Annotated in this window: 106 protein-coding genes and 1 tRNA gene (2 of these 107 cut by a window edge); 51 read left to right on the top strand and 56 right to left on the bottom strand. The window is 39.8% G+C overall.

Features of this window, described 5'->3' with window-relative positions; all coding sequences use genetic code 11:
* The 6 genes from surA to J8L71_RS00770 form a co-directional block, all read left to right on the top strand.
* Positions 1-595: the final stretch of a peptidylprolyl isomerase SurA gene (gene surA / locus J8L71_RS00795; RefSeq protein ID WP_210998837.1), read on the top strand. 701 nt of this gene lie to the left of the window's left edge; the window shows 595 of its 1,296 coding nt (coding positions 702-1,296); its start codon lies beyond the left edge, outside the window; the stop codon is at positions 593-595.
* A gap of 2 nt (positions 596-597) precedes the next feature.
* Positions 598-1,590, top strand: coding sequence for a 4-hydroxythreonine-4-phosphate dehydrogenase PdxA (gene pdxA / locus J8L71_RS00790; protein WP_210998836.1), 993 nt, complete (start codon positions 598-600; stop codon positions 1,588-1,590).
* Complete coding sequence (rsmA, locus tag J8L71_RS00785) at positions 1,587-2,393, top strand: 16S rRNA (adenine(1518)-N(6)/adenine(1519)-N(6))-dimethyltransferase RsmA (protein ID WP_058549434.1); 807 nt, start codon at positions 1,587-1,589, stop codon at positions 2,391-2,393. The genes pdxA and rsmA overlap by 4 nt, the downstream gene beginning before the upstream one ends.
* Positions 2,377-2,766, top strand: a complete 390-nt coding sequence (apaG, locus tag J8L71_RS00780) for a Co2+/Mg2+ efflux protein ApaG (RefSeq protein ID WP_210998835.1) — start codon at positions 2,377-2,379, stop codon at positions 2,764-2,766. The genes rsmA and apaG overlap by 17 nt, the downstream gene beginning before the upstream one ends.
* Positions 2,767-2,774: 8 nt before the next feature.
* Positions 2,775-3,593 (top strand): symmetrical bis(5'-nucleosyl)-tetraphosphatase, encoded by an 819-nt coding sequence (locus tag J8L71_RS00775; protein WP_210998834.1) that lies wholly within the window; start codon positions 2,775-2,777, stop codon positions 3,591-3,593.
* A 136-nt stretch (positions 3,594-3,729) separates the two neighbouring features.
* Positions 3,730-5,745: a methyl-accepting chemotaxis protein gene (locus J8L71_RS00770; RefSeq protein ID WP_210998833.1), complete on the top strand. Its 2,016-nt coding sequence runs from the start codon at positions 3,730-3,732 to the stop codon at positions 5,743-5,745.
* A 292-nt stretch (positions 5,746-6,037) separates the two neighbouring features.
* Here J8L71_RS00770 and mutM read toward each other — a convergent pair whose 3' ends face one another.
* Complete coding sequence (gene mutM, locus J8L71_RS00765; RefSeq protein WP_210998832.1) at positions 6,038-6,847, bottom strand: bifunctional DNA-formamidopyrimidine glycosylase/DNA-(apurinic or apyrimidinic site) lyase; 810 nt, start codon at positions 6,845-6,847, stop codon at positions 6,038-6,040.
* A complete protein-coding gene (locus J8L71_RS00760; protein ID WP_210998831.1) occupies positions 6,847-7,362 on the bottom strand; it encodes a hypothetical protein in 516 nt (171 codons plus the stop codon). Before J8L71_RS00760 ends, mutM begins: the two co-directional genes overlap by 1 nt.
* A gap of 118 nt (positions 7,363-7,480) precedes the next feature.
* Between J8L71_RS00760 and J8L71_RS00755 the strand changes: the two genes are divergently transcribed.
* The gene (locus J8L71_RS00755; RefSeq protein ID WP_210998830.1) at positions 7,481-8,407 is read left to right on the top strand and encodes a manganese-dependent inorganic pyrophosphatase; all 927 of its coding nucleotides are present in this window, start codon (positions 7,481-7,483) and stop codon (positions 8,405-8,407) included.
* Positions 8,408-8,649: 242 nt separating this feature from the next.
* Positions 8,650-9,765 carry a GGDEF domain-containing protein gene (locus J8L71_RS00750; protein WP_210998829.1) on the top strand — a complete coding sequence of 372 codons (1,116 nt, stop codon included), beginning with the start codon at positions 8,650-8,652 and terminating at the stop codon, positions 9,763-9,765.
* On the opposite strand, the gene J8L71_RS00745 is transcribed toward J8L71_RS00750, so the two are convergent.
* Entirely contained in the window at positions 9,762-10,946 is a 1,185-nt protein-coding gene (locus J8L71_RS00745; protein ID WP_210998828.1) for an NAD(P)/FAD-dependent oxidoreductase, read from the bottom strand. The genes J8L71_RS00750 and J8L71_RS00745 overlap by 4 nt on opposite strands.
* A gap of 328 nt (positions 10,947-11,274) precedes the next feature.
* Between J8L71_RS00745 and J8L71_RS00740 the strand changes: the two genes are divergently transcribed.
* The gene (locus J8L71_RS00740) at positions 11,275-13,401 is read left to right on the top strand and encodes a S8 family peptidase (protein WP_210998827.1); all 2,127 of its coding nucleotides are present in this window, start codon (positions 11,275-11,277) and stop codon (positions 13,399-13,401) included.
* Positions 13,402-13,523: 122 nt separating this feature from the next.
* On the opposite strand, the gene rpmG is transcribed toward J8L71_RS00740, so the two are convergent.
* The 3 genes from rpmG to radC form a co-directional block, all read right to left on the bottom strand.
* On the bottom strand, positions 13,524-13,679 hold the full coding sequence (rpmG, locus tag J8L71_RS00735; RefSeq protein WP_004587947.1) for a 50S ribosomal protein L33: 156 nt from the start codon (positions 13,677-13,679) through the stop codon (positions 13,524-13,526).
* 11 nt (positions 13,680-13,690) lie between these two features.
* A complete protein-coding gene (gene rpmB, locus J8L71_RS00730) occupies positions 13,691-13,927 on the bottom strand; it encodes a 50S ribosomal protein L28 (protein WP_006793236.1) in 237 nt (78 codons plus the stop codon).
* 270 nt (positions 13,928-14,197) lie between these two features.
* On the bottom strand, positions 14,198-14,872 hold the full coding sequence (gene radC / locus J8L71_RS00725; protein WP_210998826.1) for a DNA repair protein RadC: 675 nt from the start codon (positions 14,870-14,872) through the stop codon (positions 14,198-14,200).
* A 143-nt stretch (positions 14,873-15,015) separates the two neighbouring features.
* On the opposite strand from radC, the gene coaBC reads away from it, so the two are divergent.
* From coaBC to J8L71_RS00710, 3 genes are all read left to right on the top strand, one after another.
* Positions 15,016-16,209, top strand: a complete 1,194-nt coding sequence (gene coaBC, locus J8L71_RS00720; RefSeq protein ID WP_210998825.1) for a bifunctional phosphopantothenoylcysteine decarboxylase/phosphopantothenate--cysteine ligase CoaBC — start codon at positions 15,016-15,018, stop codon at positions 16,207-16,209.
* Positions 16,210-16,310: 101 nt separating this feature from the next.
* A complete protein-coding gene (gene slmA, locus J8L71_RS00715) occupies positions 16,311-16,898 on the top strand; it encodes a nucleoid occlusion factor SlmA (protein WP_058549423.1) in 588 nt (195 codons plus the stop codon).
* Positions 16,899-17,029: 131 nt separating this feature from the next.
* Positions 17,030-19,792, top strand: coding sequence for a prolyl oligopeptidase family serine peptidase (locus tag J8L71_RS00710; RefSeq protein ID WP_210998824.1), 2,763 nt, complete (start codon positions 17,030-17,032; stop codon positions 19,790-19,792).
* A gap of 309 nt (positions 19,793-20,101) precedes the next feature.
* Here the strand turns inward: J8L71_RS00710 and J8L71_RS00705 are convergent, their stop codons facing one another.
* The 5 genes from J8L71_RS00705 to rplU all read right to left on the bottom strand — a co-directional run bounded on the left by J8L71_RS00705 (position 20,102) and on the right by rplU (position 23,006).
* Positions 20,102-20,479 carry a DUF3718 domain-containing protein gene (locus J8L71_RS00705; protein ID WP_210998823.1) on the bottom strand — a complete coding sequence of 126 codons (378 nt, stop codon included), beginning with the start codon at positions 20,477-20,479 and terminating at the stop codon, positions 20,102-20,104.
* Positions 20,480-20,557: 78 nt separating this feature from the next.
* On the bottom strand, positions 20,558-21,049 hold the full coding sequence (gene folA / locus J8L71_RS00700) for a type 3 dihydrofolate reductase (RefSeq protein WP_210998822.1): 492 nt from the start codon (positions 21,047-21,049) through the stop codon (positions 20,558-20,560).
* A 73-nt stretch (positions 21,050-21,122) separates the two neighbouring features.
* Positions 21,123-22,280 carry an Obg family GTPase CgtA gene (cgtA, locus tag J8L71_RS00695; RefSeq protein WP_210998821.1) on the bottom strand — a complete coding sequence of 386 codons (1,158 nt, stop codon included), beginning with the start codon at positions 22,278-22,280 and terminating at the stop codon, positions 21,123-21,125.
* A 140-nt stretch (positions 22,281-22,420) separates the two neighbouring features.
* Positions 22,421-22,678, bottom strand: a complete 258-nt coding sequence (gene rpmA / locus J8L71_RS00690) for a 50S ribosomal protein L27 (protein WP_008114963.1) — start codon at positions 22,676-22,678, stop codon at positions 22,421-22,423.
* A gap of 16 nt (positions 22,679-22,694) precedes the next feature.
* A complete protein-coding gene (rplU, locus tag J8L71_RS00685) occupies positions 22,695-23,006 on the bottom strand; it encodes a 50S ribosomal protein L21 (RefSeq protein ID WP_004587921.1) in 312 nt (103 codons plus the stop codon).
* A gap of 422 nt (positions 23,007-23,428) precedes the next feature.
* On the opposite strand from rplU, the gene ispB reads away from it, so the two are divergent.
* Entirely contained in the window at positions 23,429-24,400 is a 972-nt protein-coding gene (ispB, locus tag J8L71_RS00680; protein ID WP_210998820.1) for an octaprenyl diphosphate synthase, read from the top strand.
* A 94-nt stretch (positions 24,401-24,494) separates the two neighbouring features.
* On the opposite strand, the gene mdh is transcribed toward ispB, so the two are convergent.
* Entirely contained in the window at positions 24,495-25,427 is a 933-nt protein-coding gene (mdh, locus tag J8L71_RS00675; protein WP_210998819.1) for a malate dehydrogenase, read from the bottom strand.
* A 225-nt stretch (positions 25,428-25,652) separates the two neighbouring features.
* Between mdh and argR the strand changes: the two genes are divergently transcribed.
* A complete protein-coding gene (argR, locus tag J8L71_RS00670) occupies positions 25,653-26,120 on the top strand; it encodes a transcriptional regulator ArgR (RefSeq protein WP_058549416.1) in 468 nt (155 codons plus the stop codon).
* Here the strand turns inward: argR and J8L71_RS00665 are convergent.
* The 11 genes from J8L71_RS00665 to ampD form a co-directional block, all read right to left on the bottom strand.
* The gene (locus J8L71_RS00665) at positions 26,117-27,016 is read right to left on the bottom strand and encodes a Dyp-type peroxidase (RefSeq protein ID WP_210998818.1); all 900 of its coding nucleotides are present in this window, start codon (positions 27,014-27,016) and stop codon (positions 26,117-26,119) included. The genes argR and J8L71_RS00665 overlap by 4 nt on opposite strands.
* Before the next feature lie 45 nt (positions 27,017-27,061).
* Positions 27,062-28,108 (bottom strand): ABC transporter ATP-binding protein, encoded by a 1,047-nt coding sequence (locus J8L71_RS00660; protein ID WP_210998817.1) that lies wholly within the window; start codon positions 28,106-28,108, stop codon positions 27,062-27,064.
* Positions 28,109-29,740 carry an iron ABC transporter permease gene (locus J8L71_RS00655; RefSeq protein WP_210998816.1) on the bottom strand — a complete coding sequence of 544 codons (1,632 nt, stop codon included), beginning with the start codon at positions 29,738-29,740 and terminating at the stop codon, positions 28,109-28,111.
* Positions 29,740-30,744 carry an extracellular solute-binding protein gene (locus tag J8L71_RS00650; RefSeq protein WP_210998815.1) on the bottom strand — a complete coding sequence of 335 codons (1,005 nt, stop codon included), beginning with the start codon at positions 30,742-30,744 and terminating at the stop codon, positions 29,740-29,742. The genes J8L71_RS00655 and J8L71_RS00650 overlap by 1 nt, the downstream gene beginning before the upstream one ends.
* Before the next feature lie 986 nt (positions 30,745-31,730).
* Positions 31,731-32,420, bottom strand: coding sequence for a tRNA-uridine aminocarboxypropyltransferase (locus J8L71_RS00645; protein ID WP_210998814.1), 690 nt, complete (start codon positions 32,418-32,420; stop codon positions 31,731-31,733).
* 125 nt (positions 32,421-32,545) lie between these two features.
* Positions 32,546-33,973, bottom strand: coding sequence for a dihydrolipoyl dehydrogenase (lpdA, locus tag J8L71_RS00640; protein ID WP_058549410.1), 1,428 nt, complete (start codon positions 33,971-33,973; stop codon positions 32,546-32,548).
* A 175-nt stretch (positions 33,974-34,148) separates the two neighbouring features.
* Positions 34,149-36,053, bottom strand: a complete 1,905-nt coding sequence (aceF, locus tag J8L71_RS00635) for a pyruvate dehydrogenase complex dihydrolipoyllysine-residue acetyltransferase (RefSeq protein ID WP_210998813.1) — start codon at positions 36,051-36,053, stop codon at positions 34,149-34,151.
* Positions 36,054-36,063: 10 nt separating this feature from the next.
* Positions 36,064-38,730, bottom strand: coding sequence for a pyruvate dehydrogenase (acetyl-transferring), homodimeric type (gene aceE / locus J8L71_RS00630; RefSeq protein ID WP_210998812.1), 2,667 nt, complete (start codon positions 38,728-38,730; stop codon positions 36,064-36,066).
* A 90-nt stretch (positions 38,731-38,820) separates the two neighbouring features.
* The gene (gene pdhR / locus J8L71_RS00625; protein WP_089348719.1) at positions 38,821-39,570 is read right to left on the bottom strand and encodes a pyruvate dehydrogenase complex transcriptional repressor PdhR; all 750 of its coding nucleotides are present in this window, start codon (positions 39,568-39,570) and stop codon (positions 38,821-38,823) included.
* A gap of 375 nt (positions 39,571-39,945) precedes the next feature.
* Positions 39,946-40,797, bottom strand: coding sequence for a beta-lactamase regulator AmpE (gene ampE, locus J8L71_RS00620; protein WP_210998811.1), 852 nt, complete (start codon positions 40,795-40,797; stop codon positions 39,946-39,948).
* Positions 40,798-40,810: 13 nt separating this feature from the next.
* Positions 40,811-41,365 carry a 1,6-anhydro-N-acetylmuramyl-L-alanine amidase AmpD gene (ampD, locus tag J8L71_RS00615; RefSeq protein ID WP_210998810.1) on the bottom strand — a complete coding sequence of 185 codons (555 nt, stop codon included), beginning with the start codon at positions 41,363-41,365 and terminating at the stop codon, positions 40,811-40,813.
* A gap of 234 nt (positions 41,366-41,599) precedes the next feature.
* Between ampD and nadC the strand changes: the two genes are divergently transcribed.
* The 7 genes from nadC (at position 41,600) to yacG (ending at position 48,464) form a co-directional block, all read left to right on the top strand.
* The gene (nadC, locus tag J8L71_RS00610) at positions 41,600-42,445 is read left to right on the top strand and encodes a carboxylating nicotinate-nucleotide diphosphorylase (protein ID WP_210998809.1); all 846 of its coding nucleotides are present in this window, start codon (positions 41,600-41,602) and stop codon (positions 42,443-42,445) included.
* A 496-nt stretch (positions 42,446-42,941) separates the two neighbouring features.
* Positions 42,942-43,382, top strand: coding sequence for a pilin (locus J8L71_RS18590; RefSeq protein WP_210998808.1), 441 nt, complete (start codon positions 42,942-42,944; stop codon positions 43,380-43,382).
* A 74-nt stretch (positions 43,383-43,456) separates the two neighbouring features.
* Entirely contained in the window at positions 43,457-44,683 is a 1,227-nt protein-coding gene (locus tag J8L71_RS00600) for a type II secretion system F family protein (RefSeq protein ID WP_210998807.1), read from the top strand.
* 152 nt (positions 44,684-44,835) lie between these two features.
* Positions 44,836-45,729 carry an A24 family peptidase gene (locus tag J8L71_RS00595; RefSeq protein ID WP_210998806.1) on the top strand — a complete coding sequence of 298 codons (894 nt, stop codon included), beginning with the start codon at positions 44,836-44,838 and terminating at the stop codon, positions 45,727-45,729.
* Between the two features lies 1 nt (position 45,730).
* Positions 45,731-46,372 carry a dephospho-CoA kinase gene (gene coaE, locus J8L71_RS00590; RefSeq protein ID WP_210998805.1) on the top strand — a complete coding sequence of 214 codons (642 nt, stop codon included), beginning with the start codon at positions 45,731-45,733 and terminating at the stop codon, positions 46,370-46,372.
* A gap of 126 nt (positions 46,373-46,498) precedes the next feature.
* On the top strand, positions 46,499-48,175 hold the full coding sequence (pilB, locus tag J8L71_RS00585) for a type IV-A pilus assembly ATPase PilB (RefSeq protein WP_210998804.1): 1,677 nt from the start codon (positions 46,499-46,501) through the stop codon (positions 48,173-48,175).
* Positions 48,176-48,233: 58 nt separating this feature from the next.
* A complete protein-coding gene (gene yacG, locus J8L71_RS00580; protein WP_210998803.1) occupies positions 48,234-48,464 on the top strand; it encodes a DNA gyrase inhibitor YacG in 231 nt (76 codons plus the stop codon).
* 73 nt (positions 48,465-48,537) lie between these two features.
* Here yacG and J8L71_RS00575 read toward each other — a convergent pair whose 3' ends face one another.
* Positions 48,538-49,032, bottom strand: coding sequence for a Spy/CpxP family protein refolding chaperone (locus tag J8L71_RS00575; protein ID WP_210998802.1), 495 nt, complete (start codon positions 49,030-49,032; stop codon positions 48,538-48,540).
* A 176-nt stretch (positions 49,033-49,208) separates the two neighbouring features.
* Between J8L71_RS00575 and J8L71_RS00570 the strand changes: the two genes are divergently transcribed.
* Genes J8L71_RS00570 through J8L71_RS00560 form a run of 3 tightly spaced genes read left to right on the top strand, consistent with a single transcriptional unit; the run spans position 49,209 to position 52,245 of the window.
* A complete protein-coding gene (locus J8L71_RS00570) occupies positions 49,209-49,901 on the top strand; it encodes a response regulator transcription factor (RefSeq protein WP_210998801.1) in 693 nt (230 codons plus the stop codon).
* The gene (locus tag J8L71_RS00565; RefSeq protein ID WP_210998800.1) at positions 49,879-51,294 is read left to right on the top strand and encodes an ATP-binding protein; all 1,416 of its coding nucleotides are present in this window, start codon (positions 49,879-49,881) and stop codon (positions 51,292-51,294) included. Before J8L71_RS00570 ends, J8L71_RS00565 begins: the two co-directional genes overlap by 23 nt.
* Positions 51,295-51,297: 3 nt before the next feature.
* Positions 51,298-52,245: an alpha/beta fold hydrolase gene (locus J8L71_RS00560; RefSeq protein WP_210998799.1), complete on the top strand. Its 948-nt coding sequence runs from the start codon at positions 51,298-51,300 to the stop codon at positions 52,243-52,245.
* Here the strand turns inward: J8L71_RS00560 and J8L71_RS00555 are convergent.
* Positions 52,218-53,087: a cation diffusion facilitator family transporter gene (locus tag J8L71_RS00555; protein ID WP_210999335.1), complete on the bottom strand. Its 870-nt coding sequence runs from the start codon at positions 53,085-53,087 to the stop codon at positions 52,218-52,220. The two genes, J8L71_RS00560 and J8L71_RS00555, sit on opposite strands and share 28 nt — an antisense overlap.
* Before the next feature lie 154 nt (positions 53,088-53,241).
* On the opposite strand from J8L71_RS00555, the gene trmL reads away from it, so the two are divergent.
* Positions 53,242-53,706, top strand: coding sequence for a tRNA (uridine(34)/cytosine(34)/5-carboxymethylaminomethyluridine(34)-2'-O)-methyltransferase TrmL (gene trmL, locus J8L71_RS00550; RefSeq protein ID WP_104643371.1), 465 nt, complete (start codon positions 53,242-53,244; stop codon positions 53,704-53,706).
* Between the two features lie 68 nt (positions 53,707-53,774).
* Here trmL and gpsA read toward each other — a convergent pair whose 3' ends face one another.
* Genes gpsA through J8L71_RS00530 form a run of 4 tightly spaced genes read right to left on the bottom strand, consistent with a single transcriptional unit; the run spans position 53,775 to position 56,028 of the window.
* Entirely contained in the window at positions 53,775-54,782 is a 1,008-nt protein-coding gene (gene gpsA, locus J8L71_RS00545; protein ID WP_210998798.1) for an NAD(P)H-dependent glycerol-3-phosphate dehydrogenase, read from the bottom strand.
* A 3-nt stretch (positions 54,783-54,785) separates the two neighbouring features.
* Entirely contained in the window at positions 54,786-55,271 is a 486-nt protein-coding gene (secB, locus tag J8L71_RS00540; protein WP_210998797.1) for a protein-export chaperone SecB, read from the bottom strand.
* A 36-nt stretch (positions 55,272-55,307) separates the two neighbouring features.
* Positions 55,308-55,565, bottom strand: a complete 258-nt coding sequence (gene grxC / locus J8L71_RS00535; RefSeq protein ID WP_058549390.1) for a glutaredoxin 3 — start codon at positions 55,563-55,565, stop codon at positions 55,308-55,310.
* Between the two features lie 31 nt (positions 55,566-55,596).
* Positions 55,597-56,028, bottom strand: a complete 432-nt coding sequence (locus J8L71_RS00530) for a rhodanese-like domain-containing protein (protein WP_210998796.1) — start codon at positions 56,026-56,028, stop codon at positions 55,597-55,599.
* Positions 56,029-56,294: 266 nt separating this feature from the next.
* Here J8L71_RS00530 and gpmM point away from each other — a divergent pair, with 266 nt between their 5' ends.
* The 4 genes from gpmM to J8L71_RS00510 are packed head-to-tail and all read left to right on the top strand — an operon-like array spanning position 56,295 to position 61,102.
* Positions 56,295-57,839, top strand: coding sequence for a 2,3-bisphosphoglycerate-independent phosphoglycerate mutase (gene gpmM / locus J8L71_RS00525; RefSeq protein ID WP_210998795.1), 1,545 nt, complete (start codon positions 56,295-56,297; stop codon positions 57,837-57,839).
* Between the two features lie 3 nt (positions 57,840-57,842).
* Positions 57,843-58,982 (top strand): peptidoglycan DD-metalloendopeptidase family protein, encoded by a 1,140-nt coding sequence (locus J8L71_RS00520; RefSeq protein WP_210998794.1) that lies wholly within the window; start codon positions 57,843-57,845, stop codon positions 58,980-58,982.
* 35 nt (positions 58,983-59,017) lie between these two features.
* Positions 59,018-60,283: a S41 family peptidase gene (locus J8L71_RS00515; protein WP_210998793.1), complete on the top strand. Its 1,266-nt coding sequence runs from the start codon at positions 59,018-59,020 to the stop codon at positions 60,281-60,283.
* A 57-nt stretch (positions 60,284-60,340) separates the two neighbouring features.
* Positions 60,341-61,102, top strand: a complete 762-nt coding sequence (locus J8L71_RS00510; RefSeq protein WP_210998792.1) for a divergent polysaccharide deacetylase family protein — start codon at positions 60,341-60,343, stop codon at positions 61,100-61,102.
* Between the two features lie 230 nt (positions 61,103-61,332).
* On the opposite strand, the gene rpoH is transcribed toward J8L71_RS00510, so the two are convergent.
* From rpoH to ftsY, 4 genes are all read right to left on the bottom strand, one after another.
* Positions 61,333-62,196 (bottom strand): RNA polymerase sigma factor RpoH, encoded by an 864-nt coding sequence (gene rpoH / locus J8L71_RS00505; RefSeq protein ID WP_013465954.1) that lies wholly within the window; start codon positions 62,194-62,196, stop codon positions 61,333-61,335.
* 296 nt (positions 62,197-62,492) lie between these two features.
* Complete coding sequence (gene ftsX, locus J8L71_RS00500; RefSeq protein ID WP_210998791.1) at positions 62,493-63,479, bottom strand: permease-like cell division protein FtsX; 987 nt, start codon at positions 63,477-63,479, stop codon at positions 62,493-62,495.
* Positions 63,476-64,153, bottom strand: coding sequence for a cell division ATP-binding protein FtsE (gene ftsE / locus J8L71_RS00495; RefSeq protein ID WP_210998790.1), 678 nt, complete (start codon positions 64,151-64,153; stop codon positions 63,476-63,478). Before ftsE ends, ftsX begins: the two co-directional genes overlap by 4 nt.
* An 87-nt stretch (positions 64,154-64,240) precedes the next feature.
* On the bottom strand, positions 64,241-66,322 hold the full coding sequence (ftsY, locus tag J8L71_RS00490) for a signal recognition particle-docking protein FtsY (RefSeq protein WP_210999334.1): 2,082 nt from the start codon (positions 66,320-66,322) through the stop codon (positions 64,241-64,243).
* Between the two features lie 206 nt (positions 66,323-66,528).
* Between ftsY and rsmD the strand changes: the two genes are divergently transcribed.
* The 14 genes from rsmD to J8L71_RS00420 all read left to right on the top strand — a co-directional run bounded on the left by rsmD (position 66,529) and on the right by J8L71_RS00420 (position 82,634).
* Entirely contained in the window at positions 66,529-67,134 is a 606-nt protein-coding gene (rsmD, locus tag J8L71_RS00485; RefSeq protein ID WP_210998789.1) for a 16S rRNA (guanine(966)-N(2))-methyltransferase RsmD, read from the top strand.
* Positions 67,135-67,279: 145 nt separating this feature from the next.
* Positions 67,280-67,495 (top strand): 30S ribosomal protein S21, encoded by a 216-nt coding sequence (rpsU, locus tag J8L71_RS00480; protein WP_002957797.1) that lies wholly within the window; start codon positions 67,280-67,282, stop codon positions 67,493-67,495.
* Positions 67,496-67,514: 19 nt separating this feature from the next.
* Positions 67,515-67,961: a GatB/YqeY domain-containing protein gene (locus tag J8L71_RS00475; protein ID WP_007376027.1), complete on the top strand. Its 447-nt coding sequence runs from the start codon at positions 67,515-67,517 to the stop codon at positions 67,959-67,961.
* Between the two features lie 254 nt (positions 67,962-68,215).
* Positions 68,216-69,967: a DNA primase gene (gene dnaG, locus J8L71_RS00470; RefSeq protein ID WP_210998788.1), complete on the top strand. Its 1,752-nt coding sequence runs from the start codon at positions 68,216-68,218 to the stop codon at positions 69,965-69,967.
* Between the two features lie 124 nt (positions 69,968-70,091).
* Positions 70,092-71,939: an RNA polymerase sigma factor RpoD gene (gene rpoD, locus J8L71_RS00465; RefSeq protein ID WP_210998787.1), complete on the top strand. Its 1,848-nt coding sequence runs from the start codon at positions 70,092-70,094 to the stop codon at positions 71,937-71,939.
* A gap of 66 nt (positions 71,940-72,005) precedes the next feature.
* On the top strand, positions 72,006-72,887 hold the full coding sequence (prmA, locus tag J8L71_RS00460; RefSeq protein WP_210998786.1) for a 50S ribosomal protein L11 methyltransferase: 882 nt from the start codon (positions 72,006-72,008) through the stop codon (positions 72,885-72,887).
* Positions 72,888-73,168: 281 nt separating this feature from the next.
* A complete protein-coding gene (dusB, locus tag J8L71_RS00455) occupies positions 73,169-74,140 on the top strand; it encodes a tRNA dihydrouridine synthase DusB (RefSeq protein WP_171038382.1) in 972 nt (323 codons plus the stop codon).
* A gap of 19 nt (positions 74,141-74,159) precedes the next feature.
* Positions 74,160-74,450: a DNA-binding transcriptional regulator Fis gene (gene fis / locus J8L71_RS00450; protein WP_002957804.1), complete on the top strand. Its 291-nt coding sequence runs from the start codon at positions 74,160-74,162 to the stop codon at positions 74,448-74,450.
* A gap of 326 nt (positions 74,451-74,776) precedes the next feature.
* A complete protein-coding gene (gene purH, locus J8L71_RS00445; RefSeq protein ID WP_210998785.1) occupies positions 74,777-76,363 on the top strand; it encodes a bifunctional phosphoribosylaminoimidazolecarboxamide formyltransferase/IMP cyclohydrolase in 1,587 nt (528 codons plus the stop codon).
* Positions 76,364-76,465: 102 nt separating this feature from the next.
* The gene (locus tag J8L71_RS00440; protein ID WP_210998784.1) at positions 76,466-77,287 is read left to right on the top strand and encodes a class I SAM-dependent methyltransferase; all 822 of its coding nucleotides are present in this window, start codon (positions 76,466-76,468) and stop codon (positions 77,285-77,287) included.
* 16 nt (positions 77,288-77,303) lie between these two features.
* Positions 77,304-78,587: a phosphoribosylamine--glycine ligase gene (gene purD / locus J8L71_RS00435; RefSeq protein ID WP_210998783.1), complete on the top strand. Its 1,284-nt coding sequence runs from the start codon at positions 77,304-77,306 to the stop codon at positions 78,585-78,587.
* A gap of 374 nt (positions 78,588-78,961) precedes the next feature.
* The gene (locus J8L71_RS00430; protein WP_210998782.1) at positions 78,962-81,502 is read left to right on the top strand and encodes an EAL domain-containing protein; all 2,541 of its coding nucleotides are present in this window, start codon (positions 78,962-78,964) and stop codon (positions 81,500-81,502) included.
* Between the two features lie 22 nt (positions 81,503-81,524).
* The gene (locus tag J8L71_RS00425) at positions 81,525-82,334 is read left to right on the top strand and encodes a DUF2797 domain-containing protein (RefSeq protein WP_210998781.1); all 810 of its coding nucleotides are present in this window, start codon (positions 81,525-81,527) and stop codon (positions 82,332-82,334) included.
* Positions 82,335-82,340: 6 nt separating this feature from the next.
* Positions 82,341-82,634, top strand: coding sequence for a hypothetical protein (locus J8L71_RS00420; RefSeq protein ID WP_210998780.1), 294 nt, complete (start codon positions 82,341-82,343; stop codon positions 82,632-82,634).
* 13 nt (positions 82,635-82,647) lie between these two features.
* On the opposite strand, the gene J8L71_RS00415 is transcribed toward J8L71_RS00420, so the two are convergent.
* The 6 genes from J8L71_RS00415 to J8L71_RS00390 form a co-directional block, all read right to left on the bottom strand.
* Positions 82,648-83,565, bottom strand: coding sequence for a histone deacetylase family protein (locus tag J8L71_RS00415; protein WP_210998779.1), 918 nt, complete (start codon positions 83,563-83,565; stop codon positions 82,648-82,650).
* Between the two features lie 141 nt (positions 83,566-83,706).
* The gene (locus J8L71_RS00410) at positions 83,707-85,248 is read right to left on the bottom strand and encodes a serine hydrolase (RefSeq protein ID WP_210998778.1); all 1,542 of its coding nucleotides are present in this window, start codon (positions 85,246-85,248) and stop codon (positions 83,707-83,709) included.
* Between the two features lie 11 nt (positions 85,249-85,259).
* A complete protein-coding gene (locus J8L71_RS00405; RefSeq protein ID WP_210998777.1) occupies positions 85,260-85,754 on the bottom strand; it encodes a gamma-glutamylcyclotransferase family protein in 495 nt (164 codons plus the stop codon).
* Positions 85,755-85,776: 22 nt separating this feature from the next.
* Positions 85,777-86,403, bottom strand: coding sequence for a LysE family transporter (locus J8L71_RS00400; protein WP_210998776.1), 627 nt, complete (start codon positions 86,401-86,403; stop codon positions 85,777-85,779).
* An 11-nt stretch (positions 86,404-86,414) separates the two neighbouring features.
* Complete coding sequence (locus J8L71_RS00395) at positions 86,415-87,188, bottom strand: hypothetical protein (RefSeq protein WP_210998775.1); 774 nt, start codon at positions 87,186-87,188, stop codon at positions 86,415-86,417.
* Between the two features lie 9 nt (positions 87,189-87,197).
* Positions 87,198-87,680: a CreA family protein gene (locus J8L71_RS00390; protein WP_210998774.1), complete on the bottom strand. Its 483-nt coding sequence runs from the start codon at positions 87,678-87,680 to the stop codon at positions 87,198-87,200.
* A gap of 179 nt (positions 87,681-87,859) precedes the next feature.
* Between J8L71_RS00390 and J8L71_RS00385 the strand changes: the two genes are divergently transcribed.
* The gene (locus tag J8L71_RS00385; RefSeq protein ID WP_058549364.1) at positions 87,860-88,189 is read left to right on the top strand and encodes a 5-carboxymethyl-2-hydroxymuconate Delta-isomerase; all 330 of its coding nucleotides are present in this window, start codon (positions 87,860-87,862) and stop codon (positions 88,187-88,189) included.
* Between the two features lie 60 nt (positions 88,190-88,249).
* Here the strand turns inward: J8L71_RS00385 and J8L71_RS00380 are convergent, their stop codons facing one another.
* From J8L71_RS00380 to J8L71_RS00365, 4 genes are all read right to left on the bottom strand, one after another.
* Positions 88,250-90,130 (bottom strand): methyl-accepting chemotaxis protein, encoded by a 1,881-nt coding sequence (locus J8L71_RS00380; protein WP_210998773.1) that lies wholly within the window; start codon positions 90,128-90,130, stop codon positions 88,250-88,252.
* A 187-nt stretch (positions 90,131-90,317) separates the two neighbouring features.
* Positions 90,318-90,394, bottom strand: a tRNA-Ile gene (locus tag J8L71_RS00375).
* Between the two features lie 246 nt (positions 90,395-90,640).
* A complete protein-coding gene (locus J8L71_RS00370; protein WP_004587604.1) occupies positions 90,641-90,799 on the bottom strand; it encodes a YqaE/Pmp3 family membrane protein in 159 nt (52 codons plus the stop codon).
* Positions 90,800-90,863: 64 nt separating this feature from the next.
* Positions 90,864-91,427, bottom strand: a complete 564-nt coding sequence (locus J8L71_RS00365) for a BON domain-containing protein (protein ID WP_210998772.1) — start codon at positions 91,425-91,427, stop codon at positions 90,864-90,866.
* 317 nt (positions 91,428-91,744) lie between these two features.
* Here J8L71_RS00365 and J8L71_RS00360 point away from each other — a divergent pair, with 317 nt between their 5' ends.
* Positions 91,745-92,407, top strand: coding sequence for a LiaF domain-containing protein (locus J8L71_RS00360; RefSeq protein ID WP_210998771.1), 663 nt, complete (start codon positions 91,745-91,747; stop codon positions 92,405-92,407).
* Between the two features lie 40 nt (positions 92,408-92,447).
* Here the strand turns inward: J8L71_RS00360 and J8L71_RS00355 are convergent, their stop codons facing one another.
* Positions 92,448-92,864 (bottom strand): VOC family protein, encoded by a 417-nt coding sequence (locus J8L71_RS00355; protein ID WP_210998770.1) that lies wholly within the window; start codon positions 92,862-92,864, stop codon positions 92,448-92,450.
* A gap of 222 nt (positions 92,865-93,086) precedes the next feature.
* On the opposite strand from J8L71_RS00355, the gene suhB reads away from it, so the two are divergent.
* Positions 93,087-93,890 (top strand): inositol-1-monophosphatase, encoded by an 804-nt coding sequence (gene suhB, locus J8L71_RS00350; RefSeq protein ID WP_058549356.1) that lies wholly within the window; start codon positions 93,087-93,089, stop codon positions 93,888-93,890.
* A gap of 239 nt (positions 93,891-94,129) precedes the next feature.
* Here the strand turns inward: suhB and secF are convergent, their stop codons facing one another.
* The 5 genes from secF to queA all read right to left on the bottom strand — a co-directional run bounded on the left by secF (position 94,130) and on the right by queA (position 99,661).
* Positions 94,130-95,077: a protein translocase subunit SecF gene (gene secF, locus J8L71_RS00345; protein ID WP_210998769.1), complete on the bottom strand. Its 948-nt coding sequence runs from the start codon at positions 95,075-95,077 to the stop codon at positions 94,130-94,132.
* Positions 95,078-95,086: 9 nt separating this feature from the next.
* The gene (secD, locus tag J8L71_RS00340; RefSeq protein ID WP_210998768.1) at positions 95,087-96,946 is read right to left on the bottom strand and encodes a protein translocase subunit SecD; all 1,860 of its coding nucleotides are present in this window, start codon (positions 96,944-96,946) and stop codon (positions 95,087-95,089) included.
* Between the two features lie 19 nt (positions 96,947-96,965).
* Entirely contained in the window at positions 96,966-97,301 is a 336-nt protein-coding gene (gene yajC / locus J8L71_RS00335) for a preprotein translocase subunit YajC (protein WP_058549351.1), read from the bottom strand.
* A gap of 25 nt (positions 97,302-97,326) precedes the next feature.
* Positions 97,327-98,454 (bottom strand): tRNA guanosine(34) transglycosylase Tgt, encoded by a 1,128-nt coding sequence (tgt, locus tag J8L71_RS00330; protein ID WP_058549350.1) that lies wholly within the window; start codon positions 98,452-98,454, stop codon positions 97,327-97,329.
* 175 nt (positions 98,455-98,629) lie between these two features.
* On the bottom strand, positions 98,630-99,661 hold the full coding sequence (gene queA, locus J8L71_RS00325; RefSeq protein ID WP_210998767.1) for a tRNA preQ1(34) S-adenosylmethionine ribosyltransferase-isomerase QueA: 1,032 nt from the start codon (positions 99,659-99,661) through the stop codon (positions 98,630-98,632).
* A gap of 187 nt (positions 99,662-99,848) precedes the next feature.
* Between queA and J8L71_RS00320 the strand changes: the two genes are divergently transcribed.
* A complete protein-coding gene (locus J8L71_RS00320; protein ID WP_210998766.1) occupies positions 99,849-102,365 on the top strand; it encodes a GGDEF domain-containing protein in 2,517 nt (838 codons plus the stop codon).
* Between the two features lie 204 nt (positions 102,366-102,569).
* Entirely contained in the window at positions 102,570-102,782 is a 213-nt protein-coding gene (locus tag J8L71_RS00315; protein ID WP_210998765.1) for a hypothetical protein, read from the top strand.
* Between the two features lie 11 nt (positions 102,783-102,793).
* On the opposite strand, the gene J8L71_RS00310 is transcribed toward J8L71_RS00315, so the two are convergent.
* The 7 genes from J8L71_RS00310 to J8L71_RS00280 all read right to left on the bottom strand — a co-directional run bounded on the left by J8L71_RS00310 (position 102,794) and on the right by J8L71_RS00280 (position 111,437).
* Positions 102,794-103,720 (bottom strand): hydrogen peroxide-inducible genes activator, encoded by a 927-nt coding sequence (locus J8L71_RS00310; protein WP_210998764.1) that lies wholly within the window; start codon positions 103,718-103,720, stop codon positions 102,794-102,796.
* 82 nt (positions 103,721-103,802) lie between these two features.
* The gene (locus tag J8L71_RS00305; protein WP_138681177.1) at positions 103,803-105,071 is read right to left on the bottom strand and encodes an inorganic phosphate transporter; all 1,269 of its coding nucleotides are present in this window, start codon (positions 105,069-105,071) and stop codon (positions 103,803-103,805) included.
* 39 nt (positions 105,072-105,110) lie between these two features.
* On the bottom strand, positions 105,111-105,788 hold the full coding sequence (locus tag J8L71_RS00300; protein WP_210998763.1) for a TIGR00153 family protein: 678 nt from the start codon (positions 105,786-105,788) through the stop codon (positions 105,111-105,113).
* 150 nt (positions 105,789-105,938) lie between these two features.
* Complete coding sequence (gene phoU / locus J8L71_RS00295) at positions 105,939-106,640, bottom strand: phosphate signaling complex protein PhoU (protein WP_058549343.1); 702 nt, start codon at positions 106,638-106,640, stop codon at positions 105,939-105,941.
* Between the two features lie 42 nt (positions 106,641-106,682).
* Positions 106,683-107,510, bottom strand: a complete 828-nt coding sequence (gene pstB, locus J8L71_RS00290) for a phosphate ABC transporter ATP-binding protein PstB (protein ID WP_210998762.1) — start codon at positions 107,508-107,510, stop codon at positions 106,683-106,685.
* 27 nt (positions 107,511-107,537) lie between these two features.
* A complete protein-coding gene (gene pstA, locus J8L71_RS00285; protein ID WP_210998761.1) occupies positions 107,538-109,187 on the bottom strand; it encodes a phosphate ABC transporter permease PstA in 1,650 nt (549 codons plus the stop codon).
* Between the two features lie 15 nt (positions 109,188-109,202).
* Positions 109,203-111,437: an ABC transporter permease subunit gene (locus tag J8L71_RS00280; RefSeq protein WP_210998760.1), complete on the bottom strand. Its 2,235-nt coding sequence runs from the start codon at positions 111,435-111,437 to the stop codon at positions 109,203-109,205.
* A 388-nt stretch (positions 111,438-111,825) separates the two neighbouring features.
* Here J8L71_RS00280 and J8L71_RS00275 point away from each other — a divergent pair, with 388 nt between their 5' ends.
* The 3 genes from J8L71_RS00275 to ppx form a co-directional block, all read left to right on the top strand.
* On the top strand, positions 111,826-112,332 hold the full coding sequence (locus tag J8L71_RS00275) for an ACT domain-containing protein (protein WP_210998759.1): 507 nt from the start codon (positions 111,826-111,828) through the stop codon (positions 112,330-112,332).
* A 96-nt stretch (positions 112,333-112,428) separates the two neighbouring features.
* A complete protein-coding gene (gene ppk1, locus J8L71_RS00270) occupies positions 112,429-114,516 on the top strand; it encodes a polyphosphate kinase 1 (RefSeq protein WP_210998758.1) in 2,088 nt (695 codons plus the stop codon).
* A protein-coding gene (gene ppx, locus J8L71_RS00265) for an exopolyphosphatase (RefSeq protein WP_210998757.1) crosses the window boundary here: on the top strand, positions 114,509-115,343 show its 5' portion. The gene runs 653 nt beyond the window's last position; only the first 835 of its 1,488 coding nucleotides appear in the window; the start codon lies at positions 114,509-114,511; its stop codon lies off the right edge, out of view. Before ppk1 ends, ppx begins: the two co-directional genes overlap by 8 nt.

The following is a 115,343-nucleotide window of genomic DNA, read 5'->3' as shown; positions in this document are numbered from 1 at the left end:
TTATATGGGTATTAATGAAATGCCATCGCTTTTTGCTGAAGCAGTAAAGGGTAAGAAAAAAGGCGCTATCGTTGGTCCTCTTCGCTCAGGCGCTGGTTTTCATATAATCAAAGTACAAGACATACGTGGCCTGCAAGTAGTAGAAACTACAGAGGTTCGTTCTCGTCACATTCTTATTAAGCCATCTATTATTTTAAGCGAAGAAAAAGCACGCTCTATGCTTGCCGGTTTTGCAAAAGACTTACGAGCTGGTAAAGCTGATTTTGCTGAGCTTGCTAAAGAATATTCTGAAGATCCAGGCTCAGCACTTAAAGGTGGTGAATACGACTGGACTGATCCTACGACCTACGTACCCGCGTTTAAAGATACGTTACTTTCTCTTGAGCAAGATGAAATAAGCGAGCCGTTCAGAACGCAATTTGGTTGGCACATTGTTCAGCTACTAGGAAAACGCGTAGCTGATAAAACAGAACTTGCTAAACGTAACCGTGCTCACGGCATGTTATTTAACCGTAAATTTAAGGAAGAAAGTTTCAACTGGCAGCAAGAAATGCGCGAGCAAGCTCACGTTGAAATTTTCCCAACAGAACAATAAATATGACCTTACGAATTGCTATTACCCCGGGTGAACCTGCCGGTATTGGCCCAGATTTGCTACTCACGCTTGCTCAGCAAGCGTGGGACGCTCAACTAGTAGCTATTGCTGATGGCAAACTATTAAAAGAGCGTGCTGAGCATTTAGGCTTAACAATAAACTTAATTGAATTTGATGAAAACGCGCCAGCAATGGTCGCCCCTGCGGGCAGTTTATACATTCATCAAGTTGACTTAGGTGTGGATGTAGAGCTTGGTGTACTTGATGACGGTAACGGCCAATACGTACTAGATACCTTGCGCATAGCAAGCGAGAAAAACATGGACGGTAGCTTCGACGCTGTTGTTACAGGTCCTGTTCACAAAGGTATTATAAATAAAGCGGGTATTTCGTTCAGTGGCCACACTGAATATTTTGCACAGCAATCAAATACCGCCGATGTAGTAATGATGCTAGCAACTGAAGGCTTACGTGTTGCCCTTGTAACTACTCATATTCCACTTGCCTATGTATCTCGCGCTATTACACCAGAGCGTTTAACTAAAGTAGCGAGTATTTTAAATCACGACTTACAAACTAAGTTTGGTATAGAAAAACCACGTATTTTAGTGTGTGGTTTAAACCCACATGCAGGTGAAGATGGACATTTAGGTACTGAGGAAATAGAAACAATTTCCCCAACGCTTGAACTGCTTAATAGCCAAGGCATGAACTTAATTGGCCCACTGCCAGCTGACACCCTATTTCAAGATAAATACTTATCTGAAGCCGATGCTGTGCTTGCTATGTATCACGATCAGGGATTACCTGTGCTAAAATACAAGGGATTTGGTAAATCGGTAAATATTACCTTAGGCTTACCATTTATCCGCACCTCAGTTGACCACGGTACTGCGCTAGATTTAGCAGGCACTGGAACCGCTGACGTTGGCAGTTTTGAATTAGCGATCCGCGAAGCAATTAAGCTCGCCCAAGAAAAAGCACAGAATCAATGACCGATAAAGTACATTTAGGACACCGCGCCCGTAAACGTTTTGGACAAAACTTTTTATTTGATGAATCTATCATCGATAAAATAGTCACCGCAATAGATCCTAAACCAGAAGACAACTTAGTAGAAATAGGCCCAGGCCTTGGCGCTATTACTGAGCCTGTGGCTGATTTAAGCGGCCATTTAACGGTTGTTGAATTAGACAAAGATTTAGCACAACGTTTAATTGAGCACCCATTTTTAGGTCCTAAGTTGACGGTAAACCAAGGCGATGCAATGAAGTTTGACTTTGCAAGCTTGGTACGTGATGACAAAAAATTAAAAGTGTTTGGTAACTTACCTTACAATATTTCTACGCCTTTGCTATTTCATCTTTTTGAATTTGCTGATCATATTGAGCACATGCACTTTATGCTGCAAAAAGAAGTCGTTAAGCGCATGGTCGCAGGTCCTGGCAGTAAAACATTTGGCCGTTTAAGTGTTATGACCCAGTATTACTGTAATGCAATGCCTGTAGTAGAAGTGCCGCCAGAGTGCTTTAAACCTGCTCCAAAGGTTGATTCTGCAGTTATTCGCTTAATCCCTAAAAAGGCAGAGCAACGCACAGCTAAAAGCGTGAAAATTTTAAACACAGTATGTTTAGAAGCGTTTAACCAGCGCCGCAAAACATTACGAAATAGCTTAGGCAACTTATTAACAGCCGATGAGCTTACAAGCATTGGTATAGATATTACTCTTCGTGCTGAAAGCCTATCGTTACAACAATTTATTGATATAGCTAACTGGATTTATGACAACAAGCAGTAATATAGGATCGCCTGTAAAGGTATCTGTAGAAACATTTTACGTAGAAGGCCAATCTCAACCTGAGCTTGAAAAATATGTATTTGCTTACTCAGTAACAATTAAAAATCATAGTCTTTGTAGTGCTAAGCTACTAAGTCGTTATTGGTTAATCACTGATGCAAATGGCAAAGAAGTCGAAGTTGAAGGTGAAGGTGTTGTAGGCGAAATGCCAGATATTGCCCCTGGTGAAAGTTATAAATACACCAGTGGTGCTATTTTAGATACGCCAGTGGGTACAATGCAGGGTCATTACACACTACGTAACGAGTTTGGCTCTGAGTTTCAGGCACCTATCAATGTGTTTCGTTTGGCCTGCCCTAACATTTTACATTAAGTGTATCGATGGCCGATTACGCAATAGGTGATTTACAAGGGTGTTTTAGTGAATTTAACACCCTTTTACAACGCGTTAATTTTAACCCAAGTCGAGATCACTTATATTTAGTTGGCGATGTTGTAGCCAGAGGGCCTGACTCTCTTGCTTGCCTAGACTTCATTTATAAACACCAAGATAGTATGACCATCACTTTAGGTAATCACGACCTTCATATGGTTGCCTGCCACTACCTTAATAAACCAATTAACCCTAAAGACAAGTTAAGCCCGATATTTGAAAGCCCTTACCTTGGTCGCTACATTTCTTTTTTACAAACTCAGCCATTAGCAATAGCGCTAGAGCAACACGATTGTTTTATTTCTCATGCAGGATTAAACCCTGATTGGACAATAAATAACGCGTTAAAGTACGCCGAATTTGCAAAAACCTGTTATCAATCAAGTAATGCCAAACTATTTTTTGAGCGTATGTATCAGCCCCACCCGAGTAAACTTTTAAGCGAACTTGATGATTTTGAAAAGTTTAGATACATAGTTAATTACTTTACTCGTATGCGTTTTTTAACGGCTAATAATCAATTAGAGCTTAATGCAAAAGGCGCAATAACTGATAGCCGCGAACTGACCCCTTGGTTTAAACACCCAAATATAGTAAATACAAAGCACGATATTATTTTTGGCCATTGGGCTGCGCTTAAGGGTAAAACAGAAACCCCCTCTATTCATGCCTTAGATACTGGCTGTGTGTGGGGGGGAAGTATGACCCTAATGGAGTTAAGTAGTAAAAAGTTAATTGTAGAAAAATCCCACCTTTTGCCTAAATAAACTGAAATAAAATAATACATCTGTTAGATTTATAAATTGAAAGTTAAAATTAATTGAAGTAATTGATTTTAATTACTTAACTTATTGCTACAAACGCCGATAAGATTTAATTAAAGTATTTTTGAGTGGAAGACTTATGAACCTAACAGTAAGCCAACGTATTTGGGGTGGTTTTATATTTATTACCCTGTTATTACTAATAATTGGCGGTAACTCCTTAATAAAAATAGCAAACATCGATCGCTCTACTCAAAAAGTGAATCAACTATCACTTCCAGCATTAAATAAAAGCTCAGAGTTACAAGCTGAATTTATTTTAATGAGTAAAGCCGCTCAAGCTAGCTTTTACACTTCATCAGCTAAAGAATTAGAACCAATAAAAAGACAAGTTGATGAACAAAAACAGCTATTCAATACACTACATCGAGAACTGCAAGAAGTAGTTAAAAACGACACTACACTTAATCAAAGCAGCCAAAACGTAGAAAAAACTTACTTAAGCTTTTTAAGTACAGTAGAAAGCTTACTAACAGACAAAAGCAAACAGCTTGCACTTAATAAAGCTTTAATCGCGCAACTTGAGGATATTGAGTTAAGCGCTGAAGATGCTAACTCCGTCGTATTAGACATTATTGATATTGATGGGTTTGAGCAAAACAACCCCCGTGCTTATCAAGCTGCAAACAACCTAGAAAACAACTTTATGTCGGTCGTAAGTAACAGCACCGATATGCTAACTGTAAAAACACTCAGTACGCTCGATATTGTTAAAAATGAGCAAACTTATTACCTTGATGAAGTTACCCGCACACTTGCTCTTATTAAACCAGCAATAGAACAAACACATAGTGACTTGTACATAAGCCTTAAAGAGTATGTCGATACGTTAGAGAGCAACATAAAAGGTAACAACGGATTAGCCGCTAATAAAAAGCGCTTAATTGATGCGATTACACTGACAGAATCAGAGCTTGCTCAATCAGAACAAGCAACCCAAATGGCACTTAACCAAATTGATGAGTTAGTAAAACAAGCCAGTGACGTTGCATTTCAATTGCAGCAAGGCGTGCGCAGCGATGTAGACTCAGCTAATTTATGGACATGGGTAGGTATGATTATTGCCACTTTAATTGCCATTGCTATTGCTATTATTACAGTGAGTCGTATTACTAAACCACTCGCTGAAGTTAACCGTATTTTAGACATTGTAGCCAGCGGCGATATGACCCAGCGTTTAGACGACAGTGCTAAAGATGAGTTTGGCGAACTATCTAAAAGCTGTAATACCTTAATAGACAGCCTACGTAGCTTAATTAAAGGCATTATTTCTCGCTCTACCCAACTTGCTGCTGCATCAGAGCAAACTTCTGCAATTACTGCAGAATCAAGCCAAGCAATTCGTAACCAGCAGGCACAAGTTGAACAAGCAGCTACGGCAACAACTGAAATGAGCAGCACTTCACAAACGGTAAGTGGCAGTGCTCAACAAGCGTTAAGCGAAATTAAAAATGCCGATAAAGAGGCGGAACGCGTTAAAGGCATTTCAAATCAAAATAAAGCAACTATTGAGCAGTTAGCACGCGAAGTAGATGACGCGTCGCAAGTTATAAATAAACTACACCAAGATAGTGCATCAATTGGTAGTATTTTAGATGTTATACGCGGTATTGCTGAGCAAACTAACTTACTGGCCCTCAATGCCGCTATTGAAGCTGCACGTGCGGGTGAATATGGCCGAGGCTTCGCGGTTGTAGCAGACGAAGTGCGTTCTTTAGCGAGTAAAACACAAGAATCTACTCAAGAGATACAATCGATGATTGAATCTTTACAGACAGGGGCTGAAGCCGCTGTAACAGCAATGGGGAAAGGTAAGCAACGAGCAGTATCGTGTGTTGAACAAACAGACCTCGCTAGTAGTGCGCTTGACTCAATTACATTTGCGGTTTCACAAGCGCACGATGTAAGTGAAGAAATATCAACTGCGGCACTAGAGCAACAACAAGTAGCACAAGAGATCAGCGAACGTTTAGAGTCAATTGTAGCGATTGCAGAACAAACGGCTGAAGGCGCAAGCCAAACAAACATTTCAAGCTCTGAAGTTGCAAAACTTGCTGAAGAACTACGTTTATCAGTAGACGAATTCAAAGTTTAATATCAATTGACTTAATTAAATGATCTATTTTGAGGCTGGAAAAGCGTGTTGATAGCTTGGCAAAACATTTGCTATTTAGTTGTTCTCGGCAATTGCTCCTGCATTGCTATACCTTCTGCATCCCTGCAGCCGTAAATGAGAGTTTTTTAACGCAGGTAGCAGCACGTTTAGCCCCGCAAAATGATTAAGTATTATTGTGTATTGGTATAAAACGCTTTATACATAATAAAAACCCCGTTAGCACTATGTGCTAACGGGGTTTTTCTTTATAGCACTAAAAATGCAAAGATGATTACTCTTGGCAGTTTGAACAAAAAACGGTACTACGCTGCCCAAGCCTTATTTCTTCCAGCTCATTACCACATGTTAAACAGGGCTTTCCTTTTCGCCCATACACTAATAACTCTTGTGCAAAATAGCCTGGCTTACCATCACTTTGCGCAAAGTCTTTAAGGGTTGTGCCGCCTTGAGTTATGGCGGCAGCAAGCGTGTCTTTTATTATAGGGATAAGCGCTTGATAGCGTTTAAGGGAAACCTTCCCAGCTTCGCGCTTTGGATGTATCCCAGCTTTAAACAATGACTCGTTAGCGTAAATATTTCCTACTCCAACAACCACAGCGTTATCCATAATAAACTGCTTAACAGGTACTTTTTTATTGCGTGACTGCTCGTATACCCGCTTTGCAAAAAAATCATCAGTCAATGGCTCAGGGCCAAGCTTAGAGAGCAACTTATGTACTTCACCAGGCTCTTGCCATAAGCAGCAACCAAATCGGCGTGGATCGTTTAATCGCAGCGCCTTATTATTTCCAAACACAAATTCTACATGGTCGTGCTTTTTTAAAGGCTCGCTTTTATCTACAACCCGCAAATTACCCGACATACCTAAATGTAAAATAGTGCTCCCAAGCTCACAGTGCAGTAATAAATACTTTGCACGGCGCTCAATACTAGTAACAGTTAACCCTTCTAGCTGGTAAACATCATCAGGGACTGGCCAGCGCATACTGGCATTATAAATATTGACCTTAGTTACAACCTGGTTTTTTATATGGGGGGTGATCCCCATACGGCTCACTTCTACCTCTGGTAATTCAGGCATTAATTAGACTCACTTTGTGAAAAATCAAAACTTGGAAACAACTGCTGTGCAGTACTTAAATCAAGAGCGAGTATTCGCTGGCTATTTTTTTCTAGCAAATAATATTGCCCTGCTCCTTTATATAGCAAGTAAACCCAAGGAAGACTCTCTCCCGCAAGCTCAAAGGTGGCAACATATAAAGGTGAATTAGGATTAAAAACTACTGACTCATTAACACCCATCAACTGCGCATTTTGCCAATAGTTAACTAAATCTTTAAGTTGCTGCTCAGTTGCCAGCCAAATAAGCGGGGCATCTTTTTGTAGTGGTGTTGTACGCCAGCTAGTACCTATACGTTCAATCTTTTGATCAACAAACTTAAGTGTTAATACAAAACTTTGCTTAGGAAGCACTGCTTGTAATGCTGGTTTATCCTCCCCTCCCAAAAATTGCTTATGCCAGCCATTTAAAAAGAAGATCATAATCAACATTGAAAAAATTATAACGTTGTTCCACCCTTTACGGCCCAGTCGCATATTTGTACACTCAGTAAATTCAAGATTTTAAAGTGTAACTAAAACTTAATTGCACTGTCTATATGTTAAAGGCCGCAGACTTTGTTAGAATATCGGCAAATTTAAAGGAGTTCCGTCAATGTCTATGTATGTAGTGGGCCATAAAATCCCAGATTCAGATTCTATTTGTGGTGCAATTGCACTGGCTTATTTAAAAAACCAAATTGATGAGCCGGCAATACCAACTCGTCTTGGTGAAGTTTCACCAGAAACTCAATTTATCCTTGATAAATTTGGCTTCGAAGCACCTGAGCTTAAATTAAGCTACGCGGGCGAAGATGTGTATATTGTGGATCACACAGAAAAAACACAAGCACCTGATGATATCGACCAAGCCCGTGTTGTTGGCGTGGTAGATCACCATAAATTAGGTGATTTAACATCATCTACTCCGCTTGAATGTTGGATCCGTCCTGTGGGCTGTTCAAACACGATTATTAAAATGATGTACGATTTTTACAGCGTAGAAATCCCTAAGGACATCGCAGGTATTATGATGTGTGCAATTTTAAGCGACACCGTAATATTTAAATCGCCTACATGTACCACTGCCGATATTAAATGTGTTGAAGCACTTGCTGAAATTGCGGGTGTTGAAGACTTTAAAGAACTAGGCATGGATATGTTCCGCGTTAAGTCTGCAGTAGAAGATACACCTGCACGTGACTTAGTTATGCGTGACTTTAAAGATTTCAACATGAACGGTAACCTAGTAGGTATTGGCCAACTAGAAGTAATCGACCTTGCTGTGTTTGACGATATTAAAGCTGACCTTGAAGCTGATATTGCAAAACTTAAAACTGAAGGTAATCGTCACTCTGTATTTTTACTGCTTACCGATATCATGAAAGAAGGCTCACAAATGCTAATTGTCTCAGACGATGCAAACCTAGTTGAGCAGGCTTACGGCGTAAAACCAGAAAATGATAAAGTGTGGTTAGATGGTGTATTAAGCCGTAAAAAGCAAGTAGTACCACCACTACAAGATGCGTTTGCTAAAGCTTAATAGCTTAAATAAATAACGCTAAAAAGCCGATATTGCATATGCATTATCGGCTTCTTTGTTTTTAAAGCTGTGCAATCTAAGCGCCATGAGCAACTATTCTCTGTTAAATATAACTACAAATCCGCTGTACACATTGAGAAATATTACATGCCACCTACACAGCGCGACATTAAAACTATAATAATAATTGTATATCAGTAATAATCCCTATAATAATAGTATACAAATATGGGTCACTTGTTATGTTAAGCTTTTGGTACAAAAATATTCCACAGTACCCTAAAGATCACAAAAACTTTTGGTGCACTCGCTTAATTGCCCACTCTTTACTCATTACAACTAGCTATTTTTTAATATTAACTTTGCTTAATCTCTTTTATTTTGCAAGTTACGAACTCGCGCTTATTGATGCTTTTGGCCTATTTGTATCGCTGGGAATTTATATTTGGTTTAATAAAACTGCCAATGTAAATATAGCGGCTTGGGCAGTCACATTTATGGTTGTTAGCTTGATTTTAATGTTTGTGATTTCTGTTCGAGGCCATGCCTATTCTTTATTTTGGGCTACGCTTATTCCGCCATTCACATTCTTTTTAGTGGGCAGAAATTGGGGGAGTATATTTAGTGCAGTCGCTTTTGGTGTTTGTGTATACCTGGTTTACTTACAACAGCAGCAAACCATAACAATTGGCTTAGGCTCTTTATTTAACCTTATTGAAGTAAGCCTTGCACATATTTTAATTTTTAGGTTTTATGAAAAAACCCGCTTTTCAGCATACCAACATTTAGCAACGCGTAATATAGAAGTACAACACTTAGCTGAAACAGACAAATTAACAGGGCTGTATAATAGACAAAAATTTGATTCTGAATTATTGCGGTTAATTGCTAAAGATGAAGATGTACAAAGCACAAATTATCTACTGATATGCGATATAGATCACTTTAAAAAAGTTAATGACACATACGGACACCTAGTCGGTGATCGTGTACTTAGCGAGTTTGCTAATATACTAAAAGATAAGCTACCACCTAACACATTAATAGCTAGGTGGGGTGGTGAAGAGTTTACTGTTATTTTAACAGGCGAGTCACTTGCTGATGTAACAACACAGGCTAATCAATTAAAAAAGTATATTAAGGAAAACCCTGTAGCAAACATTCCAATAACAATTAGTATTGGCGTAACCCACATTAAGTTTGGCAGCACCGTACTTAGTACTTTAGAACAAGCCGATAAAGCACTTTACACGGCTAAAAAGAATGGCCGAAACTTAGTGTATATAAGCGATAATAATAAAATTAGCGCTTACCAAGACTCTATAAAACAGCCAAATAAAAGCAATGTTAATGCTTAAGCATATTGCCCTGCAGCAAATCCACAGCTCCACGCATATTGAAAGTTGTAGCCCCCAAGCCAGCCCGTAACATCGGTTACTTCACCTATAAAATATAAGCCTTTCGCTTTTTTAGCTTCAAAGGTTTTAGAGCTAAGCTCGTCGGTATCAACGCCGCCCAAAGTTACCTCAGCCGTACGATAACCCTCTGTGCCATTAGGTTTAATTTGCCATGCGTGAATATAATTTACCAGCTCATCTATTTGAGTATGGGTAAGCTGATTAATATTACAATCAGGAATGGCTTTGCTGTCGTGTAGTATTTCTATAAAGCGTTTGGGTAAAATAGTCGCCAAGCTATTTTTTAATGACTTTTGAGGTTGTGTTTCTCGCCAATCAGCCAGTTGCTGTTTTAAATCGAGCTCAGGAAGTAAGTTTATGGCTACTGCCTGCCCTGCTCGCCAAAATGAGCTTATTTGCAATATGGCAGGCCCCGACAAACCACGGTGAGTAAATAAGATATTTTCTTTAAATATAGTGCCATCTTCGCTGGAAACTTCACACGATATACTAATGCCTGATAGCCCTTCAAAGCGCTCTTTATCGTATTGATGCAAAGTAAATGGCACAAGCGCCGCCATGGTAGGTAGTACTTTTAGGCCAAACTGATCTGCAATTTTGTAGCCTATGGGTGAAGCGCCAAGCTTGGGCATTGTTAAACCGCCCGATGCAATAACTAACGACTCGCATGTTAAGGTTTCTTGCTCTGTGGTTACGCTATAGCCAGAGTCAGTTTTAGTAACACTTAACACTTCGCTACGTAATTTAATATTAACACCCGCCCACTCGCACTCGGTTAATAGTATATCGACAATATCCTGCGCGCTGTTATCGCAAAAAAGCTGGCCTAAGGTTTTGTGGTGATAAGCTAAGCCATGACGGTCCACCAGCTCAATAAAATCATGTTGTGTGTAGCGGCTTAAGCACGATTTAACAAAATGAGAATTGCCGCATAAGTAGTTCTCTGGGCTGGCATTTTCGTTAGTAAAATTACAACGCCCCCCACCACTTATTAAAATTTTACGACCTGGCTTTTTCCCCATATCAAGTACTGTAACGCTTCGGCCCCGGTAGCCTGCTTGCGCAGCACACATTAACCCTGCAGCCCCAGCGCCTATTACAATTACATCTACTTGATTCATTACTTTGCCCTGCTAAAAAATTTGTTCAATTATAGCAAAGTTTCGTTAAACACCTTGAATAGAATTTATTATTGGAAATATAGCAACAAATGTAATCATAGTTAATTATGCCTTTTCAATAAAACGGCTAAAAATCAATACTAAATGCGTATTTTGTTATTTAATCACAAATACTATCAGACGGAAAAAGCGCGAATAACCTAAGTTATAACCAAATGAAATAGGTACATAAGTAATTAGTATTTTAAATAGGTTAACAGATCATTTACCTTTGTTTCTGTTTCGCAATCATTGATTACGAATTTACTAATAACAACTAGGGATAATTATGACAACAAGTAATAACTTTAAAAAATGTGCTATTGCACTTACGGTAAGTACGCTGTTTGCTGCTACCTCAAGCATGGCTCAACCTGTCTCAACCTCAATGGCAGAAACATCAGCAAAACTACAGACCCAAGCTGGTCTTGAAACTCAGTTCATTATTAAATACAAAGACAATAATAACGAGATGGCGAGTATTTCTAGTGCAAATGCAAGCCCTTCTAATATGAAAAAACGTGCGCAAAGCTTTGTAAAAACTTTCGCATCTAAAAAAGGGAAAGTAAAAGCAAAGTATATTCGTGCTATGGCACTTAACAACCATCACGTTATGCGTGCAGATAAAAAACTAAGCGCTGAAGAAGCACAAGAGTTTATGCAAGAAATGGTGGCTTCTGGCAATGTTGAATACATTGAAGTAGATCAAATGTTAAAGCCGTTTGCAACTCCTAACGACCCTCGCTATGGCGACCAATGGCACTACTACGAGCAAGCAGGTGGTTTAAATTTACCGACGGCTTGGGATACAGCAACAGGAGCTGGCGTAGTAGTTGCAGTACTTGATACTGGCTACCGACCGCATGCAGACTTAAACGCTAACATTTTACCTGGTTACGATATGATCTCTAACCTGTCGGTAGCAAATGATGGCGGCGGTCGTGATAGTGATGCGCGCGATCCTGGTGATGCAGTTGCGGCAAACGAATGTGGCAATAACGCAGCGCAAGGCTCTAGCTGGCATGGAACTCACGTTGCAGGTACCGTTGCTGCTGTTACTAACAATGGCGAAGGTGTAGCCGGTGTTGCTTACGATGCCAAAGTAGTCCCGGTACGTGTGCTTGGTAAGTGTGGTGGTTTAACATCAGATATTGCTGATGGTATTATTTGGGCATCGGGTGGAAGTGTCTCTGGTGTTCCGGCAAACTCAAACCCAGCTGATGTAATCAACATGAGCTTAGGTGGTAGCGGCTCATGTAGTTCTACTACTCAAAATGCGATTAATACAGCACGTAGTAATGGTACTGTGGTCGTTATTGCTGCAGGTAATGATAACGATAATTCAGCAAACTACAATCCTGGCAACTGTAGCGGTGTAGTAAACGTGGCATCGGTTGGTCGTAACGGCGGACGTGCATACTACTCAAACTACGGTAGTAATATTGATGTTGCCGCACCAGGTGGCGCGCAAAACTTTGCAAACGACTCTGAAGGTGTTCTATCGACTTACAACTCAGGCTCTTCTACACCGTCAAGCGATAGCTATGCTTTCTCTCAGGGCACATCAATGGCAGCCCCTCATGTTGCCGGTGTAGCTGCACTCATAAAGCAGGCCAAGCCAAGTGCCACCCCTGATGAAATAGAAAATATTTTAAAATCAACTACTCGCTCATTCTCAGCAACATGTACTAGTTGTGGTACGGGCATTGTTGATGCAGCAGCAGCAGTTGCTGCAGCAAGTGGCGATACGACTCCTCCTACTGGCGGCGATAATGAACTTGTTAGCGGTGAGGCTAAGACAGGCTTGGGTGGCTCAGCAAGTTCAGAAACATTTTACACAATGACCGTTCCAAGTGGCGCGACTAACGTCACGTTCACTATGAATGGTGGCACAGGCGATGCTGATTTATATGTACGTGCTGGTAGTCAGCCAACCACTACTAGTTATGATTGTCGTCCATATGAAGGCGGTAATAGCGAAGAGTGTTCAATCGATAACCCTGCAGCAGGTACATACCATGTGATGCTTCGTGGCTACTCGGCATACTCAGGCGTAAGTTTAGTCGGTAATATTACGGGTGGTTCTACTGGTGGCGGTTCAAGCTCGCCTGAAGCTGGTGGCGGTACAATAAGCGACGTTAGTGCGACTGCTGGTAACTGGAAACATTACACGTTAGATGTACCAGCAGGTATGAGTACGTTTACTGTAACAACTTCTGGCGGAAGCGGTGATGCCGATTTATTTGTTAAATACGGCAGCCAGCCTACAGACTCTAGCTACGATTGCCGTCCGTATAAAAATGGAAATGCTGAAACATGTACGTTTAGCAATCCACAAGCGGGTACTTGGCATTTAAGTGTTAAAGCTTACAGCACCTTCTCTGGCTTGACGCTTAGCGGACAATATCAACCATAGTATTCCCTTTCCTTGGGAGAAAAGGCCGAGCTAACTAGCTCGGCCTTTTTGTTTGTGCTCAAATTATAAAAACAAAAAACCCAGCATAAGCTGGGTTTTTACATTCTGAAAGAAAACTAAAATTACTTAATTTTAGCTTCTTTGAAAATCACATGTTTACGAGCCTTAGGATCGAACTTTTTGATTTCCATTTTTTCAGGCATGTTACGCTTGTTTTTGTCGGTAGTGTAGAAGAAACCAGTACCAGCAGTTGAAACTAAACGGATTTTATCGCGCATAATTCAATACCTTAAACTTTTTCGCCGCGAGCACGGATTTCTGTAAGAACCGCGTCGATGCCTTTTTTATCGATAATACGCATACCTTTAGTAGTAGTGCGTAATGTTACAAAACGTTTTTCACTTTCAACCCAAAAACGGTGTGTTTGTAGGTTAGGTAGGAAACGACGTCTAGTCGCGTTTCTCGCGTGTGAACGGTGATTACCAACCGCTGGACGCTTACCTGTAACTTGACATACTTTAGACATGTCTATATATCTCCAATAACTTCGCTCGAGCTTAATTTAACCTAAGGCCATGTATTTGTGCCCTAGATAAATCGAAGGGCGCTCTTTATACAGCTTTTACAGGCAAAGATCAAATACTGATCTATCCAACCAGCTCATATGTAAATTTGATAGCGGCTAATTATAAAGATCGAATGCCCTTAGGGAAAGTAAAAACTGCATTTAAATTAAACTATTTTGCTAAAACACCCCAAACCGCTCATTTTTAACACACTTCTTCATCAAGCAACATTAAATAAGACCTCTTTGCGCAAACGAAACACAGGTTTCACCGCCAACAATGATGTGATCAAGCACACTTATGTCGACCAATTGCAGTGCTTGTTGCAATTTATTCGTAATAAGTTTGTCAGCTTGGCTTGGCTCTGCAATTCCACTTGGGTGATTATGGGCAAAAATAACTGCGGCTGCATTATTTTTAAGTGCTGCTTTAACGACTTCTCTTGGGTAAACACTGGCCGAATTAATTGTTCCATAAAAAAGCACCTCATCTTTGAGTAGCCTATTTTGACTATCGAGATATAGCACCATAAAAACTTCCTGCTGCAAACCGCGCATTTGAATTGTGAGGTAGTCGTATACTGAGTCTGGAGAATTAAATACAGCATCTCGCTGACAGCGCTCCTGCATATAACGTTGACTTAGTTCAAGCACCGCTTGTAATTGTACATATTTAGCAGTACCAAGACCTTTTTGAGCACAAAACTCCTCTTGGCTGGCATTAAATAAATTATGTAACGTCTGATTTTCATTAAGCAGGTGTTGAGCCAACTCAATTACATTCATTCCTGGTAACCCTGTGCGTAAAAAGATAGCCAGTAACTCGGCATCACTTAGCGCTTTAGCTCCTTTTGCAATAAGTTTTTCGCGTGGGCGCAGTGAATTTGGTAGCGATGTTAATTGCATTATTCATCCTTGAGGAGCCAAAGTGTCTTTTAACTGTAATGCAAATTTTAAAATTAGCTCGATTATTTCAAATTAAAAACTTAGCTGTACGGGTCAAGATTTGTTATTTTAGCCACAACATTAAATAAGACTGATGAACAACCATGATTAACTTAACAAACAAAAAAATTGTACTTGGCATTAGCGGTGGTATTGCAGCTTACAAATGTGCAGAGCTCGTTAGGCGCTTGAAGGACGCAGGTTGTGAAGTAAAAGTAGTCATGAGCGAATCAGCTAAACATTTTATAACGCCACTGACCATGCAAGCAGTAAGTGGCGAAATCGTGTCTGATTCATTACTTGACCCATCAGCAGAGGCTGCAATGGGGCATATTGAATTTGCAAAGTGGGCAGACCTTATTTTGGTCGCACCTGCGACAAGCAACATTATTGCTAAAATGGCGGCTGGTATTGCAGATGACTTACTCACCACACTACTACTTGCCACCCCTGCAAAAGTAGCCGTCGCACCTGCAATGAACCAACAAATGTACGCACACCCAGCTACACAAGCAAATTTAGCCACCTTAAAAGCCCGTAACGTGCTTATTTGGGGGCCAGGTAAAGGTGAACAAGCGTGTGGCGATGTAGGCGCAGGGCGCATGCTAGAGCCTCACGAATTAGTTGCACTTTGTACAGCTAAAGAACAGCCACAAATACTCGCAGGTAAAACAATAACAATTACTGCAGGCCCCACAAGAGAGCCTCTTGATCCAGTGCGTTTTATATCAAACCACAGTTCAGGAAAAATGGGCTACGCCCTTGCACAAGCCGCATTAGAGCTTGGTGCTAAGGTTAATTTAATTTCAGGCCCGGTAACTATTAAAGCCCCTACCGGCGCTAATTTAATAAACATAGAAAGTGCTGAGCAACTTTTAAATGAGTCATTAACCTGTGCCGTACATTCTGATGCTTTTATTGGCTGCGCTGCCGTAGCTGATTACAGAGCAGCGAATGTCGCTACTCAAAAAATGAAAAAACAGGGCGATGAGCTCACCCTTACCCTTGTTAAAAACCCCGATGTTATTGCTGCCGTTGCAAGCTTAGAGCAAGGCCGCCCTTATACAGTAGGCTTTGCAGCCGAAACACAAAATGTAGAGAGCTACGCAAAGGGTAAACTTAAAAACAAAAACTTAGATATGATTTGCGCGAATGACGTATCAAAAAGTGGCTTGGGATTTAACTCTGATCATAATGCTTTAACATTATACTGGCACAATGAAAGCGTAGAATTACCAGCAACGAGTAAAACGCAAATCGCACATCAAGTGATCGAACAGCTCGCTAAACATCTATAAAAATGCTGGAAACAAACTGAATAAAACATTAACATAAGCGACTCATTTGAACAAAAAATGACTGGCCCCAGCTAAGAATAACTAATAAAAAAGGAAGGTTCATGCCTGCGACAAAAAGAAGTAATCGCAAAGAGCAGATACTGCAAGCACTCGCACAAATGTTAGAAACCAGCCCAGGACAACGAATTACCACAGCAAAGCTCGCTGCTGAAGTAGGCGTTTCTGAAGCAGCGCTTTACCGTCACTTCCCTAGTAAAGCACGTATGTTTGAAGGCCTAATTGAGTTTATTGAAGACACACTTTTGTCGCGCATTAACCTTATTTTAGAAAACGAAAAAGAAAGCCAGACACGTATTTACAATATTTTACTATTACTCCTCACCTTTGCTGAAAAAAATCCGGGCATTACTCGCATATTAACCGGCGATGCATTACAAGGGGAACAAGAGCGCCTGCGTGAACGTGTACAAGGTTTGTTTGAAAAACTAGAAACTCAGTTTAAACAAGTACTACGCGAGCGAAAACTGCGCGAAGGCAAAACCTTTCAAAGCGATGAGCTAACACTTGCTAACTTTTTGCTTGCGTACGTTGAGGGCAAAATGAATCAATTTGTACGAAGCGACTTTAAAGCAAAGCCAAGTGTACAATTTGAAAAACAATGGCCCGAATTACAAAAAATCTGGCTTTAGTTTTACTAAATTAAACACAAAAAAACGACCTACGGGTCGTTTTGTCGTATGGAGCTGCCATTTATCTGATCCGCTCGAATTGTGAGCCAAACTCGTTACAATGAAATAATGTCACAATACGAGAACCTATAATGAAAAAAAAGCTCACTTTACTAAGTTCAGCACTTGTTGCTAGCTTAGCCAGCACTGGTATTTACGCAAAAGAGTCACTGCAATTTAAAGATGTATTTGATTTTAAATCGGCTAAAAACACGCAGCTATCTGACGATGGCCGTATACTTACTTTTAGTGCAACGCCATATAGAGGTAATGCTACCGGCGAAGTTTATTCACTTCAAAATAATAAACTTATTGCACAAATAGAACGCGGCACAAAGCCCTACATCAACAAGACCGCAAATTGGGTAGCCTTTACTCAAATACCTACACTCCTTGAAAAAGAAACCACAAAGAAAAAAGAAACGCTGAAAAATAACTTAATACTCGTTAATACTCAAACAGCTGAGCAGCAAAGTTTTAATGATGTAAAAGATTATAAATTATCTGATGACGGCACTTGGCTTGCCTATCGCTTAAATAAAAAAGACGATGAGCCAAAGGTAGAGCAAAGCGATAATGAAGATAAAGATAAAAGTGCTATAACGCCTGATAAAAAAGATAAGGCCTATCCGCTCGTTATTGTTAATTTGGCCGATAAACGCAGCCACACTATAGATAACGTATTTAGCTACGCCATTAACTCTATGGGTAATCAACTACTCGTTAGCCAAAGCTACAGCGACGGTAATGATAACCAAGTTGCACTTGTTGAGTTAAATAACTTTACTATTAGCACACTAATTGATGAGCCCGGTGTTATTGCTAATACCATAGCATGGCACCCTACAAAAAATATTGCTGCATTTACATTGGGCAATTATGTAAATGATGATACTCGCCGTCGAACTTATAGCTTGCAGCTATATAATAATGAGCAGCTATCAACAATAGGTTCACGAAATAAAGAGTGGGTTATTGGTAAAACGGCATCGCTAGTGTGGTCAGAAAGCGGCGAACGCTTATATTTTGAAAACCACCCTAAGCTTGCAGTTAAAGTAAAAGATAAAGAATACACAGATGAAGCCTCACTTTACGACTTTGACACGATTCGTGAGCATAAAGGGCTGAATATTTGGCATAACAACGATCCGCAAATAAAGCCACGCGAAGAGCAACAGTGGAATGCAGTTAATAAAAACCGCCATTACAGTGCGGTATATCATGTTAACTCGCAAAAAGTTGTGCAGCTTAGTAATGAAACAATGCCAGAGCTTGCACTTAATCCTGAGCGAAGTGAATCGCTACTGGGCTCATCTAATATTCCTTACTTAGAAAAAATAATGTACGGAGGCTTCTTTGCTGATTACTTTGCTGTAAATATAAGTACAGGTAAACAAACACCAATTATTAGTAACTCTCCTTTTAGGCCAAGCCTTGCACCTAGCGGTAAATTCGCAGCTTACTTTAGTGATAGCCAAATTCAGCTAAAAGATTTGAAAAATAATAAAGTAACCGCGCTTACCAAAGCCATTCAGGCAACTTTTGCTGACGATAAACACGACTACCCTTCTACACAACCAGGGTATGGTTTTGCCGGTTGGATGAACGACAGCAGTAAAGTGCTCGCCTATAGCAAATATGATATTTGGGCATTTGATGTAAACACTCAACAGGCTGAGCGTTTAACCAATGGCAAGCAAAGTAATACTCAATACCGAGTTATTAAACTTGATAAAAACCAAGTCGGCTTTGAACAAAACGATACATTACTCGTATCCGCTATTAATTTACAAACAAAGCAAAGTGAAGTTGCTAAACTCAATTTAAGCTCAAATACAATTATCAACGTTCTTAATGGCCAAAAGCGCTTTGATATTGTAAAAAAAGCAAAACATGCCGATAAATATCTATTTACTGAGCAAAGCTACCACCAATACCCTGATTACTACCAAACTGATTTTAGCTTTTCAGCGCCTAAAAAGGTGACTAGCTTAAATCCACAAACAGCTGGTTTTGCATGGGGCGAAAAGCCAGAGCTAATAAGCTATAAAGGCTTTGATGGCGAAGATTTACAAGGAGTGTTAATCAAACCTGCAGGCTATAAAAAAGGAGATAAAGTACCGGTTGTTGTGTACTTTTACCGCTATATGAGCCAGCGCATGTATGATTTTCCTAAAATGGAGCTAAATCATCGCCCCAATTTCCCTATGTTTACCTCAAACGGTTACGCTGTATTTTTACCTGATATTCGCTTTGAAATAGGCCACCCGGGTAAATCGTCAACGCAGACCATGATTAACGCCACCCAAAAATTAATAGACCTAGGCATTGCCGATCCAGACAAAATAGGCCTACAAGGGCATTCGTGGGCGGGTTATCAAAGTGCATTTATGATCACTCAAACAGATATGTTTAAAGCGGTTGTATCCGGTGCGCCAGTATCAAATATGACCAGTGCTTACAGTGGCATACGTTTAAAGTCGGGCCTTGCTCGTCAATTTCAATATGAAACAGGGCAAAGCCGTATAGGTAAAAACTTATTTGAAGCACCCGAGCTATACATAGAAAACTCACCAGTATTTTTTGCTGATAAAGTAAATACCCCTATTTTAATTATGTTTGGCGATAAAGACGATGCAGTGCCGTGGCACGAAGGCGTACAGTACTACTTAGCACTAAGAAGAGCAGGTAAAGACGCTACCTTTTTACAATACGAAGGCGAACCACATCACCTGAAAAAATTTCCTAATCAGGTCGATTTTTCAATACGTATGATGCAGTACTTTGATCATTACTTAAAAGGCAAACCAGCTGCAAAGTGGATGAAAGAAGGCGAACCATTCATTGAAGAGTAAATAATAGCAATCTGCAATAAGACTTAATCAATTTGAGAGATTTAATCTATCGCTAACTACGTTAAAAATTTCTCATTTACGACTGCATGGATGCAGAAGGTAGAGCAATGCAGGAGCAATTGCCGAGAACAACTAAATAACGAAATTTTTGCCTTGTTACCGACACGATTTTCTTACCTAAAATAGATCACTTAATTAAGTTGATTGGTAAAAAACACACTAAAAAGCCGATATTGCATGAGCAATATCGGCTTTTAATATTTTGGCAATAAAAAACCGCGTACTAAACGCGGCTTTTAAAATAGTTTATTAAAGTCCTGCGCGGTCTTTAATTACAGCAATAAGAGGTGAACCAGCATGATTGCCTTCAGCCCACGAAATATCAGCACCATCAGAAAGCGAGCTCTTAGATAGGTTTTTAACTATATATTCGCCGGCATGAACTGCATTACTAGCTACTGCATGGCGAAGTAAGTTATTACCATTACACTGTATTGCATCATAAATATTACGGATTTTTACGCGAGAGCTTTTAAGCTTACTGCGTAATCGGTTTTTATCATCAGCAGCAATGTACTCACAAATAGATACCGCTAATTGATCTTCAGCCTTTACTGGTGCTGTATACGAAAACGAACTTACAGCTACAACAGCAGTAAGAACAGCTAGCTTTGGTAATTTAAACATGACAAACCCTTTATGGTACTTTTTTCTTATATCGACTGTTTAATATTGTACCAACACACTAAAATTTACGCAATAATGTTAACGTTTTTTGTATAAAGTTACGAATTTATAACTAGATTTATTCTTCTCATCTGGAAGGTTTTGAATCTCTTCTTCAACATTCCAGTTAGCCACTTTATTATAATCAGGAAACTGAGTATCCCCTTTTACATCTAAGTCTATAAAGGTTAAATACAAGCGTTCAGCTTTTTCTAAAAACTGCTGATAAATATTTCCGCCGCCAATAATCATTACTTCTTCAACGTCACTAACTAGGTTCAATGCAGCCTCTGGCGTAGTTACTGTTTCAATATCTGGTGCACTGTAGTCATTATTACGGGTAATAATAATATTACGACGACCTGGTAAAGGACGCCCAATTGACTCAAATGTTTTGCGCCCCATGATCACAGGTTTACCTGTTGTCACTTTTTTAAAATGCTGTAAATCCGCTGGCAAATGCCATGGCATTTTATTGTCGAGGCCAATTACACGATTGTTTGCCATTGCAGCGATCATAGAAATTATCATATTAAATACCTAGTACTTTATTCTTAAACAAAGAAAAAGGAGCATAAGCTCCTTTTTAGTAAATTCAGTTTTATTAACGCTCGTAGACAACTTCTACGTCGTAATCATCCTCATCCCAGTCATCCCAATCATCATCGTCGCCTTTACCTTTGGTGGCTTTTTCATGATAGGTATCCCACTTAAATTCAACTTCTTCATCTTCAACCTGTACAAATTTCTCTTTAGGCATACTATCTAGAAGCGTCATGATGTCGTGAATTAATGGTTGAGTATGTAGCTTATTAATTGCTGAAATATTATAAATATTTTCAGTTTCACCTAGCTCTTCTGCAATAGCTGTACACAACGCTTTTGCTTCGTCTTCTGGTAGCAAGTCAATCTTATTAAATACTAACCAGCGCGGCTTCTCAGCAAGTTTAGGGCTGTATTGGTGTAACTCATTAATAATGGCAAATGCATTATCTACAGGGTTAGAACCATCTACCGGCATTACATCAATAATATGCAATAACACACGACAACGCTCTAAATGCTTTAAGAAACGAATCCCTAAGCCAGCACCATCAGATGCCCCCTCAATTAACCCAGGTATATCAGCTATAACAAATGATTTATTTGCTTCTGGGCGCACAACACCTAAATTAGGAATAAGCGTCGTAAATGGATAATCAGCTACTTTAGGGCGCGCTGCCGATACACTACGAATAAACGTAGATTTACCCGCATTTGGCAAGCCAAGTAAGCCTACATCAGCTAATAGTAGTAACTCTAATTTTAAGTTACGTACTTCACCCGGTGTACCTAATGTTTTTTGACGAGGTGCTCGGTTAGTACTTGATTTAAAACGTGCATTCCCCAAGCCGTGGAAACCACCTTTTGCAACCAAAATTCTTTGACCATGTTGAGTTAAATCACCTAGCCCCTCTTGTGTATCAACATCCATGATACGTGTACCAACAGGTACCATAACAAATAAATCATCGGCTTTTTTACCTGTACAGTTACGGCTTCGACCGTTAGTACCACGTTCAGCTCTGTGAAAGCGTTCAAACTGATAATCAATGAGGGTATTCAAGTTTTCATCAGCTTGTAGATAAACACTACCACCGTCTCCACCGTCACCACCATCAGGTCCACCATCGGGTACATATTTTTCACGACGGAAAGACACAATGCCGCTGCCACCGTCTCCAGCTTCTGCACGGATTTCTACTTCATCTACAAACTTCATGATTACTCACTTTAGGGATTGGCTTGTTTAATAACTCTATTATATACCCAAGCCAACGCAAATGCAGGCTTGGGTATATATTTGACTGGACTACAAAACAAAAAACCCCGCAAAGGCGGGGTTTTTAACTACCTTACTGATTACTCAGCTACGATAGTTACGTATTTACGGTTTAAAGGACCTTTTTGTTCAAATTGAACTTTACCATCTGCTTTTGCGAAGATAGTGTGGTCTTTACCGATACCTACGTTTGCGCCAGGGTGGAAACGAGTTCCACGTTGACGAACAATGATGCTACCCGCTAGAACTGATTCGCCACCAAAACGCTTAACACCTAGGCGTTTGCTTTCTGAATCGCGACCGTTACGAGTACTACCAGCTGCTTTTTTATGTGCCATTTCTAAGTACCTCTAATTAAGCGCTAATGCCAGTGATTTTAACTTCAGTGAACCATTGACGATGGCCCATTTGCTTACGAGAATGCTTACGGCGTCTAAATTTAACAACCTTAATCTTCTCACCGCGACCATGTGAAACAACCTCAGCTGTTACTTTACCACCGTTTACGAACGGTACACCGATCTCGATTTTCTCACCATCAGCAACTAAAAGTACTGAATCAAATTCTACTGCCGCACCAGTTTCAACGTCTAATTTTTCAAGACGAATCGTTTGACCTTCAGTCACACGATGCTGTTTACCACCACTTTGGAAAACCGCGTACATAATTAACTCCGTCTGTGCGCCCTCAAATCGACGCAACTAAAATATTCTTCGATAGGGCGCGAAGTTTACGCTAACGCGAAATAACTAGCAAGCCTATTTTGTAATTAAAATGAATAAAAAGTAGCTGCATTGAGAGCAATTCAATATTTCCCCTATTTTATATTAATTAGGCCTTTTGCCAAGCGCTTTTTGGCCCTTGCTTAAAATTATTTTAAGTAGGCAAACAACCCGCCAACAGTACAATAACTAATCGTAACTGACACTACGATTTGGTTATCAATTAAACAGTTATCTTCGCTAATTCAGTCTAAATTAAGTACTTTAATAGTGTTTTTTCAATCAATCGTCACAAAATATCGAGCTAGTGCGTTTTTTGTTGTACAATCTGCGCCGTTCACACATAAAAATTGGCTCGGAGATCAATGGATATAAAAGCTATCCAGGCGTTAATCGAAAGCGATATGAATGACGTCAATCAACTTATACATGCGCAAATGCGCTCAGATGTGGCGTTAGTTAACCAACTAGGTTTATACATTGTAAACAGCGGTGGTAAGCGCGTGCGTCCGATGCTGGCTATATTAGCTGCCAGAGCGTTAGGCTATCAGGGCAAAGATCATATTACGCTTGCAACAATTGTTGAGTTTATTCATACCGCAACGCTGTTACACGATGACGTTGTAGATGAGTCTAACTTACGCCGTGGCACACCTACAGCAAACGCTGAATTTGGCAATGCTGCCAGCGTACTTGTGGGTGACTTTATTTACACTCGCTCTTTTCAGCTAATGGTTGGGCTTGGTAAAATGCAAGTTATGCAAGTCCTCGCGGATGCAACTAACATTATTGCTGAGGGCGAAGTACTGCAATTAATGAACTGCAACGATCCCGACACCACCGAAGCTAGCTACATGCAGGTTATTTATTCTAAAACAGCTAAGTTATTTGAAGCAGCTACAGGCCTAGCTGCAATTATTACCGAGCAGGATCAATCAACACTTGAAGCTCTTAATTTATACGGTATGCATTTAGGTACCGCTTTTCAGCTTGTTGATGACGTACTTGATTACAATGCAGATGCTGATCAATTAGGTAAAAATATAGGTGATGATTTAGCAGAAGGTAAGCCAACTTTGCCACTTATATATGCAATGCAACATGGCAATACACATCAAACACAATTAATTCGTGACGCTATTGAACACAGTAATGGTATGGAGCATTTAGAAGAGATTTTGTCTACGCTCAAACAAACCAATGCGCTTGAGTTTACAATGCAAAAAGCAGAGCTTGAAGCCGATAAAGCGATTGCTTGCTTAGACTTTTTACCTGAATCTGAATACAAACAAGCATTAGTTAGCTTAGCCCGCATAGCCGTTGACCGCGATCACTAACCTTAGTACGCCTCTTAATTTTGATTAAGAGTAAACAAATCTCGAGCAACAAAAAAGCCTGCAAATGCAGGCTTTTTTAATACTCAATTGGCTATTACGCCATGAAATCAACACCTTCTTTGATGTCTTTTTTCAGTGTTTCAAGCATATCGTTTTTAGCTTTTTCTTCAAATGCGCTTAGCTCGCCGTAAGAAAGAATTTCTTCTACGCCGTTTTTACCTAAACGTACTGGGTGAGCAAAGTACTCTGCATCGCCATTTTCAACAGCAACATATGCGTAATCTACAACGTCTTCACCTTGTAGGCCTTTAACTAAAGACATACAAAAACGTGCAGCAGCAGCACCCATAGATAATGTAGCAGAACCACCACCCGCTTTAGCATTTACAACCTCAGTACCTGCGTTTTGGATACGTGGAGTAAGTGCAGCAACTTCTTCATCTGTAAAGCTTACGCCTTCAACTTGAGAAAGTAGAGGAAGAATAGTTGTGCCTGAGTGACCGCCAATTACTGGTACTTTAACAGTTGCTACGTCTACGCCTTTAAGTTCAGCAACAAATGCTTCTGAACGAATCACGTCAAGTGTAGTAATACCAAATACGCGTTTAGCGTCGTAAGTACCTGCTTTTTTAAATACTTCAGCAACAATTGGTACAGTGCCGTTTACTGGGTTTGTAATAATACCTACAAACGCTTTAGGACAGCTTGCAACAATGCCTTCAGCTAATGTTTTGATGATGCCGGCATTTACGTTGAATAAATCCGCACGATCCATACCTGGTTTACGTGGCATACCCGCTGGGATAAGTACGATATCAGAACCTTCAAGCGCTTTATTTAAATCGTCTGCGCCAAAGCCTTCAACTTTTACATCTGTTGGGATGTGAGAAAGATCAACAGCAACACCTGGTACTACTGGTGCAACATCGTAAAGTGATAATTCAGAACCAGCTGGTAAGCCTGTTTTTAATAATAAAGACAACGCTTGACCGATACCGCCTGCAGCACCTAATACAGCAACTTTCATTGGAATTCTCCGTAATTTGAGGTAGGAAATATTTGTGGCTCTTAAGATAATGAAATTAGCGACTAAAAACAAATTTATCCTGCTTATTTCAGATATATTTTCGACCATAGTTGTAAACATTGCTCGTTTATCGCATCAAACTGGCAAGTTAACTAAACAACTGCTGCATAATTATTCATTTTTGTGTAGAATTTGCATTATAAATAACAAAAATGAATAAAGACTATGCAACCACAAGATAAACAAGAAGCGTTGGTTAAAGCGTTTAAATCCCTTTTAAAAGAAGAAAATTTTGGCTCTCAAGGCGAAATAGTCGATGCTCTAAAAGAACAAGGCTTTGACAACATAAGCCAAAGTAAAGTGTCGCGTATGTTAAGCAAGTTTGGCGCTGTACGTACACGTAACGCAAAGCAAGAAATGGTTTACTGCTTACCGGCCGAAATGGGTGTACCAACAGCTAAAAGCCCGCTGCGTCAGCTAGTAATTGATATTATGCATAATGAAATGATGATTATCATCACCACGAGTCCTGGCGCTGCACAATTAATTGCACGTTTGCTGGACTCATTAGGTAAAGCAGATGGTGTTTTAGGCACAATTGCAGGTGATGACACCATATTTATTGCGCCAGCAAAAATATCAGAAATAGACATTACGCTCGAGCGCGTCCGTATTTTATTTGATACGGTTTAAAGCTGCTTTAAAAACCCAATTGAGGGTGCAAAAAATGCAGAGCCCATATCGGCTTGAGTAAAATCGAGCCAATGGTCATAGCACTCTCCTTCCCCTAAGCGACTCATAAGTACTTTTTCAAACGCACTTCCCGACGCAGAGCAAGTGATACTTAGCATTCCTTGCTCATATACGTCGCCATACGGCATACTTTGGTTAAGTAATAGTGCATGACCATTTTCATCTTTTAATTCACTTCGCGTTGCATGGCTAGTGCTAATAGCGGGCTCAATGAGTGTATTATCTAAACGTGTACGCCCCATAATTTGCTCTTGCTCGCTCAGCGATAAATGCTGCCACACAGTTAAATCGTGCTTAAAACGCTGCACATGAATATAGCTGCCCTGATCTTCAAAGCTATTAGGTTTGTTAACCAGCGCCGTTGCACGCTTTTGCCTACCATGGGGTGTATCGCCTCCATAAATAAAACCGTTAAAGTCACGGCCATCTAAAAAGCGAAAGTTACGAATTTGCTCCACTAACTCAACATCAGGGGCAAATAGTTTTAAAATTTGTAGTGCAAATAAATGGTTAACGTCTTCTCGGTCTGAGCGTATTTGAATAAATAAGTCACATGGCTGGGCACTCATAACAAAATCACTATGGTTTATATTAGGAAAGCTTTGTAGTTCGCTAGGGATATATTCAGGCAAAATATGCGGCCAATACTGGGCGCCAATAGCCACCATGCACGAAAGCATAGACTCCGAAAACTGATCGCTAAACTCTTCCTCAATAGCGCTAACTCGTTTGAGCTTTGCACGCAACGATTCGTCCTGAGCGTCAAACACATTAAAAAATAGGTGCAAACCATGTAAGTTTGCTTCAGCACAAATCCCAGACTGCGCTTGCGCCATTGTTATTCCTTAGCTTTTTATATAACACAGCGAATAACACATTAATTATGATTCGAAGAAATTCACCGTGTGGGGTTTTATTTTTATAATAACCTGTTCATTTTTCTCAAATGATTGGCCATATTGTGCAGCAACTTCAATCTCTTGCTCTGCAATTACAACACTATAAATATAAGCAGAGCCAATAAATCGACGACTTAAAATAGTAATAGCTTGGCTATTTTCATCGCAATTTTTACACGCTAATTCTATTTGATGAGGGCGAATATACAATTGCCCATTTTTAGCTTTATGTGTATGCGCAACTTGTGATTTAACGACACCAAACGCCGTATTATATTCAGTTGCTGTTAATACCTGTGCGTCTAAGTATATGCCCTGACCCAGAAACTCTGCAACCTCCTTTGACTTTGGCATAGCAAAAAGCGCTTCTGGTGAGCCCTGCTGAGCAATTTTACCTCGATGCATAATGGCAAGCGTGTCTGAAAAAGCAAAGGCCTCTTCCTTTGAGTGTGTAACGAATACAGCTGACACTTGCTGCGTTTTAATAATGCGACGGATATCTGCAATAAGCTCAAAACGCACTTGCGTATCAATATTAGAAAAGGGCTCATCGAGCAATAATAAACTCGGTTTATAAGCCAGTGCCCGCGCTATAGCTACACGTTGCTGCTGCCCACCAGAGAGCTGATGTGGAAAACGTTTTGCACAGCCGGTTAAGTGCACCAACTTAAGCATTTCCTCAACACGCGCGTGCTTTTGCTCTTTATTTGTTTTGTTTAGCCCAAACGCAATATTATCGGCCACTGTAAGGTGCGGAAACAACGCATAATCTTGAAACATCATTCCTATATTACGATGCTCTGGTGAGATAAACGATTTCTCGTCGCTTACAAGTTTACCATCTATAAATATACTACCTTGATTAGTCTCAATTAACCCTGCAATTGCTTTTAATGTTGTTGTTTTGCCACAACCACTGGCGCCAAGTAAGCATACTATTTCGTCCTTACCCACCGTTAGATCTAAATTATGCAGCACTTGCGTAGCACTGTAGTGATAGCTCACGCCTTGTAAAATTAAACTACTCATTTAACTGCGCTGCTCCATAGAACGGTTAATAAAATACAAAGGTATAAACCCAACAATAACAATAAATAATGCAGATATAGACGCAAGCTCTAATTGCTCATCACTCACGTACTGAAAAACATGTGTCGCTAAACTTTCAAAGTTAAAAGGTCGCAATAATAAAGCTGCTGGCAGTTCTTTCATGCATTCAATAAACACTAATAACGCAGCGGTCAGTAACCCTCTTCGTAGCAAAGGTAAATGCACTAAACGCAGTGTTTGCCCTAAGCTTTTACCCATAGATTGGCTGGCCATATCAAGCGAGGGGCTGATCCGTACAAAGCTTGATTCTATAGCACCATGAGCAATCGCATAAAAACGCACAACATAAGCGAGTATGATAGTTAAAATACTGCCTGTAAGTAATAACCCTATATCTAAGTTATAAGGTTCTAGCGCTGTATTAATAGAGCTTTCTAGTAAAGTGAGTGGCAGTAGCACCGCAATTGCAAGCACAGTACCGGGTAGCGCATAGCCTGTACTTGCTAACCGACCTGGTACTAAAGGATATGTCTGTTTTGCTACGCGTTGATAAAACACCACAAAGATACTCAATACAATAGCCGCAACACTCACTATTGCTGCCACTTTTAAGCTTTGCCACGCGTAGCTAAAAAATTCGGCATTCCATGCCTTATCAAAGTATGTAATTGCATAACTTAAAAGCACAGCAATAGGAATAATAAACGCAAGGATTAAAATAGCACTACAAAATAATGTAGCTAACCATGCTGACTTACCTTTTAGAATATATAACGCCTCACTATTAACACTTGATTGGCGCTCAAACACAGCTTGCTTGCGGCGACTAAAGCGCTCGGCCATTAATGCTAAAAATAAAAGTAGCAGCATGACACCCGATATTTTGGCAGCTGCTGTTAATGAGTAGTAACCAAACCACGTATCGTAAACGGCAGTCGTTAATGTACTTACGGCAAAATAGCTAACAGTTGCAAAGTCAGCCATGGTTTCCATACTAATTAGTGCAAGCGCCGCAACTATAGCCCCGCGCGAAAGCACTAAACTTACCCTAAAAAAGCTTTGCCAAGGAGACAAGCCCATTAGTTGACTCGCTTGCACTAACTTAAATGACTGTTCACGAAGAGCTGTTTTAAAGATTAAAAACAAATATGGGTAAAGCACTAAGGCAATCATGACTATTGCACCAGGTAAAGTGCGTATATCAAAAAACCAATAATCGTTAGGGGATTGCCAGCCAAACCACTCTCTGAGGGCTATTTGAACAGGGCCTGCGTAATCAAGTAAGTCGGTATAAACATAAGCAATTATGTAGGTTGGCATGGCAAGAGGCAGCATAAGTGCCCATTCAAATTGCTTTTTACCAGGAAAGTGACAATACGCAGTGAGCCAACCAAGCGGCAGAGCAATAGCGCAGCTAAGTACACACACACCAAAAACAAGTAGTACCGTATTTAAAATATAATCCCACAGCACTGTATCCCAAAGGTGGGAAAATACCTCAGAGTCGCCTTGTAAGGATTCAAATAATAGGAAAAACAATGGGGCCGACAGCATTAAGCCTGTTACCCACGCAAATAGCTGCCATTTCGACAGCTTAAATTTAGCATTCATTAAAGGTCGAATTTCACCTCATCAATTAGCTTAAGTGCTAACGGGCGATATTTACTAATTTCATCAAGAGGTAAACTATCTTCTTTGAAGCTTCCCCAAGAGGCAACCAAGCTTGATAATTCAACACCTAGTTTTACCGGGTACTCCATATTAACCGAGGCATACATATTTTGTGCTTTAGTGTCGGTCATATATTCTATGAGTTTTAAAGCGCTTTTAGGGTTTTTAGCATACTTAGTAATAACCGCACCCGAGACATTTATGTGTGAGCCACGATTGGTTTGATTTGGGAAATTAATATTAACAGACTCAGCCCATGCTTTTTGTGCATCATCTTCTAACATTTTACCCAGGTAGTAACTGTTACCCAGCGCTAAATTACACAGACCTTCTTTAACCGCTTTTACTTGCGCGCGATCGTTACCTTGTGGTTTACGCGCTAAGTTAGCCTTAACACCTTCTAACCAAACTTTTGTATTTGCTTCCCCATGGTGTGCAATCATCGAAGCCACTAAACCCAAATTATACGGATGCTTACCAGAGCGTGTACAAATTTGTCCTTGGTATTTAGGATCTGCTAAATCTTCATAGCTCAGCTCCGGTAATGCCCCAAGTCGCTCTTTAGATGAATATACATTACGCACGCGCTTAGTAAGGGCAACCCACTGGCCGTCGCCATCGCGAAATGCAGCTGGGACATTAGTATCGATACGATCGCTTTTAATGGTTTGCGTTAACTTTAGGTCTTCGAGTTGTATAAGCGCACTAAAATTAGATGTTAATACTAAATCGGCTTTACTGTGCTTTCCTTCGCGCTTCACACGCTCAATTAGCCCTTTTTTAGCAAAAACAACGTTGGTTTTAATACCTGTTTGTTTTGTAAAATCGTTTAAAATTGGCTGGATTAAAAATGGCTGACGAAAAGAGTAAATATTAACCACATCGCTTGCCAAGGCTGGCATAGACGTAATTAACCCCAAACACAGTGCTAAAGCTTTCTTCATTACTTCACCTAAATAGCAATTATTATCAAAGAATTCTACCGCGACCAGCTAAAAAGTGCACACTTTAAATAAATGTAAATATTTAAATAACGCCCAAAAAGGAAATTGCGCGTAAGACATATCTCACGGATATGGCAGCTAATGAGTAAAAAACGTCATAAAAAAACAGAAACTCAAGATTAACATTATGTTTTAAATGGAATTTTCAAACTTTACGATTATGTGAAAGGGAGTTTAATGTAGTTTATATCCTACTTTACTTAGAGTTAGCCATTATAATTACTACATCAACCAAGCAGTGATGCTTATCGAGTAAAAGGAAATGGACTACTTACTCGAACAACCAATGATTAGGTTAATACGGACAACACGGAAATTAGGACAGGCTCAGGATGAGTATCGCAATGGATTGTTGCACAAAGGATAGTATCAGGATGGTACGTAAAGGAAGCAACTGAGGATTAAGTTGTTTAACAGGATGTAGGAATAAATGGACAGGCCTTTTTAGGTAACACAACGGATTGATTAACACATGGAAGCACAAGTATGTGCAGATAAGGACTGGTAATAGTTTTTACTATACAGGATGTTTAAGGATTTTAAGGAAATAGGCCCGGATAGCCTAAATTATATAGAACTAAAAAGTAATATAGTAATAAACATGGATTAGTGAATATTGGAGTTGATTAAGTTCAATTGCAGGATGCAGAAAATTAGAAGATTCCGCAAGCGCGCCTAGAGATAGAGCGCGCTTTTCTTTGCCCAAAATTCAGTAATTGTACCAATTCGCTTAATTAAGTGAGCTATTTTGAGGCTGGAAAAACGTGTTGATAGCGAAGCAAAAAATTCGCTATTTAGTTGTTCTCGGCAATTGCTCCTGCATTGCTTTACCTTCTGCATCCATGCAGTCGTAAATGAGAATTTTTTAACGCAGGTGCCGATACGTTTAGCCCTGCAGAATGATTAAGTATTATTGCACATTGGTATTATACTACTGGCCTACCTTTATTTCGCTTACCTAATAAGTATGCATCGCGAAACTTAATAAAGTGATTTTCTAATTTGTTAGAGGCTTCAGTCTCTCCCGCAAGGGCAAGCACCATAATGCCAACCTCAGCAGTACCAAGTTGATGCGCATGAGGCGCTACACGTAAGCGATAATCAGATAGTTTATCAGCAGTAACAGACAATACAGGCAAGTTATCTAGATATGGGCTTTTACGGATCATTTTTTTAGCTTCACGCCATGTACCATCTAAAAAAATAAATAGCGGCTTTTTGCCTTGCACAGTATTAACCTCTGTAACCGCTCTGCCCTGCTCAACATCTTCAGCAGGAAAAACAACCATAGGTTGATATTGCGGATCATTAATTAAAGCTAAAAGCGCAGGATCGGGATCTGTTCTATCCCATCTAAATGCGTGGTTATCTGGTATTATTTCAGCAATTAAACGCCCAGTATTTGAAGGCTTAAAGCTTTCATTATGATACATCAATAAACACACAGCAGCGCCGCACTCTGCTTGCTCTGCATCATCACAAATACAGTAATGCTTGGCTATTAAACATTGCTCACAACGGTTCATTTTACCGCCTCTGGCATTAAACTCACGACGTGATTCGCTAATTTGCTGAGCACGCAATGCCAGTACGGAGTTTTTAAAAGAGTTGGCCACAGTGATTAATTACCTTAAATTTGATCGGCGCGTATTGTAGCGCATTGCAAAGTGTAAACCCACGTCCGCAAAATAAAAAACCCAGCTAAGGCTGGGTTTTTATAAAACTAAATTAAAAAGTTAAATTACTTTTTCTTTTTAACTGCTTTTTTGTTTGGTAAATCAGTGATCGAACCTTCAAAAATTTCAGCTGCAAGGCCAATAGACTCGTTCAATGTTGGGTGAGCATGAATAGTAAGTGCTAAATCTTCACCGTCTGCGCCCATTTCAACTGCTAAGCCGATTTCGCCAAGCATTTCGCCTGCGTTAATACCCACCATAGCACCACCGATTACACGGCCACTGTCTTTATCAAAGATAAGCTTAGTAGAACCTTCAGTACGAGCAGATGCAATTGCGCGACCTGATGCTGCCCACGGGAATACCGCAGTTTCAATACTTAAGCCTTGCTCTTTTGCTTCTTTCTCAGTAACACCTACCCACGCGATTTCTGGGTCAGTGTAAGCAATTGAAGGAATACATTTAGGATCGAAGAAATGCTTCTGACCAGAAATAACTTCAGCAGCAACATGACCTTCATGAACCGCTTTATGCGCAAGCATAGGTTGGCCAACTAAGTCACCAATCGCAAAAATATGGTCTACGTTTGTTTTAAGTTGCTTATCAACATTAATAAAGCCACGTTCATCAACATTAACACCTGCTTTGTCAGCATCAAGCAAGTTACCGTTAGGCGTACGGCCTACTGCAACAAGTACTTTGTCGTAACGTACTGGTTCAGCTGGTGCATTTTTGCCTTCAAAAGTAACGTATAAGCCATCATCTTTCGCTTCAACGCCAACAACTTTAGTTGAAAGCATAACATTGAATTTCTTGCTTACGTATTTTTGGTAAATCTTGATGATATCTTTATCAGCAGCCGGTACTAATTGGTCTGCGAACTCAACAACATCAATGTCAGAACCCAATGCGCGGTAAACAGTACCCATTTCTAGACCGATGATACCACCGCCTAAAACAAGTAGCTTCTCTGGAATGTCTTTAAGTTCTAATGCACCCGTTGAATCAATTACGCGGTCATCTTCTGGGATGAACGGTAAACTTACAGGTTTAGAACCCGCAGCAATAATTGCATTATCAAATGTAATAGTTGTTGTGCCGTCAGCACCTTCAACGTCTAAAGTGTTGCTGCCAGTAAACTTACCGTAACCTGGTACAACTTTAACTTTACGCATCTTAGCCATGCCGTCTAAGCCACCAGTAAGCTGGCCAACAACCGACTCTTTCCAAGAGCGAATTTTGTCTAAATCAATTTGCGGAGCGCCAAAAGTAACACCGTGAGATGACATTTCTGCAGCGTCATCAATCACTTTAGCCACGTGTAAAAGTGCTTTTGAAGGAATACAACCAACATTAAGACATACGCCGCCTAATGTTTCACGCGATTCTACCAATGTAACTTCTAAGCCCAAGTCAGCAGCACGGAAAGCCGCAGAGTAACCACCAGGACCACCGCCTAGTACAACAACTTGAGTTTTTAATTCGTTGCTCATGCTATTACCTTAATTGTTTGAACGGGACACTGCCCTAAAATTTAACTGCCATGTTTCTGCATGGGCAGAAAATCAGAGCAATTCACAAATAGTGCAAAGATTGTATCATTGCATATAGTAAAAATCCCAGCTAAAAACAACTGGCTGGGATTTGATTTTGTTCATATTGTAGCGATTACATCACTAATTGACGAATATCGCTCATGTAGCTAGCAAGCGTTGCTGTAAAGCGTGCTGCTAGGGCACCGTCAATCACACGGTGATCGTACGACATAGACAGCGGAACCATTAGTTTTGGTTCAAAGTCTTTACCATTCCACTTAGGTTTCATTTCAGATTTAGATACACCTAAAATAGCAACCTCTGGTGCATTAACAATCGGCGTAAATGCCGTACCGCCAATGCCGCCTAAGCTTGAAATAGTAAAACAGCCACCTTGCATATCAGACGACGTCAATTTACCTTCACGCGCTTTTTTAGAAATATCCATTAGCTCGCGAGATAGTTCCATAATGCCTTTTTTGTCCACATCTTTAAATACAGGAACAACTAAGCCATTAGGTGTATCTACCGCAACACCAATGTTAATGTATTTCTTAAGAATTAAGCTTTCGCCATCCTCAGACAGTGACGAGTTAAATGTTGGGAATTCAGCAAGTACTTTTGCCGCTGCTTTCATCACAAACACAAGTGGTGTGATTTTAACACCCAGCTTTTTCTTCTCGCTAAGTACATTCTGCTCTTTACGGAATACTTCAAGGCTTGTGATATCAGCTTCGTCAAACTGTGTAACATGTGGGATTTGTACCCAGTTACGGTGTAAGTTTTTACCTGATAGCTTTTGAATGCGTGATAGTTTTTTCTCTTCAATTTCGCCAAATTTAGCAAAATCTACTTTTGGCCAAGGAATTAAACCAAGTTCACCACCGCCCGCATTACCTTTACCAGCAGGTAATTGGCCTGACTCAACTTGCTTAACTAAGTTTTTAACGTAGTTTTGCACGTCTTCTTTAACTACGCGGTTTTTACGGCCTGAGCCTTTAACGTTTGCTAAGTTAATACCAAACTCACGCGCTAAACGGCGAACAACAGGTGATGCATGTGCATACGCGCTGTTATTTTCAAAGCTTTCATTGCTCGCTTTCTCAGCTTTAGGAGCTGGCGCAGACTCTGCTTTTGCAGGTGCGGCAGCTGGCTTTTGCTCAGCAGGTGCTGAAGCCTGTGCAGGAGCACTACCCGCCACTTCAAATACAAACACAAGGGAGCCAGTTTTAACTTTGTCGCCAGCTGTTACTTTAATTTCTTTAACAGTGCCTGCAAACGGCGCTGGTACTTCCATTGCCGCTTTGTCGCCTTCAACGTTTAAGATAGATTGCTCTTCTTCAACTGTATCGCCAACAGCAACCATAATTTCAGTTACTTCAACTTCATCATCGCCAATATCAGGCACGTTTACTTCTTTTGTGCTTGGCTGTGTGCTTTGAGCAGCTTCTGCTGGTGCAGATTCTTGCTTAGGTGCATCTGATGCAGGAGCACTTGAACCGGCAACTTCAAAAACAAACACTAAAGAGCCTGTTTTTACTTTGTCGCCTTCGGTTACTTTAATTTCTTTTACAGTACCGGCAAAAGGTGCTGGTACTTCCATAGATGCTTTATCGCCTTCAACACTTAAAATTGACTGCTCTTCATCTACGCTGTCACCAACGGCAACCATGATTTCTGTTACTTCAACTTCGTCGTCACCAATATCTGGTACGGTTACTTCTTTAGTTGAAGAACCTGAAGCTTCTGCTGGTGCAGATGCTTCAGTTTTAGCTGGCGCTTCTGGCTCACTTTGTGAACCTGACTCTTCGCCTTCAAAAATCATGATTAACGAACCGGTAGTAACCGTGTCGCCTTCACTTACTTTAATTTCTTTTACTGTACCTGCTTGCGCAGCAGGTACTTCCATTGATGCTTTGTCGCCTTCAACGGTTAGTAGCGATTGGTCAACATCTACTTTGTCGCCAACGCTTACTAGGATTTCGGTTACTTCTACGTCATCGCCACCGATATCTGGTACTTTAATTTCAATACTCATTGCAAACCTCTTATGCGTACAGTGGATTTAGTTTGTTTGTGTCAATGTCGAACTTTTTAATTGCTTCAACAACCACTGACTTTTCAACATCACCGCGTTTAGCAAGTTCAGATAACGTAGCAACAACCACGTAGCTTGCATTAACTTCAAAGTGACGACGTAAGTTTTCACGGCTATCAGAACGTCCGTAACCATCTGTACCAAGCACTTTATAGTTGCTGCTTGGAATAAATGAACGCGCTTGCTCTGCGTAGTTTTTCATGTAATCGGTAGCAGCAACAGTTACTGAATCGTTTAATACGCTCGTAATGTACGGTGTTTTTTGCTCGCTTTCAGGGTTAAGCATGTTGAAACGCTCAACGTCTTGGCCATCACGTGTAAGCTCATTGAATGAGGTTACTGAGTAAACATCTGAGGCAATGCCGTAATCTTCGCTTAAAATGGCTGCCGCTTTACGTACTTCAGTCATGATAGTACCTGAGCTTAATAGCTGTACGTTGGCTTTTTTACCTTCGTAACTTTCAAGCTTGTAAATACCTTTACGAATACCTTCTTCAGCGCCTTCTGGCATAGCTGGCTGATGGTAGTTTTCGTTCATAAGCGTTAGGTAGTAGTAAATATTTTCTTGGTTTTCACCGTACATACGACGAATACCATCTTGAATAATTACCGCTACTTCAAATGCGTACGTTGGGTCGTAAGAAATACAGTTAGGAACCGTATTTGCAAGAATGTGGCTGTGACCATCTTCGTGCTGTAGACCTTCACCATTTAGCGTAGTACGACCTGCCGTTGCACCTAATAAGAAACCACGTGCTTGTTGATCCCCTGCCATCCATGCCATGTCGCCAACACGTTGGAAACCAAACATAGAGTAGTAAATATAGAATGGGATCATAGGTAAATCGTTCGTGCTGTAAGATGTTGCAGCAGCTACCCATGACGACATTGCACCTAGCTCGTTAATACCTTCTTGAAGTACTTGGCCTGATGTTGCTTCTTTGTAGTAAGAAACAATATCACGGTCTTGAGGGGTGTAGTTTTGGCCATGTGGATTGTAAATACCGATTTGACGGAATAAACCTTCCATACCAAATGTACGTGCTTCATCGGCAATAATTGGCACGATGTTTTTACCAATACCTTTGTCTTTTAGTAACACATTAAGTGCACGTACAAAGCCCATTGTGGTAGAAATATCACGTTTTTGCTCTTCAAGTAGCGGCTTAAATGCGTCTACTTCTGGCAGTTTTAGCTCTTCAGTAAACTTAGGAATACGTGTCGGTGTGTAACCTTTAAGTGCATCACGGCGTGCGTGTAAGTACTTGTATTCTTCTGAGCCTTCTTCAAGTGTTAAGTATGGAAGATCTTTAATTTGCTCTTCAGATACTAAATCTTGTAGGCCTAAACGATCACGTAAGTGTTCAACATGGCTCATGTCCATTTTCTTCACTTGGTGCGCAATGTTTTTACCTTCAGCTGCTTCACCCATGCCGTAACCTTTTACAGTTTTAGCAAGAATTACAGTAGGGCGGTCGTTTGTTTGCTCTGCCTTTTTAAATGCAGCATAAAGTTTAGATGGCTCATGACCACCACGCTTAAGCGCAAAAATTTCGTCATCCGTCATATCTGCAACAAGTGCAGCTGTTTCTGGGTAACGACCAAAGAAGTGCTCACGTACGTACGCGCCATCTTTTGCTTTATATGTTTGGTAATCACCATCAATTGTTTCGTTCATCAATTGTAGTAATTTACCTGTTGTATCTTTAGCAAGCAGGATATCCCAACCACTGCCCCATACAACTTTAATGACGTTCCAACCAGCGCCTTTAAATAAGCCTTCTAGTTCTTGAATAATTTTACCGTTACCCATAACTGGGCCATCTAAACGCTGTAAGTTACAGTTAATTAGGTAACAAAGGTTGTCTAGTTTTTCACGTGCAGCAAATGAGATTGCGCCGCGTGATTCTGGCTCATCCATTTCACCATCACCTAAAAACGCATATACACGTTGGTTTTTAGTGTCTTTTAAGCCACGGCCATCTAAGTATTTTAAGAAACGCGCTTGGTAAATAGATGCAATTGGACCTAAGCCCATAGATACCGTTGGGAACTGCCAAAATTCAGGCATTAATTTAGGATGAGGGTATGATGGTAAACCTTTGCCATCTACTTCTTGACGGAAGTTATCAAGTTGGTCTGCACTTAAGCGCCCTTCAACAAATGCACGCGCATAAATACCCGGAGAAATATGACCTTGGTAGTAAACTAAGTCACCGCCGTCTACATCATTTGGCGCTTTAAAAAAGTGGTTAAAACACACTTCGTAAAAAGCAGCAGATGATTGGTAAGACGCCATATGGCCGCCTAAGTCGAGATCTTTTTTCGATGCACGCAATACAATCATGATTGCATTCCAACGAATAATCGAACGAATTCGACGCTCAAGGTTTACATCCCCTGGGTAAGCCGGTTCTTGATCTACTGGAATAGTATTAACGTAGTTAGTTGTTGTGCCAGTTGGCATATCAACGCCGTCTAAACGGGCTTGCTCTAACACTTGCTCAAGTAAAAACTGAGCTCGTTCAACACCTTCTTCGCGCACAACTGATTCAAGAGCTTGTAACCACTCTTGTGTTTCTAGCGCGTCTACGTCAATTTTATTGACTTCAGACATATGGAGGTTTCCTTATGTTTAAAATACGAATGTTGTTAATTTAATACCACGTATACTTAATTTTGTGTGTTCTAAGTACAGCGTATTAGCTTAATTTTGTTTTGTGCGTCTTAAACTACGTTCAATTCGCGAATGTTCTTTACCCGCTTCAAGTAATGCTTCTTCAATAAATGCTAAATGGGCATTACTTGCTAAACGGGCTTGTTCTGGGTTGCCATCAATTACGGCATCCATTAATAAACGCCTGTGCTGTGCTAACTGATTGCTTATATCTGGTTTTTTTAATAAAACCGTTAAATTTTGCAATACATTTTGCTCAAGAAGCGCTTGCATGCCTCGCACTAAGTGAAGTAAAACCACGTTATGTGAGGCTTCGGCAACACTAAAGTGAAATGCATTAATTGCTTTGGCTTTTAGCTGTAAATCGTTATTCACTTGAGCAATTTTATCAAAGCTTTGTTTAACTTTGGTAAAATCAGTACTAGTACCACGAAGCGCTGCGTAATAAGCCGCGATCCCTTCAAGCGCATGACGAAATTCAAGTAAATCAAATTGTGATTCAGGATGCTTACTGATCAAATCAAACAGCGGATCGGTAAGGCCTTCTTCAAGCTGATTTTTTACAAATGTGCCCCCGCCTTGCCTACGTGTTACCAACCCTTTAGCTTCTAACTTTTGGATTGCTTCACGCAATGAAGGACGAGAAACCTCAAACTGTTTGGCTAATTCACGCTCTGGCGGCAGTTTTTCACCTGGCGCTAAAGAGCCTTCAAGAATCATGTTCTCGAGTTGCTGTAAAATAACATCAGATAATTTTGCTGCTTTAATCTTTAAAGACATTAATCAACGTCCACGTTGTATAAATACTAAAAAGCCTGATTTTTAAGGCCTAGAGCTTGACCACTTGCCCAAAAGGTAAATTGGTCATACCAAAAATTTTCAATACGGTATCAAAAAGGTAAATAGCTGTCAATTTACTGGTTATTTGAGCAATCAGCGTAGCGTAACGCATTTTGAACGAAGTTCAAATAATACGCTAGTTAGGTAAATTGGCCTAAACGTTAACAAGATGAAAACAAATGGTCTGACCAGAATAATTTAGAATAATAGCTCTAGTTGAATTAATTGAAAAAATTAATAGCCAAAGAGTTTGCACGCACAAAAACGCCCTACAATATATAGAGCGTTAATGAGTAAATAGAAATAAGTGAAAGTTTAAGAAAGCCCGCCAAATAAAGTAAGCAGCGCAATTAATACTAAATAAAATAAAACATTGCGTTTGACTAACTTAATCATACAGGTTGCCTCATAAGTGCAGCCATAATAACGTTTTTCCACTTGCTCGGCGGCAAGTGCAGTACATGTGACAACTTTGCGATTTGGTGATTTAAAATCAAGCGCGTAATGCATCCAACAACTTGTTCCCTTATTAAAGTTGCCTATTACTAAATAACCAAAACTTGCAACGCGCGCAGGTAACCAATCTAGCCAAAATAGGAGTTGATGAATAAGCTTAAAGCGCTTAGCAAACGCTACTTTATGGTTTTCTGCTACTAAGTCAGCAAAGGTACGCACTGTTGCATAAAGTACGGCCCCAGGTGCGCCAAGCACAACAAACCAAAAAATAACAGCACAGTAAAATCTAAAGTTTACCCACGCCAAGGTTTGCCCAAAGGTTTCGCCGCCTTCTTCACCCTTTAGATGCTTTTGACCCATTTGTAATGCATATAAAGAGGCCGCAGTTTGATCATCACGCGTTAACGCATTTAAATACGATTTATATAAAGCCCGCTGCTTAGCACACCCAAAACAAACTAAAAGCACAACAATGTTTACTACTAGCTGCCAAAGTACAAAATCAGAGAACGTATAAACGACTGCAATGGCTATAACAGGTAAAAAAAGCCAGATTAAAAAACCTATAGCGCTGCTAAATAAGCCTTTATTCGCCAGTAATTTAGTAGAGCGATTTAAATAACCATTAGCGTAATAGCTTATTTGCCAATAATGTGAGCGAGCCCCTAAACGCTCAAGAATTAGTGCAATTATTATAGAAACCAAAATCATGATAGCGACTCACTTAAATAACTTGTTCTAACCTACTAATATAAGCAGGCCAATTAAAACTATCACCAGGGTCTGTTTTTCGACCTGGTGCTATATCGCAATGCCCAACAATACGCTGCGTATTAATTAAAGGGTAACGCTTTAAAATAGCATTGGTGACATTATGTAAACTAGCATATTGAGCTTGAGTATAAGGTGTGGTGTCGGTGCCCTCAAGCTCAATACCTATACTAAAATTATTACATGCAACTTGCCCAGCAAATTCAGATTGCCCAGCATGCCAAGCCCGCTTATTAAAAGGCACATATTGAATAACCTCTCCTGTGCGCTTAATAAAGCAGTGAGCCGATACACGCAGCCCCTCTAAATCACAAAAACTTGGGTGCGCTTTACAGTCAACTGCCCCCATAAATAACGCATCAACGTAAGGCGTTCCAAACTGACCTGCTGGCAATGAAATATTATGAATCACTAATAACGATATGTCAGCCTCATCGGGGCGTTCATCAAAATGCGAACAAGGGCGCTGTAGCACATTTTCAATCATCCCATTTAAATCTATTTGCATAACATAAATACCAAGATGTACATATTATTGATGCTAAAGGATTTATAAAAAGAATGATAGCCATTAGCCTGATGCAAAACTGTTTTTAACTCTTTGCCGGTGTTTATGCTGAGTTAAAGCTTAGCGCCCTTCTTAATAGAGTCACCTTTTAAGAGTCTAAACCCTAAAGCACTTCTCATAGGTATACAAACATAGTAAAATTTGCTTAATTAATTAACACTTATGAGCCTTCATATGTCTATTTCGCACACGCTTATTACCCAACTTGTCACTCTCGCTTTAGATGAAGATCTAAATTATCAAACTGCGCAAGATGGCGATATAACCGCGCAACTTATCCCGCAAAACGAACAAGCCAATGCCAAAGTAATTACTCGTGAAGATTGCGTTTTTTGTGGTAAAGACATCATCCTTGAAGTTTTTAAGCAAGTAGACCCAAGCGTTGAGATAAACGTACTTATAAATGATGGCGACTTTGTATCGGCAAATAGTACTTTATTTACTGCCAAGGGGTCGGCTCGTGCAATATTAACAGCCGAACGTACCGCGCTTAACTTTGTGCAAACCTTATCAGGCACAGCCACAACTACCGCGCATTATGTAAAAGAGCTAAGCGGTACAACTACACAATTACTCGATACCCGTAAAACAATACCCGGCCTAAGAGCACTTCAAAAATACGCAGTTAAATGCGGCGGCGGTGCAAACCACCGTATAGGCCTATTTGATGCGTTTTTAATTAAAGAAAACCATATAGCAGCATGCGGCGGAATTAATAAAGCAGTAGCTCAAGCTAAACAAAACCACCCAACAAAACCTGTTGAGGTTGAGGTTGAAACACTTCCAGAGCTTAAACAAGCGATTGAAGCTGGCGCCAATATAATTATGCTCGACAACTTTAGCGTAGAACAAATTAAACAAGCTGTTGTTTTAACCAATAAGCGCGCTAAATTAGAAGTTTCAGGCAATATGACCCTAGAAACACTCAAAACTTACTCGCAAGCGGGAGTTGATTTTATATCAAGCGGCGCATTAACAAAAAACTTACAATCAATCGATTTATCAATGCGTTTTGAGTAATTTCGAGAATATGTAAAAAATTAAGAGCTCTAATCTATTGACAAGATAAGTAAAAAAACATTAAGCAATCCAAAAGGCTTAATATGTAACACTTTGTTAAATAAAATAGCTTTTGATAAAAAGTAACGTGCTAATTACCAAAATAAAATGATACACTAATTTTGTTGTAGTATTTTATTTTAAAAAACAACCATAAATAACTAGTTGTATAAGCTAACCTAAGCTTTTAAAAAGAATTAAAACTTATTAAGCAGCTAACCTGCTTATTTTATGTCTATACTGTTTGTTGTTGCAGCATTTAGCACCTCTTATGTAATGTTTAAATTATTAGTGCTAAACAGAGTGAATTCGGACCTAGCTTTTGTGTTTCATAAGCTAAAGTGCAATAAAAATTTATTTTAAGTAAAACTGTAAAGTAAATCCGATAAATTAAGTTTGGTTGTTATGACCGCTTACGTGATTTAACTTATAAAATCTATCCTTTAGGAGAGGAAACATGAAAACAATGACTCAAAAACAACAGGGTTTCACCCTAATTGAATTAATGATTGTTGTAGCAATCATCGGTATTTTAGCTGCGGTAGCATTACCTGCTTACCAAGATTATACACAGAAAGCTCAGGTTGCCTCTTCTCTAGCTGAAATATCTGGGGCTCGAAGTGCATATGATGTTGCCGTAGCTGAAGGTCGCCCGGGTACTTTTTATACTGCTACTAACTTAGGACTGGCTGCTAGCACTAGTCGCTGCAGTGCATTTACCGTAACAGAACCTGCAGCTGGGGTAGGCTCTGTAGCATGTACTATGACTGGTTCGGGGGACGTCGAGGGTGGAACAATTACCTTAGGTAGAACTGCAACTGGTACTTGGGCGTGCACAACAACTGTAGAAGCTAAATTAGCACCTGCAACTTGTACAACTGTTGCAAAATCTGAGTAATAAGACCATTAAAGATTGAACGATTATAAGGTAGCTATATGCTACCTTTTTAATTTTTAGGTGGTAATAAGGTAATGGCTAAAAAACAAGAAAATAAAAATTTGGTTACTTTTCAGTGGATTGGAGTAAGTGCTAGAGGTAAAAAATTAGAAGGCGAACTGACAGGACAAAGCATTGCTTTAATAAAAGCCCAATTACGCAAACAAGGTATCACACCTTCAAAAGTAAAGCGCAAAGCCAAACCTTTATTTGGTGTACACACAAAAAAAATAACCCCTAAAGATATAGCACTAGTCACTCGTCAAATTGCAACCATGCTCACAGCAGGTGTTCCATTAATACAATCAATTGAAATGATTGCTAGTGGCTCAAATAACAAAAGTGTCAGTAAGTTAATGAATGCAATTGGTGGTGATGTAAAAGCAGGGCAGACTCTTTCCTCAGCACTAAGAAAATACCCTCGATACTTTGATGATTTATATTGTGATTTAGTCGAGTCAGGTGAACAATCAGGGGCACTTGATAAAATATTTGACCGTGTTGCCCTATATAAAGAAAAATCTGAAGCGCTTAAATCTAAAATCAAAAAAGCCATGTTTTACCCTATCGCAGTTTTAGTTGTAGCGCTTATAGTTACCTCAATACTTTTAATCTTTGTAGTGCCACAGTTTCAAGATATATTTGCGGGCTTTGGCGCAGAGCTTCCCGCATTTACCTTATTTGTAATTGGTATATCTAACTTTATGCAAGCGTATTGGTGGATGATACTAATCGCTATTGTTGCATTTGGTTATGCATTTAAAGAAGCCAAGCTTAGAAGTTTAAAACTTAGAGATGCGACCGACCGAATCATATTAAAACTGCCAGTAATTGGTATGATTTTAAACAAAGCCGCTGTTGCGCGTTATGCCCGCACACTGTCGACTACTTTTGCTGCTGGTGTACCACTTGTTGATGCACTAAACTCTGCTGCAGGCGCCTCAGGTAATGCTGTTTACCGCTATGCTATTTTAGATATTAAAGCAGAAGTAAGCTCTGGTAATCAAATGAACTGGGCAATGCGTAGCTCTAAAATATTTCCTGATATGGTTATTCAAATGGTGGCTATTGGTGAGGAATCAGGTTCACTAGATGGCATGCTTGCCAAAGTAGCAACGATATATGAACAAGAAGTAGATGATGCAGTGGATGGCCTTTCAAGTTTATTAGAGCCGCTAATTATGGCTGTACTAGGCGTACTCGTTGGTGGCTTAATTGTGGCTATGTACTTGCCGATTTTCCAGTTAGGCTCTGTAATTTAATTAATAAAAATTTATAAGAATTAAAGAGAGCCTTATCTCTACAGGGTTGGCGGCTAATGTCATTCCATTTACTCTCTTCAACTTCTCTTTGTGATAATTATTTCACTTAATTTTTAGACTCTTAATTTTTAGAATAATTTTCAGGTAAATAAATGCAAAGTATTATTGAAGTAATGCAAAACCAACTGTGGTTTTATTTAACTACTGTTGGCTTAGTCAGTTTATGTGTAGGCAGTTTTTTAAATGTGGTTATTTATCGCTTACCACTTATGATGCAACGAGAATGGCAAAGCGAGTGCAGACTACTTTTAGAAGATGAACTAACAGCTAATAAACCTAAGCAAACCCAAACCTACGAGCCTTTTAACTTAGTAAAACCTAACTCTACCTGCCCAAAATGCAAAATGGCTATTAAGCCTTGGCAGAATATACCCATTATTAGTTGGCTTTTGCTAAAAGGTAAATGTGCGAACTGTAGTAACTCAATTTCTGTTCGTTACCCTGCTGTTGAGGCAATTACAACCATACTAAGCCTAATTATTGCTTATAGCTTTGGTGCTACAGAGCAAGCCCTTTTATATATTTTTATAACCTGGATTTTAGTCGCGCTAACTTTTATTGATATTGACCACATGCTGCTCCCCGATCAGCTCACTCTTCCACTTGTTTGGCTGGCACTTATTGCCGCTGTTGCCGGAATTACAATTACGCCAAGTGATGCAATTATGGGTGCCGCTTTTGGTTATCTAAGCTTATGGAGTGTATTTTGGTTATTTAAGCTATTAACCGGTAAAGAAGGTATGGGTTATGGGGACTTTAAATTACTAGCCGTATTTGGCGCACTTCTTGGTTGGCAATCACTTTTAACCATTATACTGCTTTCAAGCGTAGTAGGCGCCATTATTGGCATTGCTCTTTTGAGTATTCAAGGTAAAGACAAAGCAACGCCCATTCCATTTGGCCCTTATTTAGCCATAGCTGGTTGGATTACACTATTGTGGGGCAGTCAAATTCAAAATATGTATTTTAATTTAATTGGCTATTGATATGGGTGAGCAAACAACTAAAATAAATAACTGGGTGCTAGGCTTAACGGGCGGTATTGGCTGCGGCAAAACAGCCGTTAGCAATATGTTTGAAGAATTAGCGATTACTGTTGTTGATGCCGATATTATTGCGCGTGAAGTAGTAGCCCCCAATAGTACCGGCCTAAATGCGATTATTGCGCACTTTGGTAAAAATATTTTACTACCCAATGGCACATTAAATAGAGCAGTACTACGCACTAAAATATTTACAAATAATGCTGATAAAGAATGGCTAAACGCACTGCTTCACCCACTTATTCGTAAAAAAATATTGGCCGATTTAAATAATGCAACAAGCCCTTATGTTGTATTAGTAGCCCCTTTATTATTTGAAAATAACCTTGATAGATATTGCAACCATACATTACTTATTGATGTACCGGCCTCTGTACAAATTGAGCGTACGGCAAAACGCGATAATACAACAATTGAGCAAGTAAAAAGTATTATTGCAGCACAAATGTCTCGTGAAGATAAACAGCAAAAAGCAGATGACATTCTAAATAATGACCGCGATTTAACGCTCGTTCATGCAGAACTTGTTGTTCTTCATAAAAATTATCTACACTATGCTTTAAACAGTACAACTAAATCCCATTAATAGGGTCATAACTCACATAAATTTACATTTTAGTTAGTAAAATCGCTGCAAAGAACGAAAGATAATGTAATCCCCTTCTTGTTTCTGATAAATTGCTTACTATTGAAGGAATAAAGCAGGTGCGCAATGAATATTAACTCACCGTTATTGAGAAAATTTATTACCCTTGGCCGTATCGATGCCGATACAGTTAAAGCAAAACAAAACGAATTTGCCTCAACAGCTGAGCTTATTTCTAAATGTGGAAAAATCGACAGCTTAGACTTAGCAGAGCAATGTATTGATTTATTTCGCGTACCCTATTTTGATTTAAAAGACTTTGATCCTGCATCTATTCCAGCAGACCTTGTAAAAGAAAAGCTCATCCGCAAACATCATATTTTACCGCTTGTTCAAAAAGGTCGAAAAGTATACATTGCCGCCTCAGACCCAACCGACTACGGCGCTTTTGAAAACTTTGAATTTAGTACGGGTTTATCGTGTGAAGTGGTCGTGGTTGATTACGTTCAACTCGATAATAAAATAGAGCAATTATTAGATGCTACTGGTAGCTTAAATTTAAGTGATGATGAGTTTAAAGAGTTTGCCGATTTAGATACAGAAGGCCCAAAAGAAACCGCCCCTAAAGATGATGATAAAGACGATGCACCAATCATTGTTTATATCAATAAAATTTTAATGGATGCCATTAAAAAAGGCGCCTCGGATTTGCACTTTGAACCGTACGAGCACAAATACCGCATTCGCTTTCGAATAGACGGAATTTTGCACGAAGTAGCCAGCCCACCGAATACGCTTTCTACTAAGCTTTCTGCACGTATTAAAGTAATGTCTAGGCTCGATATAGCTGAAAAACGTAAACCGCAAGATGGCCGCATCAAATTAAAAATTACTGAACGAAAAAGTATCGATTTTCGTGTGAGCACGATGCCAACCCTTTGGGGTGAAAAAATAGTAATGCGTATATTAGATTCATCAAGCGCTATGCTAGGCATTGATGTCCTCGGCTATGAAGAAGAGCAGAAAAAGCTCTACATGGATGCCCTCGCTCAGCCACAAGGCATGATCCTGGTTACAGGCCCTACCGGCTCTGGTAAAACGGTATCACTTTATACAGGCTTAAATATTTTAAATCAGCCAGAGCGAAATATTAGTACCGCAGAAGATCCGGTAGAAATAAACCTTGAAGGGGTTAACCAAGTACAAATAAACCCTAAAGCCGAGATGACTTTTGCAAACGCCCTGCGTGCATTTTTACGTCAAGATCCAGATGTAGTAATGGTAGGTGAAATACGTGACCTTGAAACCGCTGAAATATCAATTAAAGCTGCGCAAACGGGTCACTTAGTGTTATCAACACTGCATACAAACTCTGCACCCGAAACCATTACTCGCTTATTAAATATGGGCGTCCCCGCTTATAACGTGGCAAGCTCTATTAGCTTAATTATAGCCCAGCGATTAGCACGTAGGTTATGTCCTAAGTGTAAAACACCAGAGCAACTACCTAGCGAAGAGCTGTCTCGCCAAGGGTTTACCACAGAGCAAATTGAAGATATGACACTCTACGCTCCTAAAGGCTGCGATAGTTGTACAGATGGTTATAAAGGCCGCGTAGGTATTTACGAAGTAATGCAAATTACCCCAGAAATAGCACAAATTATTATGCGTGGTGGTAACTCACTAGAAATAGCAGAGGTATCTCTTAAAGCTGGGTTTAATAATTTACGCCTGTCGGGTTTACGAAAAGCCGCTGATGGTTTAACGTCTCTGGCTGAGATAAATCGCGTAACTAATATGTAAGTGTATAGCTCTAATGATTCCCTTTAGCGCTATAAGCAAAAAATTTAGAGAGTAAAGTATGCCAACTATTGTTAACTGTCCAACGTGTAAAAACAACGTTGAATGGTCTGAGCAAAGCCCACACCGCCCTTTTTGTTCAAAGCGCTGCCAGCTTATTGATTTAGGTGAATGGTCGTTTGAGAATAACAAAATCTCTGCACCAATCACTTCGGCTGAGCAATTTAGCCAAGACATGATTGAAGATATTGAAGCCATGATGGCCAAAAATGAAGACGAATTTTTTAAATAAGCTTAAGTAATTATACTAATAGAAAAAGCCAGCATTAAGCTGGCTTTTTAGTATTTAATCTATAATTAAACGATTAGTCTTTTTGCTTACGCTGCTTTTTTTTGCCCATGCGTTTTTGCATTTTTTTGAACTTCTCTTGTTGCTCTGCATTAAGTACTTGCATTACTTGGTGCTGAGTTTTAAGTTTTATTAACCCAAACTCTATGCCTTTTTCATGACGTTCATTTAATAGCTCTTTTGCTGCATTTTCATCAAATGTTGCAGCTGAAAGTAGAGCGTCCATTTTTGCTTTATGCGCTTCACGCTCGGCTTTACGTGCTTCTTTATCATCGCCTCGTAATGCTTTCATTTGCGTTTTTTGCGCTTCAAAAATAGTTTTAAGCTTAGTTTGCTGCTCATCTGTTAAATTTAATTTATCGGCTGCACGCTCAGAAAGTAAAAAACGAGCTTGAGAGTGACCTTGCTTTTTATGCATATCACCTTTAGCTAATACGCTACCAGCGCCAAGAGTGGCTGTTGCTAGGCCGCAAATAAGTACTAATTTTGAAAGTGTATTTACTTTAGTCATAATCATCACCTTAATATTGGATGGATTTAATTTGGTTGTGACTGCTAAGCCAGTGAGTTAACTATACATAATTCAACGCAAAGTAACGCAAAGCAGTGTAAAGGTTGTGTAAAGATTCACTTTTGCACAATTTAAGACGTAAAATAACAATATAGAGAATTGCCTAAGGGTTTGAAATGAAACTATTAATGATTGATGACGACACTGGCCTTTGTGAGCTTTTAAGTGAGTACTTAGCTGCGCAAGGCTTTGAAATTCAAAGCGTACACGATGGTGCTCAGGGTCTAAAGTTAGCACAAACAAACGACTACGCACTTATATTATTAGATGTAATGCTACCTACGCTTGATGGTTTTGAAGTACTTAAACAACTTAGGCAAACAAAGCTCACACCGGTCATAATGCTTACCGCTAAAGGTGAGGACTTCGATCGTATTTTTGGCCTAGAGCTTGGCGCCGACGATTATATACCTAAACCTTTTAATCACCGTGAACTACTAGCCCGCGTTAAAGCAATAACCCGCCGTATAGAGCACATTAATAGCTTAAGCGCACCTACTACTAATAATAAGCTGCTTGTTAATGGGATTACCGTAAACCTTGCTGCGCGCGAAGCTTCAATTAATAACTCCACACTTACGCTTACAGGCACCGAGTACGAAATTTTGGCTTTGCTATGTAAAAATGCGGGCGAAGTGGTGAGTAAAGAGCAAATAAGTGAGGAAGTTTTAGGTAGGCGCTTAGCCTCATTTGATCGCTCTATAGATATGCATGTAAGTAATATACGTAAAAAAATAGCAGAGCATATACAAGCCGAGCGAATTAAGACTATGCGAGGTACGGGCTATGTCTTTATTCAAGGCGAATAATAGTATGTACTTTAGTTGGCTCAAGCACCCTAAACATTACTTATTTTTTAAAATATTTTTTTGGTTTTGGTTAACCATTATTGGTACGGTAGCGGCACTTGTATTTTTAAGTAACATAACCGCTATTAATGCAGTAACCAACGAGCCCTTATCTGGCCCGATGAAAAAGAACCTTATATACACGGCCAAAAATATAGAGCGCTCTGTAATAAAGCACAAACGTAGTTTAGACGATGTTTTAGTGCATCCAAGACTCACAAAGCGAAAGCTTTTATATTTAAGTGCCGCACAAGGCGAGGATGCTCATAGCAACAAAGAAGTCCCCGATAATATTGACTTGAGTTTATTAAACTTTACTCAAAATATGTCTCCGCAGATAATTTTCACAGAAAAATACCAAGCTTTTGGGCCAGTAAATATAAATATCCCACAGGGAAGTTTTTATCTATACGAAATAGATATAAATCATCAACCGCCGCTATTATTACGTTTTAAACTAATGCCTAATTGGATAAAAATATTTATCGCAATTGCTGCATCACTTGTGTTGAGCTTTGTATTTAGCCGTAACTTAATTGCTCCTATTAACAGCCTCAAAAAAGCGGCTATTAAATTATCTGCTGGCGACTTAACAGCCAGAGCCGATATTCCAACGAGTCGAAACGATGAGCTAGGAATACTTGGGCGCGACTTTAACAGTATGGCTAATCAGTTGGAGCTACTTATTAGCTCACAAAAGCGTTTACTTGCCGATATATCGCATGAACTTCGTTCACCTCTAACACGCCTAAAAATGGCTACAGGGCTTGCACAAATGCAAGCTAACGAACCTAGCCAATCGTATTTATTACGTATAGAAAAAGAAGCAAACCAGCTTGATAAAATGATAGCCGATGTATTACAGGTTTCTCGTTTAGAGGCTAAAAGCCAAGCACTTTCCCTGCAAAAACAGTCTTTACAAGTTATTGTCGATCACGTAATTAATGATGCTCAATTTGAAGCTAAACAAAATAATAAACAGCTAAAAGTTACGGGTAGTGTGGTTGTAAATATTAATTGCGATGAGGCACTGATAGCTAGCGCGCTTGAAAACTTACTTCGTAATGCGATTAAATATGCTCAACACACCATTAGCATAACCCTAAAGCATTCAAATGCCATTTATATAGAAATATGCGACGATGGGTCAGGTGTACCTAATGAGCAGCTAAGCAAGCTTTGTGAACCGTTTTTTAGGCAATCAGATGCTCGCGACCGCGTAAGTGGAGGGACTGGCCTAGGGCTTGCTATTGCTAAAAATGCCATTACCGCGCATGGCGGAAATTTAGTCTTATCGAATAAAGAACAAGGTGGCTTGTGTGCTAATATAACCTTGCCATTAATCAAAGAGTAAAACATGTTTTATAGTTCAGAAGCCCAGCTTGAGAACAATCAAGAGGCCATTAATGTTTTTTATACTTCCCTTTTAACTAAAAGCTACTTAGATACGCCATCAGGAAAGCTATTTTACGCATACGCAATCCCTGACAATGCTGCAACTGCTGTAGTAATAAGTACGGGGCGTGTTGAAGGCCTAGAAAAATATAAAGAACTGTTATGGGAGCTGTATTGTAATAATTTTGCTGTGTTTATTATGGATCATCAAGGTCAAGGGCGCTCTTACAGGCATCTTAAAAATAAGCATAAAGGCTTTGTAAAACATTATAATAACTACAGCAGTGATCTTAATAACTTTGATCAGCAAATAGTTTCAAAGCATTGGCAAGGTAAAAAAGTCATGCTGGCTCATTCAATGGGTAGCGCGATAGCGATTGATTACTTAGCAAAATTTGAAAACAGCTATAAAGGCGTGTTTTTGTCTGCGCCTATGTTTGATATTTTTACAAAAGACGTACCAAAAATACCAACGCAATTTATTGTTAAGTTAGCCACTTTGCTTGGCCTACACTCTTGTTATGCTTTTGGACAAGGCAACTATAATCCAATCCCATTTACTGAAAACGTACTTACTAGCAGCGAAGAGCGTTACACCTACTTTAGGCAAACCTATAAATTAGAACCTAACATACAATTAGGTGGCGTTACGTTTGGCTGGCTCGCAGCTACAATATCGTTTTTAAAGTCTATTGATAAGCTAAACGTACCAATCCCTTTGTTTATAGCAAGTGCAGCTAGCGATACAGTTGTTAACAATAAAGCGCAGTACAGCTTTGCAAAAAGACACGCTCATGCAACAATTGAGAGTTTTGAAGATGCAAAACACGAGCTACTTTTTGAACGTGACGAAATTCGAAAGCCGCTATTAACTAATTTTTATCAATTTTGTGAGTCTGTTACTTCTTGAGCGGTTTTAGAATTCACCAAAACAGAAAGCGGATCGAGGTGGATGAGTATATCTACCTCTGATTCAAAACGAGAACTTATCATGGCCTCTACTTCATCAGCCACATTATGAGCACGTATTAAACTTAAGTTATCATCCAGCTCTAAATGCATTTGAATAAACTTAATTTTCCCGCCTTGGCGAGTGCGAATACCGTGTACACCATGTACATCGGCATGCTCCTTAGCTATATCAAATATGCTTTGCTTTTCATCATCTGGGAGTTCTTTATCCATTAGATGATCAGCACTATCACGCGCTATATCCCAACTGTTATAAAGTAAGTAGCCCGCCACCCCAATTGCAAAAAGGGGATCGGCATAAAGTACGCCATAATAAGCTAATAAAATAGCCAATAGCACGGCAGCATTTAATATTAAATCGCCTTTGTAATGTACTGAATCGGCTTTTATAGCAATAGAGTCGGTATACTTAACTACTTTATTTTGTACAAATACAATTACCAGCGTACACACAATTGCAAAAATACTTACCCATACGCCCAATAAAGAATGCGTTAACTGTATTGGATTAAATAAGCGTTCAATACCATGAAATGCAAGTAAACAACCTGATCCTGCAATAAATGCTGCCTGCCCTAATCCTGCAAGTGCCTCAGCTTTACCATGCCCAAAACGGTGATCGTCATCGGCTGGTCGCAGTGCATAACCTAATACCAAAAAACTCATGGCTGTGGCTGTTATATCCATTAACGAATCAGTCAATGAGCCAAGCATTGAAGCAGAGCCTGACGCAAGCCATGCCCATGTTTTTGCCCCAATCATTAAACTCACCATAACCATGGTGACAATGCTTGAGGTTTTAACCCAAAATTCGTAGCTGCGGTTATGCACGTATATATCCGTTAATCACTGTATTCAATGCATTGAGTATATCATTTTTTTTAAAGGTTTCGTGTATACTGCTGCGCTCAACCGATTACTAAAAAGGCTCATTATGCTGGATATTGTTTTATACCAACCTGAAATACCACCTAATACAGGTAATATTATTCGCCTATGTGCAAATACAGGCTATGCACTGCATTTAATTGAGCCTTTAGGGTTTGAATGGGACGACAAACGCGTTAAACGTGCAGGCCTTGATTACCACGAATTTAGCCACGTACAACGCCATGCATCATTTGAAGCCTACCTAGAAAAGTGCAAGCCAAAAAAAGTGTACGCATGCACAACCAAAGGCAGTCAATTTCATCATGAGGCAAGTTACGAAGCGGGAGATTGTTTAGTCTTTGGTCCTGAAACACGTGGCCTGCCTGATGAAATGATTCAAGCATTACCAAACGATCAACGCGTGCGCATTCCTATGCAGCCTAATAGCCGCAGCATGAACTTATCTAACGCGGTAGCCGTATTTGTATATGAATCTTGGCGCCAGCTTGGCTTTCCTAACGCCCAATAAAAACCTTGTACCAAACAACCAAAAACCGACATAACGTCGGTTTTTTAGTTTTATAAACGCTTATAAAGTTATTCAGAACGCTGCTCTCGCCCTAAAAGAGCCATAGCGGCTTCTTTCATGTCTTTATTTTCATAAAGTACTTTATAAATTTGCTCAGTGATTGGCATTTCCACGCCAGCACGCTGCGCTAATAAATACACTTCTTTGGTATTTCTAAAGCCTTCGACTACTTGGCCAATAGACTCAATTGCAGCCTCTACACTTTCACCTTTGCCAAGTGCTAAACCGAATCGACGATTACGTGATTGATTATCTGTACAGGTTAAAATTAAATCGCCAAGGCCTGCCATTCCCATAAAGGTTTCTGGCTTTGCACCTAGAGCGCAGCCTAAGCGAGTTAACTCTGCAAGCCCACGCGTAATAAGTGCAGTTCGTGCATTAGCACCAAAGCCCACACCATCCGAAATACCGGCACCAATAGCAATTACATTTTTAACCGCACCACCTAGCTGTATCCCAATGAAGTCATCATTGTTATACACACGGAATGAGCGGCCACAATGCAATAAATCAGCTAATTGCTGAGCAAACTCAGGCGACGTAGACGAAACAGAAATAGCGGTAGGTAAACCCATTGCCATTTCTTTAGCAAATGTAGGGCCTGAAAGTACCGCTAGTGCAACTTCGTCACCTAATTCTTGTAAAGCCACTTCTTGCAATAAGCGCCCTGTATTTGGCTCAAGGCCTTTAGTTGCCCACGCAATTTCAGTCCCCGCTTGTAATGCAGGTTTAATTTGTTGAAGTGTATCGCCAAATGCATGACTTGGTACCACAACAAGTACAATTTTGCTGCTAGCAACGGCTTGTTGTAAGTCGGCTTCAAGAGAAAGAGTGTCTGGAAAAGGAGCATCAGGTAAGTAACGTTGATTTTTCCGCTCAGCTGCAAGCGTGGCAACGTCGTCGCTATTCCTACCCCAAAGAGTCACATTATGACCATTTCGGGCTAAGCAAATAGCAAGGGCGGTGCCGTAAGACCCCGCCCCTAATACAGTAACAGCTGTAGTTGCTGTACTCATAGGTTATGCGTCTGCTGTAACCTGGCCTGTTTGCGCAGTACGTTGTTGCATGTATTGTGCAAACAATGCGTCAAAATTAACTGGCGCAAGATTAAGCTGTGGGAAAGTACCGCGATTAACTAAATTTGATACCGCTTCACGAGCATACGGGAATAACACGTTAGGACAAAATGCACCTAGCATGTGTGCAAGTTGCACTTCTTCAACCTCAGCAATAGTAAAAATACCCGCTTGCTGAATTTCACATAAAAACGCAGTTTCTTCGCCAATAGATGCTGTTACAGTTAGTGCTAAAACAACTTCAAACACGCCTTCATCTAACTTGTTAGAGCGAGTGTCTAAGTCTAGCTTAACCTCAGGCGCCCATTCTTTTTGAAAAATAGCCGGTGAGTTTGGCGTCTCAAACGATACATCTTTAGTGTAAATGCGTTGAATAGTAAATTGTGCGCCGGCTTCTGCAGCTGCTGCGTTTTGAGTTTCTTCGTTCATTGTTTTTCCTAACTTGTTCGTTATTATAATTTAAGTTTAAGCGTTTAGCTTAGCGTCAAGTTTACCTTGCGCTTCTATTGCCATCATGTCGTCGCAGCCACCGATATGTTCATCATTAATAAAAATTTGCGGTACTGTGCTTGCACCACCTGCTTTGGCGATCATTTCATCGCGAAGTTCAGGCTGTACACCAATATCAATATTTGTATATTCCACGCCTTTGCTATTTAAAAGCGAAAGAGCGCGCTGACAAAATGGACAATACGCTTTGGTGTATAAAACAACATTACTCATAATAAATCCTCTATCGGTCTAGCTAAAATGATTAGCGACCTGTTGTAGTTGGTAGGCTCGCTGATTGCCACGCACCCATACCGCTTGCCAATACATAAACCTCTTCAAAACCAGCTTTATGCATCGCAGTTGCAGTACCTTGGGCAGTCATACCTGTGGTACATACCAATATAATGGGTTTGCTCTTGTACTTTTCAAGGCTTGAAAAGTCAGATTGTTTCGCTTTTTCAGGGCTCAAGTGCACAGAGTTAGCAATATGGCCTGCCGAAAACTCTTTTTGAGCGCGAATATCAACAACTTTACCGTCTTCACGATTAATTAAAAGCGTAAGCTGTTGAGGGTTAATTTGACGGATTGCTGAAAATTTACTTTTAATCAAACCGCTTACAATAAGAAAAACAAGACCAACCCAAGCAAGGCTTAAAACGGGATGATTTGTAATAAATTCAATATATTGATCCATTCTACTTCCACTATGAAATTATGTTCTAAACCTAATTTTTTAGGTGTTTTGCTTTTTAGCCCCGCAAGTATACCCAAACCAAGTTAAAATGCGAGTTTGGCACAGTTTAAAAAACGATAAAGCCCCCCATATTAAATAGTAGATAAAAATTTAATATCTTGTTTTCAGTGCTGATCCTATCGCTAAAACACGGTATGCTAAAACTAACCAGATAACCCTTTCGCTACTCAGTACCCATCAACAGGTGCTAATTTTCAGGAGCTATTATGACAGAGCATAAAAAACCACTGGTATTAATGATTTTAGACGGCTGGGGATACCGCGAAGATGAACAAAGTAACGCTATTCTTGCAGCAAACACACCGGTATTAGACGAATTATGGGCAACTCGTCCACACACATTAATATCAGCTTCGGGTTTAGATGTTGGTCTTCCTGACGGGCAAATGGGTAATTCAGAAGTGGGCCACGTTAATTTAGGCGCCGGTCGAATAGTTTATCAAGACTTTACTCGTATTACTAAAGCGATTGACGATGGTGAGTTTGACTCAACACCCGCATTAGTTGAAAACATAGATAAAGCAGTAAATGCAGGAAAAGCGGTTCATATTATGGGCCTATTGAGCCCAGGTGGCGTTCATAGCCATGAAGATCATATTGTTGCCAGCATTAAACTTGCAGCAAAACGCGGCGCGAAAGAAGTTTACTTCCACGGCTTTTTAGATGGTCGTGATACACCACCGCGCAGCGCTAAAGCATCAATTGAACGTATTGAAGCATTGTTTAGCGAACTTAAATGCGGTCGCTTAGCCTCACTTGTAGGGCGTTATTATGCAATGGACAGAGACAACCGCTGGAACCGAGTAGAAAAAGCATATGACGTAATGACTCTCGCGCAAGGCGATTTTAATTTTGATAACGGCGTAGATGCACTTAATGCCGCATACGAGCGCGACGAAAATGATGAGTTTGTAGCCGCTACAACAATTACTCCAGCAGGTACCGAGCCTGCGGCAATTAACGATGGCGATACTGTTATTTTTGCTAACTTTAGAGCCGACAGAGCCCGTGAAATAACGCGTGCATTCGTTGAGCCTGAATTTGACGGTTTCGCCAAGAAAAAATCTCCAAAACTTAGCGCTTTTGTAATGATGACAGAATACGCAGCCGATATTGATGCACCTGTTGCTTTTGGCTCGTCAGCACTTGTAAATGTGTTAGGTGAATGGCTAGAAAAAAATGACAAAACGCAGCTACGTATTTCTGAAACAGAAAAATACGCGCACGTTACGTTTTTCTTTAGTGGTGGTCGCGAAGATGAATTTAAAGGCGAAACACGTGAGCTAATTCCTTCACCACAGGTAGCAACTTACGATCTACAACCTGAAATGAATTCAGAAATGCTTACAGATAAGCTCGTAGAAGCAATTAAAAGTGGAAAATACGACGCTATTATTTGTAACTACCCTAATGGCGACATGGTAGGTCACTCTGGTGTGTTTGAAGCTGCTGTTAAAGCCTGTGAAGCCGTAGATACCTGTATCGGTCGAGTTGTTGATGCATTAGAAGAGTTTGGTGGTGAAGCATTAATTACTGCCGATCATGGTAACGCTGAGCAAATGGCTAACCTTAAAACAGGCCAAGCCCATACAGCTCATACTAGCGAGCCAGTTCCATTTATTTACGTAGGCCGCGACGCTGAGCCTATGCAAGGTAAAGCATTAAGCGATGTAGCACCAACAATGCTTCACTTAATGGGCATGGAGCAGCCTGACGAAATGACTGGCACACCTATTATGATGTTGAAATAGCACATGAATAGATGTGTTAACCGGTTAATACAGTGCGGATTAATACTTACTTCATTAGTAACTGCTTATGCAGTTGCTAATGAAGAGCGTACTAAAAAAGACTTATCAGAAGTACAAAATGCACTTCAGCAAAGCCAAGCTGAATATAACGCACAAAGAAAAAAAATAGCCTCATTACAAAAAAAACTCAAAAGCCATGAACTTGATATAGCTAAAAATGCAAAAGCACTCAACATGGCTGAACAATCCGTAACAGAAACCAAAACACAGCAAAAGCAATTACAAAATAAAGCTGATGAACTCGACAAACAACATGCAGAATTTCAAAATGTATTAGCCGCACAATTAAAAAGTGCTTATATGGCCGGTGGCGATGGCTACTCTAAAATGTTGCTAAACCAAGAAGACACCGCTAAATTTGAGCGTACACTTAGTTATTATAATTATTTGAATAAAGCCCGTATTGAACAAATTGAAGAGCTAAAGCAGCTTCAACAGCAAATAGCACAAAACCAACAAGAGCTTGTTAAAACACAACAAAAATTAGAGCTTTTATATGAAGAACAAAAAAGACGTCAAACCGCATTAGTAAATGCTCAAAGCGAGCGACAAACCAATCTAAAAAACCTACAAGCACAGCTCACAGGTACAAAAAACTCAATTAGCTATTTAAAAGAGAACCAGCAAACGCTGATCACTACGATTGAAGAGTTAGAGCAAGAAAAAAATCAAAAAATAGAGCTTATCGGGCTTAACAAAAGTAAAGGTAAGTTACCTTGGCCAAGTAAGGGTAAACTAGAGCATACATTTGGTCAGCGAAAACATGGCGGCATTGACTGGAAAGGCGTGCTAATTGGCGCTAAAGAAGGCACAAACGTAAACAGTATTCAAAATGGCCAAGTGGTATTTGCTGATTGGTTAAAAGGTTTTGGCTGGGTGATTGTAGTTGACCATGGCGAAGGATTTATGAGTCTATACGGCCATGCTCAAACGCTATTACGCGATGTTGGCGATATGGTACGCGAAGGCGAAACATTAGCATTAGTGGGCCAAAGCGGCGGACAGGCAAGTTCTGGTCTATACTTTGAAATACGCCACAAAGGACGCGCAGTAAATCCTGTAAAATGGTGCAGACGCATTTAATTGAATAAACCGCTGCACCGCATTAGGAGCAGCTGATGACAACCAAAAAAAACGCATCAAATACAGCGATTAAAAAAAACACAGGCTTTTTAAAAGGCCTGTGTTTGGTCATATTACTTACCTTATTAGCTTTTAATGCTCACGTATACGCAAGCTCTATAAAAAAGCTTAAAAGCAGACAAATAGATGAAATCCTCTTTAATATACACGCCTACTACGTAGATGATTTAGCGCTACAAAATAGCGACCATATCAACTATAACAACAAACAATTTGAACGTTTGTATTCAAAACTCGACCCCTACTCTAAATATTTAGATGAGCATGAACTTACGTCATTATTTGACAATACAAATGGCCGCTACACCGGTATTGGTATTGAAGTTAAAAGTGTTAATGAAATAATGACTATTGTTGACGTAGTCGATAACTCACCTGCCAAAATAGCGGGAGTTTTACCTGGCGATAAAGTAATAAGCGTAAATAATAACAGCGCACATAACCGTACGATCGACGAAGTGGCAACGTTAATACGCGAAAGTGAATTCGCAAATATAGACCTAACTATAAAGCGCGATAACACAAAAGAGTTAATTACCTTTCATGTCACACGCCGTGAAATAAATCTAGAAAGCGCAACTAGCGAGCTTTTAAACTCAGGCACTGGCTATTTAGCTATTAATAACTTTTCTAATCATACTTTACATGAGGTGGCCTTACAGGTTGCGGCTTTACAGCGTCACTTTGGCTCCCCGCTTAAAGGCTTAGTAATTGATTTGCGTGATAATCCAGGCGGTACATTAAAAAGTGCGGTTGCAGTATCTGACCTGTTTTTACAAAGTGGGACTATTGTTACTACAAAAGGACGCTTTTACGATGCTAACCAAGCCTTTTACGCTAAACGAGGTGATATTTTAAAAGGCGCGCCTATTGTTGTACTTATTAATGAAAACTCAGCCTCAGCTGCCGAAATACTCGCGGCTGCACTTAAAGACAACAAAAGAGCTACTATTGTGGGCAGCCAGTCATTTGGTAAAGGTTCTGTGCAATCGTTAATCCCTTTAGGCAATGGCAACACAGCACTTAAACTCACCACAGCTAAATACTATACACCCCTTGGTTATTCTATTGATGGAATAGGAATAACACCAGATGTGGTGATTAATCAAACAGGTCTTTCACAAACTAATAAAGCCGTTATAATAAAAAATGAGCAAACTAATAGTAATGCGCAATTACTCACGGGTAACTTAGCCGATCTACAATTAGTTAAAGCAAAACAATTACTCAGTATGCAATAAACTACTTTATTTAAAGCAACCTATTGAGATTTAAAAAAGATAATAAAAACCATAAACGTGAAAATAATAAAATGGCTAATACTGTTTATTTGCTTAGCCTGCACAAGCGTCAGCGCCAAGCAAATAGCAATAGTGATAGATGACATAGGTTATCATCAACGGGACTTAGAATTCCTTTCCTTACCTGGGCAATTGACGTATTCAATTTTGCCTCACACACCTTATTCTCAAATTTTTGCAACGCTTGCGAGTCAGTCAAATAAAGAACTGCTGTTACACGTTCCTATGCAAGCACTTAACGGCAAAAAGCTTGGCCCAGGCGCATTAACTCTAAATATGAATAAAGAACAATTACAACAAACTTTAGGAACTGCACTAGCCAGCTTGCCACAAGTTAAAGGCGTTAATAATCACATGGGTTCAGCACTTACACAAAAAAGCCAAGCCATGAAGTGGACCATGGAAGTGCTTAAAAAGCGTCACTTATACTTTTTAGATAGTCGCACCACTGATTTAAGCCAAGCACAAAATGCTGCAAACTTTTTAGGTGTAGAGAATATTGGCCGTCACGTATTTTTAGACAACATAACAACGCCCGAGCAATTGCAATTTAGGCTTGATGAATTAAAGCACAAAGCTACAAAACACAAATTTGCAATTGCAATTGCCCACCCCTACCCAGAAACAATTAAGTTTTTACGCCAGGCATTACCGCAGTTAACAGAGCAAGGGTTTGAACTTGTGCCCGTGTCGCAATTAGTAGAAAAAAAATATATACAGTTAGCGCAAGCTGAGAGCAAAGGAATAAGTGCTCGATAATAAGCACTTTAAAAAAGCCACCTGTATGTCAGCCAAAAAGAACTAATTTATAGAATAACTTAGCGCCTCTGGTAATAGTATTGACTTTATATACTATAAGTTTACCCACTTAAAAATATATATTCGCTGTTATTTGTCATCAAACAGCTTCTAATTGAAAATTGATAGCTATAAAGCAAAAAGCCCCGCATTTTCATGCAGGGCTTTGTCAATTTCATTCTTTAGAGCTATTAGCTCATAGCGCTTTGCAGCTTTTTCATTGCTGTTTTCTCTAGCTGGCGAACACGCTCAGCCGATACGCTGTATTTTTCAGCAAGCTCTTGTAATGTTGCTTTGTCGTCAGATAACCAACGAGCACTTACAATGTCTTGCGAACGCTCATCCAGCGTTTTAAGTGCGCTAAATAAACGAGTATGAGACTGTTCTTGCCACTGCTGTTGTTCGATATCGTCAGCTAAGTCAGCAGAACCATCCGTTAAATATTGTACTGGAGAGTAAGTACTTGTAGGCGCGTCATCATTGTCATCGCCTGTTAAATCAAAGCCCATGTCTTGGCCGCTCATGCGCGATTCCATTTCACGTACTTCTTTTTCGCTCACACCTAGCTCACTAGCAACAGTGCTAACCTCGGCTTGATTGAACCAGCCTAAACGCTTTTTGTTTTTACGTAGATTGAAAAACAATTTGCGTTGCGCCTTTGTTGTAGCAACTTTAACTATACGCCAGTTTTTTAGAACAAACTCATGGATTTCGGCTTTAATCCAATGCACAGCAAACGACACTAAACGTACACCTACTGAAGGGTCAAATCGTTTAACTGCCTTCATAAGGCCTATATTACCTTCTTGAATAAGGTCAGCTTGTGGTAAGCCGTATCCCGAGTAGCTTTTAGCTATATGTGCTACAAAGCGTAAGTGCGACATAATGAGTTGTTTTGCAGCGCTAAGATCGCCTTCTTCCTGAAGCTTTTTAGCAAGCTCTTGCTCTTGCTCCACTTTAAGCATAGGAATAGTGCTTACCGCTTGAAGGTAACCATCCATGCTTGCGCTTTGTTGTCCGACTGTAAGTGCCATTGCGTATAAATCTTTACTCATTTTTCACCTCGGTGATAAACATTTGAAACCATCTTAGCACTCTTTACTTAAGAGTGCTAACCCCAATTTAAAACTTTTTTAAAGTATAAATCAAGTAGTTTTTTGGTATGTATTTAGTCTACTACAAGCGACTGAATAAGTGATGAATTAAGGGTTTGCAAGCAATTCGCTCCGTCGCAACACGCTATTTACAACTCATTACTTTAAGGGAGGATAGTATATAAATATGACAGTTTTAATAAACCGAAAGCGTATCCAACTTGATACTCTACGTGTATCAAGTTGAATTGGTTCATTTATACTTTGTCGGGTTCTATTTCTTTAATATACCGATTTACAGATAGGTACGAGCCAATAAAGCCTAAGCTAGTGGCAAGTAATACTAAAAAGCCAAGCTCGCTAAGCGATAAGCCAATAAGTGAAAAGCTTGTTTGATATACGCCTGCAACGCTACTCACAGCACTCGAAAGCCACCACATCATTAATCCAACACATATAAAAGCAAATAAACCGCCTATTACGCCGTACCATATACCAGTCCATAAAAATGGGGCATGTATAAACGTATTGGTTGCCCCTACAAGTTTCATTACTTGAATTTCTTCTTTTTTGTCCATAATCGACAAGCGGATAGTATTGCCAATAATGAGAGTCACTGAGGTAAGTAATAATAGTGCGATAGTTATTACACTTTCTTTGAGTAAATCAAGCAGTGCATTTAAACGCTCTAACCATGCTATATCAAGCTTTCCAAAGTCAACTTCACGTTCGCTCTCAAGCTTTGTCAAAAGTACCTTAGCAGCATTTGGTTGCCTATTACGTTTTGTTGGCGTAACCAGTACTACATCTGGTAGTGGGTTCTTGTCTAAGTATTCTAAAGCCTGCCCAAAGCCAGAAACATCTTTAAACTCAGTAAGAGCTTGTTGTTTTGAAATAAACTCTATACTTTCAACCTCTGGGTATAACGCCAAACGCTTCACCAAAGTTTGTGTTTCTTGCTCACTCATACTCTCTTTTACAAACAAAGAGATTTCACTGGCTTCTTCAAAGCCACTACTTACTTGCTGTACGTTTTTAACAACTAAATACAGTGTAGCAGGTAAAGTTAGGCTCAGCCCAAGTACAGCAATAGTCATCATTGAAGCAAGCGGTGTACGCCACATTTCACCTAAGCTATGAACACCTTGGCGAAATATATTAAGTATAAAAAAATATCCACCCGCTAATATCGACTTTTGTTGCTTATCGTTACTATTTTGACGACCTTTAAAAAGTAAACTCATAATGCTCCCTCAGCAAGCGGATCTTCAAGCATACGGCCATCTTTCAAAGTTAGGCTTCGGTACTTCATACGCGACACTAAACCAAGATCATGTGTAGCAATAAGCACAGTTGTACCGTGCTTATTAAAGTCTTCGAACAACTTTAATATTTCCATTGAAAGCTCAGGGTCGAGATTACCAGTAGGTTCATCAGCTAATAATATTGGCGGGGAGTTTACAATAGCTCTGGCAATACCTACTCGCTGCTGTTCACCACCAGAGAGCATAGAAGGATGACATTTTATTTTATCTATCAGGCCCACTTTATCAAGCGCGCCATGCACTCGTTTAGCTATTTGCTTATGATGTGTACCCTCAATAATTAGAGGTAATGCTACATTATCAAAAACGGTATAGCGCTCTAATAAACGGTGGTTTTGAAAAATAATACCAATATCACGACGAGCATAAGGAATTTGACGCGAGTTAACTTTATTCAAATCAACCCCATTAATAAACACGTTACCCGCAGATGGGCGCTCCATTAAACTAATTAGCTTAAGTAGCGTACTTTTACCGGCGCCACTGTGGCCCGTTAAAAAAGCGAGTTCGCCAGGCTTAATATGAAAATTAACCTTTTCAAGTGCACGGTGCCCGCCAGGGTAAGTTTTACTTACTTGCTGAAAATTTATCATCTTTTTATTATGCCAACGCCATTAGCTTGTTAACAGCGTTAGTAATCCTCGCAATTAAAAAGGGAGCTAGCTCCCTCTTTTGGTAAATTAAACGTCGTCCTCATCTTGGCTAAATAGCGCATCAATAAAGTCATCGCTTTTAAAAGCGCGTAAATCATCAATACCTTCACCAACACCAATGTAACGAATTGGAATATTAAACTTATCGGCAACCGCAAAAATAACACCGCCTTTTGCAGTACCATCAAGTTTTGAAAGTGTAATACCAGTTAAACCAACACATTGATTAAATAAGTTTACTTGGCTAATAGCGTTTTGACCTGTACCAGCATCAATAGTAAGCATTACTTCGTGAGGTGCATCTGGGTCAATTTTTTTCATTACACGGGCTATTTTTTCAAGCTCTTGCATTAAATTATCTTTATTTTGCAAGCGCCCAGCTGTATCAGCAATTAATACATCAACATTACGCGCTTTCGCGGCTTGAAATGCATCAAATACTACCGACGCGCTATCTGCACCTGTGTGCTGTGCAATAACCGGAATACTGTTACGTTCACCCCAAACCTGTAACTGTTCTACAGCTGCGGCCCTAAACGTATCTCCTGCGGCAAGCATGACCGATTTACCTTCGTTTTGAAATTGCTTAGCTAGCTTACCAATCGTGGTTGTTTTACCAACTCCGTTCACACCGACCATTAAAATAACAAACGGCTTTTTATCTTTATTGATAACTAAAGGCTGCTCAGCAGTTTTTAGCATCGCAGCCATTTCTTGCTTCATTAGCTCATATAAGGCATCACCATCTTTAAGCTGCTTTCGATCAGCTGCATCAGTTAAACTATCGATTAACTTCATGGTGGTATCAACACCTAAATCGGCGGTAAGTAGCTGTGTTTCAAGATCTTCAAATAACTCGTCATCAATTTTTTTACCACTAAAGATTGAAGCAAAGCCAGAGCCTATATTTACACGAGTTTTTAATAAGCCTTTTTTAAGACGAGAGAAAAACCCTTCTTTTTTTGGTTTTTCTGCTTGTTTTGCTTCATCTTTTGCAAGCTCAGCAGTAAGACGTTCTTGCTCTAAGCGTTCATTCTCGATTTCTTCAGCTGCAATGCGTTCTTGCTCTAAACGTTCATTCTCGGCTTTTTCAGCTGCAATGCGTTCTTGCTCTAAACGCTCATTCTCAGCTTTTTCAGCTGCAAGTCGTTCTTGCTCTAAACGTTCACTCTCGACTTTTTCAGCTGCAAGCCGTTCTTGCTCTAAACGTTCATTCTCGGCTTTTTCAGCTGCAAGCCGTTCTTGCTCTAAACGTTCATTTTCGGCTTCTTCAGCGGCAAGTCGTTCTTGTTCTAAACGCTCATTCTCGGCTTTTTCAGCTGCAAGTCGTTCTTGTTCTAAACGCTCATTCTCGGCTTCTTCAGCGGCAAGTCGTTCTTTCTCTAAACGTTCACTCTTAACTTTTTCAGCCGCAATACGCTCTTGCTCTAAGCGTTCATTCTCAACTTTTTCAGCGGCTATACGTTCTTGCTCTAAACGCATTTGAGCTTCTTGCTCAGCTAGGCGCTGCTCTCGTTCTTGTCGTTGTATCTCAGCATCAGCCTGCTCTTTTGCAAGCAATTGTGCATTTGCTTTATCTATTGCAAGCTTTTCTGCATTTGCAGCTTCTTGCTCTTGGAGACGAACTCGCTCTAATCGCTCCGACTCTGCTTTTTCTGCAGCAATGCGCTCCTGCTCTAAGCGCATTTGTGTTTCTTGCTCAGCTAGCCGTTTAGCTTGTTCTTGCTTTTGCGCTGCTGCATCAGCATCTTGCTTTGCTAATAATTCGGCATTAGCTTGCTCTATAGCTCGTTTTTCGGCTTGTTCTGCTTCATATAGGCGTTCTTGCTCAAGCTTTTGTGCTTGCTCTTGTGCTAGCTTTTCTTGAGCTAAACGTTCAGCTTCAGCCTGCTCACTAGCTATACGCTCCTGCTCTAAACGCTCAGTCTCTGCTTCTGCTTGTAAACGCTCAGCCTCAGCCTGCTCTGCTGCTATACGTTCTTGCTCAGCTTTTTCGGCTTGCTCTTGCGCTAATGCTTGTTGTTTATCAGCTTCTGCTTTTTGCTCTGCTTCTTTTTTATCTGACTTGCCAAAACCGAACCACGACATGAATTTACTTTTTTTTGCCATACTTGCTAATAACCACTTATAAAAATCTGATAAACTAAAATTTGAAATAGCTTGGCGATGCCTAGCAATCGATGCTAGTAAAACAACCATTCAAAACGTAAGTGCTCCATAGTAACACTTTTCATACGGTTGAAAAATGAAGCTACACGTAATCTGCTGCAATATTATCTGAGCTAGATACCATATACCATTTTTTAGTGAGCTAAATGAGAAATAAAACGTCACAAAATAAAGCTATTAGCAAATCCAGCGATGGTTTTATAAGAGTTATAAGCGGCCAATTTAGAGGCCGTAAATTGCCAGTCAAAAATGTAGAAGGTTTACGCCCGACCACCGATAGAATTAAAGAAACGGTGTTTAACTGGTTAATGCAAGATACCCGCGACGCTAATGTACTTGATTGTTTTGCAGGTTCTGGCGGGCTCGGTTTTGAAGCGCTCTCACGTTTTGCAAAAAGCACCACCTTCATTGAACTAGATAAGTTTGCGGCTAAACAATTAGAACAAAACATCAGCACCTTAAAGCTTGAAAATGCACAGGTAAAACACACTAATTCTTTGAGTCATTTAGAACAAAAAAATACAAATGAGGCATTTAATTTAGTATTTGTTGACCCGCCGTTTCGCAAAGATTTAGCACAAACAACATGCGATTTATTAGAAAAAAACCAATGGCTAAGCAGCGAAGCACTCATTTATGTAGAAGTAGAAACCGAGTTAAGTACGTTTCAACAACCCAATAACTGGCTGTTAATAAAAGAAAAAAAGGCGGGGCAAGTGTTCTGCAGGCTATATCAACGTCAATCAAATTAATACTGTTTTAGATGATGCGTTTCTGTTAATATTATCCTTTACATGTGGTGTTGCTTCGGATTACAATACCGCACCATTTTTGAACCACTTGATCAATGTTTGATCAACTTGAGCAACGCTCATAATTTAGGTAGGTGAATTTTTAATGCCAGTAATTAAAGTAAGAGAGAACGAACCGTTTGACGTAGCACTTCGTCGCTTCAAGCGTTCATGTGAAAAAGCAGGTATCCTTTCAGAAGTTCGTCGTCGCGAGCACTATGAAAAGCCAACAGCTGAGCGTAAGCGTAAAAAAGCTGCTGCAGTTAAACGTCACATGAAAAAACTTTCTCGTGATAACGCACGTCGCGTTAAATTATACTAATATATTAGGTCTTGTATAAATGAGCCTTTTAATAACGCTAAAAGATGCGCAAAAAGATGCGATGCGAGCTAAAGACAAACAACGTCTTAACCCTATTCGTATGGTACTTGCTGCTATCAAGCAACGTGAAATTGACGAGCAAATTACACTAGACGACGCGGGTATTACCTCAGTTATAGTGAAGCTTGTTAAACAACGTCGTGACTCTTACACTCAGTACAAAGATGCTGGGCGTGATGATTTAGCTGATATTGAAGCCAATGAAATAGTAGCACTTGAAACTTTTTTACCTCAACAATTGAGTGAAGAAGAAATAATTGCTCTCATTGATGCGGCTATTGCTGATACTAACGCAGCAGGTATGCAAGACATGGGTAAAGTAATGGGTATAATCAAAAGCAAAGCTGAAGGTCGCGCCGATATGGGCAAAATCTCTGGTTTAATTAAGCAACGATTAACTGCCTAACATACGCCCACATACATTAAAGTATGATTGAAGCAAACCGAGCCTAGCGCTCGGTTTCTTTGTTTTTAGCTTTAATTAACCTAACAACAAGCTAATTAGATACGCTTACATGTTTCGATTTAACTATTGAAATTTATGTGTACTGCCCTATTTATTTACAGTATGTTTTGGTAAGTTAAATAGGCTTTATTTGGCACTAAACGTACATTTCGTTTTCGTTATTCTTCTTATTATCTCAGGACTTTATTTTACTAATGGCTGGAAAGATCCCACGTAATTTTATAGACGATTTACTTGCCAGAACCGACATTGTCGAACTCATCGACTCTAAAGTTGGCCTTAAAAAAGCCGGTAAAGATTATCAAGCCTGCTGTCCATTTCATAACGAAAAATCGCCCTCATTTACTGTATCGCAAGACAAGCAGTTTTATCATTGTTTTGGCTGTGGTGCGAATGGCAATGCAATATCGTTTGTTATGGAGTACGACAAACTAGAGTTTGTTGATGCCATTGAAGAACTTGCCAGTTTATTAAACTTAGATGTACCACGAGAACAAGGTAACAGCTCAGCTCCGGAGCGCACAGCAGCCCAAAAACGCTCAGACTACGATTTAATGCTGCACACTGCGCGATTTTATCAGCACCAATTAAAGCACCATAGTAACTCAGCAGCTGTAATTGAGTATGTTAAAGGCCGTGGTTTAAGCGGCGAAACTGTTAAAAAGTTTATGATTGGTTACGCCCCAAGTGAATGGGATGGATTATGTTTACAGCTTGGCCGTAACAAAGAACAAAAAGAGCAATTAGTAGAACTAAAACTTGCCTCTGAAAAAACGCCTGGTAGACAGTTTGATTTTTTCCGCGACCGGTTAATGTTCCCTATACGCGATAAACGTGGACGCGTTATTGCCTTTGGCGGACGTGTAATGCAGGCAGACCAAGGTCCAAAATACCTAAACTCTCCTGAAACTCGAATATTTCATAAAGGCTTTGAGCTATATGGGCTATATGAAGCAAAGCAAGCTCATAAAAAACTCGACCATGTAATGATTGTAGAAGGTTATATGGACGTCGTTGCGCTTGCAGAACAAGGAATTGAATACGCTGTTGCCGCACTAGGGACCGCAACCACAAGCGAACATATGCACACTTTGTTTAGAACCACAGACAAGGTAATTTGTTGTTACGATGGCGACAGAGCTGGCCGTGATGCTGCATGGCGAGCGCTTGAAAACGCACTCCCTTATTTAAACGACGGTAAAGCATTACAGTTTGCATTTTTACCTGACGGTGAAGACCCTGATTCCCTCGTACAAAAAGAAGGGAAAGAGCAATTTGAACAACGCCTTAGTCAAGCAGATGACTTTACCAAGGTACTATTTAACAAACTTAGCCAAGAAGTTGATTTAACACTCGACTCCGGTAAAGCTAAATTACTAAGTGCTGCGCTGCCTCTTATTGAAAAAATTCCGAGTGAGTTTTATCAAGAAAATATTTTGGAACAATTAGGGCGCTTGATTGGTCGAACTCGAGAGCAACTTAATAGCCGCTTAAAAACACCAAAGCAACAACACTCTATTGAACGAAAATTTAAAATAACGCCTATGCGTCAGGCAATCGGCATATTAATTCAGCACCCTGATTTAGCCAAAAGCGTGCCGTACTTACCAGAGCTTGCGCAAATGAATATTGCTGGCATTGGTTTATTACTTCGACTACAAGAGCAAGCTTTGCAAAAAGAAGAAGTAACTACCGCTCAGTTGCTCGAGTGTTTTAGAGATACGGATGACTACGAGCCATTAATTAAGCTTGCAACATGGCAACATCAAATAAATGAAGAGCGTTTAGAGACTGTTTTTAAAAATACTTTTAAATTTATTGAAGATCAGTGTTTAAATTATCGACTCGAGACCCTATTAATAAAGGACAAGACACAAGGTCTTAATAGCGACGAAAGACTTGAATGTCATTTGCTAATGACAGCGTTAAAAGCCACTAACAGCTAGTCAGATTTGATTTAAACTGTTATACTGTGCTATTCACTGCGTCACATTATTCTAGTTGGCTTTAATGCAAACTACATGATGGCGCCTGTTGTATCAACTTATCAGAGTGGAAGAAACAATCTCTATGGATCCAACTCCTCAGTCACAATTAAAACTTCTGATTCAAAAAGGTAAAGAGCAAGGCTACTTAACTTTTGCAGAAGTAAATGATCACCTTCCACAAGACATTATAGACTCAGATCAAGTAGAAGATATCATTAGCATGATTAATGACATGGGTATCAAGGTTAGCGAAAACGCGCCTGATGCCGATGAATTAATGATGCAAGAAACAACGACAGACGAAGACGCAGCAGAAGCTGCCGCTGCAGCACTTGCAACTGTAGAAAAAGAAATCGGCCGCACAACGGATCCGGTTCGCATGTACATGCGCGAAATGGGTACTGTTGAACTTCTAACACGTGAAGGCGAAATTGTAATCGCTAAGCGTATTGAAGAAGGTATCAACCAAGTACAGATTTCTGTTGCAGAGTACCCTGAAGCAATTACTTACCTGCTAGAGCAGTGGGATAAGTTTGAAGCTGAAGAAATGCGCTTAAGCGATATTATCGTTGGATTTATTGATCCTAACGAAGATGACGCGCCAATATCAGCGACTAACATCGGTTCAGAATTAAGTGAAAAACAACTTGATGACGATGATGACAACGATGACAAAGACAGTGACGATGATGAAGACGAAGAAGAAGTAGATACTGGCCCAGATCCTGAAGAGGCACGTGTACACTTTGAAAACTTACGTGATTTATATAACAAAGCACGTGATACGTTTGATTCTAAAGGTCGTTCACACCCTGAGTCTCAAGCTGCTATTTTCGAAATTGGCGAGTTGTTCAGAACATTCAAATTAGTACCTAAACAGTTTGATCGCATGGTTAATAACATGCGTGAAATGATGGACAGAGTTCGTATTCAAGAACGTCTTATCATGAAACAAGCGGTACAAATTGCTAAGTTACCTAAGAAAACGTTCATTAAGCACTTTGCTAATAATGAAACTGATGCTTCTTGGATTGACGTAGAAATCAGTGCTAATGAAAAGCATTCGACCAAGCTTGAAGAGGTTAAGCCTGAGATAATTCGTTGTATCAACAAATTATCTGTTATCGAGCAAACAACAGGTTTAAGCATAGAGCGTATTAAAGACATTAACCGTAGAATGAGCATTGGTGAAGCGAAAGCCCGCCGTGCGAAAAAAGAAATGGTTGAAGCTAACTTACGTCTTGTAATCTCAATTGCTAAAAAATACACAAACCGTGGCTTACAGTTCTTGGATTTAATCCAAGAAGGTAACATTGGCTTAATGAAAGCGGTAGATAAGTTTGAATACCGCCGTGGTTATAAGTTCTCAACTTATGCTACGTGGTGGATACGCCAAGCAATCACTCGCTCAATTGCTGACCAAGCAAGAACAATCCGTATTCCGGTACATATGATAGAAACGATTAATAAACTTAACCGTATTTCTCGTCAAATGTTACAAGAAATGGGTCGTGAGCCAAATCCAGAAGAATTAGCAGAACGCATGATGATGCCTGAGGATAAAATCCGTAAGGTACTTAAAATTGCCAAAGAGCCAATTTCAATGGAAACACCAATCGGTGATGATGAAGATTCGCACTTAGGTGACTTTATCGAAGATACCACTATTGATTCGCCAATTGACTCGGCAACAATGGAATCTCTTCGTGGCGCAACTAACGATGTACTAGCGGGCTTAACAGCGCGTGAAGCTAAAGTACTACGTATGCGTTTTGGTATTGATATGAATACCGACCACACCTTAGAAGAAGTAGGTAAGCAATTTGATGTAACACGTGAGCGTATTCGTCAAATAGAAGCGAAAGCGCTGCGTAAATTACGCCACCCTTCTCGCTCAGATTTACTGAAAAGCTTTTTAGACGCTAAATAATTTAGCGCTTCATATAAACTAAAAAGGCCGCTGTAGCGGCCTTTTTTCTATTTCAAGGAAACAACCATGGCTTGGATCCAAATCCGTATCAATGCCAACGCCGCAACCGCAGATGCTGTAAGCGACTTACTAATGGAAGCAGGCAGCGCCTCTGTTACTTTTATTGACGCAAAAGACACGCCTATTTATGAGCCTAAAATTGGCACTGTCGAGTTTTGGGCAGACACTACTGTAATTGGCCTGTTTGAAGCTAATCACGATATGAACGCTGTGGTTGCATTATTAAAGCGCCATGATGAAATTAAAGACTCGCTTGTATATAAAATTGAGCAACTCGAAGATAAAGACTGGGAGCGTGAATGGATGGATAATTTCCACCCTATTCAATTTGGCGAAAAACTATGGATATGCCCAAGCTGGCGCGACATTCCTGACCCTGATGCTGTTAATGTATTACTTGATCCAGGCCTTGCATTTGGTACCGGTACGCATGCAACAACAGCTCTATGTCTTAAATGGTTAGAAAGCCAAGACCTAACAGGTAAAACCGTAGTGGACTTTGGGTGTGGCTCAGGTATTTTAGGTATCGCTGCTATTAAACTTGGCGCTGAGCGCATGATTGGGATTGATATTGATCCGCAAGCACTTGAAGCAAGCTTAGATAATGCTAATCGTAACGGCGTTGCAGACAAGTTAGAAGTGTATCTTCCAGAAAACCAACCTGAGTTTACCGCCGATATAGTAGTGGCTAATATTTTAGCGCAACCACTTCGCGAATTGCACAGTGTGATTTTAGGTTTGCTAAAGCCAGGTGGCAAAATTGCCATGTCAGGTATTTTAGAAGAACAAGCTCAGTCAGTAGCTGATATTTATGCACCCTTTATTGAGCTAGATGATATTGCCATTGAAGGTGATTGGACGCGAGTTAGCGGCGCTAAAAAAGCCTAACAACTGATAAGAGCAAATTTAGAGTATTAACTCAAAACCCGCATGTAAAGCCTGTATTTAACAGGCTTTACTATTTTTTTACATATTATTTTTTTTCTAATTATTGTGTAAAAAATAAAACCTGTATAAATTTCAAACAAATCAACCTACTTGTCATGCGGTTATCAAATGTCAATACGAAAAGGGCAAAAAAAAGTCACTTTTGTTCAATTTATAGCCTTTGATTTTTCCTAAAAAAACCGTAAACTTAGCGCCCCTTGAAAAGAGGCCTATTGAATACAGTGCGTATCGGTTCATACCAACTTGAGAATAATGTAATAGTCGCGCCAATGGCAGGTATTACAGACAGACCATTTAGACAACTTTGTCGCCGTTTAGGTGCGGGGCTAGCTGTGTCTGAAATGCTATCGTCAAACCCTAAGGTTTGGAAAACTGAAAAGTCGATGAACCGTATGGATCACAGCGGTGAATCGGGTATACGCGCGGTGCAAATTGCAGGAGCAGATCCTGAGCTTATGGCGCAGGCCGCACAATTCAATGTTGCAAACGGTGCACAGATCATAGATATCAATATGGGGTGCCCAGCAAAAAAAGTGAACAAGAAACTCGCAGGCTCTGCCTTATTACAGTTTCCTGAACTTGTGGAAGAGATAGTTGATGCAGTGGTAAATGCTGTTGATATCCCAGTCACACTTAAAATCCGAACAGGATGGGATCAGGATAACCGTAATGGTGTAGAGATTGCGAGAATAGCTGAGCGTTATGGCATAGCCTCACTTGCCGTACATGGGCGCACACGCGCATGCATGTACAAAGGTGAAGCAGAATATGACACGATTAGGGATATAAAACGCTCAGTGTCGATACCTGTTGTTGCAAATGGCGATATTACATCACCAGAAAAAGCAAAGCAGGTTTTGGACTATACGGGTGCAGATGCCATTATGATTGGCCGAGCCGCCCAAGGTCGCCCTTGGATATTTAGGGAGATAGACCACTATTTGCGAACTGGAGAACACTTACAGCCGCCTGCTATTTCAGAGGTACGCAGTATTTTAATGGAGCATTTAGAAAACCTCCATGCGTTTTACGGTGAGCCAATGGGAGCGCGGATTGCTCGCAAACATGTATCTTGGTATTTGCAAACCCATGACAGTGATGGTCAGTTTAGGCGAGTATTTAATGCGCTCGACAACCCACAGGCACAGGTTGACGCATTAAAGCAATACTTTAAAACACTAGCAGCTAACTAAGAAAGAAAGAGATTAAATAATGTTCGAACAAAACGTGACTTCTCCATTTATCACAAACCCTCATGTTCAGTCACACGAGAAACCGCAGCCATTGCGTGATGCAGTAAAGAAAGCTGTTCACCACTATTTAAAGCAGCTTAACGGTCAAGATGTGCAAGACGTTTACGACCTTGTTCTTTCAGAGCTAGAAGCGCCATTACTTGAAGAAGTAATGACATACACACGTGGCAACCAAACTCGTGCGGCAATTTTACTAGGTATCAACCGTGGTACTTTACGTAAAAAGCTTAAAAAATACGGCATGAACTAATACCAATTATATTGAAAGCGTAAGCATTCTAACGAGCTAAACAAGCCCATAACGGCGTTAAAAATTTCTTATGTAGAATAACTACACTGTAAAATTTTTGCCTTGTTATAGACTTGTTTTTCTATCGTTATAACTGCTTACTAATCCAATACAATTGGTATCATGCAAAAAAAAGCACCTTTGGGTGCTTTTTTTATGCCTGCAATTTATTAACCAAATTGCAAAATGCTCACGCATATTGGCGCTTTATAAGTCGTTTTTTGAGTAGTAATCAGTTAAAATGCCCGCTTCTAAGCTAGCTCATTAACTGAGGAAATCAAACTACAATGGATACTCATCGTCCCATTCGTCGCGCACTATTAAGTGTGTCTGATAAAACCGGTATTGTTGAATTTGCCCGCGCACTTGAAGCGCAAGGTGTAGATATTTTATCAACTGGCGGTACGTGTAAACTCCTTGCTGATAACGGCATAAAAGTGACTGAAGTATCAGATCACACAGGTCATCCTGAAATCATGGATGGTCGCGTAAAAACCCTTCACCCTAAAATTCACGGCGGCATTTTAGCTCGTCGCGGACAAGATGAAAGCGTAATGGCAGATAACAACATCTCTGCTATCGATATTGTTGTAGTTAACTTATACCCCTTTGCGAATACTGTCGCTCAAGAAAACTGCAGCCTTGAAGATGCTATTGAAAACATTGATATTGGCGGTCCGACAATGGTTCGCGCAGCCGCAAAAAATCACAAAGACGTAACGATTGTGGTAAACGCAAGCGATTACGAGCGTGTGATTAGCGAAATGCAAAACAACAATGGCTCAACTACGTATAAAACACGTTTTGATTTAGCCATTGCAGCCTATGAGCACACAGCTCAATACGATGGCATGATTGCTAACTACTTTGGTAAAATGGTTCCTGATTACACTGAAGAAGCCGTTGAAGACACTAAATTCCCACGTACTATCAATATGCAATTCACTAAAAAGCAAGATATGCGTTACGGTGAAAACTCACACCAAGATGCTGCTTTTTACGTTGAAAACGATGTAAGTGAAGCATCCGTTGCAACAGCTACTCAGCTACAAGGTAAAGCGCTTTCGTTTAATAATATCGCAGATACCGATGCCGCACTTGAGTGTGTTAAAGAATTTGATGTACCTGCGTGTGTTATTGTTAAACACGCAAACCCATGTGGTGTTTCAATTGGCGACGATATCCTTAGCGCTTATGAACGTGCATTTAAAACAGACCCAACATCAGCGTTTGGCGGCATTATTGCCTTTAACCGTGAGCTTGATGCAGCCACAGCACAAGCCATTGTTGACCGCCAATTTGTTGAAGTGATTATTGCCCCTAGCATTTCAAGCGAAGCAGCAAAAATTGTTGAAGCTAAAAAGAACGTACGCTTATTAGAGTGTGGACAATGGACTGGCAAAGCAACGGGCCACGACATTAAACGCGTAAACGGCGGTGTTTTAGTACAAGATCGTGATTTAGGCATGGTTACCCAAGGCGACTTAAAAGTAGTGTCTAAGCGCCAGCCTTCTGAGCAAGAACTTAAAGATTTACTATTTTGCTGGAAAGTCGCTAAGTTTGTTAAATCAAATGCGATTGTTTATGCCCGCGACGGTATGACTATCGGCGTAGGCGCAGGCCAAATGAGCCGTGTTTACTCTGCAAAAATTGCAGGTATTAAGGCCGCTGATGAAAACCTAGAAGTGCCAGGTTCAGTAATGGCGTCGGATGCGTTTTTCCCATTCCGTGATGGTATTGATGCAGCAGCAGAGGCTGGTATTACCGCTGTAATCCAACCAGGTGGCTCAATGCGCGATGAAGAAGTTATCGCCGCAGCTGACGAAGCTGGTATGGCCATGGTGTTTACTGGCATGCGCCATTTCCGCCACTAATCACACAAAGGGTTAAACACAGCGTTTAACCCTTTTTGTTTGCAATCAATTCACGTATTCTGGTTATTCTATAACCTTAATTTTGATGTGAAGGAACAAACGATGAAATTTGCACTTAAGACCTTACTAGTAGCCTCGCTATCGCTCACTTCCACAGTGGCACTTAGCCACAATCATGAGTCGAGCCTTAGCCATGCAGTTCAATCAAGCGAACGTAGCGCTAAAAATAGCGCTCGTGATGAATATCGTCACCCTGAGCAAACATTGGCATTTTTTGGTTTTAAACCAACAATGACCGTTGTTGAAATTGCGCCAGGCGGTGGTTGGTACAGTGAAATTTTAGCGCCAGCGCTTAAAGAGCAAGGCCTGTATTATGCTGCGCATTTTCCTAGCGATTCATCTGTAGGTTACTACCAGCGCTCTCTAGCTGCCTTTAAGAAAAAAGTAGCCGAAGACGAGCGCTTTAGTAAAGTAGAAGTTTCTGAATTTGCCCCTTTAACACACACTGATATAGCCCCAGCGGGTACAGCCGATATGGTATTAACCTTTCGTAACGTACATAACTGGTACATGGGGAAAGACACTGAGGGCGCATTAAGTGCATTTAAGTCTTTTTACACAGCGCTAAAACCAGGTGGCACATTAGGTGTAGTTGAGCATCGCTTAGATGAAAGCCGTGCTGATGAGGATCAAAAATCAACAGGCTACATGAAGCAAAGCTACGTAGTCGACTTAGCTAAAAAAGCTGGGTTTGAACTGGTTGCAACAAGTGAGATTAACGCAAATCCAAAAGATACAGCCGACCACCCTAAGGGAGTGTGGACGCTACCACCTAGCTTACGTCTTGGCGAAAAAGACGCTGACAAATACAAAGCTATTGGTGAAAGTGACCGTATGACGCTGAAATTTAAAAAACCGCTTTAAATAGGAATAGTACGCCATGAATGTATTAGTCATTGGCAGCGGCGGCCGCGAACACGCACTTGCGTTTAAGGCCGCTCAAAACAGCAAAGTAAACACAGTTTTTGTAGCCCCAGGTAATGCAGGCACTGCGCTTGAGCCTAAATTAGAAAACGTTGCTATTAACGTTGAAGACCTAGATGGTTTATTAAACTTTGCACAGCAAAACAATGTGGAACTCACCATTGTTGGCCCTGAAATACCACTAGTATTAGGTGTTGTAGATAAGTTTCGTGAACATAACATGGCTATATTTGGTCCAACAGCGGGCGCAGCTCAGCTTGAGGGCTCTAAGTCGTTCACCAAAGACTTTTTAGCACGCCATGCTATACCAACCGCCGATTACCAAACGTTTGAACAAATTGACCCTGCCCTTGCTTATTTAAAAGAAAAAGGTGCGCCAATTGTAATTAAAGCTGACGGTTTAGCCGCAGGTAAAGGCGTTATTGTTGCAATGACGCAACAAGAAGCTGAAGATGCTATTCGCGATATGCTCGCCGGTAATGCCTTTGGTGATGCTGGTAGCCGTGTAGTAATTGAGGAGTTTTTAGAAGGCGAAGAAGCGTCGTTTATCGTAATGGTTGATGGCAAAAACGTTTTACCGTTTGCAACTAGCCAAGATCATAAACGTGCTTACAATGGCGATGCCGGTCCAAATACAGGTGGTATGGGTGCTTACTCTCCAGCCCCAGTTGTTACCGACGAAATCCACCAGCGCATTATGAACGAAGTGATCTTCCCTACGGTAGAAGGTATGGCAAGCGAAGGCCACCCGTACACTGGTTTTTTATACGCTGGTTTAATGATTGACGAAACGGGCACCCCTAAAGTTATTGAATACAACTGTCGATTTGGTGACCCTGAAACACAACCTATGATGTTACGCCTTCAATCAGATTTAGTTGAGTTAATTGAAGCTGCTAACCGTGTAGAGCTTGATAAAACCACTATCGAGTTTGATTCGCGTGCAGCAGTAGGTGTTGTACTTGCAGCAAAAGGCTACCCAGGTGACTACCCTAAAGGTGATGCTATTTCGGGCCTTAAAGTTAACTACCCTGCTGATGAAAAAGTATTTCATGCGGGTACTAAGCAAGATGGCGAAAATGTTGTTACCGCAGGCGGACGTGTATTATGTGCAACAGCACTTGGTAATACCGTAACTGAGGCTCAGCAGCGCGCATACGAGCTGGTAAAACAAATTAGCTGGGAAGGTATGGAATATCGTACTGATATTGCCTACCGAGCGATTGCTCGCGAGCAATAGTCTGTAACTAAGTTATTGGTTTAACTTAGGGCCTGTTTATCTTTCGAGGTTAAATTTGCAGCAGTGTGTTTGGTATTTAGGCAAGGCAGAGCCTATGTAGTGTGGTTATTCCCCATAAATAGGCGATAACGCAGTATAAATACCAAACACACGCTGCACGAAGGTTCGTCCTAGGGACGATTAACTCTTTGTTGCTCGGTTTTTACTTAGCCCACTAGGTTACAAACCTCGCGCCACGATTAAATCGTCCCTAGTTAGAACAAATTTTAATCCTGAAGGATAAGCAGGCCCTAAAAATTTAACTAAAAAAGCGCAGTTTATCTGCGCTTTTTTAGTGCTACACTTATGCAAATAGTTATTACAAGTGTACAGCGTTGGAAACAAAAACTTTACGTTATCACGGGGTGGCTGTAGCCATATTGGTTTTTATATTTTTTATTATTAGCACACTAGCGTCAAATCTAGTCGTGCCTACACGCTACACCGTCGGAAAAACTACACCTGTATATTTAGATTACGCCTATTATATTGATGAAAATAAAACAGGCTCCCTCAAAGATATTATTGCAAGCCCTAATCAACTGACTAATAAATCCTTCTCCGACATCCCTTGGAGTTTTAAACAGCAAAACTATTGGTTATTTATAGATTTAGAAAATAAAAGTTTATATGAACAAGACATTGTTGCTCATTTTGACAACCCAATGGTCGATCACTTAAGTATTTACCGTCTTACGCCAAACAATGAGCTTATTGAAACATACAAATTAGGCGATAAAGAAGAATCACTTTCTTTATTTCAATACAGTGTGCCTCACATCCGCTTTTCACTACCGAGTAAATCAATAGAACGCTTAGCGATTAAAATAGACACCATAGGTATTAGTAAAACGCCTGTAAATCTTTATCGTTACAAAGAATTTGTAGACTTAGTTCGTTCGCAAACAGGTATTTGGGGAATATTTGCCGGCGTATTGCTAATGGCTGCTCTTTATAACCTAGTGCTTTATTTTGGTATTAAAGACCGTGTTTACCTTATTTATATAGGTTACATAATGAGTGCTCTTTGTTTAATGGGCGTTGTTATGGGCTTTGGCTTTTATTTGTGGCCTCTAGAGCTTCAGTTGTTTTTACACGAAAAAGTTATTTTTACTAACTATGCAATGGCGTTTTTTACACTGGCATTTTGTACGATGTTTTTACGCTACCACAAAGATAAATGCTGGCGTTATAAACTGAGTAAAGCGCTATTGTTTTTAATATTTTTACTCTCAATAGCCACACTATTCTTACCCGAATACATAGCAGCTCCAGTCTTTTTTTGTGTGCTTAGCCTTTTATATGTTGTGTGTATTATTTTAATCTATAACAAATTACGTACAGGGTTTAGATGGGCTAAGTTTTATGTATTTTCGTGGATACCTTTGATTATAGGTGCTGCGATACAGCCGTTAGAACTAACCGGCTTTTTAGCGTATAGCTTTGCAATCCGACATGCTTTTTTAGTCGCTATTTTGTGTGAAGTTATTTTAATGGCTATGGCACTTGCCGATAGAGTTCGCTACCAGCGAGAGCGAGCGCTTTATCATGCAACACATACACAACAAACTAAGCTACTTAACAGTGCTAAGCTAAAGCAAGCTTTTATGGCCCTGCAATTACAGGGTAGAAACACGACCTTATGCTTAATTAAAATTCGCCATTTCAACTCCCTAAATACCATTATTACCCCTTCGCAGGGCTATACATTAATCAAGCATGTAGCCAAACAAATAGAGCTAGAACTTAGCCACGAACGTGAATTTGCGAATCTAGATATAGATTTTAATAACAGCCCTCGGTTAGCTGATTTAGGCAGTGGTGTATTTGCGTGTATTTCAACTAAAAATCAAAATCAGCAATCCCTTGAAGCAGCGCTCATTAAAATAATTAATAGCTTATCAAAGCAATATGAAATACAAGGGCTAAACCTGCAGCTTACTTATAATATTGGTATAAGCAACGCAGGTAAAAGTGACGACTTTGAGTATTGGCTAAAACGCGGATATCTAGCCCTTAAAAAGGCTAAAAACAATAACGACTTGGTTGTAAGCACCCCAAATGGAAGTAACCTTCTAATGGATGTATCGCTCGCAGCTAAATTACAAAATGCTATAAAATCAGATCAGCTAGCTTTGTATTATCAGCCTCAAATAGGATTGAATTTCAATCAAGTTAACGGTGCTGAGGCCCTACTTCGCTGGCCAGACCCAGCCTTTAAAAGGGTATCCATAGAAGAGCTAATTATACTTGCCGAACATACTGGTATTATTAATGAGTTAACGCTGTGGGTTATTGAGCGTGCCTGTAAAGATTTGCTCAAACTTACTCAAGAGGGTCACACCGTTCACCCCATTAGTGTAAATCTAAGCGCTAAAAATCTATCTATAAAAAATTTAGCCGAAAAAGTAGAAAACATACTTATAAAATATCAGGTTCCTGCGCATTTACTTAAATTTGAATTAACCGAATCTGCGCTTGTTGAAAGCCATGAAGCACTTATTTCATTAGTAAATGAGCTATCTGATTTAGGTGTACGCGTGGTACTTGATGACTTTGGTACAGGTTATTCTTCATTGAGCTATTTAGTTAACTATCGCTTTACCGAGTTAAAAGTAGATAAGTCATTTGTATTTGATTTAATTAATAATGCAGGGCACAAAGTCATTGTTCAAACTGCTATAGATATGGCGCATAACCTTGGTTTATCTATTACTATCGAGGGAATAGAAACCCAAGAGGTACATCACTTATTAAAAGAAATGGGTGCCGACCGCGCACAAGGCTACTTATATGCAAAACCCCTTCCCTTTGATGACTATTTGCATTTCTTAAAAAGCCAATATAGCTTAAAAATGTTAGACTCCTCTTTTTAACATCTTTAGGGGCCAAGTAAAGATGCAAGGCACTTTGCGTAAATTAAAATCGAGCTTAACAGAGCCGGTTCAGTATCACCTTCCGGTTGGCGACGAGCTAGTTGATTTAAATGCATACATAGGTAAAGAACTCACGCTTACTTTTAGCGGTACTATTTTATGCTCTAACTGCGGTAAAAAAACTAAAAAGAGTTACTCTCAGGGTCATTGCTTTGTATGTATGCGTAAGCTTGCTAGCTGCGACATGTGTATTATGAAGCCAGAAACCTGCCACTACGACCAAGGTACATGCCGAGAGCCACAGTGGGGCGAAGAAAACTGCATGATCCCACATTATGTTTATTTAGCTAATACTTCGGGGTTAAAAGTAGGCATTACGCGCCATACACAAATACCTACACGTTGGGTTGACCAAGGTGCTACTCAGGCTTTACCTATTTTTAAAGTGCAAACACGCTTGCAGTCGGGCTTGGTAGAGGTTGCATTAGCCGAGTTTATTGCCGATAAAACCAATTGGCGCAATATGTTAAAAGGCCAAAACGAAGCAATAGACTTAAAAGCCGCCGCCGCTGAACTTATTCCACAAATCAGCGATAAACTAAACGAGCTAAGTGAGCTATTTGGTGCAACCGCTATAGAGCAACTTGATGAAGACGTGGTTGATTTAAACTTTCCGGTAACAGAATACCCAACTAAAATAAGCTCGTTTAACTTTGATAAAAACCCGGTTGTAAGCGGTGTTTTACAAGGTATTAAAGGGCAATATTTAATTTTTGATAACGGCGTTATTAATATTCGTAAATTTACCTCTTACGAAGTAACTGTAGGCTAACACGCTATGCTAAACAGCTTCCCACAGATATTAGTTATTTATAATGAGCTTGAGATAGCGCATAACCAACAAGAGCAGCAGGAGTGCTTACACAGCGTTACGCAAAGTGAGCTAAACGTCGTACGCGTACTTAATAAACAAGGTAACTATCTTGATTTACAAGGCACTGCTTGCCCTGCACCATCTGGGGAGCAGCTTGCGCAGTTAGTTACAGCTTATTTATTAAATGAAGGCCAATGTTGCTTAGGTAAAATTAAAACGCTAAGCACTACGCAGGCATTTGATTTACTAGGGTTATAAGTTTTCTCTTTATTTAAAGCTCGGTGAGTACTTTAATATGCGCTACAGCACTTCTTCCTAAAGCTGATAGCGCATAACCGCCTTCAAGGTATGATATAACGCCCTTGCAACCACTGTCTTTAACAGCGTTACACAACTGCTGTGTTAGCCAAATATAATCATCTTCTACAAACTTTAAACTTGCCATGTCATCCTCTAAGTGTGCATCAAACCCCGCACTTATAAATAACAGCTCAGGTTTAAATGCTTTCAATTTGGGCAACCATTGGGTATTAAATACCTCTTTTAAACCTTCACCATTACTGGCTATCGGCAAAGGCGAGTTAACAATATGGTTATTATTTTTTACGGCTGTATTTGGGTAAAACGGATATTGAAATAACGAACAAAGTAATACGTTTTCATCGTCAATAAAAATGTCTTGCGTGCCATTGCCATGGTGTACATCAAAATCAGCAACAGCAATACGTTTAACCCCTTTGCTTTGGGCGTACTTAACAGCAATGGCTAAATTATTAAATACGCAAAAACCAGACGATGAATGTGCATTTGCATGATGCCCCGGCGGGCGAACAGAACAAAAAGCGGCATCGAGGTTATCTGCAAGTATTTCATCTACAGCTAACAGCCCAGCGCCAACAGCGCGCTCAATTGCTTTTAACGAATCAGGGCATAACCATGTGTCGCCATCGAGGTTATTTAATCCCTCTTGAGGAATTAAGCGCTCAACAAGGTTAACTAACGACTCATCATGCGCTAATAAATAATCTTCGCGTTTTGCTTTAGGTGCCTGAAGGTGAGTTAAGCCAACATCTACGCCGCTGGCGAGTAACCGGTCGGTAATAACATCTAAGCGCTCTGGGCACTCGGGGTGATCGTCAATCATTTTATGTTTACGGCAATGAGGGTGTGAAATAACTGCAGTACGCATAAAATGCTCCTAAGCAAACTAGTATGAGCGTTTAATATAACAAAGCCACCTAAGGGTGGCTTTGCGACTTTGGTGTATAGCATTAGGGCCAGTTGAACTTTCAGGTTAAACCCGCAAAGGTCAACAGACCTTAGTAAATTACTATTTTGCTTTTAAGTTTAAGTTTCTAAAATCAAAGCTAAAGTCGGTAACAGCGGTTGATACCGCCCGCATTTTGGCGCTATTTACACGGTTTTGTGGGCTCATTTCAAAACGAATAAACGCATCAGCCTCTAATAGTTTTTCATCCCACTTAACAATAAATGTATTACCCGTATAATGCTCAAGTGTGCCTTTTAAGCGTTTGGTATGCGTAAAATCAATGCGTAATTTGCCATCTAACTGCTCAACAATTACATCACCGTACCAGTCATCATGTAAGGTGCCGGTGTAATTAATATTAGGTAACTGTGGCTGGTAGTCTGCTGGTGCATCGGGCTTAGCATTCGCATAAGCTTTTTGTTTACCGGCAAAATGCTTATCAGCTAAATCTTCTACCCAGTCTTTATCTTCAAGTTCTAGGGCATCTTCAAGCACTTCATGAGTAACCGCCGAAAGCGCACTAAATGCTTGCTGATTAGATAAAATTACAATACCAAGCTTTTTTTCTGGTAGTAACGTGACTTGCGATACCATACCTAAAATACCACCACCGTGACCCAACTTTTTAAAGCCGTGGTAATCTTCAATGCTCCAACCCAGTCCATATCCTCTAAATTGCTGATGATACGCTTCAAATGCACTTTTAGATGCCATAGAGGTAATATGCGGATGCCACATTTGCGCTTGTTGCTTTTCGCTAAATAGTTGCTCGCCGTTTGGCATTTTACCACCCGCTAATTGCGTGCGTAGCCATTGGCTCATATCGCTTACGCTAGATGCAATAGCACCTGCACCTCTAAAGTCTTCTAAGTAATTAACAAAAAATGGGTTAAGCTTGCCATCCATAGGAATGTGCCCTATTGCCCAGTTTTTATTACTTTTAGGAATACGTGAAAAACCCGCGCGCGAGTTATCCATATGCAGCGGCTTTAATATATTGTTTTCGATGTAATCGTTCCAGCTCATACCCGACACACGCGCAACAACCTCACCTGCGGTGACAAACATTAAGTTGTTATAAGCATATTGGCTACGAAAGCTGCTTGCCGGTTTTAAATACTTTAGCCCTGCTAAAATATCCTCTATAGATTTATCGGTGCTTGGCCAAATCATTAAATCGCCTTGCCCAAGGCCTAATCCACTGCGGTGGCTTAATAAATCACGAATACGCATTTCACGGGTTACGTATGAGTCATATAATCTAAATTCAGGTAAGTGATCGATTACCCTGTCATCCCAGCTTAACTTGCCTTCATCAACTAATTTAGCAAGCGCTGCGCTGGTAAATGCCTTTGTGTTTGAAGCAATACCAAATAGCGTGTCTTTGTTTACTTGTGCGTTAGTATTTAAGTTACTAACACCAAAACCTTTAGCAAATACTACTTGGTCATCTTGCACTACCGCTACAGCCATACCGGGTACGTCAAAGCGCGCCATTGAAGTTTTAATTACCTCTTCTAAATTATTGGTATTTATTTGTGCCCAACTGCTAAAGGTGGCACTTGCAAGCAAGGCAAAGCTGGCTAATTTAGTTAATGTCATGGTTATCCTTATTATTTTTGATGGACTGCAAATTCAATATCGGCGCGCTCTTTATTAGTATCGCTTTTATGCGGCCGATTAAGTATTGCATCACTGTATTCTTTTGGTACGCCCGCCTCAAGTGCTCCGCGATGAACGTGCTGAATATACCAGTCATATGGCAGTACATCGTTATCGTGCGTATTGGCTATATAGCAATGCGCCTCTATTTGATCGCCATCTAAAAGTGTTGGCTTAATTGCAACGCAATCGTACCCTGGACCTTCAATAGTATCTAAAATTGCTTTTTCTGCTTCATTAACTTCATAAACAACACCATACACTAACGCGTTTTTATCATCGCTTTTTTGAATACTACATTTACCCGACCCATCTTTAAATAACATATTAAAGGTAAGCTCGTAGCCTTTTAATACCGCTGTACCAACACGTTTAGCTTGCGGTAAGCGTGCAAGTAAGCGGTTGGACGACATATTTGATCCAAACGAAAAATTATAAATAGGCATGTTTACTCCTGCTCTTATTAATTTAAATTACAACGCGAATAGCTAACGCTATTAAAATAACGCCAATACCGCGGTCAAACCAATAACCACTTTTTTGAAAAAAGCCCCGAACACCAGGCTTTGAAAGTATCAAAGAGAGCATTGAAAACCACACCCAGGTAGCCAATGCCATATAAACGCCATACGCTATTTGCACGCTAGTAGGGGTAGTTACGCTAATTACTAAGGTAAATAACGACATAAAAAAGAGTGTCGCTTTAGGGTTTAGCGCATTAGTTACAAAGCCACGCCTAAAGGCAAGCCACACACTTTCCTCAAGCACGGTTTTGTTTTCTATAGTATCGCTCGTATTTTCTGGCGGTTTTGCTGCTCTTAACGCTTGCACACCTAAATATGCCAAATAAGCTCCTGCGAGGTATTTAAGCGCCATAAATAAATTAGGTGATTGCGTTAAAATAAGTGCAACGCCTAATACGCAATAGCCAACGTGCAGCAAAATAGCGGCGCCAACGCCTGCACTCGTCCATAAAGCATTACGCCTACCTTGCTGTACACTTTGTTTAAGTACCACAGCAAAGTCTGGCCCAGGGCTCGCTACGGCAAAAAAGTGTGCAATAGCAATAAGCAAAAATTCATCTAAGTAATTCACAAGTATCCAATTTAATTTGGTGCATAGGCGAGTAATAACGGATTAGCTGAGTTGTCTACTAAGGCTTTAATTTCTTTCTGAGCTTTTTTAAATTGGCTTCGTAAATGCGGCTTTAAGTGCTTTTTAGACTCTTTATCGTTTTTAAAGTAGCTAATTAACGCGTGCATAAATACCGTATGTGTTTCGCTAAGTTTAGCCTCGCGATTAGCATAGGGGTTATAACACGAGCCACACCCTCCTTTAAATTGATACACTGTGTTGCTCATCATTACACCAAAACCTAAAAAGCATGCCAGTGCATCAGCAGCTTGTGGCAGGTAGCCTTTACCCCCTGGTGGTAGTACTGCAACATGGTGTATAAGTATGGTCGCTAACGTACCTGCAAAGCTTGCCACTAAATCTTGAGGCTGATTAATTTGATTAGGATTAAACGAGATATTAATCGCATGGCTTGGCGGTACTATAAGCTGGCTTGTATCACCTCGTAGTTGCTCACTAAATTCAAAGTGAGGAAATACTTGCGGCTGCAATTGCTGTGGTGCTACTAGTTGTATTGGCCATGCGCTCATACCAGCGTAATCGCGCACACGGGTAAATACATTTGTAGCCATCTCTTCAATACTCGACACCGAGTCAGGGAAGTATTTAGCCGTTGGCAATATTATTTGAGTGTGCTTTGTAAAAAAACTGGCATCAAAGTTTTCTACCGCCCAAATAAAGGTATCAATTAACCACTGCTGCTCTGCCTGCTCAAGCAGTGGCTTTGTTTTAAATAACGCTAACATAATGTGCTCTTATTCTTGTTTAAGCGCCCAATCCCACGCTTGGGTATTGTAAAGTGGTACAGTTGATAGCGCATGATGATGACTACCACTGGATTCTTTTGTTGAGTACGATAAGTACAGTAACGTACGGTTTTGTGCATCGTAAATACGGCGTACTTTTAATGATTTAAATAAAATACTTTTAGATGATTTAAATACCACCTCTCCCGACTTACTGCGATCTATAGCTTGTAATTGATCCTCCGTAATCGGCCCCGTTTGACGACACGCTATAGACATATCGGAGGGATCTGAAAAATCTAAATCGGCCTCAATATGACTAATATGACATGTAACACCTTTTACTAGCGGGTCTTGCTGCGAATTAACCACCACATCTTTAGTAGTAAATAGACCTAAGCTCACTGATGCAACATCGTCAGAGCAAGCACTTAATGTAACAACTGCACTTAGTAGCACAGCTAAACGTTTAAAATTTTGCGGTAATTTCATATTAATCCTTAATTTTGCTTTATAAGCTAAGCGAAGGTTCACGTGTCTGTTTTTATACTACCATCAAAAATAATTACTTTAGAGTAAAGATTTTCAATACCTCAGGGGTTAGCGCAGAACACTGTATTTGCTACAATTGCGCCCACACCCATGCAGTAACTTACAATAGGAAATGCTTAATGCCGCATATTATTATTGAACACTCAGAAGACCTTCCTGTTCTCCCTCAAGTACTCGTAGAAAAAGTACACAATGCAACTTTTCAAAGTGGCTTATTCGATTTAGAAACTATCAAAACCCGTGCCATTGCTTACCAGCAGTATCAACTAGGTGCAGGTAAAGAAGGATTTATTCATATTGCGGCACATATAATGTCAGGGCGCTCGATTGAGCAAAAGCAAATGCTTAGTGAAAGCCTGCTGGAGTGTTTAAAAACCTACTGTCGCGATTCAGACAGCTTAAGCGTTAATATTTACGATATTCAACACGAGATATACCGTAAAAATTAAACAAAAAAAGCGCGTTATAACTGAGTTACAACGCGCTTTATAGTTTAAAGCTTTAACTTTTTATAATGTAAATTTACCAAGCAAGTCTTTTAATATATTCGACTCCTTATTCAAGCCATTACATAGCTGCTCGGAATTTTTCATATTTTGCTTTGTTTGCTCTGCCGAGTCAGAAATCATCACCACATTTTGACTAATCTCTGAAGTCGCTAATGTTTGTTCACGTGTTGCTGTAGCAACCGAACTGTTTAGCTCACTTAAAGTCACTATTTCCTGCGATATACCTGTTAACGTACTGCCCGTTATTTTTAAGCGTTCTGCGTTTTCTAAGGTATTTTTACTACCAAGCTCAATGGCTGATACCGTCGTTGATGCTTTGTTATTTAGTGAATCAATCATTTCGTTTATTTGCTCAGTAGACTCAGCGGTACGCATAGCCAGCGTTCTTACCTCATCGGCAACTACAGCAAAACCTCGACCATGCTCCCCTGCACGCGCAGCCTCTATGGCAGCATTAAGCGCTAATAAATTGGTTTGCTCAGATATAGCCTTAATTACATCAAGCACTTGCGTAATAGATTTTATTTCACTAGAGAGCTCAGTAACGGAAGCAACCGAGGTGGCCATGGCCGTTTCTAACTGCTCCATGTGTTTTATGGTGCCATTAACAAATTCAACCCCTTTGTGAGTGGTTTCCTCTGTAGTAGTTGCTATATCAGAGGCATTACTAGCGCTGTTAGAAATATCTTGGACGGTTACTTCCATTTCATTAACCGCAGCTGCAACCGTTTGTGTGCTTGATGATTGCACTTCAGCCAAATTAGCTGCCCCTTGGACTTGCACTAGCACATTCTGCGAAATACTTTTTACATGATTAGCAGAATCTGACACTTGCTTAAACATACTATGCAATTGCTCTAAAAATAAATTAAAGTTTGCCGCCAACTCAGATATTTCATTGTTATCGTCTGTAGGTAACCTAGCAGTTAAATCACCATCTTTTTTAGTTAACGAATTAACCGCTGTGGTAATATTTTCAATAGGTTTAAATATTTGCGCAACTAATACCCTAGCTAGCACCAGGCCTATAACAGCAATAATAACCCCAAATAATAAATTACTATGAATCGCACTATTAATAGGCCCATAGAGTTGATCCTCAGGAATTTCGGCCACTAAATGCCAACCTAATGATTCTACAGGCGTGCTTGAAACAACATAATCTTCATCGCCAATTTGTTTATTTACAATAGCACCGTTTTTAATATCACGAATATTAATTTTCTGACCCATTTTATCTCTGTCGCTGTGAAGCATCACCTCACCATCATCAGAGACCAAATACACGACACCCGCCTCACCAATACGGTATTCATTAACTAAATTAATCATAGAATCGAGCGACCGCCCCACACCGGTAATCGCCGTACGCTCACCATCAATTTCTAATGCATGGTTAATAAATACCACCATACTATTCGAGCCTTTATCTATATCTAAAGCAATTTCGAATGATTTATTTGATGATAAAAACTGATCAAACCAGGCTTCGTCTGTTCTATCTATTTTTCTCGAAATGCCCGTATCGGTGTAATAGTTATTAGTATTTTTGGAAATAATATAAGTAATAACAGCTTTGTTATTCTTTTTAATACTCGCTAAATAATTTATATAGTCAGCTTGTGATTGCTCGGATTCACCGTTAGCTATCCACTGTTTAACAAATGAATTTTGCGCTATTTCTTTAGCAACAATAATGGGAGTAGAAAGCTCTAACTCAATTTTATTTTTCACTTCGCTAAGCGCTGTAGGTAAGTCTACTTTTGCGAGCTTATCGCCTATATGACTTTGGATACTATTTGAAAATAAAAATGTAGAAGCAGCTAAAGGCACAACAATGGCTAAAATGAGGCTAATATAGACTTTTTGTTTAAGTAACATACTATTCCTATAAATGTACAAGAGGTTGAACTAACATTCGCTCTTAATAAATATAGGATCAGCTAAGCAATAAGCCCAACAATTGAAAAAATTTAAAGTGATTTAAATTAAACACAAATAGCGGAATATAAATTTAAGAAACTGATTTTTAAACTTTAGAAGATACTTGGGTAAGAATATTTAAAAGTGGTGGCCCCTCCCAGACTCGAACTGGGGACCTAACGATTATGAGTCGTGTGCTCTAACCAACTGAGCTAAGGGGCCAACTTTATATAACTGCACGGCAGTTAATTTTTGAAGCGTTTAGCCACTAAGCGACTAAAGCGGGTTGCAGTATAAAAACTTTTTAAGGGCTTGTCACTAGCAAAAACCTTTATTTTAACAATCAATAAGCTAACTGCTTAAATAGTAATCTTTTCAGTGGGAAATAATATAAAAATGTGGGGATTTATAGTATGGAAGGCATGTAAGCCGTCTAACAGGTCGGCTTACATTACATAAAATGCGGCATTACTTTTTGGCAATTATATAAATTGCATGTATTAAGCCTGGGAAGTAACCCAGTAGTGTTAATAAAATATTTAGCCAAAAGTGCATACCTAAACCAACTTGTAAAAACACACCCAGTGGTGGCAATAAAATCGACAAAATAATACGAATGATATCCATGGTGTAACTCCTTAAAAATGACAAAGCAAAAAGCCCAGCAGTGCTGGGCTTTTAGTATAGTGTATTATTCAGCAACGATAGTTAATTCATCAACTACGTCACGAACATCTTCAGCGTTTTTAGCAATTTTTACAGCTAACTGCTTTTCAGCTTCAGATTCAACAGAACCTTTTAGCTTCACTACACCGTTGTCGGTATCAACATCGATATCTGTACCGTCAACCTCTGAATCGAATAAGAAGCGCGTAGTAATTACCGTGGTAATTTTAGCGTCTGTTAAATCGTTGTCATCAGTGTCCATATCGGTATCTGTAGTTTTTGCGTCCATATCTTTAACAACAGTTAAGTTATTATCTACGTCCGTTACGCCATCTAGGCTAATTACAAGTTCTTCAGCTAACTCTTTATCTAAGTCGCTGTTTACTTTACCTGTAAGTACTACCTTGCCATTTTTTACATCAGTGTTAATGTCAAAGTTGTTTAGATTAGTGTTCATCAGAAGCACTGTTTCTGCCTTACCATCAATCCAAGCATCTTTACTTTCGTTTTCCCAGCTGCTTGCTTGCGCACCCATTGCTGTAGTACCAAGAACTAACGCTGCAATCATAGACTTATTGAATGTTTTCATAATCTTTCTCCTTTTGATTAAAGACGAATTTATTAATGCGAGCTTTAGGCCAACTTTATTTATGTATAAAATTCAATTGGTTGAGGTTTAATTCGTATTTTTAGTCTCTGGGCCTCAAGTAAAGTTTTACAGGCTTATCGGTAAAACTTTCTCAAGTAGTGAAAATAACTAGATAATTGCAATTTTGATTAATCTATCGTTAATATAAACAACGCTTAAACATCGCTATAAAATAAACCACTGATATTTAAGTATTTTTAAATTGGTACGTTGATTGCTTTTCTATTGGTACTAACTAAATAAAAGGATTGATCCTAATGTCTGTAAAAATTGAAGACCGCCCAATAGAACACGTTCGTGAACAAGTGATTGATCAGCTAATTTATAATTACAGCCATGGGGTTATTTCTGTAGAGGCATTTGAACGACGTTTAGATGAAGCGATGGATGCGAGCTCAAACGAAGCATTAATGAACTTAGTGGAAGATTTAACACTTAACACCGATAACCAATATAAAGCACACAAACACACGCAGTTTTCTCCAAATTATAGTGCACAACAAAACAGCGATGACGACTTTACCTTGCGCAGCATATTAGGCTCTAATGAGCGAAGTGGCCAATGGGTTGTACCAAAAAACATATATCTACATAACTATATGGGCTCTGTAGTACTTGATTTTACCGATGCTATATTTACACATCAAAACGTAACTATTCACGTTAACTGTATTTTTGGTAGTGATGAAATATACGTGCCGGAGCATGTGAATGTAGTATCTAAAATGTTTTGTACATTAAGCAGCTTTGAAAATAAGTCGGTATCGCTTAATAAGCGCCAAGGCCCAACAATTCACATTGAAGGCAAGGCTATATTGGGTTCGGTAGAAGTAAAAGTTAAACGCACAATTAAAGAAAAATTTATAAGTTTTGCTAATGAACTAAAAGCCCAGCTTGGCGCTGGTAACAGTCGCTCATAACACACTATTTTAGCACCGCGCTTTGCGGTGTTAAAAATGGTTATAAGTCGTTATTTCGCTCACTGGGTATATCACTTAAATATTCTACAAACTCTATTTCAAAGCCTGCGGGATCAATATAATACACATTTTTTCTAAATGGATTAGCACTCCCATTTTTACTTATATTAAAGCCCGCTTTTTTTAAACGCGTTACTACTGCATTTATATTGCTAGTAACATAAGCAAAGTGAGCAAAACCAACTTGATGCCCAGACAAGTACCTGTTTTCTCCCTCACCATGGTCGCTTATGGCAATGTAATGGGTTTCATCACCAAAGTGTACCCAACGTCTTGGCTTACCATACCAATCGCCTTTTCCTTCACTCCTAATTGACCAATACGGAAATGCAGCTTGATAAAACTCAAGCATAGAATCGATATCGTTTGCGACTAAGTTTACGTGTTCTAAATACATAATTTTCCTTATTTGTTTAAGTTGAGGTCACGATAAAACCTCAAGCTAACTTTAGGTAAAGCATTATTTAAAATTAATTATGCTTTAAAACACAGGTACTTTTAGCGCTGTATAAAAAACATGCATATTTATTTAGGGTTTATTGTTTACTTTATGTCAAAAGTCGCTAAAATACGCCGGCTGAAATATACAAACGTTCTTTTACAACCCAAAGGTAACACCATGCATCCAATGTTAAACATTGCGGTTCGCGCTGCGCGTAACGCAGGCAAAATTTTACTTCGCGCAGGCGAAGATTTATCAAAAGTTGAAGTGCAACAAAAAGGCGCTAACGACTTAGTAACTAATATTGATAAAGAAGCCGAAGCCGTAATTCGCGACACAATTTTACAGTCTTACCCTACCCACTCTATTGTTGGTGAAGAACTAGGTGAGCACAAAGGCAAGGATGCAGATTACCAATGGATTGTAGATCCTATCGATGGAACAACTAACTTCATCAAAGGTATCCCTCATTACGCAATCTCTATTGCACTTAAAGTTAAGGGTCGTTTAGACCAAGCCGTGATTTATGATCCAATTCGTGGCGAGCTTTTCACAGCTTCTAAAGGTCAAGGCGCACAACTTAACAGCAAACGTCTTCGTGTAAGCAAAACAACAGTACTTGCGGGCACTGTACTTGCTACTGGTTTCCCTTTCAAAAACAAACACCACATGGATGCATACACTGAAGCATTTAAAGCATTGTTTGTGCATACAGCTGATATCCGCCGTGCAGGTTGTTCTGCTTTAGATATGGCATACGTTGCTGCTGGCCGTGTTGATGGCTTTTTTGAAATTGGTTTAAAACCTTGGCACTCTGCTGCAGGTGAGCTTATGGTTAAAGAAGCGGGCGGAATGGTAGTAGATTTTGCTGGTGGTAATAACTATAACCACAGTGGAAATATTATCTGTGGCGCACCAAAATTGACTCAAGCTATTATTCGTGAAATTCGTCCAGTGTTATCTGAGTCGTTACTTCGCTAATAAACTATTTATACCAGTCTAAATTGGTATGACTAAAAAGGAGCTTAGGCTCCTTTTTTTGTGCTTAATTTAAATCTCTTGTTAAAATTTACCAAAGTGCTTTTGCCACAACTTTGCTAATAACTTTTTACAAACGAAATGCAGTATGCGATGTACTTAGCAGCTTTACTGAATTTAAATTAAATACGCTCATAAAAAAACCGCTCATAAGAGCGGTTTTTTATTAACTGCAAACCTAGTTACGGCATAGCGTCTTGGTCTGCACCTTCTTTTTCTATCACTTCAGGTATTAAATCTTCTTTGCTTACGCCCATTGCTATAGCAACCGAACTTGCAACATAAACAGAAGAGTAAGTACCAATAAACACACCAAAGAGTAATGCAGTTGCAAAACCATGAATGGTTTGTCCGCCCCATGCAAACAAGGCAATCAATACTAAAATAGTAGTGATTGATGTTACAAGTGTACGATTAAGTGTTTGCGTTAAAGACAAATCAATAATTTCGATAGTGTCGTCAATGCGTACCTTGCGGAAGTTTTCACGAATACGGTCAGATACAACAATAGTATCGTTGAGCGAGTAACCTATTACCGCAAGAATTGCCGCTAGTATTGTTAAATCAAACTCTAACCCTAATACCGAAAACAAACCAACTGTAATAATAACGTCGTGTAGTAACGCACCCACCGCACCTACTGCAAAACGCCACTCAAAGCGAAATGCTACATAGATTAAGATACAAATAAGCGCAGTTAACATGGCAAGGCCACCCTGCTCTTTTAAGTCTTCACCTACGCTTGGGCCAACAAACTCAATGCGGCGCATTACTACGCTGTCGTCTGCTTGTTTTAATGCGGCAATTACTTGGTTACCAATAACTTCTGCTTTTACATCGCTTCCGCGAGGCGCTAGGCGTACTAAAATTTCTTGGCTTGAGCCAAATAATTGTACTGAAGCATCAGAAAAGCCATTTTCACCAAGTACATCACGTACCTTTTTTAGATCTGCAGGCTGTGAAAAGCCCACCTCTACTGCAGTACCGCCGGTAAAATCTAAGCCAAAGTTTAAACCTTTAACAAAAATTGACGCAAGCGACGCGATTATCAATAACGTCGAAAAGCCCATAGCCACTTTACGAAGAGACATGAAACGAAGGGTTCTGCTACCCAAACTTAAAATCTGCATGTCTGCTCCTTAAATTGAAAGTTTATCAACACGTTTACCGCCAATAATAAAGTTGATTACCGCGCGGGTACCAACAATAGCTGTAAACATTGAAGTTAAAATACCAATTGCTAATGTAACCGCAAAGCCTGCAATTGGGCCTGTGCCCACGGCAAACAATATAATGGCAGCAATTAGGGTGGTGATATTGGCATCAAATATAGTGCTAAAAGCGCTGTCATAACCAAAATGAACGGCTTGTTGAGGGCTACGGCCATCGGCCAGCTCTTCACGAATACGTTCAAAAATAAGTACGTTAGCATCTACTGCCATACCTACGGTTAATACAATACCAGCAATACCTGGCAGCGTTAATGTAGCGCCCGGAATAAGCGACATAATACCTACAATAAGCACTAAGTTAGCCGCGAGCGCTAAGTTAGCTACTAAGCCAAAGCCCTTGTAGTAAATAAGCATAAAGGCAAGTACAAACGCAAAACCAAGTGCAACAGCTGTCATACCTGCTTCAATGTTTTCTTGACCTAGGCTTGGCCCTACTGTGCGCTCTTCTACTATTTGAATTGGTGCTACAAGTGCACCCGCTCTAAGTAGTAAGCTTAAGTTATGCGCTTCAGCCGGGTTATCGATACCTGTAATGCGGAATGAGCGATCAAGTCGAGCTTGAATAGTCGCAACGTTAATAACTTCTTCTACCTTAATTGGTGGAAGCGCCTTACCGTTTTCATCCTTTTTACCTGATGGCTTGTATTCAATAAATACTGTGGCCATACGTTTACCAATAGCACGTTTGGTGAAGGCATTCATTTTTGCCCCACCTTTGCTATCTAAAGTAATACTTACTTGTGGACGTTGGTACTCATCACTACCTGATTGCGCGCCAGTAATATGGCTACCTTCAAGAATAATACGTTTTTTAAGTACAACAGGGTAACCGTCGCGGCTCATGATCATTTCAGTACCCGCTGGGATACGACCTTGAGCAGCTGCACTTGGATCGGCGTTTTCGTCTACTTCACGAAACTCAAGCGTTGCCGTAGCGCCTAAAATTTCTTTAGCGCGAGCGGTATCTTGAACACCTGGTAATTGCACAATAATACGCTCAGCACCTTGGCGCTGTACATTTGGCTCTGCAACACCAATTTGGTTGATACGGTTACGAATAATCGTTTCATTTTGCTTAATTGCGTAGTCACGAATTTCTTTAAGCTTTTGCTCACTCATGGTGGCAAAAAATGCTTTATCGTTGCTGCTATCATCAATGTAAACATTTAATGGGTAACGAGACTCTAATAAGCGCTCTGCAGCGTCTTTATCTTCTTCAGTACGCATTTCTACACGCATACGCTCAGAGCCAGCTACACGGCGAACACTACGATAACGTAGTTTTTCTTCGCGTAAATCGCTTCTAAAGTCTTGTTCCATTTGCTCAAGCTGGTTATCAACCGCAGTTGCCATGTCGATTTCCATGGTGAAATGTACGCCACCACTTAAATCAAGACCTAGCTTCATTGGGTTACCACCGAGTGATTTTAACCAAGTAGGTTGAGCCGGAGCCATATTAATAGCAGAAACGTAATCGTCACTTAATGAATCACGCAATAAGTCTTGCGCTTTAAGCTGCTCTTCAACATTTTTGAAACGAACAAGTATTTGTCCATCTTCAAGCTTAGTCGATTTAACAGTTACGTTATGTTTTTTGAGGGTTGCGTTTACTTTGTCTACAACAGCGAGGTCTACATCGGCACCTTTAGCACCCGAAACTTGAATGGCCGGATCGCGACCATACAAGTTTGGAGAAGCATATAAAACGCCAATAGCTACCACAGCTAAAACAAGTAAATACTTCCAAACTGGAAACTTGTTTAACACGGGGTCGTCCTTATTATTTTTATAGCGACTTCATTGTGCCTTTTGGCAATACTGCAGATACTGCAGATTTTTGTACTGTTACTTCAGCTTGCTCGTTTAATGAGATAACGATGAAATCTTTATCTTCAGTAATCTTCACAATTTTACCTACTAAACCACCTTGGGTAAGTACTTCATCTCCTTTAGCCATCGCGCTCATTAAGCTTTTGTGTTCTTTAACGCGCTTAGCTTGTGGGCGGTAGATTAAAAAGTAAAAAACTAAGCCGAAAATAGCTAACATTATTAGCATTTCCCAGCCACCGCCGGCTGCAGGTTGACCAGCTGCTGCGTGTGCATTTGAAATAAATAAACTCATGATACTTCCTCTTTAATTTTAAAGTTTAATTTGTTGTCTCTACAAGCTCTGGCACTTCTTGGCCTCGGCGAGCATAAAAATCTTGTACAAATTCTTCTAATTTACCTTCGCTAATTGCATTACGTAAACCTTCCATAACACGTTGATAGTAACGTAAGTTATGAATAGTGTTTAGTCGCGCACCTAAAATTTCGTTACATTTATCAAGGTGATGCAAGTATGCACGTGAGTAATTAGTACAGGTATGGCAATCACACTCAGGATCAAGCGGGCCTGTGTCTGTTTTGTGTACTGCGTTACGAATTTTAACAATACCAGTGGTAATAAATAAGTGGCCATTACGTGCATTACGCGTAGGCATTACACAGTCAAACATATCAATACCACGGCGAACCGACTCAACTAAGTCCTCTGGTTTGCCTACACCCATAAGGTAGCGTGGTTTGTCTTCAGGCATTTTGTATGCGCAATGATCAAGAATATTCATCATTTCGTTTTTAGGTTCACCTACTGATAAACCACCTAACGCGTAACCATCAAAACCAATTTCTTCTAAACCTGCTTGTGATTGTGCACGTAATTCTGGGTACATACCACCTTGAATAATACCAAATAACGCAGATGGGTTATCTCCATGGCCTTCTTTAGAGCGTTTAGCCCAGCGAAGAGATAGCTCCATTGAGTCTTTTGCTTCTTTTTCAGTAGCAGGGTATGGCGTACATTCGTCAAAAATCATAACGATATCTGAGCCTAAATCGCGCTGTACTTCCATCGACTTTTCTGGCGACATCATAATTTCATCACCATTTACAGGTGACTGAAATAAAACACCTTCTTCGGTAATTTTGCGCATTGCGCCAAGGCTGAATACTTGGAAACCGCCTGAATCTGTTAGAATTGGGAAATCCCAGTTCATAAAATCGTGTAAATCACCGTGTTGCTTGATGATTTCAGTACCTGGGCGAAGCATTAAATGAAAGGTATTACCTAAACAAATTTGTGCGCCAGTGGCTTTAACTTCATCTGGAGTCATACCTTTTACAGTACCGTATGTACCAACAGGCATAAATGCAGGTGTTTCTATTACACCACGGTCAAAAATCAAGCGGCCGCGGCGCGCTTTTCCGTCAGTACGGTCTAATTCAAATTTCATATCATCCTCAATGTCGGAAAAACAGTCCAACAAGCTATAATTTAACCGCTCGATTCTACCCTTTTTGCCTTGTTATTACTATTAACTGGACCAAATTCACTGTGTATTCTCATAGGTAAATAAAAACCCAACTAAGTAGTTGGGTTTTTATAAATAGTAATAGCTAAATTTGCATTTATTTTCGCGTTAAAAACATCGCATCGCCATAACTAAAAAAGCGATATTGCTGCTCTATTGCCGTATTGTAAGCGCCCATAATATTGTCTTGGCCGCTAAACGCGCTGACTAACATTATAAGCGTTGATTCAGGTAAGTGAAAATTAGTGACCATGGCATCAACAACATTAAACTGATAACCCGGAAAAATGAAAATATCAGTATCACCAAAGTAACTATCTAATTTGCCACCGTGAATTTTAGCCGCCGACTCAAGTGAACGTACTGAGGTTGTACCAACCGCAATTACACGTCCGCCATTTGCCTTCGTTTGCGCAACAGCTTGTACTACGTCGTCAGGCACTTCTATGTACTCCGAGTGCATAACATGTTCATCAACACTATCTACACGTACTGGCTGAAATGTTCCTGCACCTACGTGCAACGTAACAAAGGCCATATTCACGCCTTTATTTTTAAGCGCAGCCATAAGTTTATCATCAAAGTGTAAACCCGCTGTGGGTGCTGCTACTGCGCCTGGCTTTTCACCATATACAGTTTGGTAGCGTTCTCTATCGGCTTCGGTATCTGGGCGGTCAATGTATGGCGGTAATGGCATGTGGCCAATGTCGTTTAATATATCCAGTACATTTTGATCGCGGTCAAATTCAAGCTCAAATAAAGTATCGTGGCGTGCAATCATTGTTGCTTTTGCTTTGCCTTCTAAAATAACTTCGTTACCTGGCTTTAATGATTTACTTGCGCGAACATGGGCAAGTACTCTGTGCTCATCAACAACACGCTCTACAAGTACTTCTACTTTACCGCCTGACGCTTTTTGGCCAAACATACGCGCCGGAATAACGCGGGTATTGTTAAATACCAGTAAGTCACCTTCATTTACCAAATCAAGCACGTCACTAAATACTTTATGCTCAACCTGACCTGTTGGACCATCTAGAGTAAGTAAGCGGCTGCTGGTTCTATCCGCTTTTGGAAAACGTGCAATTAATTCATCGGGTAATTCAAAGCTAAAGTCAGCCACGCGCATAATTTAGTAATCCACATCATTTAAAATCGCGCCAAGTTTATATGTAACGGGTGTTAAGCTCAAGAAATCAGCCAAACTTATGGTACCTTAGTCGCATTTTAGTCGTTAAATTTTCTTGTTCTTATGATTAAATATCATTACTCTTGTTTGGTTAATTTATTGTTATTTATATTTGAGGGTTTAAAACGTGGCAAACCAGCTAAAATTGCTTATATTAAACGCAAGTAGTGCTGAACGCCATGCGATTAGAGCCACACTTGAAAGCCTAGATGTATTTACCTTTATTGATGCCCAAGATAGCCAACAAGCTTTAAGACTATTAAAACAACAACCTGTCGATATTATAATTACAGGTCTTAACGTTGGTAAAATTGATGGCTGGCGCTTTTCAAGAATGATTCGATCAGGGCTCTTAAAAACCCCAAAAAACACCCCTATTTTACTCATTCCGCCTATTTATTGTGAACGCATAGCAGAAACCACCGCTCGAAGTTACGGTATAGATGCAGTATTACCGTTTGAGCATAAAGATATGCTACCGCAAGTACTCGCGAATGTGCTCTCTACTCATTTAGAAAAAAGTAGCAGGCTAAACTTATTACTGTTAGAGCCAATTCAAGAAAATGCCGACAATATCAGCGAGCAACTAAAGTTAAACTTTGCTATTACGCATGTTACCACTGCTAAAGCCGCTCTTAGCGCTTATAACCAGCAGCAGTTTTCAATCGTGTTACTTGATGCAACCTCTTCTAGCGCTCAAAGCTCAAGCTTATTGGTTGAAGAAATCCTTCAGCATAATTCTAAACAGGCCATTGTAACAATTATTGAAAGCGACGATGCCGATTACGCAGAGCAGCTTTTACTCTCAGGTGTTACCGATTTTATTCGAGCACCCTACGACCCTTCATTCTTAAATAAAGTGTGCGATCATGCAGCGCGACGTGAAGATTTTATGGTCAGTTACGCAGAGTTTGCGCACAAAGTAGAACAGTTAAGTGTTAGTGAAGTGCGTTATAAAGAGTTGTTTTCAGCGCATCAGCGTATTTTACTGCACTTAAATACTGTAGTGCTTGAGCTTGATCAGCAGGGGTTGATCCGCTTTATTAATCCCGCGTGGGAGGCCTTAAGTGGCTTTGGTGTAAAATCAACGCTGCAAAAATCACTGAGTGATTACTGTAGTTTAGATGATCAACAAAAGCTTACCCATACCATTAGCGATATTTTAAATGGTGGCCAGCAGCAACAACAAATAGAAGTAAAGCTAAGCCATAAAAATGGCAACCTGATTTGGGTTGAGTGTCGTCTTCAACTAATTAAAAATAGCCGAAATAACGCAACAATAACGGCCACTATCGATAACATACATGAGCGAAAACAAGCAGAACTTCAGCTTCGTCATTTAGCGCATCACGACCCACTAACGGGCTTACACAATCGCTATTACTTCGATCAGCAACTCAACAAAATATGCCAAGATAAGTACACTTACGAAGGTGTAGAACACGCTGTTATATATATTGACCTTGATCACTTTAAAATAATTAATGACAGCAAAGGTCATCATCAGGGCGATATAGTACTAAAAGAAGTAGCGCAGTTATTTAAGGCTAATATTGGCGACGACCACTTAGTGTGCAGAATTGGCGGCGATGAATTTGCAGTGATCCTCTCAGATATGAATTTATTAGACGCTCACCTCATTGCTGAAGGTGTATGTAGTGCCATTGAAAAGCATTCATTTAAATCAGAAGATCAAATATACACCATTAGCTGCTCTATTGGCTTAACACAAATTACGCCACAAAATTGCGACCCTAACGAATGTCTAAAACAAGCAGATATCGCTTTATATATTGCTAAAAACCTAGGGCGTAATTTAGTGCATTGTTACTCAAAAGAAGATGCTCAAAATAATACTCTTCAAACAGGACTTGAATGGGGTCACGAAATTCGACAAGCTCTGCAACAAGATAATATTGAGCTACATTACCAACCTATTTGGGACTTTAAAGAAAATAAGGTTGCCTACTTTGAAGCACTACTTCGCTTAAAACATGATGGTGAATTGATTTACCCTAATCAATTTATCCCTTCATTAGAAATGCTAAACGATACATTTATGATGGACCAATGCGTTGTACGTAATGCAATTGCTTGCGTTGCAGAGCATCCTGAGCTCAATCAGGTTGCAATTAACTTATCGGCACAATCATTTTTAGATGAGCGATTACTACCATTAATCGAATCAAATTTAGAAAAGTACCAAGTACCACCAACGCGTATAATTTTTGAGATCACCGAGTCTGCCAGCATCAATAATTTAAAAGCAACGCGTAAAATGATAGAAAAGCTCAATACACTTGGCTGTCACTTCTCTATTGATGATTTTGGTACAGGCTTTAGCACCTTTAACTATTTAAAACAGTTACCAGCACAGCATGTAAAGATAGACGGATCGTTTGTGAGCGACATGCTTAACGATCCAATAGATTTAGCGCTTGTTAAAGCTATTAACGATATAAGTCGCTCTTTAGATAAGCGCTCTGTTGCTGAATATGTTGAAAATGAAGAGATATTTTTTGCACTAAAAGAAATAGGTGTCGATTACGGACAAGGCTACTTTATCGCCCGCCCAATACCTGTAGAAAAGATAAAAAATGAACTTGAAAAAATATCAAAAAATAAAACGTTTTACCAACAATAAGCTAGCTCTAAAATAAACATTATTGAACAATTTTAAGCATTTTATTACTACCAATTCTATCTTTCTTGCCTATACTTTTAACACCAGATAAATAATGTCGTGTTATTTTATGTATTTCACTTAAAAAACATGACATTACCTTTTGATGGCTAATACTATTGTTTATAGTCGCTTTTAAAGCGTTTAGCTTTTAAGGAGAAAGGTATGACACAGCTAGTTATATTATTACTAATTATACACTTTGCAATTGCGTATCAATGTTACCGTTACGCACATATCAAAGGTTATCCTGTTAAAGTATTTACTACGCTAGGCTGCGTTCCATACTTTAACTTAGTCGTGTGGATTTATTTATTGTTTTTACCCGAGCTTGAGCCCTTCGACAGCCACGTTCAAAGTCATAAGCAGCCCTTGTAGGCTGCTTTTTTTTATTTATGTTCTAAAGGCTCTAAACTACATTGGCGCTTTAAAAAAATCTCTAACTGCTGGCTAAATAGCTTAAAGTCACGTATGCGGCCTGTTGTTTTTCGCCATAAGATACCTATATCTCGATAAGCATCGCTTTGTGAAGGTGTTGCAACCATATCTTTATTTTCAAGTATGCCCGCGTTAATCGCCATTTGAGGCAAAAATGTTACGCCTAGCTGATGCTCAACCATACTTAGAAGCGTATGCAAGCTTGCAGCTTCAAAAGGGTTAATACAGCTTGCACGATTTAGATGGCACGCACTTAAGGCATGTCCCGTCATGCAATGCTCTCGCTCTAATAAAAACACACTTGCATCAGGTAATAGATTAAAGTCTTCCACGTCTTTCGCTTGCGTGTAATCTTTGTGGTGCACTAGACTGAAATGATCTTTTGCTAAAATTTGAGTATGAAATTTCTCAGTCTGATATGGCAATGCAAGTAGTGCTAAATCAATATGGCCGTGTTCTAGCTTATCGAGCAACTTATCACTGGTATCTTCTATTAATACCAGTTCCAGATCGCAAAATGTTTCCTTGCAAAAATGATACAATGGCGCCGCTATAAAGCTCGCTATAGTAGGTATAACGCCTACTATTAACTTACCACTAAGCGGTGTTAAAAAGCTTTTTGTCAGCTCTTTTAAGCTAATCGTATCGTTTATTATTTTACGAGAGCGTTCAACAACTTCTTCACCAATACTGGTAAACATTAGGCTGCGGTTTTCGCGCTCAATTAGCTGGCAACCCAGTGTTTCTTCAAGATTTTGAATTGCGCTACTTAGCGTAGATTGACCAATAAAGCAGGCGCTGGCAGCTCTGCCAAAGTGTTGATGTTGATGAACAGCTAATAAATATTGCAGCTGTTTAATACTTGGAAGATTAGTCATTTTTTCTTTCCACAAATAAAAAGACCCCAACACCTAGGGCGTTGAGATCTTTTCAAGCTAAAAGTCTTTGAGTACTTTTTTGTTAAACCCCAAACGCGGTTCTTAGTACGTAGAAAATAACAATAGCAAGGGCAGCGCCAACTGGCAATGTAATTACCCAAGAAACTACAATGTTTCTGATAACACCCATGTTAAGTGCACCAATACCACGTGCCATACCTACACCTAACACCGCACCCACTAAGGTTTGTGTAGTCGAGATAGGCATACCTGTACCCGATGCAATAACAACTGTAGAGGCAGCAGCTAATTCAGCAGCAAAACCACGGCTCGGTGTTAAATGTGTAATACCTTCACCAATCGTTTTAATTACTTTTTTACCTAAAATAGCAAGGCCCGCCACAATACCAAAACCACCTAGCGGTAAAATCCACCAAGCAATAGCAGCTTTCTTAGCTATTTCACCGTTGTTTTCAACAATATTTACAACAGCAGCTAGTGGACCGATTGCATTCGCTACATCGTTAGAGCCATGTGCAAATGCCATACAACAAGCAGTTAGTACCATTAATACCGCAAATACTTTTTCTACGTTGTTAAACTGCATTTGCTTGTCAGCTTTAGGATCGATATTTAATCGAGAAATAGCGATTTTACCAATAATAGCCACAATTACTGCAACAGCAATTGCAAGAGCATAGCCCTCTACAGAACCAATATTAATACCTACATGCTTTAAACCTTTTTTAATGGTTACAAGCGCCATAATGAAGCCCGCTAAGCCCATATAAAGTGGTACATAGCGTTTAGCATTTTTAAGTGGCGCATCGGTATCAAAAATTAGTTTTTGTGCGCTCATAAATATTAAGTATGCAATAAAGCCTGATATAGCCGGCGTTATAATCCAACTACCAACAATACCACCTACTTTGTCCCACTGAATTGCCTCAGTGCCTACTGCCACTAGTGCAAAACCAATAATAGCACCAATGATTGAGTGAGTAGTTGAAACAGGCCAACCTAAAAATGAAGCAATTAATAGCCAAGTACCCGCTGCAAATAACGCAGAGATCATACCTAAAACCATTAAATCAGGGAGTGCAGCAAATGGGGCGGCATCGATAATTCCTTTACGAATTGTTGATGTAACCTCACCACCGGCTAAATAAGCACCTGCGAATTCAAAAACCATCGCAATAAAAATTGCCTGTTTGATTGTTAGTGCTTTAGAACCTACTGAAGTACCCATCGCATTAGCAACGTCGTTCGCGCCAATACCATAAGCCATAAAAAAGCCGACTGCAGCGGCAATTAAAATTAATACCGTGCCGTAAGATGCAATGATATCCATTGTGTAACCTTAATCTTTCGTGTTTGAACTGATTTTAAATTAACGAGCTAACATCAGCTCAAGACGTGATCCTACGCGCTCTGCAATATCTGCAAGCTCGCCAACCCATTCGATGATTTTATATAAAAACATCACATCAATAGGGTTTAGCTCACCTTCTACTGCTCGTAGTTGGAGGCGTACTTTTATTTGCATTTCATCCGTGTCTTGTTCTATTGCATCCAATTCAACGAGCATTTTTTCTACTAAGGTCACTTCACGACCTTTAAAGCCCGTTTCTAGCAATTCTTCTAACTCATTAATCGCTTTAGATGCCTGTTTAGTAGCATCGACACAGCGAGTTAAATAAGCTAAAAAGTCTGCTTGCATTACTGTAGGAATGGTCATTTCACGACCAATCACTCGTCCAGCAATATCTTTTGCTTTATTGGCAATTTTATCTTGTTGAGTTACTAATTCGAGCAGATCTGTACGTTCTACCGGCATAAATAAACCGCGCGGTAACTGTAAACGTATATCTCTTTTCATATCATCAGCTTCACGCTCTAAATTACGAATAGTTAAACGAAGCTCTTCTGCTTGTTCCCACTCTTCTTTAAAAACGTGATTAAAGAAAGGTATCAAAGCTTTACTTGCTTGATGAACTTTCTTGATGTGTTCTTCCATTGGTTTGATAGGAGATTTTGCAAATACTCCTAAAAACGCGTTTGTAGGCATAACTGACCCTTTAATCAAATTGATATGCTTTGCAGCATGAATTTTACAGTATTAGCCACGATTGTGAACGCTTTTTATTATTTCACCATGGCTAACAATGCACAAAGCGACACTGAGTCGCTTTAATACAAAAGAATGATTAGTAAAAATTTATAAAGATTTTTCTATATCTTCTTGAGATGTATGACGAATATCTTTGCCGTTTACAAAATAAATGATGTATTCCGCAATATTTTGACACCTATCGCCAATGCGCTCTAATGAGCGAACTGACCACACCAAATCCATTATTTTAGGAATTGAACGTGGATCTTCCATCATATAAGTCATGATTTGACGTGTGATCGCTTCATATTCACGGTCAACTTTTGCATCTTCTTTGTGTACTTCAAATGCACGTTGCACATCCATACGCGCAAATGCATCAAGTACATCATGTAGCATTTTTAAAACTTGGCGACCCATGTTTTCAATATTTACTAATAAGTCTTGTTGATCTTTAGTAAATGAATCAAGTGCGACTTTAGCAATTCGCTCAGCTTCATCGCCAATACGCTCTAAATCTGCAATCGTTTTTGCAATAGCTATAACTAAGCGTAAATCGCTCGCGGCAGGTTGGCGACGCGCAATAATACGCGTACATTCTTCATCAATGCTTACTTCCATCGCATTAACTTTGTAATCGTTTTGGCGCACCTTTTGTGCAAGCTCAGCATCGTTACGGCTAACTGCATCAAGCGCACTATTAAGCTGCTGCTCAACTAAACCACCCATATTTAATACATGATTACGTACGTTTTCTAGCTCTTGGTTAAAGCGACCAGAGATATGCTTATTAATATTATGTTCCATAATTACCTTCTCTTAAATTCATCAACAACACGAAAGCGATAACTAGCCGTAACGGCCTGTAATGTAGTCTTCTGTTTTCTTTTTACTAGGTGTTGTAAATAAGGTATTTGTGTCTGAGTATTCAATCAGCTCACCCATGTACATAAAGGCGGTTTGATCAGATACACGCGCTGCTTGTTGCATATTATGTGTAACAATAACAACGGTAAATTTGTTCTTTAAATCGTTAATTAGCTCTTCAATAACTAACGTAGAAATTGGATCAAGTGCCGATGTTGGTTCATCTAGCAAAAGTACTTCTGGTTCAATTGCAATTGAACGGGCAATAACTAAACGTTGTTGCTGACCACCTGATAGGCCAAATGCGCTATCGTGTAATCGGTCTTTTACTTCATCCCATAAAGCAGCACCGCGAAGTGATTGCTCTACCACTTCATCTAATTTACGCTTTTCTTTAATGCCTTGTAAGCGTAGGCCATAAACCACATTTTCATAAATTGATTTAGGAAATGGATTAGGGCGCTGAAACACCATACCCACGTTGCGACGAAGCGCGGCAACATCTACACTTTTATCGTAAATATTTTGGCCATGAAGTAATATTTCACCTTCAATACGACAAATATCAACTAAATCGTTCATACGGTTAATACAACGAAGTAACGTTGATTTACCACAGCCCGATGGTCCGATAAATGCGGTTACCTGACCTTTCGGAATATTCATATTAACATTGCTTAATGCTTGTTTTTCACCGTAGTAAAGATCAAGGTTTTTAATCTCTAACGCTTTTTGGTCGTCAGTTAAGTTTTCTAGGTCTAATTTTTGACCTATATTAGCTTGGTTTACTTGTGGGGCGACTGTAATCATGTTTGTTACCTATAAAATCTTTACTAATTAGTGTTCAAGCGATCTAAATTTTTCACGTAAGTGATTACGTATACCAATCGCAGTTATGTTGAGGGTAATAATCACCGACACTAATAAAAAGGCCGTTGCATATACCAGCGGACGCGCTGCTTCAACATTAGGGCTTTGAAAGCCAACATCGTAAATATGAAAGCCTAAGTGCATGAACTTTCTATCTAAGTGAAAATATGGGAAGTTTCCATCAAGGGGTAATGTAGGTGCCATTTTTACAACGCCTACCAACATAAGTGGTGCAACTTCTCCGGCCGCTCGCGCAACTGCAAGTATTAAACCTGTCATTATTGCTGGGCTTGCCATAGGAATAATTATGCGCCATAACGTTTCAACTTTTGTTGCACCAAGCGCTAACGAACCATCACGTACTGTACTTGGAATACGAGATAAACCTTCTTCCGTTGATACAATAACAACCGGTAAAGTAAGAATAGCTAATGTAAGCGCAGACCACATAACACCCGGCGTACCAAATACGGGAGTAGGTGATGCTTCAGGGTAAAACAACTGATCTAAGCTGCCACCTAGCATATATACAAAAAAGCCTAGGCCAAATACGCCGTACACAATAGAAGGTACGCCCGCTAAGTTAATTACCGCGATACGGATCATCTTAGTCACTGCGTTTTTAGCTGCGTACTCATGTAAGTATATTGCAGCTACCACACCAAAAGGCGTTACAATTACAGCCATTAACATAACCATAAATACAGTACCAAATATAGCTGGGAATACACCGCCTTCGGTATTTGCTTCACGTGGGTCGTCTGATACAAACTTACCTAGTTGTACAAAGTAATGACCAAGCTTTGCAAAAAAACCCATATCGTTTGGAAACCAAACATCAAGTACTTGATACATCGGAATAGTAACCACTTCACCGCGCATATCTTTTACAGTGACATGGTCACGTTTTGCCTGCTTACGAAGTGCAAATAAATCTTTTTCAAGCACTGCATATTCTGCACGTAAATCTGCCCGTGCTTGAGCAAGCTCAGCTACACGTTCATCTGTTAATGCATCATCAAGCAAGTACCCTTTTTCTTTTAAACGAAGACGCTCAAGCTCATAGTTTATATGGCCAATGTCACCATTTTGTAAATCAAGCGCTTCATCGTTTAAATCTACAGCGCGATCTACAAGTTCATGCAGCGCTTCAATTTTATCGCCTTCAACTGGTTTACCATCTTTAATTACACTTTCAACGTAACCATAAAAGTTACCATTTTTACTACGCTCAAATACAGCAAGCGTTGCCGGCGTTGTTTTATTTGTAATGTCGGTTTCTAAAATCCAACGAAAGTCTAAATCTACGTATTCACGGTTACCCGTTTTGATAAGTAGGCGCTCTACTTCGTCTTTTTTGAACCCGCTTACATCAATACCGGTAGCCGCTAAGCGCGCTTTTGGTACTAATTCACGGTCGTAAATTTCGCCTATTACAGTTTGCTTTGAAATAGACCCTTCAAGCTCAAACTGTACAACTTCAGAAGGCCAGAAAAAGCTTAACCCTTTCCAGGCTATCATTGCTAATAAACCTAAAACCGAAATCAAGCTGATGCTGACTGCACCACCTGTCATCCAAATCCAAGGAGAACCAGACTTAAACCACTGCTTTACCATGTCGTGTCTCTCCGCTTACATTGAGCTGTATTTTTCACGCAGTTGCTGACGAACAAACTCAGCCACTGTGTTGAAAATAAAGGTGAATATGAATAGTACAAAGGCTGCTAAGAACAATATTCTATAGTGCGAGCTACCAACTTCTGACTCAGGCATTTCTACTGCAATGTTTGCTGCAAGCGTACGCATACCTTGAAAAATACTCCAATCCATAATAGGTGTGTTACCTGTAGCCATTAGTACAATCATGGTTTCACCCACTGCACGGCCAAGTCCCATCATTACTGCAGAGAAAATACCAGGGCTTGCTGTAAGAAGTACCACACGTACAAGTGTTTGCCACTGCGTGGCACCCAATGCAAGTGAGCCATTTGATAAGTGTTTAGGCACACTAAATACAGCATCTTCAGCAATCGAGAATATAGTAGGAATAACAGCAAACCCCATCGCTATACCAACTACTAATGAGTTACGTTGGTCAAACGTCATACCAAGCTCATTAGTTAAGTATTGACGTACATTGCCATCAAACATCCAAAGCTCTACTGTTTCGCTCATCGCGAATGAGAACCAACCAATTAATAGCACTACCGGAATCAATAGTATTGAATGTGAACCTTCAGGAATTTTATGACGAATACTCGACGGCAGCTTAGTCCAACCCAATGCGGTAGCTAAAATACCAAGCGGCAACAATACCAGCAGCCCAACAATAGCCGGCAAGTGCTCTTCAATTAATGGCGCTAACCACAGACCCGCTAAAAATCCCAAAATAACAGTAGGAAGAGCTTCCATTATTTCAACTGTAGGCTTAACTACTTTACGCAACTCGCTTGACATAAAATAAGCCGTATAAATAGCGGCAGAAAGCGCAATAGGTACTGCAAATAACATCGCGTAAAGCGCTGCTTTTAACGTACCAAACGAAATTGGCACTAATGAAAATTTAGATTCAAAGTCATCACTTGCAGAAGTTGACTGCCAAATATAACCCGGCTCAGGGTAACCTTCGTACCATACTTCTTGCCATAAAGCAGACCACGTCACTTCTGGGTGCTCATTATGAATTTCAAGTACGGATAATTTGTTATCAGCAAGTAAAAGCGCGGCGTTTGAACGCGGTGCAATTGCAAAGTTTTCTATAGCGCCTTCACTTACCTTACCTTGCCATAGTTTTGCTTCGCTGGTTGTGTAATAAACGCCTAGCTCACCATTACTGCTCGTAGTAAAGAAAGTACGACGGTAAAACTCGGTAAATACATTGAGCTTACTTTGCTTAGTCGTTTCAAACGAACGTATTTTTTGATACTCACGCCCAGCCTCTGTATTAACTTCAAACCACTGCGACACTTCACCATTGTCATTAGCAAGCATTAACGAGTTTGCACCCGCTAGAAGCTGTGCTGATACTATATTTGCATTTTCTTCATTAGCTGAAAGTAACTGTATCTGCTCTACGTCATCTGGGTAGCGCGTATCATAAACGTAAATTTGATTAGCTGAACGAATAAAAGTCCGTGTTGTATCTGGCGAAATTAATAGCTCGTCTACACGCCCATTTACATCAAGCTCTGTACGTTCAACAACCCATTCAACTTCGCCAGTAAACATATTTTCTTCAGCAACAAAGCTGCTAAATAGCACGCGCTTATCTTCGGTAAGTGCAACAACGGCTGTTTTGTCTTCGTAATGGCTAAATGCAAAGCGTTTAATAGCGGCACCTTGCTCATCAACTTCAAGTGCCATTTCCCCAAGCGGAAAATCTAAACGAGGTGTTAATTTTCGCTCGTTATTTGGAAAGGTAACTAAAAATTTAGGTGCAACAACCATTACGCTGCCGTTTTCTAAACCATACGCATAATGCCCCTGAAAGGGAGCGCTGGTTGCAAAACTTGTCGCATCGCTTGGTAATTGCGCATCAAGTGTTTTGAGCTTTTTACCAAAACTGTCGGTATCAACACTATAAAAATCAACTTGCCCTTGCTTGCTTAGTAGGTAAGCAACTTCAGTTTGTTCTTCAACACCTAAACCTGCAATTTGCTGCGAGTTAGTTACATTGAAGCTATCGCGTTTTTCTACTTTTGCTGATTCAAAAATTGGCTGAACTACATAAAGAAGGTAGAAAAATATCAATAGCAGCGCTATTAATACCATTACCCCACCTGCGGTTATACCAAACTTGGCAAACCGATCTTTAAATAGACGGCTTCGATCCGTATTAAAAGTCGGTTTATTCGGATTTGAAGTCATCAAAACACCCTTTAATCTTAACGTTGGCGAAATTATATTTCATCAAGATGACAGTAATGTTACAGCCGTAATATTTAAGCCACTCAAATAAAGGTATAAAGAGATAAACTAACCAAATGGTCAGCTTAATCAAAAATTAATTCTTACAGAGTGAACTAAATTACAAAATAATTGGACAAAGTATTTATCGGAGTCAATACTTAAAACGCACCAGATAAATAGCAATGGCAACGGGTTGAGCACTGCAAGTGCTGTATAAAGTAGTCGGTAAGTTTATATTTTATGCCTAGTGCTAATAGTAAATAACACATTTCGACCACACACTTTTTAACGTCACACATTAATGCCTATACGTATACTTTTTGGGGCTTAAATAAGAGAATTATTTATGAAGCAGTTGGTTATAACGATTTTAGGGCAAGACCGCCCTGGTTTAGTAGAGAATATCTCATCAGTCGTATTAGAAAATCATGGTAACTGGCTTAGTAGTAATTTAAGTCATTTACTTGGGCACTTTGCGGGTATTATACAACTTGAAGTAGCTGAGGAGCACTTTCAACCTTTGCAAAATGCACTTAATGCACTGCCAAAATTAGATGTAAGGATAGAGGCAGGTAATACCGAAGTAGAGCCAAGCGCACGTGAACAGCTTAACTTAGTTATTACGGGCAACGACCGTCCAGGTATTGTACAAGAACTCGCAAGTGTTATTCGCCACAAAGGCGCTAACATTACGCATTTAAATTCAAGGCAACAGAGTGCACCTAATTGGGGAGTGCCAATATTTAGTGCTGTTGCAACGGTAACCTTACCTGGTGGAATGGATAAAGACGAAGTAATTTACGCGCTTGAAGCAATTACTAGCGATTTAATTGTGGATGTAGAAGAGCCATAACCCCCCTCTTTGCGTGTCACAAATGTGACACGCATGTCATGTTAATGTCATTAATCTGCACTATATTTTATTCTGCATATAATTACGGAATAAAATATGAATGCCCATACCGAACAAACTCAAGCCCTCGAGTACTTTGCGAAAGAGCTAAGTTGGCTTTCGTTTAACGAACGCGTATTGCAAGAAGCAAAAGACAAAAATAACCCAATAATTGAACGCATGCGGTTTTTAGGTATTTTTTCTAATAATCTTGATGAGTTTTTTAGGGTGCGTGTTGCCGATGTTAAGCGTCGTATTTTATTAAATAAACTTCCCGATGCTAATTTTGAAGAAGATGAAGCACTCCTAAGCCAAATACAAAAAAAAGTATTGCAGCTTGGTAAAAAATTTAATCAAATTCATCAACAAATTTTAAACGACCTAACCACCCATAATATTCATGTCGATCGCCCCGAGAAGCTAACTGAGTTTCACTTAAATTGGCTAAAAAACTATTTTCACGACAATGTATTACAGCATATATCCCCAATTCTACTCGACGAAAATAAAGACTATTCTGATTATATAAACGACACAATGACCTACCTCTTTGTAGAAATGAGTGATGAGAAAAGTCACTTTGCTATGCTTGAGGTACCTACAGATCGGGTTCCGCGCTTTATAATTTTACCACCAGAAAAAACACGCCGTCGTAAAACAATAGTGATGCTAGATGACGTAATCTCGTACTTTTTAAATGATGTATTTAGTAACTTTTTTAACTTTGAAACCATTCAAGGGCACGCAATAAAATTAACCCGCGATGCCGAATATAATCTTGATGATGAATTAGAAGAAGGCTTGCTTGATAAAATATCAAAGGGCCTAAAGCAGCGTATTTATGCTGAACCTGTGCGCCTTGTATACGACGAAGCAATGCCTGAAAGCATGTTAAAAGTAATGAAAAAACGTCTAAATGTGACTCACCACGATGCACTTATTCCAGCCGGGCGCTATCGAAACTTTAGAGACTTTATAGCCTTTCCAAATGTTGGTCGCCAATACCTTGAAAACAAACAGCTACCTGCATTACCAAGCACTGCTTTCAATAAACACACCAGCGTATTTGACGCCATAACCGAGCAAGATATATTACTTTACTACCCATACCATACCTTTAATCATTTGCTAGAGTTTGTGCGCCAAGCCGCGTTTGACCCAGTAGTGACGCAAATTAAAGTAAATATTTACCGCGTTGCAAGTAAATCACGGCTTATATCTTCACTTATTAATGCAGCAAAAAATGGCAAAAAAGTTACCGTAATGGTTGAGCTTAAAGCCCGTTTTGATGAGCAAAATAATATTGAGTGGGCAAAAGTGTTAAGCAGTGCGGGCATAAAGGTAATTTTTGGTATTCCTGCACTAAAAGTGCACAGTAAGCTGTGTATTATTCATCGCAAAGAAAAAAATAAAATAGTGAAATATGCACACATAGGCACCGGAAATTTTCACGAAAAAACAGCAAAAATTTACACCGACTTTAGCCTTTTCACTAAGCACGCTGGTATTTGCGAGGAATGCGATAGTGTATTTAAATTTATTGAAAGCAGCTATAAGCCATTCAATTTTGAATACACTATGATCTCTCCCGTTAATGCGCGCGATATGCTGCTGGATTTAATCGATAAAGAAATCCAGCATGTAGAAAACGGCAACCCCGGTAAAATCACTGTAAAAATAAATAACTTAGTTGATAAACAGCTTGTTGATAAGCTTTATTACGCCGGCCGCAGAGGCGTTAAAATACGCATCATTATTCGTGGTATGTGCTCGTTAATACCTGGCCTTGCTAAGTTTAGCGACAATATAAGAGTAATAAGTATTGTTGATCGCTTTTTAGAGCATCCTAGAGTCATGGTGTTTGGTAATAACGGTGACGACAAAGTATATATTTCGTCCGCCGATTGGATGACACGTAACCTAGATCATCGCGTTGAAGTGGGCGTACCAATTTTAGATGCTAAATTAAAACAGCTCATTATTGATATTTTAGAGCTACAATTTAAAGACCGTACTAAAGCGCGGCTAATCGACAGCGAGCAAAAAAATACGTATGTAAGACGCGGAAACAGAAAAAAAATACGCTCGCAAATTGCAATTTACGACCATCTAAAAAAATGGGAACATAATTATAATAATGAATGATCATCCCTCAATAGCAGCCGTCGATTTAGGCTCAAATAGCTTTCATTTAGTGGTTGCTCGCGAAGTTGACGGCACACTACAAATTCTGCATAAAGAAAAGCAGCGTGTATATTTAGCAGACGGTCTAGATGATAAATTTAGGCTCAGCCAGCAAGCAATTGATCGCGCCTTAATTGTGCTTAAGCAGTTTGCAAAAACACTGCAAGACTTCCCTGCCTGCAACGTTAAAGTAGCAGCAACTTATACTTTTCGCAGAGCTAAAAATATTCATGCTTTTTTAACGCAGGCCAATAAAGTATTTCCTTTTCATATTGATGTAATTTCAGGACAAGAAGAGGCACGGCTGATTTATCAAGGGGTCGCTCATTATGTACATAACGAAAATAACCGTCTTGTTATTGATATAGGGGGGGGGAGTACAGAGCTTATAATTGGTAAGCATTTTAAACATAAACTACTTACAAGCCGTAATATGGGATGTGTTAGTTACACCAATCAATTTTTCAGTGACGGCATCATAAACGCTAAGCGCTTTAATAAAGCAGAAATAAAAGCAGAACAAGAAATAGAAGCTATTTTTGCCAATTATGTATCACAGGGCTGGAAATGCATTATTGGTACCTCAGGAACGATAAAATCGATATTGGCTATGGTGAGCGCTGAAAACCCTCATCAACATTGTATAACTTACGACGATTTATTAACTCTGAAACAACAATTTATAAAAGCAAAAAAAATTGATAATTTAGAAATTGAGGGACTAACACCAGAGCGTCAGCAAAGTATGTGTGGCGGGCTTGCCATATTAATTGCAATTTTTAGAGAGT

This window comes from Pseudoalteromonas sp. MMG007 (assembly GCF_018100985.1).
Taxonomy (GTDB): Bacteria; Pseudomonadota; Gammaproteobacteria; order Enterobacterales; family Alteromonadaceae; genus Pseudoalteromonas.
Note: the sequence above shows the minus strand (reverse complement) of the source record. Positions and strands in the feature narration are given on the sequence as shown.

Bases quoted from the DNA above. Each gene is read 5' to 3' on its own strand.
- J8L71_RS00415 (WP_210998779.1), bottom strand. From the start codon at position 83,565: ATGCGTACTGCAGTTATTTCACACCCTCATTGCCGTAAACATAAAATG.
- J8L71_RS00315 (WP_210998765.1), top strand. From the start codon at position 102,570: ATGACACAGCTAGTTATATTATTACTAATTATACACTTTGCAATTGCG.
- gpmM (WP_210998795.1), top strand. From the start codon at position 56,295: ATGACAGAGCATAAAAAACCACTGGTATTAATGATTTTAGACGGCTGG.
- lpdA (WP_058549410.1), bottom strand. From the start codon at position 33,973: ATGAGCAACGAATTAAAAACTCAAGTTGTTGTACTAGGCGGTGGTCCT.
- rpoH (WP_013465954.1), bottom strand. From the start codon at position 62,196: ATGAGTAAAGATTTATACGCAATGGCACTTACAGTCGGACAACAAAGC.
- purH (WP_210998785.1), top strand. From the start codon at position 74,777: ATGGATACTCATCGTCCCATTCGTCGCGCACTATTAAGTGTGTCTGAT.
- J8L71_RS00385 (WP_058549364.1), top strand. From the start codon at position 87,860: ATGCCGCATATTATTATTGAACACTCAGAAGACCTTCCTGTTCTCCCT.
- J8L71_RS00410 (WP_210998778.1), bottom strand. From the start codon at position 85,248: ATGACATTAACTAAATTAGCCAGCTTTGCCTTGCTTGCAAGTGCCACC.
- tgt (WP_058549350.1), bottom strand. From the start codon at position 98,454: ATGAAATTTGAATTAGACCGTACTGACGGAAAAGCGCGCCGCGGCCGC.
- J8L71_RS00555 (WP_210999335.1), bottom strand. From the start codon at position 53,087: ATGGTTATGGTGAGTTTAATGATTGGGGCAAAAACATGGGCATGGCTT.
- folA (WP_210998822.1), bottom strand. From the start codon at position 21,049: ATGATAATTTCTATGATCGCTGCAATGGCAAACAATCGTGTAATTGGC.
- J8L71_RS00775 (WP_210998834.1), top strand. From the start codon at position 2,775: ATGGCCGATTACGCAATAGGTGATTTACAAGGGTGTTTTAGTGAATTT.
- rpsU (WP_002957797.1), top strand. From the start codon at position 67,280: ATGCCAGTAATTAAAGTAAGAGAGAACGAACCGTTTGACGTAGCACTT.
- apaG (WP_210998835.1), top strand. From the start codon at position 2,377: ATGACAACAAGCAGTAATATAGGATCGCCTGTAAAGGTATCTGTAGAA.
- J8L71_RS00650 (WP_210998815.1), bottom strand. From the start codon at position 30,744: ATGAAGAAAGCTTTAGCACTGTGTTTGGGGTTAATTACGTCTATGCCA.
- J8L71_RS00300 (WP_210998763.1), bottom strand. From the start codon at position 105,788: ATGCCTACAAACGCGTTTTTAGGAGTATTTGCAAAATCTCCTATCAAA.
- pstA (WP_210998761.1), bottom strand. From the start codon at position 109,187: ATGGTAAAGCAGTGGTTTAAGTCTGGTTCTCCTTGGATTTGGATGACA.
- J8L71_RS00520 (WP_210998794.1), top strand. From the start codon at position 57,843: ATGAATAGATGTGTTAACCGGTTAATACAGTGCGGATTAATACTTACT.
- ftsX (WP_210998791.1), bottom strand. From the start codon at position 63,479: ATGAGTTTACTTTTTAAAGGTCGTCAAAATAGTAACGATAAGCAACAA.
- J8L71_RS00305 (WP_138681177.1), bottom strand. From the start codon at position 105,071: ATGGATATCATTGCATCTTACGGCACGGTATTAATTTTAATTGCCGCT.
- J8L71_RS00750 (WP_210998829.1), top strand. From the start codon at position 8,650: ATGTTAAGCTTTTGGTACAAAAATATTCCACAGTACCCTAAAGATCAC.
- J8L71_RS00405 (WP_210998777.1), bottom strand. From the start codon at position 85,754: ATGCCTATTTATAATTTTTCGTTTGGATCAAATATGTCGTCCAACCGC.
- J8L71_RS00660 (WP_210998817.1), bottom strand. From the start codon at position 28,108: ATGAGTAGTTTAATTTTACAAGGCGTGAGCTATCACTACAGTGCTACG.
- mdh (WP_210998819.1), bottom strand. From the start codon at position 25,427: ATGAAAGTTGCTGTATTAGGTGCTGCAGGCGGTATCGGTCAAGCGTTG.
- J8L71_RS00530 (WP_210998796.1), bottom strand. From the start codon at position 56,028: ATGGATCAATATATTGAATTTATTACAAATCATCCCGTTTTAAGCCTT.
- argR (WP_058549416.1), top strand. From the start codon at position 25,653: ATGCAACCACAAGATAAACAAGAAGCGTTGGTTAAAGCGTTTAAATCC.
- coaBC (WP_210998825.1), top strand. From the start codon at position 15,016: ATGATTAACTTAACAAACAAAAAAATTGTACTTGGCATTAGCGGTGGT.
- slmA (WP_058549423.1), top strand. From the start codon at position 16,311: ATGCCTGCGACAAAAAGAAGTAATCGCAAAGAGCAGATACTGCAAGCA.
- J8L71_RS18590 (WP_210998808.1), top strand. From the start codon at position 42,942: ATGAAAACAATGACTCAAAAACAACAGGGTTTCACCCTAATTGAATTA.
- rsmD (WP_210998789.1), top strand. From the start codon at position 66,529: ATGAGAAATAAAACGTCACAAAATAAAGCTATTAGCAAATCCAGCGAT.
- J8L71_RS00745 (WP_210998828.1), bottom strand. From the start codon at position 10,946: ATGAATCAAGTAGATGTAATTGTAATAGGCGCTGGGGCTGCAGGGTTA.
- rpmB (WP_006793236.1), bottom strand. From the start codon at position 13,927: ATGTCTAAAGTATGTCAAGTTACAGGTAAGCGTCCAGCGGTTGGTAAT.
- trmL (WP_104643371.1), top strand. From the start codon at position 53,242: ATGCTGGATATTGTTTTATACCAACCTGAAATACCACCTAATACAGGT.
- nadC (WP_210998809.1), top strand. From the start codon at position 41,600: ATGTCTATTTCGCACACGCTTATTACCCAACTTGTCACTCTCGCTTTA.
- ftsY (WP_210999334.1), bottom strand. From the start codon at position 66,322: ATGGCAAAAAAAAGTAAATTCATGTCGTGGTTCGGTTTTGGCAAGTCA.
- grxC (WP_058549390.1), bottom strand. From the start codon at position 55,565: ATGAGTAATGTTGTTTTATACACCAAAGCGTATTGTCCATTTTGTCAG.
- ppk1 (WP_210998758.1), top strand. From the start codon at position 112,429: ATGAATGCCCATACCGAACAAACTCAAGCCCTCGAGTACTTTGCGAAA.
- coaE (WP_210998805.1), top strand. From the start codon at position 45,731: ATGGGTGAGCAAACAACTAAAATAAATAACTGGGTGCTAGGCTTAACG.
- pdhR (WP_089348719.1), bottom strand. From the start codon at position 39,570: ATGTCTTTAAAGATTAAAGCAGCAAAATTATCTGATGTTATTTTACAG.
- purD (WP_210998783.1), top strand. From the start codon at position 77,304: ATGAATGTATTAGTCATTGGCAGCGGCGGCCGCGAACACGCACTTGCG.
- mutM (WP_210998832.1), bottom strand. From the start codon at position 6,847: ATGCCTGAATTACCAGAGGTAGAAGTGAGCCGTATGGGGATCACCCCC.
- J8L71_RS00665 (WP_210998818.1), bottom strand. From the start codon at position 27,016: ATGGCGCAAGCGCAGTCTGGGATTTGTGCTGAAGCAAACTTACATGGT.
- J8L71_RS00565 (WP_210998800.1), top strand. From the start codon at position 49,879: ATGTCTTTATTCAAGGCGAATAATAGTATGTACTTTAGTTGGCTCAAG.
- phoU (WP_058549343.1), bottom strand. From the start codon at position 106,640: ATGGAACATAATATTAATAAGCATATCTCTGGTCGCTTTAACCAAGAG.
- J8L71_RS00575 (WP_210998802.1), bottom strand. From the start codon at position 49,032: ATGACTAAAGTAAATACACTTTCAAAATTAGTACTTATTTGCGGCCTA.
- J8L71_RS00425 (WP_210998781.1), top strand. From the start codon at position 81,525: ATGCAAGGCACTTTGCGTAAATTAAAATCGAGCTTAACAGAGCCGGTT.
- queA (WP_210998767.1), bottom strand. From the start codon at position 99,661: ATGCGCGTGGCTGACTTTAGCTTTGAATTACCCGATGAATTAATTGCA.
- J8L71_RS00755 (WP_210998830.1), top strand. From the start codon at position 7,481: ATGTCTATGTATGTAGTGGGCCATAAAATCCCAGATTCAGATTCTATT.
- J8L71_RS00355 (WP_210998770.1), bottom strand. From the start codon at position 92,864: ATGTATTTAGAACACGTAAACTTAGTCGCAAACGATATCGATTCTATG.
- J8L71_RS00365 (WP_210998772.1), bottom strand. From the start codon at position 91,427: ATGAAAACATTCAATAAGTCTATGATTGCAGCGTTAGTTCTTGGTACT.
- aceE (WP_210998812.1), bottom strand. From the start codon at position 38,730: ATGTCTGAAGTCAATAAAATTGACGTAGACGCGCTAGAAACACAAGAG.
- J8L71_RS00595 (WP_210998806.1), top strand. From the start codon at position 44,836: ATGCAAAGTATTATTGAAGTAATGCAAAACCAACTGTGGTTTTATTTA.
- radC (WP_210998826.1), bottom strand. From the start codon at position 14,872: ATGCAATTAACATCGCTACCAAATTCACTGCGCCCACGCGAAAAACTT.
- ampE (WP_210998811.1), bottom strand. From the start codon at position 40,797: ATGATTTTGGTTTCTATAATAATTGCACTAATTCTTGAGCGTTTAGGG.
- J8L71_RS00710 (WP_210998824.1), top strand. From the start codon at position 17,030: ATGAAAAAAAAGCTCACTTTACTAAGTTCAGCACTTGTTGCTAGCTTA.
- rpmG (WP_004587947.1), bottom strand. From the start codon at position 13,679: ATGCGCGATAAAATCCGTTTAGTTTCAACTGCTGGTACTGGTTTCTTC.
- ispB (WP_210998820.1), top strand. From the start codon at position 23,429: ATGGATATAAAAGCTATCCAGGCGTTAATCGAAAGCGATATGAATGAC.
- cgtA (WP_210998821.1), bottom strand. From the start codon at position 22,280: ATGAAGTTTGTAGATGAAGTAGAAATCCGTGCAGAAGCTGGAGACGGT.
- J8L71_RS00515 (WP_210998793.1), top strand. From the start codon at position 59,018: ATGACAACCAAAAAAAACGCATCAAATACAGCGATTAAAAAAAACACA.
- fis (WP_002957804.1), top strand. From the start codon at position 74,160: ATGTTCGAACAAAACGTGACTTCTCCATTTATCACAAACCCTCATGTT.
- rplU (WP_004587921.1), bottom strand. From the start codon at position 23,006: ATGTACGCGGTTTTCCAAAGTGGTGGTAAACAGCATCGTGTGACTGAA.
- J8L71_RS00275 (WP_210998759.1), top strand. From the start codon at position 111,826: ATGAAGCAGTTGGTTATAACGATTTTAGGGCAAGACCGCCCTGGTTTA.
- J8L71_RS00705 (WP_210998823.1), bottom strand. From the start codon at position 20,479: ATGTTTAAATTACCAAAGCTAGCTGTTCTTACTGCTGTTGTAGCTGTA.
- pdxA (WP_210998836.1), top strand. From the start codon at position 598: ATGACCTTACGAATTGCTATTACCCCGGGTGAACCTGCCGGTATTGGC.
- rpmA (WP_008114963.1), bottom strand. From the start codon at position 22,678: ATGGCACATAAAAAAGCAGCTGGTAGTACTCGTAACGGTCGCGATTCA.
- J8L71_RS00370 (WP_004587604.1), bottom strand. From the start codon at position 90,799: ATGGATATCATTCGTATTATTTTGTCGATTTTATTGCCACCACTGGGT.
- secF (WP_210998769.1), bottom strand. From the start codon at position 95,077: ATGCAGATTTTAAGTTTGGGTAGCAGAACCCTTCGTTTCATGTCTCTT.
- suhB (WP_058549356.1), top strand. From the start codon at position 93,087: ATGCATCCAATGTTAAACATTGCGGTTCGCGCTGCGCGTAACGCAGGC.
- J8L71_RS00380 (WP_210998773.1), bottom strand. From the start codon at position 90,130: ATGTTACTTAAACAAAAAGTCTATATTAGCCTCATTTTAGCCATTGTT.
- J8L71_RS00560 (WP_210998799.1), top strand. From the start codon at position 51,298: ATGTTTTATAGTTCAGAAGCCCAGCTTGAGAACAATCAAGAGGCCATT.
- J8L71_RS00395 (WP_210998775.1), bottom strand. From the start codon at position 87,188: ATGTTAGCGTTATTTAAAACAAAGCCACTGCTTGAGCAGGCAGAGCAG.
- dnaG (WP_210998788.1), top strand. From the start codon at position 68,216: ATGGCTGGAAAGATCCCACGTAATTTTATAGACGATTTACTTGCCAGA.
- pilB (WP_210998804.1), top strand. From the start codon at position 46,499: ATGAATATTAACTCACCGTTATTGAGAAAATTTATTACCCTTGGCCGT.
- rpoD (WP_210998787.1), top strand. From the start codon at position 70,092: ATGGATCCAACTCCTCAGTCACAATTAAAACTTCTGATTCAAAAAGGT.
- aceF (WP_210998813.1), bottom strand. From the start codon at position 36,053: ATGAGTATTGAAATTAAAGTACCAGATATCGGTGGCGATGACGTAGAA.
- gpsA (WP_210998798.1), bottom strand. From the start codon at position 54,782: ATGAGTACAGCAACTACAGCTGTTACTGTATTAGGGGCGGGGTCTTAC.
- ftsE (WP_210998790.1), bottom strand. From the start codon at position 64,153: ATGATAAATTTTCAGCAAGTAAGTAAAACTTACCCTGGCGGGCACCGT.
- J8L71_RS00600 (WP_210998807.1), top strand. From the start codon at position 43,457: ATGGCTAAAAAACAAGAAAATAAAAATTTGGTTACTTTTCAGTGGATT.
- yacG (WP_210998803.1), top strand. From the start codon at position 48,234: ATGCCAACTATTGTTAACTGTCCAACGTGTAAAAACAACGTTGAATGG.
- secB (WP_210998797.1), bottom strand. From the start codon at position 55,271: ATGAACGAAGAAACTCAAAACGCAGCAGCTGCAGAAGCCGGCGCACAA.
- J8L71_RS00760 (WP_210998831.1), bottom strand. From the start codon at position 7,362: ATGCGACTGGGCCGTAAAGGGTGGAACAACGTTATAATTTTTTCAATG.
- J8L71_RS00570 (WP_210998801.1), top strand. From the start codon at position 49,209: ATGAAACTATTAATGATTGATGACGACACTGGCCTTTGTGAGCTTTTA.
- J8L71_RS00770 (WP_210998833.1), top strand. From the start codon at position 3,730: ATGAACCTAACAGTAAGCCAACGTATTTGGGGTGGTTTTATATTTATT.
- J8L71_RS00310 (WP_210998764.1), bottom strand. From the start codon at position 103,720: ATGACTAATCTTCCAAGTATTAAACAGCTGCAATATTTATTAGCTGTT.
- rsmA (WP_058549434.1), top strand. From the start codon at position 1,587: ATGACCGATAAAGTACATTTAGGACACCGCGCCCGTAAACGTTTTGGA.
- J8L71_RS00280 (WP_210998760.1), bottom strand. From the start codon at position 111,437: ATGACTTCAAATCCGAATAAACCGACTTTTAATACGGATCGAAGCCGT.
- pstB (WP_210998762.1), bottom strand. From the start codon at position 107,510: ATGATTACAGTCGCCCCACAAGTAAACCAAGCTAATATAGGTCAAAAA.
- J8L71_RS00740 (WP_210998827.1), top strand. From the start codon at position 11,275: ATGACAACAAGTAATAACTTTAAAAAATGTGCTATTGCACTTACGGTA.
- J8L71_RS00475 (WP_007376027.1), top strand. From the start codon at position 67,515: ATGAGCCTTTTAATAACGCTAAAAGATGCGCAAAAAGATGCGATGCGA.
- yajC (WP_058549351.1), bottom strand. From the start codon at position 97,301: ATGAGTTTATTTATTTCAAATGCACACGCAGCAGCTGGTCAACCTGCA.
- ampD (WP_210998810.1), bottom strand. From the start codon at position 41,365: ATGCAAATAGATTTAAATGGGATGATTGAAAATGTGCTACAGCGCCCT.
- J8L71_RS00655 (WP_210998816.1), bottom strand. From the start codon at position 29,740: ATGAATGCTAAATTTAAGCTGTCGAAATGGCAGCTATTTGCGTGGGTA.
- J8L71_RS00440 (WP_210998784.1), top strand. From the start codon at position 76,466: ATGAAATTTGCACTTAAGACCTTACTAGTAGCCTCGCTATCGCTCACT.
- J8L71_RS00390 (WP_210998774.1), bottom strand. From the start codon at position 87,680: ATGAAATTACCGCAAAATTTTAAACGTTTAGCTGTGCTACTAAGTGCA.
- J8L71_RS00420 (WP_210998780.1), top strand. From the start codon at position 82,341: ATGCTAAACAGCTTCCCACAGATATTAGTTATTTATAATGAGCTTGAG.
- J8L71_RS00360 (WP_210998771.1), top strand. From the start codon at position 91,745: ATGTCTGTAAAAATTGAAGACCGCCCAATAGAACACGTTCGTGAACAA.
- prmA (WP_210998786.1), top strand. From the start codon at position 72,006: ATGGCTTGGATCCAAATCCGTATCAATGCCAACGCCGCAACCGCAGAT.